Raw genomic sequence first — 114,027 nt, forward strand, 5'->3', positions numbered from 1 at the left:
GGTGACCGCCGAGTACCGAGCCGTCGGCAGGTACCACGAGATGACCGGCGAGATCATCACCGAGGACGGCACCGCGCACGAGTGGGTCGCGACCCATGACATCGCGACGCTGTTCGGCAGGCTCCGTGCCGGGATGTATCGCGACGGCCGCGGCACCTGGTTCAACGCGCGCTACCAGCTCGACCATCCGTCCAGCTACAACCTCGAGTACAACCGCGACGAGCCCCAATGGCGCCTCGCGCCGCCTCCGCAGGCGCTCTCCGACGAACTGCGCATGTTCCCCCGCTCCGAGGAGAACGTGCCCGAATGGCTGATCCGGCGCATGTCCGGCCTCGGCCCCGAGCAGCCCGGCCCGCATTTCCGCATCGCCCGCATCTTCGACACCATCGGCCCGGCCGGGCGTCCGGTGATCAACCGGCCCGACCTGGAGATCGAGGAGCAGGACAGGCTGCTCGAGTATCTCGACCACGCGCCGCTGGTGGTCCCCGAGCGCGGCTACGACATCGACAGGCTCGCGCAGACCCCCGAGGCCACCGTCCCGGTCGCCTTCCACAGCGACGGGCAGTGGATCTGGCCCGCCGCCGTGAACTTCTACCTGCGCGAGTACGGCGTCTCGCCGGAGCTCGACCTGATCGACCACGTCCGGCAGAACGACTTCGCGCTGCCCGAGGTCGACTCCCCGACGCTGCAGGCCGCGGCGGGGTACCTCACCCGGGGGAATCAGCCCCCTCAGCAGCGCCCCAACGGCCCGGGTGGACCTGCTGGGCCGGGGAGCCCCAACGGCGGGCCCGTCGGCCCGCCTCCGCAGGGCCCGCCGCCGAACGGCCCGGTACAGAACGGGCCGGTACAGAACGGGCCGGTACAGAACGGCCCGGTGCCGCCGCCGCAGGCCGTCGTCAACCAGGGTGCTCCCGGGCAGCCCGGACCCCACGGTCCCGCGGGTCCCGGCCCGAACCAGGTCGCCCAGCCGCCCGTCCCGCCGCCGCACCAGCAGGGCCCGGACCCGGCCGTGGTGGCCGCCGCGGCAGCCGCACCGGTCGCCGCGGCAGCGGCCGTACCCGCCGCCGAAGCAGGCGTCCCGGATCAGGCCGAGCAGGCCCAGCGGTACGAAGAGGACTACGACACCCAGGACTACCAGGCGCAGGACTTCCACGAAGCCGCCGCCGAGCAGCAGTACGAAGACGGCTACGAAGACCCGTACGCGCACGACGAGGCACAGTTCCACGGGTCCGAACAGGACGCCTACGCCGACGAAGACCGGCAGGACGAGGCGACACAGCGCGCCGAGCCCGAACCGGAGCCGCGGGTCGCCGACCCGGAGGCCACCACGTACGCGCGGGCTCCGCAGCTCGACTCCTACGAGCGGCCGCACGAGGACGAGCAGGACGCGTACCCCCGGCAGGAAGACAACCAGCCGTACACGCCCCCCGAGGAAGAGACGACAGCCGGCTACACGCCGGTCGAGCAGGCCGACGCCGGTCCTGAGCTGCCGCTGCTCACGCACGACTCGGAGGTGCTGAAGGCGCCGCCGCCCTCGGACTCCGAGATCACGCAGGTCGACACCCCGCCGCAGGAGCGGGGGACCTTTGCTACCGCCCCCGTGCCCCACCCGGAGCCCGAACCGCGGCGCGAAGAGGCCCCCGAGCACCCCGTGCCGGTGCTGAACGAGCTGCAGTCGAAGTTCGACGACCTCGACGTACCCGGCGACGTCTACCGCATCGGCGGCCCCACCGAGCACGGCTGGAGCGTCGAGCAGGTCGACGGCGGCGGCTGGCGGGTCGGCTGGTACGACGGGAAGCTGACCAACCCGGCGGTGTTCGGCGACGCCGAGGACGCGGCCGCGTTCATGCTCGGCAAGGTCCTGCTGAACCCGAACGGCGCTCCGCCGGTGGACGAGCAGCCCGAGGACGAGCCACCTTTCGACGAGCCGCCCGCTGTCGAAGAGCAGCTCGTCGAGGCACCGGTTCCGGCGCGGCCCGTGCTGGCGACGCTGTCCCCCGAGATCGCGACGGGTTCGCATCCGGTGCCGCCGCGGGAAGCGATCCCGGCGCAGGAGCAGACGGCGTTCACCACGGCCGAAGAGCTGCTCGGGGACGACTTGGACGACGAGCCCGCCCCCGTGCCTGTCCCGCCCGCGCCCCCGGTGCGGCCGAATCCGGTGCTGGCGAGCCCGCCGCCCGCCCCGCCCCGGCGCGAACCGCCGGTGACTCCGCCGCCGCGGCGCGAGGAACCGGCCCGCCCGCCGGTCGCGGCGAACGCGGGAGCCCCGGACGCCAAGCAGAACTGGCCGATCTCGCCGATCAACGGCGAGCCGCCGCTGACGCTGTTCCGCGGCAAGGAGCTGCGCGAGCTGCCCGCGGGCAGCGAGCTCGACCGCTTCGGTGGCCCGAACGGCAACCTGACCTACGCGGCCGGGACACCGTTCGAGGAGCGCTCGCTCGTGCCGGAGTGGGTGAACCGGCCGTACCACGTGTACCGCGTGCAGCGGCCTCTCGAAGCTCTCGCCGGTGTCGCGATCCCGTGGTTCAACCAGCCCGGTGGCGGGTCGGCGTATCTGCTGCCGGCGTCCATCGAGGAACTGCTCGCCGAGGGTGACCTCATCGAACTGGACCCGGGCGAACCGCCGATCGACTAGCTCCGCAGAAGCGCTATGAAAGGTCCTTTCCTTGCAAATTTGGCAAGGAAAGGACCTTTCATAGCGTCCGGAGGGGGTCAGTGGATGACGAGGCCGTGCGCGGCGGCGTAGGCCACAGCGGTCTCGGTGTCCACGTGGACGCCCGAGAGGTTCGCCTGCACCAGGCCGTTGGCGTCGATCCGCGCGCCGCGCAGGTCGGCGCCCTCGAGTTTCGCGCCCGCCAGCCGGGCCCCGGCGAGGTCGGCGCCGCGCAGGTCGGCGCCGGTGAGGTCCGCCTCGGTCAGGTTGGCCTCACGCAGCCGCAACCCGGAAAGATCCACTTTGGACAGTCGGTTGCGGCTCAACGAGACCAGTGAAAGATCACATTCGGTGAACGCGATCTTCTGGAACCGGCAGTCCACAAAGGACGATCCGAGCATCGAGCAGGAGCTCCACCGGGTGCCGGCGAGCACACTGCGGTCGAAGGTGCACGAGCGGAACGCCGACGCCTCGTGGCGTGAGCCCTCGAAGTCGGTCTTGGTGAAGTCGCACTGGTCGAAGGTGCAGCCCTGGGTGCGCAGCCCGCGCAGGTCGGCTTCGGTGAAGTCACAGCCGACGAAACTGCGTTTTTCCCACCATTGCTGGAAAAGGACGGCTTCTCGATAGTCTTCGGCGGTCTCGATCACCCGTCCAGGATCGCATACCCGCTCAAGCCCAGGTGATCCCGTCGAACAACGCGCGCAGCTTCGCGGCCCGCGCCTGCGAAGACGTGGCGATCCAGCCGATGCGGCCGAGCAGATGGGCGCGGAAGTCCGGATGCGCGGTCCGGTTCTGCGCCTCCGGGCCGGTTCGAACGCAGTTGTGGAGCTGGGCGCGCAATGCGTCGTAGTCGGCGCGCGTCGCGGCCGGGGCGCTGTTGACCACCAGGCCCGCGACCCGTTGCCGCTGGTGCGCGGCGGCGATCGACGTCTTGTCGTCGCGCAGCCGGAAGCCCTCGTCGGTCACGATCTGCCGGACGCCGGGCAGCAACCGGTGCAGCGGCAGGGAATCGCCGGAGAACGCCAGATCGTCGGCGTACCGCGTGTAGGCCGCTCCCAGTGCGCGCGCGAGACCGTCGAGCCGCCGGTCCAGATGGTGCGTGACCGCGTTCGCGACCGCGGGCGAGGAAGGCGCGCCCTGCGGCAGATGCGTGGCCGCCAGGTTGTTCAGCAGCCGCGTGCGGGCCGGGTCCCGCCGTCCCGCGGGCGCGGTGGCGAGGACATCGGGTGGGACGGCCGTGGTGAGTACACCCGCCAGCGCCTCCGCCACGGCTGGCGGATAGCCGGCGAGCGCGAGCAGCGCCGAGATCCGGCGCGCGGACACGGCCGGGAAGAACCCTTCGAGGTCCATCCTGACCACGGTCTCCCGGCCGGCGTGCGGCGCGGCGCAGGACAGCGGTGAACGTCCGCGCCGGAACCCGTGCGCGGCCTCGTGCACCGGCAGCGCCTCGACGACGTGCCGCAGGATCCGGCGCTGCAGTTCGGCGATCCGCGGCTTCGGCCGTTCGATGAGCCGCACCCCGCCCGAAGCGGTCGGGATCCAGCGGTAGCTGTAGTGCCGGATCGGCTCGGCCGCGCGCCGGTTCCAGCCTTTCGCGTCGGCGAACCACGAGAGTTCGCCGGGCGTCAGGTCGAGCGCGGCGGCGCACTCGTCGAAGGTCGTCCAGCGGGCGACCTGCCATCGCCAGACCGGCATGGGCTCGATGAGCGACGCGGAGGTGACTCTTTCTCCTGTCATCCGCGCGGACACGCACGCGAAGCATGCCGCTCTCGCGCGGGACGCCTTGTCTCGCTGACTTCGTTCTCCCCGGGGTTACCCCGGAGTGGGTGGTGATCCACCGGCTCACCTCCGCGTCGCGATCACCACCCTACCGATTTCAGCGGCTCGGGATGATCTCCGCGCCGGAGACGTACCGCATCGCCTCGATGAACTTCGGATCGTTCATCCGGCGCTCCATCTCCGGGAAGTCGAGATCGACCAGCCGGGTCTGGATCCACCACAGGTTGCCGAACGGGTCGCGGACCCGGCCGACGCGGTCGCCGAAGAAGAGTTCGGTCTGCCTGGTGACCTCTTCGGCGCCCGCCTCGACGGCCCGGCGCTGCGTCTCCACGCTGTCCTCGACGTAGAGCCGCAGATACGCCGGAGTTTCGACCCAGTCGTCCTGCGCGTCGAACAGCATGACGACCGAATCACCGATCCGGACCTCGGCGTGCCCGATCTTCCCGCCACCCACGTACACCGGTTCGCCCATCGGCACGGCGTCGAAGACGCGCTTGAGGAACTCGATCACGCCCGCGGTGTCACGCGAGATGATCCACGGGGTGACCGAGTGGTAGCCGTCGGGGATCGGGTTGCTCATCGGAGTTCTCCTCAAGTCGTCCTGGTGCGATGAGGAGAACGCTAGAACCCGTATAGGACAGATCGTGTCCTAATGGTCCTTCAGCAGGAAAGACGGCTTCGCCTTCTCCCACTCCGGCATGTCCAGCGAGTTGAGCACCTCGACGATCCGCTTCTCCTCGTAACGGAAATGCGTCTCCATGATCGCGGTGAGCCCGTCCAGTTCCCGTTGGACGTCAAGGATCTCGTCCTGACTCGACCCGGGGCCGACACCGGCGACCAGCTCTTCGAGCCGTTCGATGATCCCGGTCATCACCCCGTGGTCATGCGCGAGCTCTTCGAGCGACGGTCGCAATTCGGGGAATTTGTCCGCCAGCACAAGGAAAGCGCCGCCGTCCTCGCCGGTGTGATGCCTCGTCAGCGCCGAGCAGAAGGTGAGGCAATGCGCCCGGAGATCGCGCAGCCGCTCGGCACGCCCCTCCGCGACCGACCCGAGGTCGTCGTGCAGCATGGCCAGCTCTTTACGCAGCCAGTTGTGAACCTGAACGAGTTGATTTCCGAACGCCGTCAACCGGGCGTTCGATGAAGAAGTGGTTTCCATGATTTCCCATGGTCCGACGCCTCCGCGCCCACGACGGTCTCTTTGCCGGGTGCACTGCGACGTTGATCGAACTACAGCACAGGCCACCGGTGATCGTCAAGGATGTTCAGTGGAAGTCACGGGACTTGGCGGTGATCCGCAGCGGCAGGTGCCGGATCTGTTCGGCGAGGACGTTCACCACCTCTCCGGTGCGCTCGACCACGCCGCGGACCAGCAGCGCGGGACTACCGCGGGCGACCCGGTGATAGCGCTGCCACACCCCCATCGTGCAGATGATGTTGATCATCCCCGTCTCGTCTTCGAGGTTCATGAAGGTGACGCCGCCCGCGGTCGCCGGCCGCTGGCGATGAGTCACCGCGCCGCCGGTCAACACCCGCGTGCCGTGCGGGACCTCGCGCAGGCGCTCCGCCGTGACGACACCGAGTTCGTCGAGGTTCTCCCGGATGAACTGGGTCGGGAAGCTGTCCGGCGACACCCCGGTGGCCCAGACGTCCGCGGCCGCGATGTCAATTTCGTCCATCCCCGGCAGCATCGGCGCCTTGGCCCCGGTGGTGAGCCCCGGCAGTTTCTCCAGGCTTTCGTCGGCGACCGCCCCCGCCGCCCAGAGCGCGCTTCGCCTGCTCTCGCCGAAGCAACCGAACGCGCCGGCCGTGGCCAGCGCCTCGACCTGCGGTTTGGTCAGCCGCACGCGCCGGGCGACCTCGGACAGATCCGCGAACGGGCCACCACGTTCCCGCTCCTCGACGATCTCCTTCGCCAGGTTCTCGCCGATCATCCGCACGGTGGACAGGCCGCCCCGCACCGCGAGCAGCTCTCCCTCTTCCGGCAAGGGTTCCAGCGTCGCGTGCGGGAGACTCGCGTTGATGTCGGGGCCGAGCACCCGCACCCCGTGCCGGCGCGCGTCGGCGACCAGCGACTGCGGCGAATAGAACCCCATCGGCTGGGCGCGCAGCAAACCCGCCAGGAACGCGTCCGGGTGGTAGTACTTGAAGTACGCGCTCGCGAACACCAGCAGGGCGAAACTCAGCGCGTGACTCTCCGGGAAACCGAAATTCGCGAAAGCCTTGAGCTTGCCGAAGATCTTCTCCGCGAGCTCACCTTCGATGTCGTTCTTCGCGGCGCCTTCGAGGAAGCGTCGTTTGAGCCGTTCCATCTTCTGTTCGGAACGTTTGGCCCCCATGGCGTGCCGAAGCTGATCCGCCTCCGCCGGGGTGAAATCGGCGACGTCGAGGGCGATCTGCATCATCTGCTCCTGGAACAACGGGACGCCGAGGGTCTTCTTCAGCGCGTTCTCCAGTTTCGGATGGTCGAAATCCCATTTCTCCTGCCCGTTCTTGCGCCGGATGTAGGGATGCACCGAACCACCCTGGATCGGACCGGGCCGGATGAGCGCGACCTCGACCGCCAGATCGTAGAACTTCCTGGGGCGCAAGCGAGGCAGGGTGGCCAGCTGTGCGCGGCTCTCCACCTGGAAGACACCGATCGCGTCGGCGCGGCAGAGCATTCCATAGACGTTCTGGTCCTTGAGATCCAATTCGGAGATGTCGACCGCCTCCCCTTTGTGGTCGCGGACAAGATCGATCATATAGTGCAGGGCCGACAACATCCCGAGTCCGAGCAGATCGAATTTGACCAATCCCGCGGCGGCGCAGTCGTCCTTCTCCCACTGCACGACGCTGCGGTTCTCCATCCGGGCCCATTCGATCGGCACGACCTCGCTCACCGGCTGTTCGCAGATCACCATCCCGCCGGAATGGATGCCGAGGTGCCGGGGGAAGTCTTCGAGCGCGCAAGCGAGCTCCACGACCTCTTCCGGAATGTCGTGATCGTGGTCCTTTTCCGTGGCCCGCAACGCTCCCCAGCGGTCGATCTGTTTGCTCCACGCGTCCTGCTGGCCGGGCGAGTACCCCAGCCCCCGCGCCGCGTCCCGGACCGCGGACCGTGCCCGGTAGGTGATCACGTTCGCCACCTGCGCGGTGTTCAGCCGCCCGTATTTCCCGTAGACGTACTGGATCGCCTCCTCACGGCGATCGGATTCGATGTCGAGGTCGATGTCCGGGTAGCCGTCGCGATCCGGGGCGAGGAACCGTTCGAAGAGCAGGCCGTAGCGCACGGCGTCGACCTTGGTGATGCCGAGCGCGTAGCAGACCGCCGAATTCGCGGCCGAACCCCGGCCCTGACAAAGGATGTCGTGCTCCCGGCAGAACCGCACGATGTCCCAGACGATCAGGAAGTAGCCGGGGAAGCCCAGTTCCTCGATGATCTCCAGCTCGTGGTCGATCAGCTTCCGGGCCTTCTCGCGGTAGTCATCGTCCTTGTTCTTCTCGTGCTCCTTCGCGCCTTTCTTGGTGAGGTGACGCAAGTAGGACGCTTCGTCGTGCCCCTTCGGCACGCCGAACGGCGGCAGCTTCGGTTTGATGTGGTGGAGTTCGAACGCGCACTCCCTGCCGAGCAGCGCCGCCCGCTGCACCGCGCCCGGGTACCGCTTGAAGATCTCGGCCATCTCCTCCCCCGACCGCAGGAACGCCGTTCCCGCGGCGGGCAGCCAGCCCTCCATGTCCTCCAGGCCACGCCGGGCGCGGATGGCGCTGAGCGCGTCGGCGAGCGGGGCCCGTTCCGGCCGGGCGTAGTGCGCGGCCGTGGTCGCCACCGTCGGGAGCCCGAACTCCAGGGCCATCTCGCTCAGCAGGTCGTTGTGCGTGCTGTCCAGGGGAAGGCTGTGGTCGATGAGTTCGACGTAGACGTTTTCCCGGCCGAAGCAGTCGATGAGTTCCTTCAGTCTTTCGACGGCCGCGGCGGGACCGTCGGTGACCAGTGCCTTGCGCACCGCGCCCTTGCGGCAGCCGGTGAGCACGACACACTTCCCGTCGACCTCTTCGGCGACCGCGCGCAGGTCGTAGACCGGCCTGCCCTTCTCCGCCCTTTCCCGGGGCGACAACGAATCCCTGTCGAAGCCGTACAGCTGACCGGCGGTGATCGCGCGGTTCAGGCTCAGGTAGCCGTCCTTCTGCTTGGCCAGCAGAAGGAGGTGCTCACCCTCGGGATCGGCGAACCCGTTCTGCGGTCCGGACAGGCCGAAGCTGAGCTCCGTGCCGAAAACGGTGTGCACGCCCAGTTCCCTCGCCGCTTCGGCGAAGCGGACCACGCCGTACATGCCGTCGTGGTCGGTGAGCGCGATCGCGTCCAGGCCCAGCCGCGCGGCCTCCTCCACCAGTTCCTCGGGATGGCTCGCCCCGTCGAGGAAGCTGAAGTTCGAATGGCAGTGCAGTTCGGCGTACGGCATCCGGCGCGCGGTGGCTCCGTCGTCTTCGCCGATCTGCCCCGTCAGGTCCGGGGGACGCTGGTAGCCCTCCCGCTTGGCGCTCCACGCGGGGCTGTCACCGCCGTCGCCGGGCTGGACCTCGCCCGCGAGCTCGCGGGCGAGGTCCTTCCACGGCCGCGGAGGGTTGTTCCAGCCCATCGGTCACCGGTTCTCGGTCGAACGTCTCGGCGCGGGGACGAACACTTCGGCTCGCGGGACGCACGCCGCCCAAGCCGTGTCCAACTCCGCGCGCTGCACCGGGATGGCCGGTTCTTCAAGCCAGCGCCGCACCAGCCGCGTGTACTCCTCGTCCATGTTCAGTCGTACTTCCCTTCCAGTGTCCACATCGGATTCTTGTGGTGCTCGAAGCGGAGCAGCACCGCCTCCTCGACGTCGTGCCCGCCGGCCAGCAGCACCTGCACCCGGATCCGGGTCCCCGACCGCGCGTGACCGGCTCCGGCCCGGACGCCGACCAGCCACGGCCCGGCCCAGGCGAGGACCTCGCGCGGTTCACCGCCCTCGAAGCTCACGAGGAACGGCGCGGCGGTGACCCGGCGCCGCGCGGTGATCTCCACGACGCGCCCGTTCTCGTCCAGCACCTGGGCGGGCACCGGCCGGGCGAACACCGTCGCCGGGGAGGGCGACGGGAGCCTCCCTGCCCAGTTCGCGTCCGCCTGCGCCGACTTCTCCCGCCTGTCGCCCCACGGCACCAGCCGGACCCGCTCGCCGGGGCCGCGGCCGCCGTCGAGCACCGCGGTGAAGACGCTCTCCGGGCCGAGCAGCCCCTGTACCCGTACCAGGGCGCGGCCCGCGCGCTCACCGGCCAGGCCTTCGTCCTCTGTGGACGGACGCAGCACGCCTGCCGCGCCCGCCTGCCACAACCCGAGTTGCAGCGACCGCCCTTCGACGGTCTCCTCCGGCTCCAGCCGCAGCCGGACGACGCCGGATCGGGGCCGTGCCGAGGTGTCCCGGACCTTCAGCCAGCCTTCGAACTGCCAGCGCACCCTGTCCGCGACACCGAGCGGGGTCAGCGGTTCGGCGCAGCGCCACACCCGGCCGAGTTGTTCGCCGGTCTCGGTGGTGGCGTAGATGCCGAGGCGGGTGCAGGCCAGCCCATATGCGGCGAGCCCCGCATGGAAGCGTTCGCCGAGCCCTTTCGCCACGAACGCGGCGGCGTCGACCCTGTCGATCGGCGGGTCGAACGCCTTCGCGAGCGAGAGTTCCGGTGGCGGACGACGGCGCGACGGCGGACGTTCGGACCGCCCTCGTGCCAGCCGGTGCGCGAGCACGCCCTCCATTCCGAAGCGCGCGGAGACGTCGCTTTCGTCGAGCGCCGCGAAGGCGCCCAACGTGCGAAGGCCGAGCTGCTTGAGCAAGGTGACCAGCTCGGTCCGGCCTGCTTCGGGCTGATCGAGTTCGCGGATGGGCAGCGGGGTCAGGAATTCCGCCGTCCCCTCGGCTTCGACCAGCGTCGAGCGACGGGCGGCGAGCGTCGCCGCGAACAAGCCGTCGGCGACGCCGACCTGACATTCCACTCCCGCCGCCACGGAAACCTCGTCCACCAGCCTTTCGAGGAGGCCGTGCTCACCGCCGAAGTACCCGGCCGCGCCCTCGACCGGGACGGCGACGATCCCCGGGCGCACCACCTCGACCCCGACGGCCAGCTCCTCCACCGCCCGCGCGACGGACTCGAAGAGCCGCGCGTCACGGCCGTCGTCCTCGCCGAAGACCGCCAGCTCCGGGCAGCAGGACTGGGCTTCGCGCCGCCGCATCCCGCGGCGGACGCCGTATCCTCTGGCCACCGCGGTGCAGGCGACCACGCGGTTCGCCGAGAAGACCGCGGCCGGACGGCCGACGGGCTCGCCCGCGACGGCCGCGGCGGCGACCGCGGGCCAGTCCGGGCACCACAGCACCAGCATGCGTACAGGCAGGTTCACGCCGTCCCCCACCTCGTCGAGGTCACCTCGGGGAAGTCCGCCCGCTCGACCCCGCCCTCACCGGGGAACCGCAGCAACGCCGACAGCGACCGGGCGGCCGCACCCCGGCCACCCGCCTGGACCTCCACCTCACGAGCGCGCAGGTAGCCCGCGCCGTCGCCGGTGAAGCCCGTCCAGCGCGAGCGACGACAGCTCAGCTCGACCTCCGCGCCGGGCCAGGAACCCAGCGACAGCAGGACCGAACCACGGTTGCGAGCGCGCGCGGACAGCCGTCTCGCCACGTCGGGCCGGGCGAGCCCCGGACCGACGACCACGAGATCGAAGCCGTCGAGCAGCGCCGCGGTCACCGCCGGGAACTCGGCGCCAGGACGGGGGACCAGCGCGAGCCTGCCCACCTCGACCCCGAGTTCCGCGGCGGCGACCACCCCGAGCGCGGGCAGGCCGACCGCGACCGCCCACGCACCGCCGGCGGTCGCGGCGGCCAGCAGGGTGAGCATCAGTGACGTGGACCCCAGCACCGAAACGGTGCTCCCGCGCCGGAGCCCCGCGGCGGGCAGCAGACCGGACAACGCCGGGGACACCGGGAGCACCCTTCCCGTCGTCCTCGCGTGTTCGGCCGCGGAAGCCACACCACTGGCCGTGCTCACTCCTGGCAAAGCCGCCAGCCTCGCCAACGGCAAGGCCCGTGCCTCTACCACCTCCGCTGTCAACGGACCTCGCCTCCCCACGACACCTAGACCGTCCTTTGTGGACGGAACTGGCGTGCCACGGGGAAGGCGGCACTTCGAACGTTTGTTCGATGACTCCAGTAGACCGGTCCGCGCGGCGATTGTCAAGCGAAGCGGAACGATCACCGGACCTGTCACGTCCGAGGCCGGGAATCACGGCACCGGAAAGGAAAACCGCAGTGGACGACGCTTGGCCCGAGACGGTGAACGGCTGGGAACTCGCCAGGGAAGGCCATATCGAGAACTACCGCAAACGGCTGGTCAACCGGGTCACGGTCACCGCGATCTGGGAGAACGGGACCGGACGGGGCCAGGTGGACGCCCGCACCGAGCCACTGGGCAGCGGCCGGACCTTGACCAGCAGCCGCAAGGATTTCCGGGACAAGGAGGCGTTCTGGACCGCCGCGACCTGCGTCCTGGAGATGGCCGCGAACCTGCCGTCGCTGGACTGGGGCACGAGCCCCGCGGCTTCGGCGCTGGCCGGGACCGTGGCGGGCATGGTCGAAGCGGAGCCCGGCACCAGCGGCACGCCGGAGGCGGAACTGACGTTCACGTTGACCGACGGCCACACCGTGACCCTGTTCATGACCGACGAGCAGGCCTTCGACCTGAGCAACAGCATCTCGCGGCTCGACCACCGCGTGTGGGCCGAAGAACGCGAAGACGACGAAGAAGATGAGGACGAAGACGACGAATTCGAATCCGACGACGAGGAAGTACCCGACGTCGAAGAAGTCCACTCCGGCCCGGACACCGGGCACGATCTGGTCACCCTCCTGGAGGACCGGTTCGGGGTCACCGAGGACAACCTGCTGGCGCACGTCGACTGGTCCGCACTCATCGTGGTGGGGGAATCCGCGGTGGCGGCGCTCATCGACCGGGGTGACGAACTGACCGCCGCGGTCGCTCCGCGGTGGTATCCGGTCGTCGCGGACCGGCCCGGTGAGCGCTGGGTCGTCCTCAAACGCGCCGGCCTGCACTACCACGGGGAATGAGCGGGGGGTTTCTGTCATTCTGGACGCCATGCCCTCGTCATCCCTGCGCCGGGCCCTGGCCGGCACCGGCGAGCCGCCGCTGCGCCCGCTGCCGAGCGAGGTGAGCGAGCTACTGGAGGAACTGTCCGCTCCCCCGCGCCTGGCCGCGCACCTGCGCGCGGTCCACGACGTGGCCTGCTCGCTGGCCGACTGGCTGGAGAAGCAGCACCCGGACATGGCCTTCGATCGCGAAGCGACCCTGTTCGGCGCGGCCGTCCACGACATCGGCAAGACGATCCACCGCGAAGAGCTGTCCGGCCCCGGTTCCGCGCACGAGCAGGCCGGCTACGAACTCCTTGTCTCCCGGGGAATCGACGTGCACCGGGCTCGGTTCGCGAGGACACACGCCGCTTGGAGCGAGGACGTCGGCGTCGAAGATCTGCTCGTGAGCGTCGCGGACAAGGTCTGGAAGGCGAAGCGGGTCACCGATCTCGAACAGCTGCTGGTCGACCGGTTGACCGTCGTGAGTGGACAGCCGTCGTGGGAGGTCTTCCTGGCGCTGGACGACATGCTCGACCGGATCGCGGCGGACGCCGACGGGAGGCTGGCCTTCCAGGCGAGCCACCCCGTCGACGGCTGAGGGTCAAGCCACGCGCGGCAGCGGGGCCGGGTGATACCGCCGGAAAGCGGGCGCGGTGGTGCCCGGCTCACCGTGCAGCCAGTCGTAAAGGAAGTGGTACTCCGGGCCGAACCGGTTCGCCTCGGCGTTCAGCCGCTCCGGCGATGTCGACGGCCAGCGGCCGGTTTCGACGCGATCCCGCAGCACGCGCAACGCCGTCAGTTCCTCCGCAGCGGTGTGCTGGCAGTGCCCGCCCCGGTTCACGTACAGCTGCCGGATCCGGCCGGGATCGACGCGGTCGCCATAGGTCCGCTCGTGTTCGGGAGCGACGCCGTCACCGATCGGGTGGAGTGTGACGACAGGCTGGTGACCGCGTCCGGTCGGCGTCCCGGTGCGGGCGAGCCATCGGGCGGCGGAGGTGTCGGCCGCGACACGGGGCGCGGCCGCGAGCTTGGCGAGATCGGCGCCGAGGTCCAAGCCTGCGTCACGGTACGCCTGTTTCACGAGGTCACGTTCACTCGACCGGGCGAGCAAACCGCGGTAGTCCACTCCGATGTTCCCGGTCGGGTTCCCGCCGGCCCGCGTCTCCAGATCGGCCCGGTGGGTGCCCCAGGAAAGCTGGTCGTAGACCGCCTGGACGAACTTCGCCTGCTGACGGATCTGCTCGGCGATGTCGGTGGGGCGAGGGTGATGCGCCGTCGACCAGCCGGGGACGTCGGCGAACGCGTTGGCGAGGGCGAGTCGCGCCCGTCCGTCGGGTGATTCCAGCGCTTTCGCGATCACCTGATGGGCTTTCGCGAGGTTCGCCGTCGGGTCGGTGATACGGACGACCTCCAACTCGGGCGCGAGCAGTGTCCGGACCGCGAACCCCAGGTCCAGCGCCTGACCGAACAACGCGGAGCCGCCCGCGACGGGCCCGCACAGCGCCAGCGCGCCGTCGATCCGGTGCGGGAGCCGTTCGGACAGCAGGACCGCGTTGAGGCCGCCGCCGGAAGCTCCCCAGGTGAGTACCTGTGCCGGGCGGCCGACGTTGCGGTCGAACCAGGACAGCAGCGCCGTCTGGTCGTGCACGGCTTCGCCGGACGAGAAGCCGCTCGGCTTGCTGTAGAGAGACGCGGCCAGCGCGTACCCCTCGCCGAGGAGGACGGGCTTCGCCTCCCGCCGGTTGGCGAGTTCGATCTCTTCGGGAACGTAGCCCGGCGGGTAGATCCCGTGGTTGTACAGCAGGAGCTCGCCGTTCCAGTTCGACGGCACCTCGACCCGGTATCGAGCGCCATCGATCACTCCGGTGTGGACACGGACGTCGTCCGTGGCGAGGGCGGGCGCACCGGTGACGATCAGCGCGGCCGCCAGGATTCCTGTCAACGTCATGACGGAAATGCTGGCAGGACAAGGCTTCGCGGGAATCCGTCGAGACGCGGCTTCTCGGCTACGCTTCCCGGCGTACGAGCTCCTCGGCCAGCTCGATGGTGATCCCTTCCGGACCGCGGACGTAGCAGAGCCGGTAACTGTCCTCGTACTGCACCAGTTCGCCGACGAGTTCGGCACCGTGCGACCGCAGGCGCTCCAGGACCTCCTCGATGCCCTCCACCGAGAACACGAAGTGGCGGATGCCGGGCGTGTTCATCGGCACGCGGGAATGACCGTCCCGGCTCGGGGCCTGGTACTTGATCAGCTCCAGCCCGCCGTGGCCGTCCGGCGTCCGCATCATGGCGATGTCGGTCCGGACCTCGTCGAGCCCGGTGAGGCGATCGACCGTGTCGCCCTTGAGTGACGCCTCACCCTCCAGAACGAGACCGAGTTCGATGAAGAACGCCTTGGCCGCTTCGAGATCGTGGACGACGACGCCGACGTGTTCGAGCTTCTTGAGTGTCATGACAGTTCCTTTCAGGCGCTCTGACGCTCGGCCTGCCGGCGCAAGAGCTCTTCGACGGCGGTGGGCAGGGTGGTCTCGAAGTCGATGAGTTTGACCCAGGTCGGGGTCACCACGATGCGGACCATGCCGTCGTAGAGCGACCGTACGTTCTTCTCCCACTCGATCCGCTGCTCGGGCGCCATCTCGTAGGTGCCGTTCCACTGCAGGTACTCGTCGGGGATGCCGTCGACGTAGTCCAGCTCGGCGGTGCCGCGGAGGAGCAGGATCTTCGGCGGGTGCGATTCGGTGTCGATGGTCAGGGCGACGGCGGGGTTGCGGCGCAACGACGCCAGCTTCGGCGCGTTCGTCGCGGTGCACATGACGATCTCCCTGCCGTTCCAGTGGATGCCGATCGGGATCGACCGCGGCGTGCCGTCGAGCGCGGTGTAGGCCAGCCGGGCCAGGTCGCGGGCCAGGAGCTCCTGGCTGAACGGGCGGTTCAGGATCTCGTCGATCGTGCTCTGCTGCATGTCGATCTCCTCGGGTCACTTCCTTCGCGGACACCCCAGGGACGCCGCCGCTCCCCGCACTTCGACACTCCAAATTGTGACCTGCGTCACTTCGCCTTTAGCGGGCTAAACGCGATCTGTTTGTCGAAACGGGCCCTGGCCAGGCGTCGCCCTTGTGAAGGCACACGAGAGAGGGAGCATCATGGCTAAGGAATCCGAAGTCCGCTTCGAGGGCTTCCTGCCCACCACACCCGCCGACACCTGGGCCGCGATCACCACGGGCAGCGGCGGCTGGCTCTGGCCGATCCGGTACGAACCGCGCGACGGCGGCGCCGAGTCCGGCCTCACCCCCAACGGCGGCATGGTGACCGTCTGGAAGCCGTCACAGCGCTTCGTCACCTACGCGGAAGACGAGAACGGCTGGTTCAACACGCTCGAGTACGTCCTCGAACCGAAGGACGGCGGCACGTACCTGCGCTACGAGCACACCACGGTCCTCGACGATTTCGACGTCGAGTACGACGCGTGCAAGCGGCACACGGCGTTCTACTACCACTCACTGGGCGAGTACCTAACGCACTTCAACCGGCGCGAGGTGAAGTACTTCAAGACCGACGCGCCCGAAGCATCGAAGGCTCCGGAGGCGTTCGAGGTCGTGCGGACGGCGATCGGCGCGACGGTCGCGGGCGACCAGGTGCGCTTCGAAGTACCGGGCGTCGGCACCGTCGAAGGCGTCGTCGACTACCTGACGTCGGCCTTCATCGGCATCCGGACCGAAGACGCGCTGTACCGCTTCTACGGCCGGAACGTCTGGGGCTGGCCTGTCGGCATCGGACACCACCTGTTCGCCGAAGACGCCGACGCGGTCAAGGCCGAGAAGGCGTGGACGGCCTGGCTGAACGGCCTCTACGCCTAGCGGGGCAGGCTCTTCGCGATCTCGGCGCCGACGGACTTCGCCGCTTCGGCGGACTCCGCCGGCGGGATCGGCGAGTTCGCGAAGAATCCCTTGTCCCAGCCCTTGTAGGTGACGATGGCGACGTACACGCCCTGGGTGAAGCGCAGTTCGGCACCGCTGAAGGCGCTGTCGGTGTCGAGAGAGACGAGAACGGCCTTCTGCCCGATGCCCTGCACCTGCTGCTGGCGCTCGGACGGCGCGGCCGACCCGGTGGACGACTCCGCCGCGCGCTTCTCGGCGTCCGGTCCCTCGTGGCGGTAGACCATGACCTGGAGGGACCGGTCGTGGACGTTGTCGCCCTCCGGCGCCAGCCAGGAGCAGCCGTACTGCTTGGTGACGATGTCCAGCGCCTTGATCTCGTTCTCGCGGGCGCCCTGGAAGCTGGTCATGAGCGTCTTGTTCAGGACCTCCGGGGCGACCTTGCACTCGTTGGGCGGCTGCTCGGAGACCGGCGCCTTGCCGACCGACGAGTAGTACTCCGACGCGAAGATGCCGCCGGGGATGCCCAGCCCGAGCAGCACCACGCCGCCCACGATCAGGCCGACGATCAGCCCGGTCTTTTTCTTCTTGGGCGGCTGCCCGTAGCCAGGAGGCGGACCGTACCCAGGCTGCTGTCCGTATCCGGGCGGCGGTCCGTAACCCGGCCCACCGGCCTGAGGCGGTCCGTAACCCGGTCCGCCTTGCTGAGGCTGTCCGTAACCCGGCTGCTGCCCGTAACCGGGTTGGCCTCCCGGCCCAGGTGGCGGGCCGTGACCCGGTCCCTGGCCGTACCCCTGCGGCGGCTGGTGCACCGATCCTCCTACCGATCCTCACGGACGCTCGCGCGTCGCGATTAGGGGGCTAAACGCACGTCAGCGACCGCGTCGCGTTTAGCCCGCTAAACGCGATCCGCCGCCAGCATGGCACGGCGACCGGAGCCGGGCACCGGGAACGCCCACAGTCCGGCCCGCGGGCACCCCGGATCGCGTTTAGCCCGCTAAACGCAGGTCCGCCCCCAGATCGCGTTTAGCCCGCTAAACGCAGGTCCGCCCCCAGATCGCGATTAGCGGGCTAAACGCAGGTCGGGGCTAGTGGGCGAAGTGGCGCGTGCCGGTGAGGTACAGGGTGACCCCGGCGGCCTCGGCGGCGGCGATGACCTCGGCGTCGCGGATCGACCCACCCGGCTGGACGACGGCGCGGACACCGGCCTCCAGCAGGACCTCGAGCCCGTCCGGGAACGGGAAGAAGGCGTCCGAAGCGGCGACGGACCCCTTCGCCCGGTCGCCCGCCCGCGAGACCGCGAGCCGCGAGGAGTCGACCCGGTTGACCTGGCCCATGCCGACGCCGACGGTCGCGCCGTCGTTCGCCAGCAGGATCGCGTTCGACTTCACCGCGCGCAGCGAACGCCACGCGAACTGGAGGTCGGCCAGCGTCCGCTCGTCGGCGGCCGCGCCGGTCGCCAGTGTCCAGTTCGCCGGGTCGTCGCCCTCGGCGGCGATCGTGTCGACGGTCTGCACCAGCATGCCGCCGGAGATCGGCCGGAACTCGATCGGATCCGGCGACGTGATCGCGGGCAGCTTCAGCAGCCGCACGTTCTTCTTGCGCTGCAGGATCTCCAGCGCCTCGGCGTCGAAGTCCGGCGCCAGGACGACCTCGGTGAACACTTCGGAGATCTGCTCGGCGGCCTCGCGGCTCACCGGCCGGTTGGTCGCGATCACCCCGCCGTAGGCCGAAACCGGGTCGCACGCGTGCGCCTTCCGGTGCGCCTCGGCGATGTCCACGCCGACCGCGATCCCGCACGGGTTGGCGTGCTTGATGATCGCGACGGCCGGGGCGTCGAAGTCGTAGGCGGCGCGGCGCGCGGCGTCGGTGTCGACGTAGTTGTTGTACGACATGGCCTTGCCGTGCAGCTGTTCCGCGTGCGCGAGGCCCGGCCGCCAGTGCTTGTACAGCGCGGCCTTCTGGTGCGGGTTCTCGCCGTAGCGCAGCACGTCGCCGCGCTCCCACGAAGCGCCGGTGAAGTCCGGGAAGCCCGAGTCGTCCGCGGGCGCGTAGACGTTGGCGAACCACGCGGCGACGGCGGTGTCGTACGCCGCTGTGTGCGCGTAGGCCTGCGCGGCGAGCCGCTTGCGGTCGGTCAGCTCGAAGCCACCGGCGGCGACGCGCTCAAGCACCCATTCGTAGCGGGAGGGGTCGACCACGACGGCGACGCTGTTGTGGTTCTTCGCCGCGGCACGCACCATCGCCGGACCGCCGATGTCGATGTTCTCGACGCAGTCTTCCGGGCTCGCGCCCGAGGCGACGGTCTGCGTGAACGGGTACAGGTTGACCACGAGCAGGTCGAACGGCGCGATGTCCAGCTGCTTGAGCTGCTCGACGTGCTCCGGGCGGTCACGGTCGGCGAGCAGGCCCGCGTGCACCCGCGGGTGCAGCGTCTTGACCCGGCCGTCGAGGGACTCGGGGAACCCGGTGACCTCTTCGACCGGCGTCACCGGTACCCCGGCGTTCGCGATGACCTTCGCCGTGCCACCGGTCGACACGATCTCGACACCCGCCGCGTGCAGCCCGGTGGCGAGTTCGAGCAGACCGGCCTTGTCGGAGACGCCGATCAGCGCGCGCCGGACGGGACGCTGTCCCTGTGCGGTAGTCACGAAAACCTCACCTTTCGTCCCTCGACCGCGCACCCGCTCCGGCCGAGTTTTTCGATCGTTTCCACCAGGAGCCTGCGTTCCACGGCCTTGATCCGCTCGTGCAGGACGTGTTCGTCGTCGTCGGACTCCACGATCACCGGCTCCTGCGCGATGATCGGCCCGGTGTCGACTCCGGCGTCGACGAAATGGACCGTCGACCCGGTGACCTTGACCGCCATCGCCAGCGCGTCGGCCACGGCGTGCGCGCCGGGGAACGACGGCAGCAACGCCGGATGCGTGTTGATCACGCGGCCGGGGAACCGCGCGAGGAATTCGGCGCCGAGGATCTTCATGAACCCCGCCGAGACGACCAGGTCCGGCCGGTAGGCGGCGACGGCTTCGGTGATCGCCTTGTCCCACGCCGCGCGATCCGGGTGGTCGGCCATCCGCACGGTGAACGACGGCACGTCGGCGCGTTCGGCCCGCGTGAGCGCTTCGATCCCGGTGCGGTCCGCGCCGACGGCGACCACTTTCGCCGGGAAGTTCGGCTTTTCGACGGCGTCGAGCACGGCTTGCAACAGCGTGCCGGAACCGGACGCGAGGACGACGAGCTTCACCGGAGTGGGCAGGTCCAACCGACTAGCCAGAACGGGCTCCTTGCCACGGCGGTACGCACTCGGGCGTACGGCGCTTCACCTGGTCGCGACAACCCTAACGGTCGCCGCCGGGCGCGCTTTCGTCGCCGGACCCGTCGGTGGACTCGGTCACAGCGACATCCTGCTCGGGCTCGGTTTCCGGCTCTGTTTCCGCCGGGGTCTCGTCGAGTTCCTCACCGAGTTCGAGGATTAGTTCCGCCTCGGCCTCGTCGTCGAATTCCTCGTCAAGCCCGGCTTCGGGCTCATCCGCCTTCTCCGCCGCTTCGTCCTCTTCGGGCTCGCCGGTGTCTTCGGTGTCTTCGTCGGCCTCGGCTTCCGCGACGTCATCCGTGATGACTTCGGCGTCGGGATCACCCGGCGGTTCGGGAGGCTCGTGCGCTCCGGCGAAGAACGCGACGAACCCGCCGGGGATGACGATCCAGCAGAAGGCGATCACCGACGCGACCCCGACCGGCACGCTGACCGGGTCGAACGGCCCGTCGCCGAGCCTGCCGCCGGAGAGGGTCCCGAGGATGACGCAGCCGAACGCGACGAGCGCGCCCGCGACGGCGACCGCCCGGATCCGCGGCATCGGATCCTCGTCGATCGTGCGGATCCGCCAGCCGACCAGCACACCGACCAGCACCGGCAGGAGCAGCAGCACCGGCCACCACACCGCGTGGTGCGACGGGATCCCCGCCAGCACCGGCACCCCCGGCAGCCGCCCTTCCTGGTAGCCGAACATGCCGACGGTCAGCGAACCGACCGAGAAGCCCGGCCCCGTGATGAAGGACAGCGCGGCGACGACCGCGTTCGGCACGTAGGCCACGGAGAGCACGAACATGCCGAAGCTCGTGCCGAAGCCGGGCTCGAACAAACTGTCCACAGTGGACCACGAAAACGCGGTGGCCGCGGTGAACACCACCGCGCCACAGGCGAGCATCCCGGCGAGGCCGAGCGCCCCCGCCCGCAGGCCGTGGACGGCCACCGGGTCGAACCGGTCGCGCACCACGGCGGGCAGTCCGCAGACCTTGGCGGTGCCCGCGATGGCGGCGAGTCCGGCGAGAAGTCCTGGTATGCAGAAGGCCGTCAGCGAGCTCACCGCGATCGGCGATCCGCCGGTCAGCAGGGCGATGAGCACGCCGAACAGCGCGTGCGCCCCGGCTGTCACCGTCACCACCGGGATGGCGTCCGCAGGGGTCCCGCCACCGAGCCGGCGGGCGGCCCGCGCAGCAGACCTCGCCACGAGCCACGCGACGACGAGCGTCGGCAACAGCGGCAGCACGCCGAGCGGATGACCGCCGAGTTCGAGTTCCACCTGCCACGAGGCGAGCCAGCCCGGCCCGGCGGCTAGCAGGGTTCCGGTGGCGGAGAACCGGACGCGGTCGGCGGTGAACGCGACCACCGCGAGTACGAGCGCGACGGCGGTGTAGGAGAAGAGCAGGGGCGCGCAGGCCGCCGCGAGCAACACACGAACCCGCTTCGCCCTGGACACCTCCGGCTCGGGGACGAGGTCGCTCACCGGCTCTTCGCCCGGCGGGCGTTCGTCGCGGGTGAGCAGCTTCATGATCCGCACCATGACATCCGGACTGGTCCGTCCGGGTGAGGCACGCCGCCGCCGGACGGCCCACATGGCCCAACCCACCCGGTCGGGTAACCCGGAAAACAAAAACACCCGCTGTGACACGGAGAGTCACAGCGGGTGTTCTACGTCCGGAAGATCAGCTCTGCTGGCCGAAACCGCCCGGCGGCGTACCCGGGTTCTGGCCCGGCTCCGGCGAGGACGACGGCGGCTGCTGGAAGAACTGGCCCTGCTGCGGCGCGTACGTCGTGGCCTGCTGGCCCGGCGGCTGCGTGACCGGCGGCTGGAACCCGCCCGGCTGCGCGAACGGCGCGGACGGCTCACCCTGCTGCCCCTGCTGGCCCGCGCCGGGGAACGGCTGGACCTGGGTGGCGGCCGGGCCCTGCTGACCCTGCTGGCCGAACGGACCCTGCGGGCCCTGCTGCGGGAACTGCTGGCTGTAAGGGGCCTGCGGTGCCTGCTGCTGCGGCTTCGCGGCGGGCAGCTTGATGACGTCGTGCTCGAACAGCAGCGCCGCGACCGCGACCAGCATCTGCAGGATGCCGAGGATCAGCACCACGGTGAGGATGCCGGGGACCGAGACCTCCGAACGGCCGCTCCCGTAGCCGATGATCAGGTCCAGTGCGCCGAAAGCGCCGAGGACGCTGAACAGCGCCGCGAACGGCAGCGTCTTCGGGCCGCGCGGCAGCGCGTGCAATGCCGCGAGCAGGGCGCTGACCAGGAGGAAGACCGAGACCTGCCCGGCGGCGTCGGCCTCGTCGGAGAAACCGATGAAGAACTGCACCAGGCCGAGGACGGCGACGGCGAGCGCGAGCAGCAGCGCCAGGTTCAGCGGGGCCGCCGGCGACGGCGCCTGCTGCTGGGGAAAGGCTCCCGAGCCGGGGTGGGACTGAGGGGGTTGCTGGCCGCCACCCTGCTGGGGGTAGCCGGGCCCACCGCTGGGATAGGACATCCGAATGCTCTCCTGTCGTTCGACCGGCACCCCGGGGGCGCGCGGGACTCCCGGGACAAACGAGGCGGCTGTGATGCTCGAACGCTAGCGCACACGCGGGCACCCCATGCCTCGGGCTCTGAGACGTCTGTACACCCGATCAGGTTCCCCACGGAACCCCTGGCGAAGCCCCGCGTCGCGTTTAGCCCGCTAAACGCGACGCGACCGGCCGGATCGCGATCAGCCCGCGAAAGTCGCTCCGCCCGCGGGATCGCGATTAGCCCGCTAAACGCAGGTCGAGGCGGATCGCGTTTAGCGGGCTAAACGCGATCCGGTGGTGGAAGCAGGCGGGCCGGGCACCGGTGTGGTGCCCGGCCCGCCGGGGAAAGCTCAGTCTCCGAAGGATCAGAGGCTGTTGTACAGCTCACGCGCCAGGACGGCGGTCTCGCTCGGGGTCTTCCCGACCTTGACGCCGGCGGCCTCGAGGGCCTCCTTCTTGGCGGCGGCCGTGCCGGAGGAGCCGGAGACGATGGCGCCCGCGTGGCCCATGGTCTTGCCCTCGGGCGCGGTGAAGCCCGCGACGTAGCCGACGACCGGCTTCGTCACGTTGTCCTTGATGTAGGCCGCGGCCCGCTCTTCGGCGTCGCCACCGATCTCGCCGATCATCACGATGACCTTGGTCTCGGGGTCAGCCTCGAACGCCTCGAGGGCGTCGATGTGCGTGGTCCCGATGATCGGGTCGCCGCCGATGCCGACACCGGTCGAAAAACCGATGTCACGCAGCTCGTACATCATCTGATAGGTCAGCGTGCCGGACTTCGACACGAGACCGATCGGGCCGGCGTCGGTGATGTCGGCCGGGATGATGCCCGCGTTCGACTTGCCGGGGCTGATCACGCCGGGGCAGTTCGGCCCGATGATGCGGGTCTTGTTGCCGGTCGCGACAGCGTGCGCCCAGAAGTAGGCCGAGTCGTGCACCGGGATGCCTTCGGTGATCACCACGGCGAGCGGGATCCCGGCGTCGATCGCCTCGATGACCGCGTCCTTGGCGAACTTCGGCGGCACGAAGATGACCGAAACGTCGGCGCCGGTCTCCTTGATGGCCTCCTCGACCGTGCCGAACACGGTGAGGTCCTTGCCCTCGACGGAGACGGTCTGGCCCGCCTTGCGGGCGTTGACGCCACCCACGATGTTCGTGCCGGACTTCAGCATCTTGGTCGCGTGCTTCATGCCCTCGGAGCCGGTGAGCCCCTGCACGATGACCTTGCTGTTCTCGTTGATGAAGATCGACATCTCACGCACCTGCCGCGGCGAGCTCGGCGGCCTTGTCGGCCGCGTTGTCCATTGTGTCCACCACGGTGACCAGCGGGTGGTTCGCGTCGGCGAGGATCTGGCGACCCTCGACGACGTTGTTGCCGTCCAGCCGCACGACGAGCGGCTTGGTGGCCTCGTCACCCAGGATCTTCAGCGCCTCGACGATGCCGTTCGCGACCGCGTCGCAAGCGGTGATGCCACCGAAGACGTTGACGAAGACGCTCTTCACGTCGGTGTCGTTGAGGATGACGTCCAGACCGGCCGCCATGACCTCGGCCGAAGCGCCGCCGCCGATGTCGAGGAAGTTGGCGGGCTTGACGCCGCCGTGCTTCTCGCCCGCGTAGGCCACGACGTCCAGCGTGGACATCACGAGACCCGCGCCGTTGCCGATGATGCCGACCTCGCCGTCGAGCTTGACGTAGTTGAGGTCCTTGGCCTTGGCCTTCGCCTCGAGCGGGTTCTCCGCGTCCTTGTCGACCAGGGCTTCGTGGCCCGGCTGACGGAACGAGGCGTTCTCGTCGAGGGTGACCTTGCCGTCGAGGGCGATGATCTTGTCCTGCGGGTCACGGACCAGCGGGTTGACCTCGACCAGCGTCGCGTCCTCGGAGACGAAGGTCTCCCAGAGCTTCACGACGACGTCTGCGGCCTCGTCGACCACGTTCTCCGGGAACTTGCCCGCGGTCAGGATCTCGACGGCCTTCGCCTTGTCGACACCGATGATCGCGTCGACCGGGATCTTCGCGAGCGCTTCGGGGCGCTCGACGGCCAGCTGCTCGATCTCCACGCCGCCTTCGGCCGAAGCCATCGCGAGGAAGGTGCGGTTCGCACGGTCCAGCAGGAAGGAGAAGTAGTACTCCTCGGCGATGTCCGAGGCTTCGGCCACCAGCACGCGACGCGTGATGTGGCCCTTGATGTCGAGACCGAGGATCGCCTCGGCCTTCTCCGCGGCCTCGTCGGGCGTCTGGGCCAGCTTGACGCCGCCGGCCTTGCCGCGGCCGCCGGTCTTGACCTGCGCCTTGATGACGACCTGGTTGCCGATCTTCTCGGCGGTCGCCTTGGCTTCTTCGGGGGTGTTTGCCACGGCACCCGGCAGAACCGGTACTCCGTGGGCGGCGAAGAGATCCCTCGCCTGGTATTCGTAGAGGTCCACTACTCCAGTCTCCTGACGACACGCCACTGTGGTGGTCCGTTGCCGGACCGCGCTGTCGGACCAGTCGAGGTTAGCGACCTGCGCAGAAGCAGGGGACTCCGCACCTGGTGAAGTCGGTCACCGTACGCGGTCAGACGGTGTTTCCACGGTGTGAGACCGCACACCGGAGACCCAGTTCGCGGCCTTTTCCAGGCTTTCGAAGGCGTTCTCGAATCCGCTCGGGCCGTTACCGACCGCGAAGAGAAGGACGCCGGGGAGCGTTTCGGCGAGTCCTTCCGGTTCGCTCTCGCCACACACGATGCCGAGGATGTCCGGATCCTCCTGTTCGACGGTCCGGACCAGTTGTTCGGCGGTGTCGAGACGCCCGGCGTAGACGACCTCGACCCCGTCGTCGCGCAGTGCTCTCCCGAGCGCGACAGACGAACCTTCCTCTACACCGAACTCGGCCAGCACGACACGAAGGAGACGACGTGTCACGCGGTCCGCCGTGAGCCCGCGACGGCCATCCCGGCCGCGACGAGGGAGACGACGGCGGCGGCCAGCGCGAGCCAGAAACCGATCCCCGCCGACGAGCCGTCGTACTCCGAGCCGACGAGCGGCAGTTCCGCCGCGCGCAGGCCGAGCACCAGCGCGGCACCGGCCAAGGCGGACACGGCCGCGACCGGCCGCGACCGCGGGACGAGCGCGTACAGGCCGAGAACGACCGCGAGCGCGCCGAGCAGGCCCCACGACGCCGCGCCGAAGCCAGACCACAGGCCCGGAGCGGTGTAGCCGGGCGCGGTGAACACCGGCGTGCCGAAGGCGGCGATCGCCAGCACCGCCGCCGCGACGACCGGGGTCAGCACGGAGCCGTTCGCCCGCGACCCGTCCAGTTCGGCAGTGTCAGTGGCGTCGGCAGCGTCATCGGAGTCGGCGGCGACGTCGCGTTCCACGACGCCGGTGATCACGGCGGCGAGCCCGGCCATGGCCGCCAGCGCGAGCGCGACGAACGTCCACGTGACGCCCTGGGCCGCCGAGAAGCCGACCTTGTCCGGCAACGGCAGCGGAAGGTCGACGCCGAACGACGCCGGGTCCACCGACTTGTCTTCGGTCACCGACAGGGCCGCGCTCAGCACGGCCGCCGCCGCGAGCACGACACCCGCCCACGTCGCCGCGACGACTCCCCTGGCGAACCCCGAGAGCCGCGGCACGAAGACGAACAGCGCGGGCACGGCGAGCACGACGGCGGCGCCGAGCAGCAGCCAGCGCGCCGGCGTCTCGGGGACGGGCGTCGGACCGTTGGCCTTCAAGACCGGGGTCAGCGCGCCCGCGCCCGCGGCCACGGCGGCCAGCAGCGCCAGTCCACCGGTGGCCAGCCGCCACCAGAACAACCCGGGCAACCTGGCTTCACCGGCCAGGTCGCCGGTGACCGCCTCGCCCGCTTCCGCGACGTCGAACCGGGTGAAGGCCAGCCCGAGCAGCGCCAAGCCCGCGACGGTGACCAGCACCGAACCCGGCGCGAGCGAAAGCCGGTCCACGACCAGCCCCGCGACCACCTGCGGCACACCGACCGCGAGGGCCGCCAGTCCCGCTCCGACGAACCCGCCCTTGCCGACCTCGGCCGAGGGGGAACTCACCGCCACCAGCACGGCCAGCGGCAGCATCACCGCGAGCAGCAGGTAGCCGGCCATCGCGACCGTCGGACCCTCGAAGGCGTTCTTGGCCAGGAGGTACGCGTTGCCCGAGCCGAGCGGGGCGAGCAGCAGGCCGATCCCGCCCGCCACGCCGGACACGGGCCCGAGCAGCCGCCAGCGGCGCCGTCCGTCGAGTTCGCCCGCCAGCTCCGCCTCGTCGCGGGCTGTCCCGGCGGCGAACGCCCCGGCGGCGAGCGTGAGCAGGTGACCCGCCACCAGCGGCCACAGTCCCGGCCCCGCCGGAGGCAAGGTGAGCAGCCTGTCGGCGAGGAACAGCTCCGGACGCGCGGCGAGGGATCCGTCCGCGAGCAGCTGCAGGTCCAGCAGCAGCCGTCCGGGCGCGAGCGCGGTCAGCCCGAGCACCAGCCCGGCCGTGAGCCCGGTCCGTCCCGTCATCACCGCGTAGAGCACCGCCACCGCGGGCGCCAAAGCCAGCACGACCAGCAACGGCCCGGCGGTGAAACCGGGCGAGCCACCCCGCACGACGGTCATCAGCGCACCGGCGGTCAGCGCGACCGCACCGGCCACCACCAGTCCCGCCGAGAGCAGGAGCGCTCGCGGGCGGGCGCCCGGTTCGCTCCGGAGAAGTTCGGCGGACGCGGTCCCGGGGTCGGCCTGCCCGGTGGATTCGCCACCAGGGTGCCGTGAGCGCGAAGTCATCGACGGCGACGCTAGCAAGCCGGGCACGACCGGGCCCGGCAGCAGGGCACCACAGGTCTCGCTGGCGCTCAGTCAGGCCTCAAACGAGGCCGAAAGCGGCTAAGCCCCCTTCAACACCTCTGGGCAACCGGTTATTTCCCTCGTTTGCCTCCTTTCCGACCCTTCGGTACCCCCGAACGGCCGCTTGATCTTGTAACGCAAATCACACGGTCGAGAGTAAACCTGATCTAACTTTGGGTAATCCTCACTGGATAACGGCCAGATCGCCGTCGCCCGATCGGCCGAGAGCTCCGCCAGATCTTGCTGATCGGGGTGCCGCTTCGTTACTGTTCCCGGGTCCCCATTACAGTCAGATCACGAATGAGAGCACTGAACGAACCACCCCCGAGGTCGTTCACCGGGTTCCCCCGCCCGGGCTCTTGATCCGACTCCCCGAACATGGAAGGCCCCGTCTTGGCTTCACACCGCTCCCCCGGCGGCCAAGCTCCTTCCCCGGCGCTCGAGAACGCACTCGATGGTGCGGTCGTTCGCGTCCGGGGCTCGCACCGCCTGTCGCCCCCGTCCTCGGCCCTTCGTGGCCGTGTCGTGGTCGCAGCCGTCGCTGCAGGCGCCTTCGCGGCCGCCGCCGCCGGGCAGACCATGAAGTCCATCTCGGACTCTTCCGACGCCGCTGTCACCCCGCTGGCCAGCACCCAGGACGCGAGCGCCTCGTTCGCCCTCGGTGGCGGAGCCGCCGGTGGCGCGCCGGAGCTGCTGCCGACCAGCCAGTCGGCGAACGCCTCCGCCGAGGCCCAGAAGCTCTCGGACAACAACAGCATCACCCAGGCTCGCGTGAAGCGTGAGACCGAAGCGGCCCGCAAGGCCGAAGAAGAGGCCAAGCGCCCCAAGACCTGCATGCCCGCCAAGGGCACCTTCACCTCGGGCTTCGGTGCCCGGTGGGGCACGAGCCACCTCGGCATCGACCTCGCGGCCCCGATCGGCACGCCGATCGTCGCGGCCTCCGACGGCACTGTCATCGAAGCGGGCCCGGCCAGCGGTTTCGGCCTCTGGGTCAAGGTCCAGCTCTCCGACGGCACCGTGCACGTCTACGGCCACATGAACTCGTTCTCCGTCCGCGAAGGCCAGAAGGTCAAGTGCGGCGAGGAAATTGCCGAGGTCGGCAACCGTGGTCAGAGCACCGGCCCGCACCTGCACTTCGAGGTGTGGCAGAACGGAACGAAGAAGATCGACCCGCGCCCGTGGCTCGCCGCCCGCGGCGTCAACGTCGGCTGATCGAGCCTCGCCTTTCTCTTCACCGCACGGCCTTTCACTCCAAGGCCTTTCACCACAGCACGGCCTCTTCACCTCACCGGTGATCCCGCCCGATACAAGGGTGCGCCGGGCGACGACGCTCTGACGTGTCTTCAGGGCCTCCGCTTCCCCCTTTGAGGGCAACGAGAAGCGACGTAGGCCCTCCGACTCGGAGCGAAGGTGGCTTTTTGGGCCCCCAAGGCCCTCAGGCGACGCCGTCGGGCAGTTTCCGGATGAAGTACCCCACGGCGATCTGCCAGACCGTGCAGAGGCCCGCCGGGCGCCGTTCGATCGGCCGCCAACCGGCGAGAAATCCCCGTGAAAGAGTTCGGTACCCGGCTGGCCGCGGCCCGAACAGCCATCGCCGCGCGTGCCCGCATACGACGCACCGTCCGGCCCCGTCCGGTTCGTGCGTCCGCAGTAACGCGCGCCAGGCCGCGACCAGCCTGAGCACTTCCGGCGGTTCCGGACCCCGATCCGGCCCCGCCCCTTTTTCAACACCCCGCAAGTACTCGAGTACCCCACTCGAGAGAACCCCAAACAAGACCCCGTCCACACCGTGTGCCCCTCCCCTGGATCGGGGTACACCGGCTTGCCCAGCATACCCCAGCGCATCGAACTCGTGTTCGATGGGACAGGTATACGGGAAGGGTCCGACAGTTTTCGGATGCGGCGGGGAAACCGCAGGTCGGGGCTAGAGTTTGACCATCGGGACGCTGCCGATGAGCATCAGCCGGACCTTGCCGGCCGCGCCGAAGTCGATCGTCGCCGTGGCCCGCGGCCCGGCACCGTCACAGGCGACGACAGTCCCGAGCCCGTACTTGTCGTGGCTGACCCTGTCACCGATGTCGAGCTTGAGCGCGACGGTGTCCTTCCATGCCTTGCCGAACGGGCTCGTGCTCGCCGCCCTCGACGAAGAGGACGAGCCGCCACCGCGGCTTCCCCACGTCGTCGCGGCCCGCGGCGAACCTCCCGAGGAACCGAATCCGCCGGAGGAGGAAGAAGGCGCCAGCCTGCGCCAATCGACCAGTTCGGCGGGGAGTTCGTCGAGGAACCGCGAAGCCGGGTTCATCTGCGGCTGGCCCCAGGCGGAGCGCACCATCGAACGGGAGACGTACAGCCGTTTCCTGGCCCGCGTGATCGCGACGTAGGCGAGACGGCGTTCCTCGGCCAGTTCGGTCGGGTCACCGAGCGCGCGCATATGCGGGAAGATCCCGTCTTCCCAGCCCGTGCCGAAGACGACCGGGTATTCGAGGCCCTTCGCGGTGTGCACGGTCATCAGCGTGACCACGCCCGCGTCGTGACTGTCGCCGTCTTCGCCGCCGTCGGCCGCGGGGATCGAATCCGCGTCCGCCACCAGTGAGACTCGCTCCAGGAACGCGGGCAGCGAGCCCGGCTCCGGCACTCCAGGGTCGGCTTCGGGGAGTTCGCCGTCCGGACCGGCCACCTCGGCGGTGAATTCGGTGAACTCCCGCGCGACGGTGACGAGTTCCGTCAGGTTCTCCACCCGCGACGCGTCCTGCGGGTCGTCGGACTCCTCGAGTTCCGCGCGGTAGCCCGTGCGCTCCAGGACGGCTTCGAGGACATCGGCGACTTCGGCACCGCTCTCGACGACCTCGCCGAGTTCGTCCAGCAACTCGACGAAACCGGTGATCGCCTTGGCCGAACGCGGGTTCAGCAGCGGGATCTCGCCGTTGACGGCACCCCGCAGCGCCTGCGCGAACGAGATCCGCTCCCGCTCGGCGTACGTCGCGATGACCGCTTCGGCGCGGTCGCCGATGCCGCGTTTGGGGACGTTGAGGACGCGGCGCAGGCTGACCGTGTCCTCGGGGTTCGCCAGCACCCGCAGGTACGCGAGCATGTCGCGGACCTCGCGCCGTTCGTAGAACCGCACGCCGCCGACGACCTTGTAAGGAAGGCCGAGGCGGATGAAGATCTCTTCGAAGACCCGCGACTGGTTGTTGGTGCGGTAGAAGACCGCGACGTCGGAGTAGTCCGCTTCGCCCTTGTCCGCCAGCGCGTCGATCTCGCCCGCGACGAACGCCGCTTCGTCGTGCTCGTTGTCCGCGACGTAGCCGACGATCTTCTCGCCGTCACCGGAATCGGTCCACAGCCGCTTCGCGCGCCTGTTGGGGTTGCGCGCGATGACCGCGTTCGCCGCGTTCAGGATCGTCTGGGTCGAGCGGTAGTTCTGTTCCAGCAGAACGGTCCGCGCGTTCGGGAAGTCGCGTTCGAATTCCTCGATGTTGCGGATGGTCGCCCCGCGGAAGGCGTAGATCGACTGGTCCGCGTCGCCGACGACGCACAGTTCGGCTGGCCCGATCCCGGCCTCGTTGTCCTCGGTGCCGACCAGTTCGCGGACCAGCGTGTACTGCGCGTGGTTCGTGTCCTGGTACTCGTCGACCAGGACGTGCCGGAACCGCCGCCGGTAGTACTCGGTGACGTCCGGGAAGGTCTGCAGGAGTTCGACCGTCCGCATGATGAGGTCGTCGAAGTCGAACGCGTTGGCCTGGTTCAGCCGACGCTGGTACTCGACGTAGACCTCGGCGACCCGGCGTTCGAGGTCGTTGCCCGCGTCGGCGACCGCGGTCTCCGGGCCGATCAGCTCGTTCTTGAGGTTCGAGATGTTCACGGCCAGCGTGCGCGCCGCGTACTTCTTCGGGTCGATGTCGAGATCACGGGCGACGAGCGTGATGAGCCGCTTCGTGTCGTCCGAGTCATAGATGGAGAAACTCGACGACATCTCCAGCGTTTTGGCCTCACGGCGCAGGATCCGCACGCACATGGAGTGGAACGTCGACACCCACATGGCGTTGGCGCGGCGGCCGACGAGGTCGCTCACCCGCTCCCGCATCTCCGCGGCCGCCTTGTTGGTGAACGTGATCGCCATGATCTGGCCGGGATGCACGTCCCGCTCGGCCAGCAGGTACGCGATCCGCCTGGTCAGCACCCGGGTCTTGCCCGAGCCCGCGCCCGCGACGACCAGCAGCGGCGAGCCTGCGTGGGTCACGGCCTCGCGCTGTGCGGGGTTCAGGTCGTCGAGCAGGTCCGCGTGCCGGGGCTTGGCCGGGCCGTCCGCTGGGAGATCGAAGAGGGTGTTCATCGCCGGTCCACGCTACAGCGCCGGGCGTAGGCGGTGTTGTCGCCTGCCGTCCGACGCGCGGGTGGTGTTCGCGACGGAGGATCGGATGCCATGGACACCAACGGAATTCCCTCCCGGTTCAGGGCCGCCGACGCCGACCGGGAGCGGGTCGCCTCGCTCATCCAGGCCGCCGGCGGCGAAGGCCGTCTCACTCTCGAAGAGGTCGAAGACCGGCTTAGCGCTGTGTATTCCACCAAATACACGGACGAACTCGTCACGCTCATCTCGGATCTGCCGAAACCCGCGCCGAAGCGGCGTCCCGTCGTCTTCGGGCATCCGGCGGTGCGGATCCACCTCGCGGTCGCCGTCGTGCTCTCGGTGTTGTCGATCGTCCGCTGGACGGTTTCGGGGGTGCCGTTCTTCTGGCCCGCGATGCCGATGTTCTGGCTGGCCATGAGCGTCCTCGTGCACGCCCGTGTCCGCGGCGGGCGCCGCCGCTTCAAGCCGGAGGACGGCTTCGCTGTGGCATAATGATCGGTATGCGGCACGTGACGCGATTTTTTTACGGGAACCGGACTCCGGCTCCCGTGATCGCATAGTGCCTGAATGCCATCACCCGAAGCCCCGGAGTCCACGGACCCCGGGGCTTTACGCTGTTCCGGGGGCCAGCAGGGAATCCGGACCGAAGAGAGGTCCCGATGGACACCACACAGAAGCCGGACGCCGAAGAACCCATCGCCACCGCTGAAGAGATCGGTGAGCTCCGCAAGGAGATCGACTTCCTCGACGGCGAGATCCTGCGGCTGGTCAAACGCCGCGTCGAGGTCTCCAAGACGATCGGCGCGGCCAGGATGGCGGCGGGCGGGACCAAGATCGTCTACAACCGCGAGATGGACGTACTGGCACGCTACCGGGAACTCGGGCCGGAAGGGCGGCAGCTGGCGATGGCGCTGCTGAACCTGGGCCGGGGCCGGCTGGGGCGATAGCAAAGGTCCCTTGCTCCCGCCACGTCACTCGGGATCGCGTTTAGCCCGCTAAACGCGATCCGCCCACCCCCACGATCACCCGGCCACCAAGGCCAAAGTGACCAAGCCCGGGCCCGACCGAGGCCAGGCCGACCGAGTCCAAGGCGACCAAGGCCCGGGCCGACCGGGACCGAGTGACCGAAGTCGCGGTGACCGAGGCTGGGGTGACCAGAGTCTCTTGATCCCTTGAAGTCGCGCGCCTTTCGGCCGCCAGGCCTCGCGATCGTGATGGCAGGGCGCCCCTCCACGTTCACGTAACGATCAGACGATAGTCGCGCCCTGGCAGCACGATCGCGACCGCGCGATAAAAAGAACAGGCAAACTGGACACATGATTAACCTCATCGCCGTGATCATCGCGATCGCCGGGGTCCTGGCGGCATTGGGCCATCTCGGTTATCTCGCCATGCTGAACAACGCGGCGGGTAAGCGCGCGGGCGGTACGCCCATCGCCCAGTACGTCAAGTCGCGCTGGCCGATCGCAGCGGGTACCACCGCGGCCTCGTTGTTCGCATGGTTGCTCACTATCGGGGGAACCCCGCTCGACATCATCGCCATTTTGCTTGCGGCGGGTAGCGGGATCACGGCCACCAAAGCCCTGCAGTCCACCCAGCAGAAGTACCGCAGCGGCAACTGAACGGGTTCACCAGCACCGATAGCACTGCGTAACGTCACCGAGGCCCGTTCGGGCGCGCCCGACCGAGTGAAACATCTGCAACTTGCAGAGTGGGTGAAGACTTGCGGGGCGTCGAGCTTTTAGTGTGGTCCCCGTGAGGACCCTTGCGTCTGGGTCGGGCGATGCCCGAACGACGCGCGGGGGCTACGGCCCCGCGCGTCCACAGTCGCATGCGCGTGCATTTGCTCACGAGAGTGCCCGGGAGTCTGCAAGCGAGGGATCCCGTGAAACCACTGCTCCGTTCGGCTTAATCGGTGTCACATCGCCGTCAGGGCCCGCCCACGAGGGGGTCGCTCGGACATGAACGGCTGGGCGGAACACCAAGGACGGGACGGCGCCGCGCAGGCGGGCCGTCACCGGGCGGGCGGTACCGAGAGCTGGACCCCACCTGTGCCGCCGCGGCGGCAGAGCCCCACCGGGCACGGGCATCACGCACACCGTGAGTTCGCCCCGCCTTCCACCGGTTCCCTTCCTCTGCCGCCACCGCGGAACAGGAGGGCACCGAGCCCCGGCTATGCCCCATCGAGCGGCCGTCTGCCGCTCCCCCAGCCCGCTCGCGAGGTGCCCGTGGAACGCCCGGCACGCGTCGAGGTCTCGTTCACCGAATCCGTCAAGCCCTCCGCCGAGGAGCGGCGCGCGAAGGCCGCACAGCGCACGAAGGTGACGTTGACGGCGCCCGCGCCCCGTCGCCCCGAGCCGGTCGAAACCGACGCCGGTGACGATGACGTCCGTGTCTATCTGGCCCCGCCCTTCGACGGCCTGAGCACCTTCGATCTCGGTTCGGTACCCGCTTCGGTGACCCCGCCGAAGACCTGGCGCAAGGCCGCCTGGTTCGCGGCGGCCGCGTCCGCGCTGGTCGTCGTCGGCCTGCTGTTCGCCGGTTCGTTCATGGTCGGCAAGCCCCTCCCGGAGCAGCAGAGTCAGGGCGGCTGGCCCGGCTACCGCGGTGGCAGTCCGCTGACCAACGAGGGCCTCGCCGGCAACTCGACCACGCCGCCGCAGGGCGGCGCGGCGGGTGACCCGTCCGATTCCGCGACCGACTCCTCCAGCCAGGACGACCGCAGTTCCACCAACTCCGACACCGCGTCGGAGAGCGGCAGCACCGGCCGCGACGAGTCGCGGCCCGGCTCGGGCGGACCGGAAACGACCGGCAAGCCCGCGTCGTCGTCGAGCGAGCGGCCGCAGAAGCCGCCGGTCATACCCGCCAATCGCACCACCACGACATCTCCTTGGTACGCGTCCCAGCCGGACGCGAAGGCGATGGGTGACAACACCGAGACCTTCCTCAACGCCGTCACGACCAACCCCCAAGAAGCCTCCTCGGTGACCTCCGGCGGCCTGCGCGAAGAAGGCGCACAGGGCCTCCGTGAGCGCTACGCCGACGTCGCCTACTTCGAGGTGAAGAAGGTCAGCATCGACCAGCGCCGCGGCGTCACGGTCAACACCGTCGAGGTCACCCACAAAGACGGAACGAAGACCATGGAACAGCGCACGCTGACCTTCGGTGACGACGACAAGATCGTCGACGACGGTATGTAGCCGTTCGCGCACGTGCAGGTGTCCTGTTCCTCTGCACGTGCGGTGCGACGAGCGGTTGTCCCTGGTCCGGGTGGGTGACCTAAGCTGCCGTTCGTCGTATCGCGATGGCATTCCGGCGATAGAGCCTGGCCGTGGGCCGTCTCCACAGGGTTACCTGACGACAGCAAGGTTCGCACCGTTCAGAAGACGGCCGCGCGGACCAAAGGCGTCGGCCGAACGGCCCAGCGCCTGCCCCGGACCAGAGCGAGGAATTTCGTGCTTGATCGACAGCGCATACGGCGTGAGGACGCCGTACGTGTCGAGGACGTCATCCCGGAAGAGATCCTGAACGACACCCGCGTCGACCGCGAGTATCTCGAGCAGGTCTTCCGCGAGCCGCAGAAGTTCGTTCCCGCCCGTACCCGCGAAGAGCCGTCGCCGCGGCCCGAGCCCGACGAAGACGAGCCGGAAAGCCGCGCCGCCCGGCGGGCCAAGCTGGCCGGTCTGGTCGCCGCCGGACTGCTGGTCGCGGGTGCCGTCGTCACCGCGGGCGTGCTCGCGGGCACCCAGCGGCAGGGTTCGGTACCGGGTGCCGCCGCACCCGAGGTGATGAGCGGAGCCGCCGCGCTCGGCGGGCTCGCCGTCCCCGACTCCACCGAGCCGCAGCGGAAGCAGGCGACGCCGACTTCCACGGGCACGAGCACGACTGTCCAGCCGTCCTCGGACACCGGCACGGGTTCGCACTCGCGGCAGGGTTCGGCGACGAGCAGCACCAGTTCGCAGTCCGCCGCCAAACCGGCCGCGATCACCACGGCCGAGGGCAAGATCGACGCGGTCCGGAAGTTCTACCAGACCGTCGACGCCGATCCCTACGGTGCGATGTCGCTGCTCACGCCGGTGCTGGCCGACTCCGAAGCGGGCAGGCTGATCGAGGCGTGGAGCTCCATGGACGCCATCCAGATCCAGGACATCCGGGAGCAGGCCGACGGCACGATCCTCGCCGTGGTGACCATGCGCAATCCGGACGGCGGCCTCGTGCGGGTCACTCAGGTGCTGGAATTCGCCGACGAGACGACGGGCTTGATCACCGACGCCCGGCTGCTGTCCGCGCAGCACATGTGACGGATACCCGGCGTACGACAGCTCTCTACCCAGGGCGATCAGAGCGTACCGCGTGTGTGTGCGCAGAGTGAGCGCCTAGCCTTGTCACGAGTCGGTCTCGGAAAAGCCGGCACACAGACCACTACATGTGCATACGCTCCAACGCTGTGGCGTGCTGAAGGCCGCACCGCGTACGCGGACGACTCCGCGACGTGAAGACGGAGCCCAAAGGGAGGTCGCGTGAGCGACGAGGGTCGCCTGGTCGCCGGTCGATACCGCATAGTCCAGCGGATCGGCACAGGCGCGATGGGTGCCGTCTGGCAAGCGCATGACGAGGTACTCGGGCGCACGGTGGCGATCAAGCAGCTGCTGCTGCAGCCCGGCCTCGAGGCCCAAGGCGCCGAAGACGCCCGCCAGCGCACGATGCGTGAAGGCCGGATCGCCGCCAGGCTCCACCACCCGAACGCCATCTCGGTGTTCGACGTCGTCACCGACGACAACGGTCAGCCGTGCCTGATCATGGAGTACCTGAACTCCACCAGCCTCGCCCAGGTGCTGCAGGAGGAGCGGACGCTGCCGCCGACGGAGGTGGCCCGGATCGGCGCGCAGGTCGCGGCTGCGCTGACCGAGGCGCACGCGGTCGGCATCGTGCACCGGGACATCAAGCCCGGCAACATCCTGCTGGCGCCCAACGGCACCGTGAAGATCACCGACTTCGGCATCTCGCGGGCCAAGGACGACGTCACGGTCACGAAGACCGGGATGATCGCCGGAACCCCCGCCTACCTGGCGCCCGAGGTGGCCATCGGTGGCGACCCCGGGCCGGAGTCCGACGTCTTCTCGCTCGGCTCGACGCTCTACGCGGCCTGCGAAGGCCAGCCGCCGTTCGGCCTCAGCGAGAACACGCTGAGCCTGCTGCACGCGGTCGCGGCCGGGCAGATCATCCCGCCGCGCCAGTCCGGCCCGCTCGCCAGCGTGCTGGCCGTGCTGCTGCACCCGGAGGTGCGGCACCGCCCCACCGCCGACGAGTGCGAAGAGCTCCTCGCCGCTGTCGCGCGGGGTGAGACGCCGCTGGGCGGCCCCGCGGACGAGACCGTGCTCGCCGCCCCGATCGCGGGCGCGCTCGCCGGCGGTCTCGCGGGCGCGGGCGTGACCCAGGCGCTCGACAGCGAATCGGCCGGTCATTCGGGCTCGCTCCTCGACGAGCAGGCCGCGGCGGGTTCGTACTACGACGAGGACGACTACCACCAGCCGCCCGCGTCGGGGTACCCGGAAAACGACTACGACGGGTACGACAACTACGACGAGACGGCACTGCTGTCCGAACGCGGCCACCCCGGCGGTCCGACGCCCACGCGCGCCGTCCCGATCCCCGCGGGCCGCTACGAAGACGATCCCTACGAAGACGACTACGACGACCAGCCGCCTCCTCCGCCGCCGCCGCCGACCCGGGCGCAGACCAGCCCGGTGGACGAGGACGACGAGAAGCCGGGCGCATGGAAGAAGCCCGCGATCATCGGCGGTGTCGTGGTGGTGGCGCTGGCCGCGCTGGGCTTCTGGCTGCTGAGCCCGAACAACCCGGAAGCGCCCGCGCAGGTGGGAAACTCTTCGGCGAAGCCGTCCCCGTCGGCGACGTCCTCGGCTCCCGAGACGACGGAATCGCCGTCGGAGACGCAGTCTGCCGAGCCGCCCAAGGAGACGACCTCGTCGAAGAAGACTTCGAGCAAGGCGACGCAGACGCAGGAGCCGGATCCGCCGACGCCGACGAAGTCGACCCCGAAGACGACTCCGACAAAGACGCCGACCATTACGACGCCGCCGCCGACGAAGTCCGAACCGACCGACACGTCCCCTCCGGCGACCCCGTGATCCGAGGATTGCATTGAGTTCTGAAGGTTCCATCGTCGGCGGCCGGTACCGCCTGGATCAGCCCATCGGGCGTGGCCGGGCGGGCATCGTGTGGCTGGCGTTCGACACTCGCCTGCTGCGCACGGTCGCGATGAAGCGCATGTACCTGCCCGTCGGCCTGCCGTCGGACCGGGCGGAGCAGGCCAAGGCCGTCGTCGTCCAGGAGGGCAAGGACGCGGCCAAGTTCGAGCACGCCACCGCCATCAAGGTGTACGACGTGCTGCCCGACGGGCAGGACGTGTGGCTGGTGATGGAGTACATCCCGTCGCGCGGGATGTCCACCTTCCTGGCCGAGCACGGCAGGCTGACCGCGGAGCAGGCCGCCGCGCTGGGCATCATGCTCGGCCGTGCGCTGGCCGCGATGCACGAGGCCGGGGTGGTGCACCGGACCGTCGAGCCGGGCACGATCCTGCTGGCCGACGACGGCGGCGTGAAGCTCACCGACATCGGCATCACCGGTGGCGGCGCGAGTCCGGCGTACCGGGCGCCCGAGGTGGCGCGCGGCGAACCGGCGACTTCGGCGTCCGACGTGTTCTCGCTGGGCGCGACGCTGTACACGGCCGTCGAGGGGGTGCCGCCGTTCGGCGAGGACGGCGAATCTTCGGAACGGCCGCCGCAGACCGCCGGTCCGCTGGCCGGGGCGCTGCGCAAGATGCTGCGGGCCGAGCCGGACGTGCGGCCGACGATGGCCGACACGGTCCGCTCGCTGGGCGCGATCACCGAGGGGCGGCAGACGGCGTTCATCCCGCCGACCGCGCCCGCCATGCCGACGATGCCCGCGTCGATGCCGGTGCCCATGCAGCAGGCTCCGCACCAGGCGCCTCAGCAGCAGCCGGTTCCGCAGTTCCTCCAGCAGCAGCCCCAGCCGCAGCAGTATCAGCCGCCCCAGCCACCGCCTCAGCAGCAGTACGCGCCGCCTGCCCAGCAGCAGTACGCGCCCGCCGCACCGGCCGCGGCGAAAGCGCCGGACACCCGGAAGTGGCTGATCACGGCGGGCGCCGTCGTGGCGGCGATCCTCATCGGGGTGCTGTTCGCGGAGCTGTTCCTGATCTAGCTACAGCCGCTCGAGGATCAGTGTCGCGAGTTCGACGGGACGGCTGAGGTACGGGCTGTGGCTCGCCCGCCAGGTCACCGTCGTGTCGCAGCGTGCGGCGAAGTGGGCGATCATTTCCGGGGCGAGCGCTCGATCTTCGGAACAGACGATGTAGGTGTTCGGAGTGTCCTTCCAGGACGCCCCGGTCGGCGATTCGGAGAAGATCGACACGGGTTCCGGGCGCAGCAGGGCCGTGGCCCGCTCGGCGACGGCGTCTGAGCAGTCGGCGTACATGACCTCGTGGACGGCGCCGAGGTCGAGGTGGGTCATGCCCGCGTCGTCGAAGGTCAAGGGCAGCGGCTCGGGTTCGCGGGCGGTTTCTTCCTTGACCCGGTCGATCCAGTACTGAGCGGTCTCGCCCGGTTCGCTGACGATCGCGGCCAGGAGGATCAGGTGCGAAACCCCCTGAAGCCCGCTGGCGATCACTCCGCCGTAGGAGTGCCCGAGCACCACTGGCGGTTCGGCTGCCCGGTCGACGATTTCCTGGACGGTCCGGGTGATTTCGGCGATCGGCTGCGCGCCGACGTCGGGGACGGTGACCTCGACGCCTTGCGTGCGCAGGCGCTCGGCGACGTCGTCGAAATGGGCAGGCTGGTGCCAAGAGCCGTGCAGGATGATCAGGGGACGCACGCGGGTCCTTTCGACAGCGGGGTTCGTGACTTCCTTCCCAGGTTGTCGATCGCCGCCGCGGTTGTTCAAGCGCAGCCGGGTTTCCTGCCCGACCGGGCACTCCCGCCTACCCGTCCGGTCAGGCCGCTCGGGCGCCTTCGCGGATCGCGCTGAGGAACCGTCGCACCGCGGGATGGTCCCTGGCGTGCGCGGCCACGGCCGCGTGGATGGACCGCACCGGATCGGGACGGCGGACCTTGCGGATGGCGACGCCGGGATGCGGGGCGCCGAGGCCGAGTTCCGGGATCAGCGCGACGCCGAGCCCGGCGGCCACGAACCCTTGCGCCGTCTGGTAATCCTCGGATTCGACGACGTGGTTCGGGGCGAATCCGGCCGCGCCGCAGGCGTCGAGCAGGATGTCGCGGCAGGCGCCGGGGAGACCGTCGACGCCGACCCACGGATCCTCCGCGAGTTCGCCGAGATCGAGGACGCGTTTGCGGGCGAGCCGGTGGTTCTTCGGCAGGATCGCGCGATACGGGTCGTCGAGGACGTGGATGTACTCGACGCCTTTGAGCCGCGGAGCGTCGCTGGGGAGCACGATCATCGCGACGTCGGCCTCGCCCGACTCGATCTCGGGCATCGAATAGTCGGGCTCGACCAGTTTCAGGTCGAGGCGGACCCCCGGGAAGTCCCGGCGCAGCGCGGCGACGGCCAAGGGCACCAGGGAGGCGCCGGCGGTGGCGAAGTAGCGGATCGCGAGCCTGCCCGTGCGGCCTTCCTTGAGCTCGGTGAGCGCGGCTTCGGCCTTGGCGAGCTGGGTGCTCAGCGTTTCCGCGTGTTCGGACAGCAGCGAACCGGCAGGCGTCGGCCGCACGCCGCGGCCGACGCGCTCGAGCAGTTCGACGCCCGCTTCCCTTTCCAGGGTGGACAACTGCTGGCTGATCGCGGAGGGTGTGTAGCCCAGGTTCCGGGCGGCGGCGGTGATCGAACCGCTGCTGATCACGGCTCGGAGGACCTGCATGCGGCGGACGTCCAGCATGCTCCGATCTTACAGTTCTTCTTAAGGCTTCCTGCAGTAATTTTCGCTTGTCCTTACGCGTCGGCACGGTGAAGCTGAGCCAGGCACTTAAGGAGGACCGGGTGGGCGAGACGAAGACCCTGCTGCGGATCGGCGCGCTGGCGCTCATGTGGGGATCGAGTTTCTTCTGGATCAAACTGGGGCTGGGCGCGTTTTCCCCGGTGCAGCTGGTGCTGGCGCGGGTGGCGCTCGGCGCGGCGGTGCTGGTCGGGCTCTGCTACCTCGGCCGGGACCGGCTGCCGTCGGGACGACGGATCTGGGGACATCTGGCCGTCGCGGCGTTCTTCCACAACGCGTTGCCGTTCCTGCTGTTCGCGTGGGGCGAGCTGACCGTCGACTCCGGGATCACCGGGGTGCTGAACTCGACGACGCCGTTGTGGGTGCTGCTCGCCGCGCCGATGCTGGGAACGCGCACGAAGATGACCGCGATCCGCGTCGCCGGGCTCGTTGTCGGACTCACCGGGATCCTGCTGATCTTCGCGCCGTGGGAGGCGTCCGGGCTGCTCAGCTGGGGTGCGCTGGCGTGCCTCGCGGCGGCCGCGAGCTACGGGTTCGCGTTCGTGTACGAGGGCAAGCACCTCACCGGCACCGGTGACTCGCCGATGTCGCTCGCGGGCGGGCAGATGCTGCTCGCGACCGGGTTCCTGCTGCTGGCGATGCCGATGGGCGGCTTCGAACCGGTGCACCTGAGCACCGGCGCGATCGTCGCGGTCGTGATCCTGGGGATCGGGTCGACCGGGATCGCGTTCGCGCTGAACTACCAGCTCCTCGCGAGCGAAGGCGCCGTCGCGGCGTCGATCGTCGGGTACCTGCTGCCGGTGGTTTCGGTGCTGCTGGGGGCGGTGTTCCTGGCCGAGCCGCTCAACTTCCGGGTGATCGCCGGGATGGTCGTCGTGCTGGGCGGGGTCGCGCTGACCCGGCTCCGCCCGAGGGAGCGGGGGACCTTTGCTACCGCCCCCGTGGTGGAGCGCCCCCTCGCCGCCGCCGGGGAGGCCGCGCCGTGAAGACGACGACGTTGTGGCGGCCGACCGGGCGGGCCGAGCTCGACCTCGTCCGCGAGTCGGACTGGCGCGAGTGGCCGCCGCGGCTGCCGGAGCAGCCGATCTTCTATCCGGTGCTGAACGAGGACTACGCGATCAAGATCGCCCGCGACTGGAACGTGCGGTTCGACGGCGCGGGCTTCGTGACGCGGTTCGAGGTCGAGACGGACTTCGTGCGGCGGTATCCCGTCCAGCAGGCGGGCGGGAAGGCCATCCTGGAGCTCTGGGTCCCGGCCGAGGACCTGGCCGAGTTCAACGCGCACATCGTGGGGAAGATCGAGGTCACCCACGAATTCACGCCGCCCGCCTGACCTGCGTTTAGCGGGCTAAACGCGATCCCGCCGGTCTACCGCCGCCCGGCACCTCCCCGGACCGGCGGAGCGCCTTTAGCGGGCTAATCGCGACGCGGTGGGGCCTGGGGGCTCGCCGGATCGCGATTAGCCCGCTAAAGGCGAAGCCGTCGTCAGAGGGCGGAGAAGACGAGCAGGGCGGCCATGACCAGCTCGACCCAGAAGTAGAGCCAGCTCGGATAGAACCGCTCGGGCCGTTCCGCGAGCCGCGCGACCAGCCGACCGAAGGCCATCCCGGCAAGCGCGACGGCCACCGCGATCGCGGCGCCCCGCTGGATCCCGCCGACGTCGAAAGCCGCGAACCCGAGCAGCACTGCGACAGCCACCCCGAAGCCGCCGTAGACAGCACGCACTTCGGTCCGCGCTGTCGCGGACTCCAGCGTGATGCCGAACGGCCGGATCAACCGCCCCGGCGCGACGAGCCCGAGCAGCCCCATCCCCAAGAAGAACAAGGCCACCAGGCCGATGAGAACTGGCGCCACCTAGACGAGACGCCTGTCGGAGGCCCAGCGCGAAAGCTCGTACCGGTTCGAAAGCTGTGTCTTCCGCAGCACGCTCGACACATGCGTCTCGACTGTCTTCACCGAGATGAACAGCTCGGACGCGATCTCCTTGTACGCGTATCCGCGCGCGAGCAGCCGCAGCACGTCACGTTCCCGCGGCGTCAGCAGGTCCAGGTCCGGGTCGCTGATCGGCGCGGAACCCGGCCGGTCGGCGAACGCGTCGAGCACGAACCCGGCCAGCCGCGGCGAGAACACCGCGTCACCGTCCGAGACCCGCACGACGGCGCGCACGAGCTCCTTCGACGAGATCGTCTTCGTGACATAGCCACGTGCCCCGGCACGGATCACGGCGATCACGTCCTCCGCGGCGTCGGAGACCGAAAGCGCGAGGAACACGACGTCCGGCAGTTCCGGCCGGATCCGGCGCAGCACCTCGGCACCGCCGCCGTCCGGCATGTGCACGTCGAGCAGGACGACCTGCGGTTTGGTCCGGGCGATCCCCGCGACCGCCTCGGCCACCGAGCCCGCCTCACCGACCACGCGGACGTCGTCGGTGATCGAATCCAGTTCGGTGCGCACACCCGCCCGGAAGAGCGCGTGGTCGTCGACGAGGAAGACCTTGACCGGCTCCCGCGTCTGCTGGTTCTCCGTCACGATGCTCCCTCGCTCGCCCTGTCCCGTGAGCATAGCGACCTCACGCCGCACCCTTCCCCGCCTTGACCGGCATCTCCAGCTGGACCTCGGTTCCTTCACCCGGTGCGGTACGCAGTTTGAGCTTCCCGCCGTGCCGTTCCATCCGCCCCCGGATGGAATCGGCGAGCCCGTGCCTGTCGCTCGGCACGACGTCGGGGTCGAACCCCTTGCCCCTGTCACGCACGAAAACCGTCACCGCTGTCGGCTCGACCTCGGCGTACACGCTGACCTCGTCGACGCCCGCGTGCTTGGCAGCGTTGACGATCGCTTCGCGCGCCGCCTGGACCAGCGCGGTCAGCGGCTCGTCCAGCGTGGCCTCCCCCACGACGACCTGCTGCACCGAGATCGCGAACGCGTCCTCGACCTCGCCGCACGCGGCCGCGAGCACTTCGGACAGCTGCCCGCTGACGGTCTCTTCCTCGGTCTTCTTGCTCTTGCCGTACCCCGACGGCCCGTACAGCCAGCCGCGCAGCTCGCGTTCCTGCCCGCGCGCGAGCCTGGCGACCTCACGCGGCGATTCCGCCTGCTTCTGGATCAGCGCGAGGGTCTGCAGCACCGAGTCGTGCAGGTGCGCGGCGATCTCGGCGCGTTCGTCGGTACGGATGCGGGCGGTGCGCTCTTCGGACAGGTCGCGAACCAGGCGCAGCCAGAACGGGACGGTCAGCACGGCCACCCCGAACAGGGTCGCGATCACCGCGACCAGCGCGAACTTGACCTGGTCCATGCTGCCGCTCTTGAGGACGACGACGCCGATGCCGGTCATCACCAGCGCGACACCGGCGACCACCCGGATCGCGGCCGACCAGCCCCCGCCGCCGAGGAACGCCGTGGCGACCCCGCCCTTGGCGCCGAGACGCCAGCGGCGTCGCTGCGACTCGTCGGCCTCACGCCAGACGACCGCCGCACCGATCATGGCCAGCGCCAGCGGAATGGCGACCCAGCCGCTGATCCAGCCGGTCAGCGTGCCGCTGGCGACGGCGAGGCCGACACCCAGCGCTATCAGGCCGAACGCCTGCTGCTTCTCCTTCGGCGCGGTTTTCTCCGGCACGGCTTCACCGGATTGCTGCTGGACGAAGACCCAGAGCAGGCCGTACGCGAGAAGACCGACGCCGTTCAGCGCGGCCAGCAACGCGAACGCGATCCGGACCCAGAGCACCTTGACGCCGAGATGGTCGGCGAGGCCGCCGGCGACACCCGCGATGGCGCGACCGGAGCGGCGGCGGTACATCTTGGGCGGCTCGAACGGTGCCGGGGACAGGCTGCCGGGAACGGGCGCCGGGGGGCGCTCGATGATCGTCGGCTTCACCTGCTCGGCGAGGTCGTTGGGGGCGGGTTCCTGCACGTTCTCCATGGTCACATGGAGTGTGGCACTGATCCATCGGGGAAACCCCTGACTCTTCCCGCTGGGGGAAACCTCAGGGACGTTCCCGGATGTGTCAGGGGGCCACCGGGGCGCATTCTTTGTGGCATGAGTGGGAGTGAGACACACGTGCCGAAGCAGGGCCCAGCGGCCGGCTTCGAAGAGACCGTCCAGGATTTCTGGCGGAGCAGGCCGGTCCGTCCGGCACACGGCCGCAAGTTCGCCGGTGTAGCCGCGGGGATCGGCTACCGGTACGGCATCGACCCGACCGTGGTCCGCGTCGCGCTGGTCGCCGCGACCGTGTTCGGTGGTTTCGGCGTCTTCGTCTATCTGCTGGGCTGGCTGTTCCTGCCGCAGGAGGGCGACCGCGTTTCCGCGTTCGAGGGCCTGATCGGCCGGGGCCGCGCGTCGAGTTCGCCGGCGTTCGCGGTGCTGCTGCTGATCCTGCTGTTCCCCGGTCTCACCTGGACCTTGAGCGGCGGCTGGATGGCGGATGGCACCGGGCTGATCGGTTTCGCGCTGATGGCCGTCGCGCTGTATCTGCTGCACCGCAATCGCGGGCAGTTCAACCGGCCGACGATGGCCACCCCGGCTCAGCCGACCGCCGCGTTCTCGATGTCGTCGGCGTCGGCGGCCTCCACCGCGACGGCGACCGAGAACGGCTGGGACCCGCTCGCGGCCGACCCGTCCGCCTGGGACCTGCCGAACGCTTCGCCGGGCGGCGGTCTGCCGCCGCAGTCACCTCCGCCGCCTCCCGCGCCGCCGGCGCCTCGCGGTCGCAAGTCGAAGATCGGCGCCACGACCTTCGGGTTCGCCGTGCTGGTCGGCGCGGTCGGCACCGTCATGGGTCTGGACGGCGAGCCGTGGTTCACCGTGCAGCACGTCGTCGGGCTCACCCTGGGTGTGGTCGGCATCGGGCTGGTGGCCGGTTCGCTCGTACGGGGCGGTCGCGGGCTGATCGGGCTGGCGGTGCCGCTGGCGATCGTCGGGATGGCGCTGACCACGGTCCCGTTCGAGAACATCTCGGTGAAGGGCGGTCTCGGGGACCTGCAGGACACGCCGACCCAGGTGTCCGAGGTGCTGCCGGAGTACCACCGCTCGGCGGGCGACATCGACATCGACCTGACAAAGCTGCCTGCGGGAGCGTCAGTGTCCACGAAGGTCTCCACCGGGGCAGGCAACTCGACGGTGCTCGTGCCGGCGGGTGCCGAAGTGAAGGTTTCCTGCGAGACGGGTGCGGGCGACGTCAACTGCCTCGGCCAGTCGCGCTCGGGGGTCGGCGAGGACACGATCGACTTCACCTCGGCGGGCGACAGCGGGCAGAAGATCACTCTGAAGGTCGAGAACGGTGTCGGAAACGTGGAGGTGCGTCGTGGCTGAGTACGACTACGACAACTATGACAACACGCAGACCCAGGCGGCTCAGCCGGCGAAGCGCGGGGTGGATGCCATCACCCTGATCGTCGGGATCGCGACGCTGCTGGTGTCGGGTTACGTCCTCTCGGACGGCGCCTCGTGGCTTCCGCGGTTCGACTTCCGATGGGTCATGGCGGGTGGGGCGATCTTCGTCGGTGTCCTGCTGCTCGCCGCTTCGCTGCGCAAGAGCCGCCGCTAGCGGCCCCGCTCACGATCCACCCCACTCCGAAGGCCCCGGCCCCTCGCCGGGGCCTTCGCCTTGCTCCCACCCCGGCCCGGACCTGCGTTTAGCCCCCTAATCGCGATCTGGTCGCCCAGGTGCCCAAGGCCCACCGGATCGCGATTAGGGGGCTAAAGTCGCTCCGGGCTCGCGCAGGTGCCCGGGCCGCCAGATCGCGTTTAGCCCGCTAAACGCGATCCCGGTCGCCGGGTGCCCGGCGGCGGCGGATCGCGATTAGGGGGCTAAACGCAGGTCGGGGCGGGGGCGGGTCACTCCCACTCGATGGTGCCCGGCGGCTTGGACGTGACGTCCAGGACCACCCGGTTCACCTCGGCGACCTCGTTGGTGATGCGGGTCGAGATCTTCTCCAGCACCTCGTAGGGCAGCCGCGTCCAGTCCGCGGTCATCGCGTCCTCGGACGACACCGGCCGCAGCACGATCGGGTGCCCATAGGTCCGCCCGTCGCCCTGGACGCCCACGCTGCGGACGTCGGCCAGCAGCACCACCGGGCACTGCCAGATCTCGCCGTCCAGCCCGGCCGCGGTGAGTTCCTCGCGCGCGATGGCGTCCGCCGCGCGCAGCGTCTCGAGCCGCTCGGCGTCGACGGCGCCGATGATCCGGATGCCGAGCCCCGGGCCGGGGAACGGCTGCCGCTGCACGATCGTCTCCGGCAGCCCGAGCTCCAGCCCGACGCGCCGCACCTCGTCCTTGAACAGCAGGCGCAGCGGCTCGACGAGCTCGAACTGCAGGTCGTCGGGCAGCCCACCGACGTTGTGGTGGCTCTTGATGTTCGCCGCGCCCTCGCCGCCGCCGGACTCGACGACGTCCGGGTACAGCGTGCCCTGGACCAGGAACTTGTAGTCGCCCTCGGCCTTGAGGTCACGCTCGGCCTGCTCGAACACGCGGATGAACTCGCGGCCGATGATCTTGCGCTTCTCCTCGGGGTCGGTGACCCCGGCCAGCGCGTCGAGGAACCGCTCGCGCGCGTCGACGGTCACCAGGTTGACCCCGGTCGCGGCGACGAAATCGCGTTCGACCTGGGTCCGCTCGCCGGAGCGCAGCAGGCCGTGATCGACGAACACGCAGGTCAGCCGCTCACCGACGGCGCGCTGCACGAGCGCGGCGGCCACAGCCGAGTCGACACCGCCGGAAAGCCCGCAGATCGCGCGGCCGTCGCCGACCTGCTCGGCGATGCGCTTGACCTGGTCGTCGACGATGGACGACGTCGTCCACTGCGGCTTGATGCCCGCGATGTCGTGCAGGAAGCGGCGGAGCACCTCCTGGCCGTGCGGCGAGTGGTGCACCTCGGGGTGGTACTGAACGCCGGCGAAGCGACGCTTGACGTCTTCGAACCCGGCGACGGCTGCGCCCTCACTCGACGCGGTCACGGTGGCGCCTTCGGGGGCCTTGGTGACGCTGTCGTTGTGGCTCATCCAGGCGGGCTGGCTGCTCGGGAGACCGGCGTGCAGGACGCCGCCCTCACCGGCGACGCGGACCTCGGTGCGGCCGAACTCGCGGATCCCGGTCGGCTCGACCGTGCCGCCGAGGGCCTGCGCGAGCACCTGGTGGCCGTAGCAGATCCCGAGGATCGGCACGCCCGCGTCGACCAGCCCGGGGGCCAGGGCGGGGGCGTTCTCCGCGTACACGCTGGAAGGTCCACCGGAAAGGATGATCGCGGCGGGGTCCTTGGCGAGGATGTCCTCGGCGGTGGCGGTGTGCGGGACGACCTCGGAGTAGACCTGCGCCTCGCGCACCCGGCGCGCGATCAGCTGCGCGTACTGCGCCCCGAAGTCCACGACGATTACCGGACCGGTGGGACTGGGCACCTGAAACCTCCAGATCAGAGCAGTACGCTTCGCCACCATCGTCCCAGGTGGGCCCGGTCACCCCGCCGCCAACCCCCTCACGATTCAGGACAGCGGATGACCGCGACGCGGCCTACCGTCCGAAGGCATGGGCATCGACTGGAGCAAGGAACTCTCCGAACAGCTCGAGTGGCACTGGACGCGGCACTTCCGGCCCCGGCTGGACACTCTCGGCGACGACGAATACTTCTGGGAGCCCGCCGAGGACTGCTGGACGATCCGGCCGGTCGAGGACGGCAAGCTCATGATCGACTGGGAGTACCCGGAGCCCTCGCCGCCGCCGGTGACGACGATCGCCTGGCGCCTCGCGCACATCGTCGTCGGCGTCTTCGCGATGCGGAACGCGTCGCACTTCGGCGGCCCGCCCGTCGACTACCAGACCTTCCCGTACGCGGCCTCCGCCAAAGAAGCGCTGGAGCAGCTTGACGACGCCCATGCGCGCTGGCGCGACGGCGTCCGCCGCCTCACCGCCGAGGGACTTGAGCGCCCCTGCGGCGAGGCCGAAGGCCCGTACGCCGAGTACCCGCTCGCGACGCTCGTCCTGCACATCAACCGCGAGGCCATCCACCACGGCGCCGAGATCCTCCTGCTGCGTGACCTCTACGCGCGTCGCGTTTAGCCCGCTAAACGCAGGTCCCGGCCCGCGTCGCGTTTAGCGGGCTAAACGCGACGCGCCCATACTGGGGCCAGCCCAGGAAAGGACCCGCCTTGCGAGCGACAGTCATCTACGGCGCCGGCGACGTACGCGTCGAGACCGTCCCGGACCCGAAACTGAGCGAACCCACCGACGCCCTCCTCCGCGTCGTCCGCTCCTGCATCTGCGGCAGCGACCTCTGGCCGTACGGCAGCATGCCCGCGCGCGACCGCGGCGTCCGGATCGGTCACGAGTTCCTCGGCGTCGTCGAGGCCGTCGGCGCCGACGTCACCACGCTCAAGACCGGCGATCTGGTCGTCGCGCCCTTCGTCTACTCCGACAACACCTGCCAGTTCTGCCGCGAAGGCCTCCACACCTCATGCCTGCACGGCGGCTTCTGGGGCGCGAAGGGCGTCGACGCCGGCCAGGGCGAGGCCGTCCGCGTCCCGCAGGCCGACGGCACCCTGGTGAAACTGCCGCACACCGAGGACGACGACCTGCTCGCCTCGCTCCTCACGCTCTCCGACGTGTTCCCGACCGGCCACCACGCCGCGGTCAAGGCGGGCGTGAACGAGCGCACGACGGTCACCGTCATCGGCGACGGCGCCGTCGGCCTCTCCGCGGTCCTCGCGGCGAAGCGGCTCGGCGCCGAGCGCATCATCCTGATGGGACGGCACCAGGCCCGCACGGACCTCGGCCGCGAGTTCGGCGCGACCGACGTCGTCGCCGAGCGCGGAGACGAAGGCATCGAGAAGGTTCGAGAGCTGACGAACGGCGAAGGCACGCACACCGTCCTCGAATGCGTCGGCACGAAGCCCGCCTTCGAGATGGGCGTCGGCGCGGTCCGCCCCGGCGGCACGGTCAGCCGCGTCGGCGTGCCACAGTACGACGAGGGCCCGATCGGCCCGTCACTCTTCCGACGCAACATCACCGTCACCGGCGGGGTCGCGCCCGCCCGCCACTACATCCCCGAGCTGCTCGACGACGTCGTCGAGGGCAGGTACCAGCCGGGCAAGGTGTTCGACCGGACCATCGGGCTCGAAGAGGTGCCCGACGGTTACCGCGCGATGGCGGACCGCGAAGCGCTCAAGGTGCTCGTCAAGCCCTGACTGGAATACCTTGTCATCCATGGACATGATCACCCCGGAGCCGCGGCCCGCCTGGATCGCCGGCCGCCCTGAGCAGGGCGCTTCGACGCTCACCGTGCACCACCCCTACGACGGGAGCGAAGTCGCCACCGTCGCGGTGCCCGGCCCGGAGCAGGTCGAACGAGCGGTGAGCGCGGCGGCGAGCGTCGCGAAGGAGTTCCGGCGGTCCTCGGCGCACAGCCGCGCCGCGGCGCTCGACCACGTTTCGCGGGTGCTCGCCGGCCGGGCCGAGGAGATCGCCGAGGTCATCACCGCCGAGAACGGCAAGCCGCTCAAGTGGGCCGACGCCGAGGTGCGGCGCGCGGTGTCTGTGTTCCGGATCGCCGCCGAGGAGGCCCGCCGGTTCAGTGGCGACCTGCAGCGCCTGGACACCGACCCGGCGGGCGAGGGCAGGCTGGCCCTCACTCGCCGCATCCCGCGCGGCCCGGTGCTGGGGATCGCGCCGTTCAACTTCCCGCTGAACCTGGTGGCGCACAAGGTCGCGCCGTCGCTCGCGGTCGGCGCGCCGATCATCGTCAAACCCGCGCCGCGCACGCCGCTGGCCGCGTTGATCCTCGGCGAGATCCTGGCCGAAACGGACCTGCCGGAAGGCGCGTTTTCGGTGCTGCCACTCGGCAACGAGGAGACGTCGGCACTGGTCACGGACCCTCGGCTGCCTGTCGTGTCGTTCACCGGATCGGGTCCGGTCGGCTGGTCGCTGGCGGACGCCGCGCCGCGCAAGCACGTCGTGCTCGAACTCGGCGGCAACGCGGCCGCCGTCATGCTCCGGGACTGGCCGGATCCCGAAGGCGCGGCGCACCGCATCGCGACCTTCGGCAACTACCAGGCCGGACAGTCCTGCATCGCCGTGCAGCGGGTCATCGTCGAACGCGAGGTCGCCGAAGAATTCGTACCGGCTTTGGTGGAAGCCGTGCGGTCACAGCAAACCGGTGACCCGTACGACAAGAACACCGACGTGGGACCGGTCGTCGACGAAGCCGCCGCGGAGCGGATCGTGGCCTGGATCGACGAGGCCGTCGCCGCGGGCGCGAAGATCCTGACCGGCGGCAAACGGGACGGCGCGACCGTGGAGCCGACAGTGCTCACCGACGTGCCACCGTCCACAAAGGCCTGGTCGGAGGAGATCTTCGGCCCAGTGCTCGCAGTGTCCATTGTGGATGGTGTCGACGAGGCTTTCGCGTCAGTCAACGAATCCGCGTACGGCCTGCAGGCCGGAGTGTTCACCCGCGACGTGCATCTCGCCTTCTACGCGTCGACGGAACTCGAAGTCGGCGGCGTGATCATCGGCGACGTCCCGTCCTACCGCGCGGACCAGATGCCTTACGGCGGCGTCAAAGGATCGGGCGTCGGCCGCGAAGGGGTGCTCGCCGCGATGAACGACCTCACCGAGGAACGCGTCACCGTCTTCACCGGCATCGACCTTTAAGCCGGGGTGACGGCCTGCGCGAACCCGAACACCTTGTCCGGGTCGTAGGTCTTCGCCACCTGCTTGAGCCGGGTGGCGTTGTCGCCGTAGTAGGCTGTCATCCAGTCGGGCAGGGCGGGGTCGATGTAGTTGACGTAGCCCCCGCTCAGCCCGATCCCCGTCACCACCTCCGCGACGGAATCCGTTGCCACGGAACGACTACGGACGTCCGCCTGGCTGTAGATCTGCACGCTGCCGATCGCCTTCCGGTGCCAGAACGCGGTGGCGTCCGGCGCGACGTCGGCGACAGCGCCACCGAGGCCGTCGACCAGAAGGTCCATGCCGCGCCTGCCGTCGAGGATCGACGTCAGTTTCGCAGGATCCGTCGGTTCGCCGAGGATTCGCGAAGAGGCCACAAAGGACTGTCGGCTCTCGCTGCCGGAGAAGTACTTCATGGCACCGAGATAGTCGAGCTGCTTCACTGTCCGCGTGCCGTTGACCTTACTGGTCAGCCTGTCCAGCACCTTGGCGAGCGAAGCCGTATCGCCGACGTAGCAGCCGGAAATCCGCGCACCGACAGGAGATCCTCCCGACAGCACGACGTTCGCCCACAACTCCGGCGGGGCTTCGGGCAGCCAGCGCTGCCACTCGGCGAGGACCTCGTTCGCGCTGCCCGCCGGGAAACGCAGGGAGAACACCGAAACGACCGAAGGCGACGGGTCGGTGCGAAAGGTGAACGAGGTGACGACACCGAAATTGCCGCCGCCTCCGCCTCGCAACGCCCAAAACAACTCAGGCTCGGAATCCGCCGACGCCGTCCGGAGTTTCCCGTCCGCCGTGACAACCTGCGCGGACACCAGGTGATCGCAGGTGAGTCCGTATTTGCGGGCGAGGACACCGATTCCGCCGCCGAGCGTCAGCCCGGCGATCCCGACGCTGGGACAGGATCCCGCGGGCAGGCAACGGCCCGCACCACCGAGCTTGGCGTAGACGTCCTTCAGTTTCGCGCCCGCGCCGATCACGACCTGTTCGCCACGGACGTCCACAGAGGACATTCCGCCGAGGTCGATCATCAAGCCACCGTCAGGAACCGAGTAGCCGGCATAACTGTGGCCGCCACTGCGAGCGGCGATCGGGACCCGCCTCGCCGCCGCTTCGACAGCGGCCTGCACGTCTTCCGGCTTGGCGCATTTCGCGATCGCGGCGGGCTTGAGCCCGTCGAAGGCCGGATTGAACACGCGTTTGGCGCTGTCGTAACCGGATTCCCCCGGCAAGAGCAGTGAGATCTTGTTCCGCAACGCGGCCCAGTCCGGCGGACCGGACGGCGGCGTGACGCTGGTGCTCGGTGGCAACGACACGCCGGGAGCCGAAGTGGGCGCTTGCGCGGGCGGCGCGGCGGAGCAGGCTGTCGCGGCCGCTCCGACCGCGGTCGCGCCGGCGAGCTTGAGAAAGTTCCTTCGCCCCAACTTCATACTTGTGAAGACGCGCGGGCCTCGGCGAGGTTGCCGAGATCACCCGACCGAGTCAGGGTCAGAGCCAGTGCGGGAGCGGCGGCGCCTCGCCGTCCAAAGTGGATCCATCGCTGCGGCCGGTGACCCATTTCAGCACTTCACCACGGGTGCCGGTCAGCGTCACCGGCTCACCTTCCCCGAGCCGCCACTCGTGCCGGTATCCGTTGTCTTCCGCGGCGACCAGGAGCACGGCGGGCAACTCGCCGCCGTACATCCCGATGGCGTTGCCGACGACGGCTTCGAACTCTTCGCCGAGCAGATCCGCGACGCGGGCGAAGTCGTAGCCGAGGTCGAGATCGGTGAGGTGGATCGAGATTTCGGAGAAGCGGAGCCAGAGCACGAACTCCGCCGGGATCTCGCGTCCCTGCCGAGCACGCACCCGAGCCGGCCAAGCGTCGTCCGGCAGGCTCGCCGCGACTTCGACCAGGCGTGCCGCCGAGCTGACGACGTCCTCGGCGATCTCTTCGGCGGACCGGTACGCACCCTTCTCGATGTCGTCGTCCCTGGCTGCCTCACCGGCGTACATCGGCGTCTCGACCCCTGTTTTCGCCCAGGTCAGCAGGTTGACGAGGCCGTCGGCGTTGCGCGCGAGATGGGACAGAAGGTGAGCCCGGGTCCAGCCCGGCAGCGCACTCGGACCGCGAACGGCGGCCTCGTCGAGCCCGCGCGCGACGCGTGCCCATTCGTCGTGCAAGGCTCGGACACGGTGAAGCTGCGCGTGTGCGCGTTCGGCGGCTGTCACATGCTCAATCTAGCGCCGAAGTGCCGCCGGTGCGTCCGCCGGAACCGAAGGATTCTTCGGCGCGATGGGCTCGAGGCGCGCGTACGCCGAGTCCTGCGACGGCCGATTGTCTTTTTCGCCCTTGTTGGGCCACAGCGAGAACGCCCGCTCGGCCTGCGCGGTGATGGTCAGCGAGGGGTTCACGCCGAGGTTGGCCGTGATCGCCGAACCATCCACAATGGACAGACCGGGATAGTTGAAGACCCGGTGGTACGGGTCGATCACGCCGTCGTCGGCCGTCGTCCCGATCGGGGCGCCGCCGATGAAGTGTGCCGTCAGCGGGATGTCGAAGATCTCGCCCCAAGTGCCGCCCGCCATACCGCCGATGCGCTCGGCGGTGCGGAGGTTGGCCTCGTGCCCGGCGGGGATGAAGCTGGGGTTCGGCTCGCCGTGGCCCTGTTTGGAGGTGTACTTGCGGCGGCCGAAGAGGCCGGGCTTGGTGTAGGTGGTGATGGAGTTGTCGAGGCTCTGCATCACCAGCAGGATCACCGTGCGCTCGCTCCAGCGGTAGCCGTTGAGCAGTTTCACGGTCTGGACGGGGTGCTTGACCATGAAGTTCACGGCCTGGCGCCAGCGCGGGACCGCCGAATCGCCTTCGGTGGCGATGGTCTGGAGCAGGCTCATCGCGTTGCTGCCCTTGCCGTAGCGGACGGGCTCGATGTGCGTGTTGTCGTCGGGATGGATCGACGACGTGATCGCGACGCCGCGGCTGAAGTTCCGCCCTTCGTCGACCGAGGTGCGGGCGGCGCCGATGATGGCCTCGGAGTTGGTGCGGGTCAGTTCGCCGAGGCGCGGTGAGAGCTTCGGCAGCTTGGCGGTGTCGCGCATGCTGTGGAGCAGGTTCTGCGTCCCCCACGTGCCGGCGGCCAGCACCACCTGGGCCGCCGTGAGCTTGTGCCGGAACTTGCGCGAGGTGGTCCCGGTCTTCTTGATGCTCACCTCGTACCCACCTGCGTTTAGCGGGCTAATCGCGCTCACGGTGGTGAGCGGGATGACCTGCGCGCCGTCCTTCTCCGCGAGGTAGAGGTAGTTCTTGACCAGCGTGTTCTTGGCGCCGACGCGGCAGCCGGTCATACAGGCGCCGCATTCGGTGCAGCCCGTGCGCGCGGGGCCCGCGCCGCCGAAGTACGGGTCCTCGGCGCGCTCCCCCGGCTTGCCGAAGTACACGCCGACGGGTGTCGGGTGGTACGAGCCGGGGACGCCCATGTCCTCGGCGACGCCCTTCATCACGACGTCCGAGGGCGTGACGCTGGGGTTGGTGACGACGCCCAGCATGCGGCTGGCCTGGTCGTAGTGCGGGCCGAGTTCGGACTCCCAGTCGGTGATGTGGGACCACTGCGGGTCGACGTAGAACGGCTTCAGCGGGCGGTACAGCGTGTTCGCGTAGACCAGCGAGCCGCCGCCGACGCCTGCGCCGGCGAGCACCATGACGTCCTTGAGCATGTGGATGCGCTGGATGCCGAAGCAGCCGACCTGAGGCGCCCAGACGTAGCGGCGGAGATCCCAGGACGTCTTCGCGAACTCGTCGTCGGCGAAGCGGCGGCCCGCCTCGATGACAGCGACGCGGTAGCCCTTCTCGGTCAAGCGGAGGGCAGCGACACTGCCGCCGAACCCGGAGCCGACGACGATCACGTCGTAGTCGAAGTCGTCTTCAGTGGTGGTGTTACTGGCAGTCACACCATCGACTGTAACCCCGGCCACCCTTTCTGACCAGAGGTAAGTTACTCGTCGGTTACCTTCCACTCGGATGGTGCACTCTCGTATTCGTGATCGATGAATTCGCGAAGGAATACCTGCACAGTGACCTGCGAGAGATCCACGAAACGATGATCCGGAAGCTCGACGGGCTGTCCGGGTACGACATCCGCCGTCCACTGACCTTGACCGGAACCAACCTGCTCGGCCTGGTCAAGCACTCGGCGACGTGGGAAGCCCGGTACTTCGGCGAGGTCTTCGACCGGCCGTTTCCCGAGGCGCTCCCCGAGCGCGGCACCGATTTGTGGGCGACCGAGCACGAGACCCGCGAGGAGATCACCGGCTTCTACCGGCGCGTCTGGGAGCACTCCGACGCGACCATCGCCGCGCTCGCCGTCGACGCGCCCGGACATGTGCCGTGGTGGCCACGTCCCGACGTGATGCTGTTCAACGTCCTGGTCCACATGCTCACCGAAACCAGCAGGCACGCAGGGCACGCCGACATCCTGCGAGAGCAACTGGACGGTGTCGTCGAGGTGCCCGGCAAGGACGCGGCCTTTTGGGAAACCCGGCGGGCGGACATCGAACGAGCGGCCAAGGCCGCAGCCCTCGCTTGACACGCGGAAAAGGCGGAACCTGCTTACAGTTCCTCGCAGACCGCACCGAGGAAGAGGGGCAGCCGGGTGAGCGCACAGCAGCCGAAGGACTGGGTTCCGGTGGAACATCGGCTCTGGGGACTCGACCGGCGGACCTTCAAACCGGCGCTGATCGCGCTCGGTGTCGCGCTGGTGCTGATCTACGGGCTGCCCGCGCTCAACGCCGCGATCCCTTGGCACAACGAGATCCGGGCCGGTGACGTGCTGGACCTCGGCGACGGGGCGACGGCCGTCCCGCCGGTGGGCTGGCAGCTGGAGAGCGGCACGCTCACCGGATCCGGGGCCCCGGCGAGCTCGGCGAGCCTGCAGATCACGCTCGCCACCGGCGGAGCGTCGATCGACCTCCGAGGCGCGGCGTACACCGGCTCGGCGGAGGCGTTCCTCGACCAGGTCGAACGATCTGAAGGGAACTCTCCCGGCGTCGACGGGGAGCGGGGCACGATCACGACCGCCGCCGGGCTCACCGGGGTCGCGCAAGCCGGTACCGGACCGGGCGGTGACGCCCTCGATGTCGCGTTCAAGATGCCCGGATCCGGGCAACCCGCCGACACCGCGCCGGCGTTGCTCGTCCAGGTTCGCACCGCACCGGACCAGTTCGAGCGCTACCGCGACGAAGTGACGTCGTTCCTGCGCGGCATCGCTCCGGGAACGAACCGATGAGCGGCAAGGCGGCGCAGCTGGCCGCGATCGAAGAGTCGGGCTGGGGCTTGCCGTTCCGGTTCCTCCAGCCGCACAACCTGGCGTTCTGGGTCTATCTGCTCGGCATCGGCGGAGGCGCGCTGGCGATCGTGCGGTACTTCGGCACCTCGGGCTTCTACACCCCGGCGCTCACCGGGGGCGTCCTGCTGTTCGCGCTCTACCTCGTGCCGTGGCTGGTGCTGCTGCGACGGCAAAACCGCTACACCGCGCAACCGGCGGGGCTGCTCGCGGCGGGATTCGCATGGGGTGGCGTCGCCGCGGCGTTCTGGATCGCGCTCCCGGCGAACACCGCGCTGCTGGAGATCTGGACCAAGCTGGGCGGCACCGCCTTCGCCGGGAACTGGGCCGCCGGACTCACCGCCCCGATCAACGAGGAGTGGGGCAAGGCGCTCGGCCTCGTCCTGCTGATCGGGCTCGCGCCGCGGCTGGTCCGCGGCGCCTACGACGGGTTCATCATCGGCGCGTTCATCGGACTCGGCTTCCAGGTCTTCGAGGACGTGCTCTACGTGTACAACGGCGCGGCGCAGAGCTTCGGCGCCAACCAGTTCGCCACCTCGCTGCAAGTGTTCGTCGTGCGCGGCGCGGCCGGGATCGTGTCGCACGCGCTGTTCAGTGCCCTCTTCTGCGCCGGGCTCATGTGGATGGTCGGCCGCGAACGCCGGGTCGCGCTGGGCGTGGTGACCATGCTGGCGGCCATGGTGTTCCACTTCGCGTGGGACGACATGGGCGGTATCAGCGGCGGCGGGCCGCTGGCCGCGGTGCTGCCGTTCGTGATCGCGGCGGTCGAGCTCGTCACGCTGTTCGCGGTGCTGCGCCGCGCCGCTCGCGTGGAGCGCGGCTGGATGCGGGACCTGCTCGGGCCGGAGGCCGACGCCGGAGTGGTCGACACCGCGTTGCTCGCGGCGGTCAGTGGGCTGCGCAAGGACCGCAAGGCGTACCGCAAGCACGTACGCGGCCGCCGCCGGGCACGGCACCGCGTCGAAGCGGCAGGCGACCTCGCCCGCGAAATCGCCCGCGCCGACGGCCGCGAAACGGACCGCGTCGCGCACGCCCGCGCCGAACTCGCGCGCCTCCCGTAACCCCGCCCAGAGCGACTTTAGCGGGCTAAACGCGATCCGGGCCGAGAGCGAGCGTCAGCGGCGGACGGTCAGGCCGACCCGCTGGAACTCCTTCAGGTCCGAGTAGCCCGTCTTCGCCATCGCGCGGCGAAGAGCGCCGAAGAGGTTCACGACGCCCTCAGCGTCCGAGGACGGCCCGAAGAGCAGCGTCTTGAGGTCGACGGCGTAGTCCGGCCCCAAGGCCACGCGCGAACGCGGCAGCGACGGGTGCGCGGCCGCCGACGTCCAGTACAGCCCCTGGCCCGGCGCCTCGGAGGCGGCGGCCAGCGGCGCGCCCAGCATGACCGCGTCGGCACCGCAGGCGATGGCCTTGGCGATGTCGCCGGACACGCTCATCCCGCCGTCGGCGAGCACGTGCACGTAGCGGCCGCCGGTCTCGTCGAGGTAGTCGCGGCGCGCGGCCGCGGCGTCGACGATCGCGGTCGCCATCGGCGTCCCGATCCCGAGCACGCTGTCGGTGCTCGTCACCCCGCGGCTCGCGCCGTGCCCGACGATGACGCCGGCCGCGCCGGTGCGCATCAAGTGCATCGCGGTGCGGTAGTCGCTGACGCCGCCCGCGATCACCGGGACGTCGAGGCGTCCGATGAAGTCCTTCAGGTTCAGCGGCTCGACATCGCGCTGGACGTGCTCGGCCGAGATGATCGTGCCCTGCACGACCAGGATCTCGACGCCCGCCGCCAGCAGATCCGGCGTGAGTTCGGCGGCGTGCTGCGGGCTGACCCGCGCCGCCACGGTGACACCGGACTCTCGGACGGTCTTGATCGCCTCGGTCAGCAGGTCCAGCCGGATCGGGGCGGAGTGCAGTTCCTGCAGCTCACGCACGATCGCGGTCGGGTCCTCGGTGTCCTCGGCGGCCCGGACGAGGCGGAAGATCGCCTCCTCGACGTTCGGGTGCCGGGCCCAGAGCCCTTCGGCGTTGAGGACGCCCAGCCCGCCGAGCTCGCCGACGGCCACCGCTGTCCCCGGCGACACGATCGCGTCGGTGGGGTGCGTGACCAGCGGCAACTCGAACCGGTACGCGTCGATCTGCCACGCGGTGGACACGACCGAAGACGACCGGGTGCGCCGCGACGGCACGATCTCCACGTCATCGAGGTCATACGCCCGCCGCGCGGTGCGGCCCATGCCGATCTCGACCAGATCCCGCACGTCAAGTCCCTTCTCACCGACGACCGTTACACCCCATTGTCGCTAGGCCGCGTGGGTGACCTGCGCACGGGGCACCCGAACCGGGCCCGAAGTCACACCAGCCCCATTCGCCCCACCCGTTTCGCGTTTAGCCCGCTAAACGCGCTCGGGTGGGACAGGTGGGGTGCGTGGGTCAGAAAGAGACCTTCTCCACGGAGTCGGTCCGGAGGACGGATTCCTGCGAGAAAGCCTTCTTGTAGTCGGTCCGGATCTCCTCGATCTCCCGGTTCGCGTCGCGGTCGCCGAACGGGTACACGACGACGATCACCTTCGACTTCTCCCGCGAGATCTTCCCGTCCGAGCCGCGCCACTGGCCGCGCCCGGTCAGTTCGGTGAACCCGTCCGGGAACCTCGGCGTGACGACCTTGTCGGTGAACGCGGTGAACTCGGCGTCGGTCAGCTCCCCGCCACCCGGCTTCGTCGTACCGAAGTACAGCTCGGTGCGCTTCCACAGCTCACCCGGCGACGCCTGGAGACCGGCCGTCTCGACGGCCTGAGGCGCGGCAGGCGCGGCGGAAGCGCTGGGGACGGCCGAAGCAGCCACCCCTCCGCCGAGCCCGAGAGCGGCGGCCGCGAAGACGGCCAGCGCGGTCCGCCGTGAAGTGGTCAGCGAGAAAGACATCGGGTTCCTCCCGGGAGACTTGATCAGCGGACCAAGTCTCCCGAGAACGGAACCGGATGCGTAAGTGTCCTAAAGGGCGGACTACCGGGTGGTGTAGTTCGGCGCCTCGACGGTCATCGTGATGTCGTGCGGGTGGCTCTCCTTGAGCCCGGCCGCGGTGATCCGCACCAGCTGCGCGTCCTGCAGCTCGGGGATCGTCGACGCACCCGCGTAGCCCATCCCCGACCGCAGCCCGCCCACCAGCTGGTGGACGACGTTCGCGAGCGGCCCGCGGAACGGGATCCGACCCTCGATGCCTTCGGGGACCAGCTTGTCCTCGCTCAGCACGTCGTCCTGCGCGTAGCGGTCCTTCGAGTAGGACTTCGCCTGGCCGCGCGACTGCATGGCGCCCAGCGAGCCCATGCCGCGGTAGGTCTTGAACTGCTTGCCGTTGACCAGGATCAGGTCACCGGGCGATTCGGCGGTACCCGCGAGCAGACTGCCGAGCATCACCGTGGACGCGCCGGACGCGATCGCCTTCGCGATGTCACCCGAGTACTGGATGCCGCCGTCGCCGATCACCGGGATCCCGGCCGGGCGAGCGGCCTGGTCGGCCTCGTAGATCGCGGAGATCTGCGGCACGCCGACCCCGGCGACGATACGGGTGGTGCAGATCGAGCCGGGCCCGACGCCGACCTTGATCCCGTCCGCGCCCGCCTCGACCAGCGCCTGCGCACCGGCGCGGGTCGCGACGTTGCCGCCGACGATGTCGACGGTGTCGCCCAGTTCTTTCTTCAGCAGCGCGACCGTCTCGACGACGGCGCGGGAGTGCCCGTGCGCGGTGTCGACCATCAGCACGTCGACCCCGGCGTCGGCCAGCGCCATCGCGCGCTTGTGCCCGTCCGGGCCGACCCCGACCGCGGCACCGACGATCAGGCGGCCGTTGGTGTCCTTGGAGGCGTTGGGGTACTGCTCGGTCTTGACGAAGTCCTTGACCGTGATCAGCCCGCGCAGCTTGCCCGCGCCGTCGACGATCGGCAGCTTCTCAATCTTGTGACGGCGCAGCAGCCCGAGCGCGGCCTCCGCGGTGACCCCGACCTGCGCGGTCACCAGCGGCAACTTCGTCATCACCTCGTGCACCGCACGGGTGAAGTCGACCTCGAACCGCATGTCGCGGTTGGTGATGATGCCCACCAGTGTCCCGGCGGCGTCGGTCACCGGCACACCGGAGATCCGGAACCGCGCGCACAGCGCGTCGACCTCGGCGAGGGTGTCCTCGGGCGAGCACGTGACCGGGTCGGTCACCATGCCTGCTTCGGAGCGCTTCACGACCTCGACGGCGGACGCCTGGTCGTCGATCGGCAGGTTGCGCTGCAGTACGCCCATCCCGCCCTGGCGCGCCATCGCGATCGCCATCCGGCCTTCGGTGACCGTGTCCATGGCGGCGGAGACCAGCGGGATGTTCAGGGTGACGTTGCGCGAGAGCCGGGTGCGGGTGCTGACCGCACTGGGCACCACGTCGGACTCGGCCGGCAGCAGCAGCACGTCGTCGAAGGTCAGCCCGAGCATGGCGAACTTGCTCGGGACGGGGGCGGTGACGCTGTCGCTGGTCATAGCAGGCGAAGGGCCTTCCTAGCGGTGATAAATGAGAACCGCCGCGGCTGGTGGCATCACGGCGGGGGCCTGCCCCTCATGATATCCGGGCCGGGCGGCCGCCCGGCCCGGGTGGGCGCCCGGTAGCGTGCAGGCGTGCCGCAAGATGCGTTGCCCCCAGACCCGTTCGCGGATGACCCGGACGACCCGGCCCGCGCGTTCATCGACGACGCCGACCGGCTCGACGAGCCGATCAGCGACGACGAGCGCACCGAGTTGCTGGCCGACCTCTCAGATCTCGCCGTCTACCAGGCGCTTCTCGAACCGCGCGGAGTACGCGGGATCGTGGTCGACTGCGGTGAATGCGACGAACCCCACTACCACGACTGGCATCTGCTGCGCGCCAGTCTCGAGCAGCTGCTCGCCGACGGCCGCATGCGGCCGCACGAGCCCGCGTTCGATCCGAACCCCGGTGACTACGTGAGCTGGGACTACTGCCGCGGCTTCGCGGACGGTGTCACGGCCAACGAAAGCGCCTACTGATCGCGTTTAGCCCGCTAAAGGCGATTTGGGTCAGATGCCGAAAGGGCCTGGCGAGAGAGATCTCACCAGGCCCTTTCGGCGTTCTGGGGTGTTACGGCGTCTCGGCCGCGACGGCGGGCGCCTGCGCTCCGGCGCCCGGCGACGGCTCGTTACGCGAGCCACCGGGGTCGTTGCCCGAGGCCGGCGGAGTCGTCGACGTCGTGGGCGGCGGCGGTTCGCTGCTCGATGTCGGCGGAGTCGGTGAAGGAGTCGTGGTGCCCGGCAGGGTCGTGCCGGGGTTGCCGCCTCCGGGCAGCGACGTCGGCGGAGCGGTCGGCTGCGGAGTGGGCGGCGGGGTGGTCGTGACCGGCGTCTGCGTCGGCGACTTCTGATCCGGGGGCAGCGGCTGCTGGCCTGGATTCTGCAGCTGAGCGCTCAACTGGCGGTGCTGCTCGAGCAGCTGGTCACGGTTTTCGTCGTCGGTCACCTGGCTCAACGCGGCCTGGGCCTCGTCGAGCGCTTTGCGCGCGTCGTCGAGGCGCCCGCCGGCGAGCGCGAGGTTGGCCTTCTCCAGATCGAGTTTGGCCGCGGCGGCGGCCTCGACCGACCGGGCGTGGTCGGCGTAAAGCACCTTTGTCAAGCCCCAAAGCGTGTCACCAGGCTGCGCGTCCTTCGCGGCGAGACCGGTACCTGCGAAGGCGATGGCCAGGACGGCCGCGGCGGCGGCCACCGGGACCAGCAGCCGGCGTCTTCCCCCGTGTTTGCGGGCGAGCGCGGCTGTCTTCACGGTGACGACGGCGGTGTCGACGTCGACGAGTTCCGCGAGCGGTTCGCTGTCGATGTCGCGCCGCCAAGCCAGCAGCAGTGCGTTGAGCTCCTGATCGCCGAGGTCGTCGGCCATCTTCGGATCCGGGCCACCGAGCGCGTCGAGCAGCGCGTCATCGGCCTGAACGGCAGATAGATCAGCGGCGAACTCGGCTTCAGAGGACGTCAGCCCTCTCTCGAAGGCCGTCAGCTCACGATCGGTCCCAGGGGAGAACCGATGGTCGCGGTCGGTCACTCAGATCACCTCCTCAGCGGCCAGAACCTTACGTAGGCGCGCCAAGGCGCGATGCTGGGCCACCCGGACGGCACCGGGGGTGGACCCCACGGCCTCGGCCGTCTCTTCGGCGGACAGTCCCACGACCACGCGCAGGACCACGATCTCACGCTGTTTGTCGGGAAGAACCCGAAGCAACTGCGACATGCGCTCGTTCAGCTCGCCCTGAAGGGCACGCTGCTCGGGGCCGACGCCGCCCTCGATCTCGTCGGGGACTTCGGCGACCGGTTCGGCGCGGTTGCGGGCCGCGGCGCGATGCGCGTCGGCCACCTTGTGCTGGGCGATCCCGTAGACGAAGGCCAGGAACGGGCGGCCCTGATCACGGTACGAAGGCAATGCCGTGAGCACCGCGAGACACACCTCCTGAGCAACGTCGTCTGCGGAAGCGAACGAACGCTCCTGCCTGCCAACCCGAGCGCGGCAGTACCGCACTACCAAAGGACGGATGGCCGCCAGCAACCGCTCGACCGCTTGAGGGTCACCCTCAACAGCAGCGGCGACCGGCTCATCCAGTCCGTCCCCCACATTGGCCATCGCAGACAACAGTCCCAGTGTTACGTATAGGCGTGCAAAGAGTCCGGCGTGTGACTTCGGAGGCCACTACCGGTGACAGCTACCGTACCGCTCGGGCCCGCCGCCTTCGTTGACGGCCACCATCGGCGCGCCGCCTTTTCGGCGAGCACGCTGACAACCCGGATCTTCACCGGCTCCCTTTCGCTCGTAGTCGAACTTTCAACGAGCCGGAGCACAGTGGGGTACGACGGTCCGCCCGGAGGCGGACGTGCTCGGGCAAGCGTGCCCGAGCGGTGAGCATAAATGCGCGAAGCGTGACAGGGAACACAGGTACGGGCCAGGGGTACTCCCCCGGCCCGCTCGTCACCCGTTGTGCCATCAAACCGGCGAAATCAAGAAACCATTGTCAGGAAACAAGTCCACGACGGAATCCGTGGGCGACCGCCTGAGCACGGTCCCGCACGCCGAGCTTGCGGAACAAGCGGCGCGCATGGGTTTTCACAGTGTCTTCGGACAGGTACAGCTCGCGGCCGATCTGTCCGTTGCTCTTGCCCTGGCTCATCCCACGGAGCACCTGAAGCTCGCGCTCGGTGAGCTGGACGCCGGGGTCGGACGGCTGGCGCGGCGCCGGCACCGAAGTGCTGGCGAGGGTGTGCGCCAGTGCGGCGACCAGCTCGGGACGCGAGGCGTCCCAGCGCAGGTAGCCGCGGGCTCCGCCCGCGATGGCGGCGGCGATGCTGCCCGCATCGTCCGGGGCGCCGAACACGATCACGTTCGCTTGGGGGTTCGCCGAGACGAGCCGCCGGGTGGCTTCGACGCCAGTCGGGACAGCGCGCTGGGTACCGACCAGCACGACGTCGACCGGCTGACGGGAGTACCGGGCCAGCAGCTCGTCACCGTGCGCTACGCAGTCGATGCGACTGACCCCTGGGACCGCGGACATCACTCGAGTGAGCCCTTCGCGGACACTGCGTCGGTCGTCGCAGATCAAGACCGTCGTCACGGGGTTTCCTTCCTGCAGCCGGGTGACATTCCACTTCCCCTATCGGACGCTTTAGCCCGAACCTTGACACGATCCGGTGGCTTTTTTTGAAGTTTCTTAGCCCGGTTGCCGGAATGGGCCCTCCAACAGGCTAGACGCCCTCAGAGGGGGACCCATGGAGATTCCCGGGCGAGCCACCTCCCGCAAGGATCTGCGTGCCGTAACACTGCGTGCAACAGTTCGGCCCCTCTGAATCGATACTCATCGGCGTGTCCTGCCCCGAGGTCGGCCGCGACCAGGCACGCCACCCACAGAAGTGAATTGAATTCGTATTTTTCGGCGGTTTCGCGCGCGCTCTCGACCAGCGCTTTCGCCCGGTCCCGCTCAGCGGAACTCCCATTCGCGATCGTCACGCCGAGTACAAGCTGCGATTTGACGACATGTCGGCAGGCGCCCCGCGCCCGCGCTGTTTCCAACGCCATTTCCGCAGGTGCGATCGCCGCCCCGGAAATGTTACTCGCCAGTTCGATTTCCGCGCCCACCCAACCGGCCCTGGTCCGGCTACGCCAGTTGCCGGTGTGCGCCTCCGCACGCGCCAGCAGCCGCCGGGCGGCGGCCAGCCTGCCGCGCCCGAGGTTGTCGGCCGCGAGACCGAGGAGGGCGTCCGCTCGCGCTCCCTCGGCGTCCAGGCCGTCGGGATCGGGCTCACCCTGCGGCCGCGCGATCGCCAGCGCGAGCGCCTCACCGTCGAGGACGAGGGCCGCCGCGTGCCCGCCCAGCTGCCGCCGATGCGACGCCAGCGTGCTGGCGGCCAACGACGCGAGCACCGGATCGTTGCCCGTCCGCAAACCGTTCAGCAGGGTGGCCGCGGCCGCGTACCGGCCGCGGCCGCCGAGACCGATCGCGGCGAGCAGCCGTCCACGAGGTGACGCGGGCACCGCGAAGGGGTTCGGGGGCGGCACGCCGTCGCCGAACGCGGCGGACCGCAGGGACATTTCCATCGGTACTTTCTATCGCCTGGCACCGACAAGAACGTGCTCGATCCGGTCGGCGGCCGTCGTCAGTTCGCCGAGTAGTTCGATCTTGTCCGGGAGCGTGGCGGGATCCCAGCCCGGGCCGCAGGCGAACAGCCTGCTGCGCTGGCGGCCGCGGGACACCCTGGCGAACAGGCGCGGGTCCGCCGTCGCCTGCCGTCCCGACCACAGCACCACCGCCGCCGGGACGCTGCGGCGGACGGTCACCGCGAGCACCTCGGCCGGCAGGGAGGCGCCGAACAGCTGGGCGCCGATCCGGCGGCCCCCGAGCGCCGCGGCGAGCGCGTACATCGGCAGGTTGTCGCGCTCGTCCGGCACACAGGTCAGCAGGACCGGCCGCTGGTTGCGCGGTTCGCGGAGCACCGGCGTCGCGCGGACGAGGGCGGCGTACACGCATTCGGCGAGCAGGTACTCGACCTCCGCGCCCGCGCTGACCCCGCGCCAGCGCGCGCCGAGCGCGGTCAGGACCGGCGACACGACGCCTGTCCAGGCGGGCAGGACGCCGAGTTCGCGGATCGTGTCGGCGAGCATGCGCTGGACCGCGCCGAAGTCCATCGCGAGCGCGGCCGTGCTCAGGCGTCTGGCGAGGCGTGACGGGACGTCGTGATCCTCGGCGGGCTGCGCGGCCGCCTGTTCCTCCACTTGGACCACGGGGGATTCCGGGGTCTCCCTGGCCGTCCGGGGCATCTGTTCGAGCGCGTACTTCGCCGCCTCGGCTGTCGAGGCGCCGCGGAGCAACGCGCGCTGCATCAGTTCGAGACGGCCGATGTCGGAGCTGCCGTAGCGGCGGTGGCGGCCGTTGGTGTGGCGGCTCGGTCCGACGCCGTATCTGCGGTCCCAAGTGCGGAGGGTGGACGGTGCGACCCCGAGCCGGCGAGCGACGGAGGCCACCGGCAGGGTGGGTTCTTCACTGCTGATCCGAGATCCCACTCGACCCAATATCCAGGCAGGCCGGGGCGGCGGCAACCGGAACGGAAAGTACTGCTCACACATCCGGGGGATGCCTAACGGCTGAATCGTCCTGAATCCCTTGAACAAGTATTGGCGCGCTTCTAACGTTACCGCCGTTGCACCGAATGGAGTATCCGCAGCGCAGCAGAGCAGGTAAACGCTTCGACCGGATGACGGAGGCGGTCAGGATGGCGGACACACGCAGGCTCCCGGGACCCAACGCGGATGTGTGGGACTGGCAGCTGGAAGGGTCGTGCCGGGGCATGGACAGCGCGTCCTTCTTTCACCCTGACGGCGAACGCGGGCCGGCAAGAGCCCGACGCGAGGCGAGGGCGAAAGCCGTGTGCCTGGCTTGCCCGGTGCTGGCCATGTGCCGGAACCACGCGCTCGCCGTGCACGAGCCGTATGGGATCTGGGGCGGGCTGTCGGAGTCGGAACGCGAGCACATCATCAAGGCGGACAAGCGCACATTGAGCATGTCGACCGGCTGATCCGGCCGGGTCGGCACCACGGAAGGGCGGCATCCGGGTGGGGTGCCGCCCTTCCGCTCGTCCAGGCCCGTGCGCGTCGCGATTAGCCCGCGAAAGTCGCTCCGCCCCGCCGCCGCGCTCCCCCTGCCGCCGACCTGCGTTTAGCCCGCTAATCGCGATCTGCCGCGGGCGCCGCTCCCCGACCGCCGGATCGCGTTTAGCCCGCGAAAGTCGCTCCGCCTGGCCGCCGCGCGCCCCCGGCCCCCCGGATCGCGATTAGCGGGCTAAACGCAGGTCGGCGAGGCAGCGCCGCCAGATCGCGATCAGCCCGCGAAAGTCGCTCCGCCCTGCGGCAGCGCCCCCTTGTGCCCGGATCGCGTTTAGCGGGCTAAACGCGATCCGGGCACAAGGGGGCGGGGACAGCAAAGCGGGGCGGAACTCCAGGTGGAGTGCCGCCCCGCTTCGGGGTGGAACTAGTGCGCGTGGCCGTGACCGGCCGCGGCGGGCTCCTCGCCGACCGGCTTCTCGACGACGGAGCTCTCCGTCGTGAGCACGAGCCGGGCGATGGAAGCGGCGTTCGCCACCGCGGACCGGGTCACCTTGACCGGGTCGACGATGCCGGCGGCCAGCAGGTCGGTGAGCTCACCGGTGGCGGCGTTGAAGCCGTGCCCCCAGCTCTGCTCCTGGACCTTGTTCACGATGACCGCACCCTCGTGGCCCGCGTTGGTCGCGATCCAGAACAGCGGGGCGGACAGCGCGTCGCGGACGATGCGCACACCGGTCGCTTCGTCGCCCTCGAGGCCGAGGCCGCCTTCGAGCTCCTTGACCGCGTGGACGAGCGCCGAGCCACCGCCGGGCAGGATGCCCTCTTCGACGGCCGCCTTGGTCGAAGCCACGGCGTCCTCGATGCGGTGCTTACGCTCGTTCAGCTCGGTCTCGGTGGCCGCGCCGACCTTGATCACCGCGACACCGCCACCGAGCTTCGCCAGGCGCTCCTGCAGCTTTTCGCGGTCCCAATCGGAGTCGGTGTTCTCGATCTCCTTGCGGATCTGCGAAACGCGCGCGGCGATGTCGTCCTTGGAGCCGGCACCGTCGACGAGCGTGGTGTCGTCCTTGGTGACGACGATCCGGCGGGCGTTGCCCAGCTGGGCGAGCGTGGTCTCGGACAGCTTGTGCCCGATCTCGGCCGAGATGACCTCGCCACCGGTGACGACCGCGAGGTCGTCCAGGAACGCCTTGCGGCGGTCACCGAAGAACGGCGCCTTGACCGCGACGGCGGTGATCGTCTTGCGCAGCGAGTTCACCACGAGGGTCGACAGCGCTTCGCCGTCGACGTCCTCGGCGATGATCAGCAGCGGCTTCTTGGCCTCGACGACCTTCTCCAGCACCGGGAGCAGGTCGGCCAGCGACGAGATCTTCTCGCGGACGAGCAGGAGATAGGCGTCCTCGAGGATCGCCTTCTGCTCTTCCGGGTTGGTCGCGAAGTGCGCCGACAGGAAACCCTTGTCGAACTGGACACCCTCGGTGATCACGAGCTCGGTCGCCAGCGTGGACGACTCCTCGATCGTGATGACACCGTCTTCGCCGACCCGCTCGACGGCCTCGCCGAGCAGGGCGCCGATGGCCGCGTCACGCGAGGTGACGGTGCCGACCTGGGCGATGTTGTCGCGGCCCTTGACCGGGGTCGCCTTCTCCTTGAGGACCCCGATGACCTTCTCCGCGGCGGCCTCGATGCCGCGGCCGACGGCCGTCGGGTTGGCACCGGCGGCGACGTTGCGCAGGCCGACCTTCACCAGCGACTGCGCGAGCACGGTCGCGGTCGTGGTGCCGTCACCGGCGACGTCGTTGGTCTTGGTGGCGACGCTCTTGGCGAGCTGGGCGCCGAGGTTCTCGAACGGGTCGTCGAGCTCGATCTCGCGAGCGACGGTGACGCCGTCGAGGGTGATGGTCGGGCCACCGAACTTCTTGTCGAGCACGACGTGGCGACCACGCGGGCCGAGGGTGACCTTGACCGCGTCGGCGAGCTTGTTCACCCCGCGCTCGAGCGCGCGACGAGCGTCCTCGTCGAAACTGATCTGCTTGGGCATGCCTGTTCCGCTTACCTTCCAGTCTTACTGCTCGGAAAACACGAACGCCCCGTTCCCCGGCAATGCGGGGCCCGGGGCGTCATGCGCTGAGAGCGGACGTCAGTTGATGACGGCCAGCACGTCGCGGGCGGAAAGGATCAAGTAGTCCTCACCGTTGTACTTCACTTCGGTGCCGCCGTACTTGGAGTAGATGACGACGTCGCCGACGGAAACGTCGAGCGGGACGCGGTTGCCCTTGTCGTCGATACGGCCCGGGCCCACGGCCAGAACCTTGCCCTCCTGGGGCTTCTCCTTGGCGGTGTCGGGGATGACGAGGCCGGAAGCGGTCGTCTCCTCGGCCTCACTCGTCTGGACAACGATCTTGTCCTCGAGCGGCTTGATGTTCACGCTCACCGGGTTGACCTCCACGGTCGTCGAAAGCGTTGGCAGGATGAATTACGGCTCCTACCACCCCCGCCGTCGCGGGTGCCGGGGCGTGTTCGGGCCGTGCAATTAGCACTCTAGCCATGTGAGTGCCAGCTTCGCAAGGAGGGTCCGCTCACCCCGCGGAAACTCGGGCTCCGGGCGCCTGACCGGCCGTTTTGTTCCGCCAGGGTTCCGCGCCACTCCCGATCGCGCTCACCGGCGTGCCCATCCGGTGACGGCGTCTTAGCCCATAGTGCCAAGTTCGGGCGACGTGGGGGGCCTGGCCGCTAGCTTTTGACCGCGACAGGGGGCCGGACAGCTTCACCAGGGGAGGACGATGTCGCTGCTCCTCGCGCGGGACAAGCTGCCCGTGTACCTGCGCCTGATGCGGGCGGACCGGCCGATCGGCGCGCTGCTGCTCCTGTGGCCGACGTTGTGGGCGCTGTGGATCGCGACCGCGGGTGCGCCGTCGCCGTGGATCCTCGCCGCCTTCGTCGCCGGGGTGTGGCTGATGCGTGCGGCGGGCTGCGTGGTGAACGACTACGCGGACCGCGGGTTCGACGGTCACGTCAAGCGCACCGCGAATCGTCCGCTGCCCAGCGGCGCGGCGACGGCGAAGGAAGCGCGCTACCTGTTCGGCGTCCTGGTGCTGCTCGCTTTCGTGGTGGCCGCGACGCTCAACACCTTGACCGTCGTGCTCTCGGTGGTGGCATTGGCGCTGGCGTGCGCGTACCCCTTCGCGAAGCGCTATACGCATTTGCCGCAGGTGGTGCTGGGCGCGGCGTTCGGATGGTCGATCCCGATGGCTTTCACCGCCTCGGGGGAATCGCTGCCGCCGGTCTGCTGGCTCCTGTTCCTCGCCAACCTCCTGTGGGTCGTCGCGTACGACACGCAGTACGCCGCTGTCGACCGGGACGACGATCTGAAGATCGGCGTGAAGTCCACGGCGATCCTGTTCGGCCGCCACGACAGGCTGGCCATCGGCGTCCTGCAGGGCGCGATGCTGGTGCTCATGGTGGTGATCGGCCGGGTGTGCTCGCTCGGCTGGGAGTTCCACCTCGCCGTGCTGGTCGCGGGCGCGCTGTTCCTCCGCCAGGGCAGGCTGACGGCGCGTCGCGGGCGCGACGGCTACTTCCGGGCGTTCATGAACAACAACCAGGTCGGCATGGTGCTCTTCCTGGGCCTGCTGGCGGATCGCGTTTAGCCCGCTAAACGCAGGTCGGGCGGCCGGAGCGCGATTAGCCCGCTAAACGCAGGTCGGCGAGGGAGGCGACCAGGGCATCGGGGCCGAGGGCGGCGAGGGCACGGCGCTTGGCGGACGTCGTCGCGAGAGCGATCGAGGCGACGCCGTCGGCACGAGCGGCGAGGACGTCCGCGGCGGAGGCGCCGACCATGACGCACTTCCCGGGCGAAGTGCCGAGAGCCTTCACCGCGGCGTCGAGGAGTGCCGAATGAGGCTTCAGGTGCGCGGGGTCGCTAGTCGTCCGAGCGCTGATCCGGCGAACGTGCTCGGCGAGTTCGTGCATGCCCAGGAAGGACCTGATCACGTCGACGGAGTTGTTGCTGACGATCGTCACCGTGAACCCCTGCGCATGCCACTCGCGAAGCACTTCCGCGACGCCGGGAGCCGGGTGGATCTGCGCGACGGCCTCCCCCTCCAAGCGGCTGAACTGCCGCTCCACGACGTATGCGGCGTTCGGCCCACACGAGGCCGCGTACCGGAGCACGTCGAACGGGTCGGCGGAAGCAGTCACTTCAGCGGGCAGATCGGGTCCGACGAGGCGTTTGAGCCGCTCCGCCACCTCGCTCGCCGTCAGCCTGGCGAACACGTCGCACACCGGACCGTCGAAGTCGAGGAAGACGTGGTCCTTCTCCTGCAGAAGCCCCTTCACCCCAGTCATGCCCCCCACCTTGCCGCCGACCTGCGTTTAGCCCCCTAATCGCGATCTGGAGAGACCTTACGGAAGGGGCGGGTTTCTGGTTAGGTTCCGACATTGGGGTCGGTCCTGTTCAGCAGACCTAGACACTGGGGGTTAACGCCCATGCCGCGTCCCTTCCGTCCCGTTTCCCTCGAACCGCTCCGGCGCCGGTCCAAACGGACCGCCGGGCTCGCGGTCCTCGCCCTCGCCGCCGGTCTCCTCGCCGCCGTCCCCGCCGAAGCCGCCCCGGCGGATCAGCAGCGTCAGCGGGACTTCGCGGCCGCCGCGCGGGAGTTCGGCGTCCCCGAGCACGTCCTGCTCGGCGTCTCCTTCCTGGAGTCGCGCTGGGACTTCAACGCCGGCACTCCGAGCACGTCCGCCGGCTACGGCCCGATGCACCTGACCGACCTGCGCGAAGCGGGTACGGGCACGCATCACGACGAAGGCGGGGAGGATCCGCGCGGCGACGACGCCCGCCGGGCGAAACTCCCCGTGACACCGGCGCCGAAGCCTCCCCCGCCCGGCCTCCAGACCATCGACGAGGCGGCCGCGTTGACCGGTCAGGACGTCGCGACGCTGCGCACGGACACCACGCAGAACATCCGCGGCGGTGCCGCGCTGCTGGCGAAGTACCAACGCGAAGCCGGTGACTGGTACGACGCCGTCGCGCGCTACAGCGGCGAGAAGGACACGGCGGGAGCGCGGTCCTTCGCCGACGAAGTCTTCGACACCATCTCCAAGGGCGTCAGCCGCAAAACCGACGACGGCCAGAGCATCACCCTCGCCGCCACACCGGTGAGCCCGGTCCGCGCGCAGGCGGAGAACCCGAAGACGGAGTGCCCGAAGAAGGTCTCGTGTCTTTCGGTGCCGGCGCCGTACCAGGAGTTGCCGAACAACGACTACGGCAACCACGACAAGGCGGACCGGCCGAAGATCCAGAAGGTCGAATACATCGTCATCCACGACACCGAGGGCTACTGGGACACGGCGATGGACCTGGTCCAGGACCCGACGTACGTGAGCTGGCACTACACGATCCGCTCGTCCGACGGCCAGATCGCGCAGCACGTGCCGACCAAGGACGTCGCCTGGCACGCGGGCAACTGGTACGTCAACGCGAAGTCCGTCGGCATCGAGCACGAGGGCTTCGCCGCGAAGGGCACTTGGTACACGGAGGCGATGTACCGCACCTCCGCGAAGCTCGTCGGCTACCTCGCGCGGAAGTACGACATCCCGCTCGACCGCGCGCACATCATCGGCCACGACAACGTCCCCGGCACGATCCCTTCGACCATCAAGGGCATGCACTGGGATCCGGGCCCGTACTGGGACTGGTCGCACTACTTCGACCTGATGGGCGCGCCGCTGGCCGGCTTCGGCCGTCCCGGTTCGCCGCTGGTGACCATCACGCCGGACTTCGCCACGAACCAGCCCCCGTTCACCGGTTGCGAAGCCGGCGGGAAGCCTTGCCCGGCAAGGGGTTCCGGTTCGGTCGTGTTGCGCAGCGAGCCGACCGACACGGCGCCGCTGCTCAAGGACATCGGCCTGCGCCCGGACGGTTCGGCGAGCACGATGGACGTCTCCGACATCGGCAGCCGCGCGGAGACCGGCCAGCGGTACGTGGTCGCCGAGCGGCGGGCGGGCTGGACGGCGGTCTGGTACCTCGGCCAGAAGGGCTGGTTCCGTGACGCGCGCACGACCAGCCCGGCGTTCGGCCTGGTCGTCACGCCGAAGCCCGGTCTGGCGACCGTGCCGGTGTTCGGGCGCGCCTATCCCGAGGCGGAGGCGTACCCGGCGAACGTGCCGGTGCAGCAGGTCGTCCCGCTGCCGTACACGTTCTCGGCCGGTCAGCGGTACTCGCTCGGCAACATGGTCGGCTCCGAGTACTTCTCGGCGACGACGTTCGACCCGGCGGACCACGTGGTCGTCAAGGGCAAGACGCGGTACGTGCAGATCCAGTTCGGGCACCGCATCGCCTTCGTGAAGGCGGACAACGTCCGGATCCTGCCCGCCTTCTGATCCCCTCGCTCCCGCGCCGGATCGCGTTTAGCCCGCTAAACGCGATCCGGCGCGGGAGCGGGTCAGGAGTCCAGGGCGACCTTGACCCCGGGGGCGTGCTCGGTGTTCCGCCGCGTCTTCGACCAGCCGTTCCGGCCGCGCACCAGGCGGAACAGCGCCCGCCACGACGTGATGTAGAACGTGTAGATGTACAGCGCGTAGGTGAAGCCCATCCCGAGCCCGCGCAGGAGATTGCGGCTCTTCAGGCATTTGAACTGATAAATCGGGCCCCACACGATGAACGGCAGCAGCCCGAACGAGCCGTAGATCGCGAACAGGATCCACGCGCCGTCGTCGGCGAACCAGGTCCACATCTGCGCCGGATCCCCCGCGGTGCTGAAGAGCAGCAGGATGAACGGGATCGGGTACAGCAGCGAGCCGAGCAGCTGCATCCACGGCTGCGCGAGGTAGTACATCATCTCCGCCGCGCCCAGCGTGCTCACATGCGGCGAATCCCAGATCCGCCGCAGATACCGCGAACACTGCATCGTCCCCTGGCCCCAGCGCGTGCGCTGCACCAGGAACCGCCGCAGGCTGTACAGGCCTTCTTGTTTCACATGGGAATCCGGCGTGTACCCGGTCCGCCAGCCAGCGGTCAGCAGGTGCACGCCGAGTTCGAAGTCCTCCAGCAGCGAACCGCGCCACGGCTGTTCGTCCTCCCCGGCGATCGAGTCCAAGGCGGACAGTCGCGTGAACTGACCGTTGCCGCCCATGGAGATCGTGCCGGTGAACCCGCGTGAGGTCTGGATCGCCGCGATGGCCGTGCGGAACTCGAGATCCTGCATCTGGGCCAGCTTCAGCCCGAAAGCGCGCGAGAACCAGTTCCTCCCCGGCGGACGGCTGTCGGCGTTGCCCATCCAGACGTCGAGCTGCACCGCCCCGATCGTCTCGTCGCCGAACAGATGGTCCGCGGCGCACACTTCGAGGCAGTTCTCCGCCGGACGGCCGTCCGCGTCGACGACCACGACGACCACGTCGTCACGGCTCTCGTCCGGGCCCATCCAGAAGTTGAGCGCCTGATAGGCGGCGTTGAGCGCGTCGCCCTTGCCCGTCCTGGCCTCCGGGCGGCGCCGGGGAACGAGGTGCAGGTACGGGTCGTACCCGCCGTTGCGCCGCCAGATCGACTTGACCACCCGGGCCGTGCGGTCCTCGGAGTCGTCGTCGACGACCCAGACGTGCGCGTGCCGGAACGTCGAACGCAGGTATCGCACCGTTTCGCGGATGACGGTCTGCTCGTCCCGGCACGGAACGAAGAAGTGCCAGGTGAAGTCGGCGGCGTCGCCGACGGGTGCGGGTTTGCGCCGCAGGTACGGCACGACGATCACGACCACGTACACGATGAACGCGACGCTCATGGTGAGCGCGAACGCCTGGGTGATCGCGAGAAGGATCTTGATCGAGCCGGCGCCCATCAGGCGGCCTCTCGCTCGGCGCGGGACTTGCGGGTGCCCAGCCAGACGAACAGCACGAGGGCGACCGCCCCACCGAGGACACTGACCATCGAACCGAGCAGGGTGTGACCCCAGTAATAACCTTCGTCCACTCCGAGCCGGTTCACCAGGCCGACGATCGCCAAAACCCTCATCTGATTGACAAGAATGACCACGGCCGCCGAAATGGCCAGCGAGGAGAACAGTCTCTTCGCATTCCTCGGGCGGAAATACAACATGACGGCGGTCACCAACAACAAGGGCAGCAACATGAATGCCGACGAGCATTCCGGCGTCATTCTTAACCCGAGTGGAGTATCGCCCGACAACCCAAAGTAGACAGTCTCGCGTTCACCGGCGACGAAGACACCCGATGTGGTGATAACCCTCAGTATCAGCCCCGCGAGCTGGACTTCGAATACCCGATACAGGCGCTCGGCCAGCACCAGGCCGACCGCGACGGCGATCACCGCCAGCACTGCCAGGCGCAGCGGGAACCGGCTGGAACTCGGCAAAGGAGCGCTCGCAACGGCCACGGTGACCCTCTCAGAAAAGGCGCAGCGGACGACGGGATCCGGCGAAGCGGACAGGGACCTCGCCGACGAGAGTAAGTCAGCGGGAACCTACCCTTTCGGCCGGGGTTCGCATTCACAACATGATCATGAGCCCTTTCGGCACGATCGTGGAGAAACTGACTAGGCCGAAAGAGTGATGCGCTCGTTGACCTGCGGGAAATGCACTCAAGACCACCTGATCCGGTGATCCTCGCAATTTTCTGTTCAATTTGAGAAACACTCGGCGATAGACGATCCGCGAGCCGAGTCAGGCCAGCAAAGGATTCGTCCGCAACGGTTGTGCCCTCCTGCCGACCGTAGATGAGAGAAACCCCCACGAATCAATTCGGAGGACCAGTTGAAGAACACGCACCTCTTGCGACGAGGCGGACTGCTCGCCGCTGTGGTGGCGAGCGTGGCTCTCGCCGGTGCGGCGCCCGCCTCGGCGGCCCCCGGTGACGGCTCCGCGTATGGCGTCAAGGTCGATGTGAAGCTCCTCGGCCTCGACGCGGTGAAGGCCGGGCCGCTCGCCGAAGCGAAGACCTCAGGGCCGACCACCAACAGCCTCGCGAAAGCCAACCTCACCGGTGTGCTCACCGCGGGCGCGATCAACACCGAAGCCAAACGCGACGACAACTCCGGTGCCGTGACGGCCAAGGCCAGCACCGCCGATGTCGGTCTGCCGCTGCTCAAGGGCGCGCTCGGCGACGTCGGCGTCAAGGTCGTCGAAGCCACCTGCACCGCGACCCAGAAGGGTGTCCAGGGCGCGACGAACCTGGTCGGTGCGAACCTCGGCAGCGCGGGCGCCGTCGATGCGACGCCGGCCCCGAACACCCAGGTCAAGGTCGGTCTCGGCGCCGTCAACGTCGCGACGATCATCCTGAACGAGCAGATCAAGAACAGCGACGGCAGCCTGACGGTCAACGCGATCCACGTGAAGCTGCTCGGCGAGGCGCTCACCCCGCTCGGCTCCGGCGACGTGATCGTCTCGTCGGCCACCTGCGGCCCGGCCGGTCTGCCCGTGCCGCTCGCTTCGGGCGCGGGACTGTGGATCGGTCTCGGCCTGCTCGGTGCCGTCGCCGTGCCGGTCGGTATCCGCGTCGCTCGCCGCCGTCGTCCGGCGACCACCGCCTGACCAGGGTGAAGTGAGGTCGAAATGTACAAGTTGCCTGGCGCCGGAGTAGGCGTCGCCGGTGGCGGGGTGGGTGCCCTCGCCGCCACCGGGGCCGATGTCGGCTGGTGGCTGGCCGTCGGGGTGATCCTGCTGGTTCTCGGAACCATCGCGGTCATCGCCGGCTACCGCCGCACGAAACGGCTCGGCGGTCTGGGGAGCTGACGCTCCCGGAACTCCAGCGGCCGCCGGCGTGGGCCCCTCGCACGCCGGCGGCCACGGACCGCGTTTTGCGGGACACTCGAAATCGTGGATGAGGAGCGCGAACGCGTGGATGTGATGTTGCTGGCCGGGACCCGGCCGGAGGCGGTCAAGCTCGCGCCGCTGGCACTGGCGCTGGCGGGGCACCCGCACCTACGGCCGTTCGTCGTCCACAGTGGACAGCATCAGGGCATGGTCGAGCAGGCGCTGATCCCGTTCGGCCTGCCTGTCGACGCATGGCTGGACACCCCGCCACGGACCACCGGTACCCAGGCGGAACTGGTTTCCGGGCTGCTCCCCGCGCTCGACGAGCTGCTGCGGCGGGTCGCCCCGGCGGCGGTCGTCGTCCAGGGTGACACGACCACGGGGCTGGCTGGCGCGCTCGCCGCGTTCTGGCTGGGCATCCCGGTGGTGCACCTGGAAGCGGGGCTGCGCACGCACGACCTCGCCGCGCCGTTCCCCGAAGAGGGCACACGGCAGATGATCTCGCGCATCGCCGCCCTGCACCTCGCGCCGACACCGGGCGCGGCGGCCGCGCTGCGCACGGAAGGTGTTCCACGTCAACGGATCGCCGTCACCGGCAACACCGTCGTCGACGCCGTGATCGCGATCGCCGAGCGTGATCTCCCGGCGCGGGACACCGCGCTCGCGTTGCTGGAGATGGAAATCGCCGAGGCGGGGGAACGCCTCGTCCTCGTGACGTCGCACCGGCGTGAGTCCTGGGGCGAGCCGCTGGGCCGCACGCTCGCGGCCATCGAACTGATCGTCGCGGAGCACAGCGACGTCCAGGTGCTGTTCCCGGTGCACCCCAATCCGGCCGTGCGGGAACAGGTCGTGACCGCACTCGGCGGGACGCCGCGGGTGACGATCACCGAGCCGCTCGAGTATCCCGATCTGGTGCGCGCGCTGCGCCTGGCCGAGCTCGTCCTGACCGATTCCGGTGGTATCCAAGAGGAAGCGCCGACGTTCGGCACGCCCGTCCTCGTGCTCCGCGATGTCACCGAGCGGCGCGAGGCCATCGAGGCGGGCTGCGCCTGGCTGGTCGGGACGGACACCAGCCTCATCGCGGACACCGCCGCCAAGATCCTGGGCGGCGATCTCCATCCGACGCACGCCGGAAACCCTTACGGTGACGGCAATGCCGCGGTTCTGACGGTGGCCGCGCTGGAAGAGCTGCTCAACCTCGCCCCGGCGCCGCGCACCGCCGCCGAATCGCGCTAGATCGAGACGATCTGGACCGGCAGCGCAGGATTCGCGGAGAAATCGAGCGACGCCTGAGGACGTCCGGCGGCGACCACGTGCGCGCCGAGCGCGGCGATCATCGCGCCGTTGTCCGTGCACAGTCGCGGCCGCGGGACCCGCAGGGTGATCCCGGCTTCCGCGCAGCGCTCGGCGGCGAGTTCGGACAGCCGCGAATTCGCCGCCACGCCACCGGAGATCACCAGCGTGTCCACTCCGTGTTCCTTGGCCGCCCGGATCGCCTTCCTGGTGAGCACGTCGGCGACGGCCTCCTGGAACGACGCGGCGACGTCGTCGACGGGGATCTCCTCGCCGCGGCGCTCGGCGCCTTCGATCCAGCGCGCGACGGCGGTTTTCAAGCCGGAGAAGGAAAAGTCGAACTTCGCGTCACGCGGTCCGGTCATCCCGCGAGGGAACGCGATGGCCGCTCCGTTGCCGTTCTTGGCGGCCTTGTCGATGGGCGGACCGCCGGGGTACGGCAGGCCGAGGACGCGGGCGACCTTGTCGTAGGCCTCGCCCGCCGCGTCGTCCACAGTGGACCCGAGTTCGGTGATCTCGGACGCGATATCGTCCACCAGTAGCAATTGCGTGTGCCCACCGGAGACGAGAAGGGCGAGACAGCGTTCGGGCAGCGGTCCGTGCTGGAGCGTGTCGACGGCGATGTGCCCGGCGAGGTGATTGACGCCGTAGAGCGGGATGTCGAGCGCGGCGGCATAGGCCTTGGCCGCGGCGACGCCGACCAGGAGCGCGCCGGCGAGACCGGGTCCGGCGGTCACCGCGATGGCGTCCACATCGGACAGTTTCAGCCCGGCCTTCTCGAAGGCGCGCTCGACCGTCGGGACCATCGCCTCCAGATGCGCGCGGCTCGCGACCTCGGGCACGACGCCGCCGAAGCGGGCGTGCTGATCGACGCTTGAGGCCACCTCGTCGGCGAGGAGTTCGACCGTGTTGTCGTCGTGCAGGCGGACGAGGCCGACGCCGGTCTCGTCGCACGAACTCTCGATGCCCATGATGATGCGTGGCATCAGCCCGCCACCTCGTCTCGGACCTGGGCCCGCGGGCGGGCCATCGTGTAGGCGTCGGCGCCGGAGGGCTGGTAGTAGCGCTTCCGGAGGCCGACGCGTTCGAAACCGTGCCGCTCGTAGAGCGTGATCGCCGCGTCGTTGTCGGTGCGGACTTCGAGGAAGACCGGCGCGGCGAGTTCGTCCGCGCGATCGAGGAGCGCCTTCAGCAGCGTGGTGCCGATCCCGTTGCGCTGCCGATCCGGGTCGACCCCGATCGTGTGAATGCTCGCCTCGTAGTCGCCGCGGCGGCCGACGACGGCGAGCCCGGCGTAACCGATGATCTCGTCGCTTTCATCCGGACGGGCGACCAGGTAGTAACCGCCGCCGTCGAGTTCCGCGTGGAAGGCGTAGGCGCTCCATGGGGAATCCCCGGGAAAGAGGATCTTCTCTATCTCGACACAGCGGGGAATATCCTTGCGGCGTAAGGGTTCCAGCCTCACGGCGTGGTCACCTTCTTGCGCGCGGCCGGTTCGACGGCGTCCGGGCGACGGAGGTAGAGCGGCGTGAGCGGGGCGGGCTCTTCTCCGCTTCGGAGGGCTTCACGGGCGGCCTTGACCAGCCCGAGGGGCGACGGGAAGCGCGGCTCGATCGGCTGGACACCGAGGGCGTCCGCGTAGAGGAGGGCGCCGTCGCCCGCCGCGACCTTGATGGTCGTCTCGAGGTCGGCCGGCCGCTGGACGTGCGGACCGTCGGTGCGGGAGCCGTCGGCGGCGTACGCGGCCCAGTAGACCTCTCGGCGCCTCGCGTCCGTGAGGACGAGGAAGGGCGCTTCGCCGGGGGCGACGTCGGCGGCGATCGCGTCGAGGCTGCAGACCGGATGGGCGGGGATGCCGAGGGCGTGGGCGAGCGACGCGGCGGTGGCCATGCCGGCGCGGAGGCCGGTGAAGGGGCCGGGGCCGACGCCGCAGACGATGGCGTCGAGGTCGCGAAGCGTGACGCCCGCGGCCTTGACGGCTTCGAGGGCGTGGGGCGTGATCAGCTCGCCGTGCGCGCGCGGGTCGACCGTGACGCGGTCGCCGCGTGGCTCGAGAGCGTCGCCGTCCAGGGCGACGAGGCCCGCGGTGACCGCCGGGGTCGAGGTGTCGATGGCCAGTACCAGCACGGTTACCCAGCCTACGACCAGCGCCCCGGGTCGCGTTTAGCGGGCTAAACGCGACCCTGCTCCAGACCCCCTCCCCCGCCGCCGGATCGCGTTTAGCCCGCGAAAGTCGACCTGCCGGTGCCCGCCCTCCGGCCCCGTAGCCCGGCACCGGATCGCGATTAGCGCGCTAAAGTCGCTCCCCCTCGCCCAGCCCGCCGGATCGCGTTTAGCGGGCTAAACGCGATCCGGCGGGGCTAGTGCCTCCAGCCCCGCAGATCGCGATTAGCCCGCTAAAGTCGCTCCCGGCGCAGGGTGTGAAGCAGGTCGCAGGGGGGTGGGCGGGCAGCGCGGTACGGTCCGGAGAGGGGCTCTTCGGATCCACGCGCCCCGGCCGCGGAGTCGAGCAGGAGGTCCCAAGGTGCCCGATCGGTTGTTCCCCACACTGGCGAGCGGCTCCGGCAAGGAGGCCCTCCGCTTCGGCGGCACCTCCCTGACCCACTCCGAGGTCGCGGCCGTCGCCGGCACGCTCGCCCGAGACCTGCCGAGCGGCCGCGTCGCCGTCTGGGCGACGCCGACAGTGCACACCAGCGTCGCCGTGATCGCCGCGCTGCTCGCCGGCGTCCCCGCGATCCCGCTCAACCCGAAGATCGGCGAGCGCGAACTCGCCCACATCCTCACCGACAGCGAGCCCGTCCTCGTACTCGCCGAACCGGGCGCCGACCTCCCCACGGGTCTCGCCGGTCTGCCGCGCCGCGACATCACCCTCGAAGGCACGCCCGGCGATCTCCCCGCGGAACCGGACGCCGAAGCCCCGGCGCTGATCGTCTACACCTCCGGGACGACCGGCCCACCCAAGGGCGTCGTCCTCCCCCGCCGCGCGATCTCGGCCACCCTCGACGCTCTCGAGGACGTTTGGGAGTGGACGTCCGACGACGTCCTGGTGCACGGTCTCCCGCTGTTCCACGTGCACGGCCTGATCCTCGGCATCCTCGGGCCGCTCCGGCGCGGCGGTTCGGTCCGGCATCTCGGGCGTTTCTCCACCGAAGGGGTCGCACGCGAACTTGCCACCGGCGCGACGATGCTGTTCGGCGTCCCGACCATGTACCACCGCATCGCGGGCGAAGTCGGCGATGACCCGTCGCTCGCCGAGGCGCTGAGCGGCGCCCGGCTGCTCGTCTCCGGATCGGCCGCGCTGCCCGTCCACGACCACCAGCGCATCACCGCGGCGACCGGCCAGCGCGTGATCGAGCGCTATGGGATGACCGAGACCCTCATGAACACCAGCGTCCGCGCCGACGGCGAGCGTGTCCCCGGCACCGTCGGCGTCCCGTTGGACGGCGTCGATCTGCGCCTTGTCGACGAGGCGGGAAGGCCTGTCGAAGAACTCGAGACCGTCGGCGAGATCCAGGTCCGCGGGCCGAACTTGTTCACCGAGTACCTCAACCGTCCCGACGCCACCGAAGCCGCGTTCGACGACGGCTGGTTCCGCACCGGCGACATGGCGACCCGCGACGCGGCCGGCTACGTGAAGATCGTCGGCCGGAAGGCGACGGATCTGATCAAGAGCGGCGGGTACAAGATCGGCGCGGGCGAGATCGAGAACGCGCTCATGGAACACCCCGGTGTCGCGGAGGTCGCGGTGACCGGCGAGCCCGACGACGACCTCGGCGAGCGCATCGTGGCCTGGGTGGTGCCCGAAGGAGAACGCCCGACGGAGTCGGAACTCGCCGATCACGTCTCGCGCCTGCTGTCGCCGCACAAGCGTCCTCGGGTGGTCCGTTACCTGGAAGCGTTGCCGCGCAACGACATGGGCAAGGTCATGAAAAGGGCGCTCGGATGAGCAGGTCCTCCGCGCGGTCGGTCGTCGAGGAGATCGCGTCCGGTTTCGAGGACCTGGACGTTCCGCGTTCCGACGAGCCGGAGGACGGGCCGATCGACTGGCCTGGCTATCGCGCGGCACGCGAGGCCGCCGAGGAACGTACTGGCGAAGACGAATCAGTGCTCTGCGGGACCGCCGAGATCGGCGACGTCGAAGCGGTCGTGATCGCCTTCGAGTTCGGCTTCCTGGGTGGGTCGATCGGTCAGCGGACCGGTGATCGGGTCGAGGCGGCGTTCGCGCGGGCGGTCGAGTCCCGGTTGCCCGTGGTGTCGCTGATCGCGACCGGCGGCAGCCGGATGCAGCACGGGATGCGTGCGCTTTCGCAGTTGCAGCGCATCGCGCGGGCGGCGGCCGGGGCCCGGTCGGTGCCGCAGATCTCGGTGCTGCGCGATCCGACCACGGGTGGTGGCTGGGCGACGCTCGGCGCGAGCGCCGATGTCGTTCTCGCACTGCCCGAGGCGCAGGTCGGTTTCGCCGGTTCCCGGGTGCGGCCGGCTGACGCGCCCGCGGAGGCGTACACGGCCGAGGCGAAGCTCGCTTGGGGCCAGGTCGACAGGATCGTGCGGCCCGCGGACCTTCCCGCGGCACTGGAACGGTGGCTGTGTCTGCTGACATCGCGGACGACGGATGCCGCTGAGCCTCCCGACGCGCTCGGATCGGCGGGCTTGCCCGACAGCGGATGGGCCGCGGTTCAGGCGGCGCGCTCCCCTGAACGACCGAAGGCTGCGGAGTACCTCGACGCCTACTTCGACTGGCGTGAGGATGTCTCGGGCGACAGGTGCGGCGGGGTCGACTCCGGTGTCTTGTGCGGCTTCGGCTGGCGAGGCGGCCGCGCGATCGCGTACGCGGCGCAGTGCGGCACACCGACGCTGCCCGCGGGTTTCCGGACGGCTTCGCGCCTGGTGCGGCTCGCGTCGAGGCTCGGGATCCCGGTGCTCACCCTCGTCGACACCCCGGGCGCGGCGAACGACGCGGCGGCCGAGCGGGCCGGGGCCGGAGCGGCGATCGCGGAGTTGTTCGAGGCTGTCGCGAGCGCGGCCGTGCCGATCACGACGCTGGTGATCGGGGAAGGCGGGTCCGGTGGCGCGCTGGCGTTCGCGGCGCCGGGTTCGACTTGGGTGGCGCCCGGCGCGTACTTCTCGGTCACCTCGCCCGAGGCGGCCGCGGCGATCCTCAAGCTGCCCGCCGACGAAGCCCCCGCTCTAGCGGACCGGCTGCGGCTCCGCCCCCAAGACCTGGTCGCCCTCGGAATCGCGCGCTCCGTCGTCAGCCCCGCGGATCGCGTTTAGCCCGCTAAACGCGATCTGTGGGGAAGCGACAAACGGTCGGGATCGGCGCTGAGCGGGCAGCCTCAGCGAAGCATGCTCATCGGCAGGCGCGAATGCGGCTGCCGAACATCCGATACCGAACATTTCTTTCCATGCGAACAACACCAGGCCACTCGATAGTGCGGAGAAAAAACACTCTGCGTCTCACTATTCGGGTAACGAGACGATGGGCCGAGCCCGCAACTACTCTTTCGAGTCACAACGGCATAATCCGATGACCTGGGGTGAATTACGCCGACCGCTCGGCGCAGGATTCAGCAACCTTTCACTTACTGCCCCGTAGGTCCGGGAAATTCGTCCACAATGGCTTGTGTTGCGGCTCGGCAACGACCGAATGCCGCACCCAAAAGGAAGCGGCTCCCCGTGCAGGGGGGAGCCGCTTTGAAGTTCAACCACTCCATCAACCCGTTCTATGGAGGCGTCAAACATGCCCAGCGTAGCGCCGTGTTCCGGCGGTATGCCAGAGGAGCCACCCCAGCCGCAGGCGATGACCCCGGACACGAACCAGGATCACCACGGCGGGTGTCACCCGGCAGAAGTCAGTCTCGACGAATTGCTCGATTTGGCGAGCGAACCGGTCGGCATGGTCACCGACCCCGCGTGCCGCCGCGTCCATCTGCGGCCCGTGGCCCAGTGGCCCGATTTCTGGCGGAGCACGTTCTTCGGCAGCCGGGAAAACACCGGACGTGTTCTGTTCTATTGGTTCGCGTTGATCACCGCGCTCGTCGCGTTGACAGCTGTCGCGACGCCGGCCGCGCAAACCGGCGTAATCGGTTTCTGCGGTTTGTGGTGGCTTCACCATCGGCGCGGACGAGGCGGCCCACAGGCTGAACCGGTCCCCACCCTCTAGACAGGGTGCGCATGTCGCTGTGGGACCCAGCGACATGCGCACCCCCAAGCCCTCTTGGGGCATTGGGGGGACGCTTCGTCGGAAGGGCCCTGATGCGGCATCCGGGTGAGACCTGCGTTTAGCGGGCTAAACGCGATGCGGTGGCCCAGGTCGCGATTAGGGGGCGAAACGCAGGTCGGCGGCGCAGATCGCGTTTAGCCCGCTAAACGCAGGTCGGGAGTGCGCGAAGCCCACGTGCCATGTGGCTCCAAGGTGACCAAGCGAACGTCGTCCTCGCGACGCTCCAGACGCACGACGAGGTAGTCGTCCGAAAGGCGCTCCGCCGCCCCCTCGCCCCATTCGACGACCAGCGCGGACCGCTCCAGTTCGGTGTCGAGGTCCAGGTCGTCCAGCTGCGAGAGATCCCCGCCGAGCCGGTACGCGTCGACGTGCACCAGCGCGACCCCTGCCTCACCGGCCGGATGCACACGGGCGATCACGAACGTCGGCGAGCTGACCCGCCCGCCGACACCGAGACCGTCCGCGATCCCGCGGGTCAGCGTCGTCTTGCCCGCCCCGAGCGGCCCGGCGAGCAGCACCAGGTCGCCCGCGCGCAGCGAACGTCCGAGCTCTCGCCCGAAATCCATCGTCGACTCGGGAGTCGGGAAAGCGAAATTCATCAGCGTTGCCACCACCAGTTTCGCCGGTCGGAAGTCTCACCATCGGTGCCCGTGCACCGTTGTACCAAGTCGATCAGGTGGCTGTTCACCAGTTCGGGTTGTTCCAGCTGCACCATGTGCCCCGCGCCGCGCACGCGCACCAGCTCCGCGTCCGGCAGCTCCGCCGCGATCCGCTCGGCGTGCGCGATCGGCGTGAACCGGTCGGAATCCCCGCCGACGACCAGCACATGCGCGTGCTTCAGCCCGGCGAGCGCGGCGTACCGGTTGTGGCTGCCGAGCGTGTCGACGAAGTTCACGAGCCCGCGCACCGGCGTCACTTCGAGCATTTCCAGCATGAAGTCGACGAGCCGCGGAGACACGTCCCGGCTGCCGAAAGCCAGCCTGCGCACGGCCTGCCGGGTCAGCTGCCCTCCGGCCGCGCGCACGAACTCGACGAGTCCCGGCTGCCAGCCGGCCAGCCCGCCGACGCCTCGCGTGAGCGGGTTGTACTTCGAAAGCAGTGAACGCGGCAGTCCCCGGGCGCCGACTTCGCCCGCCGCGGTCGCGATGAACGCGACGCCACCGACGCGGTCGTCGAACAGCTCGGGATTCTCCGCGGCGAGCTCCATGATCACCATGCCGCCCATCGAATGCCCCATGAGCACGATAGGCCCGTCCGGCACCACCGAACGCAGGACCATGTCGAGGTCGCGTGAAAGCTGTTCGATGGTGCTGGTTTCGGCGGTCGCGGCGCCGGATTGCCCATGCCCGCGATGGTCGTAGTAGACCTGACGCACCCTGGGCAGCTTCAGTGACGCGAGGTCTCGCCGCTGGAAATGCCAGCAGCGCTTCGACAACGCGAAACCGTGCACGCCGACGACGGTCAGCTCCGGTTTTCCCCCATCGGCCGGATCGATCTCCTCGACCGCGAGCGGCGTGCCGTCCTCCGCCGCCACTGTCGACGTCCGATCCGGTTCAAGATCCCCCAACGGCTCGTCCACGAACGGATCCTCACTCTGCCGCCGCTGCTGTGCGGCGACGGCGATCGCGGCGGCGGTGCCGGTGGCGATCGCCCCGACGCCGCCGACGATGGCCAGCAGTCGTCGTGAAGGTGTCACGAGCCCGCCTCCAGATACGTGCGGTGGATCCGCGGCCGGTACATCGAGGTCACGATCTCGTAGTCGATCGTCCCCAGCTTGTCGGCCCATTCCCGGGCTGTCGGCTCACCGAAAGTGCCCTGGCCGAAGAGGATCACTTCGCTGCCGACGGCCGGTTCGTCGTCTCCGCAGTCAACGATCAGCTGATCCATGCAGACGCGGCCGACGACCGGCCTCCGCTTTCCGTCGAGCAGGACGTCCATCCGCCCGGAAAGTGTCCGCGGCACGCCGTCGGCGTATCCGACCGGGACCAGGGCGAGGGTGGTGTCGCGCTCGGCCGTCCAGGTGTGGCCATACGAGACCGATTCGCCGACCGGAATCCGTTTCGTCAGCACGACCGAAGACTTGAAGGTCATCGCCGGGCGCAGGTCGTCGGCGGTGGGCACCGGGTTCAGCCCGTAGATCGCGATCCCGGGGCGCACGAGGTCGAAGTGCAGGTCGGACCTGGTCAGCACGGCGGCGGAGTTCGCGATGTGCCGCATCGGGTTCAGGCCGGCCGCGCGGGCGATGTCGTAGGCCTCGTCGAACCGCTTCGCCTGCGCGTCGATGGAGGGGTGGCCGAGGTCGTCGGCGCAGGCGAGGTGCGACCAGATCGCGACGACCTCGATGAGCGGCTTCGCGGCCGCGGCGGCCTGGACCAGCGCCGGCCATTCCGCAGGTGGGCAGCCGTTCCGGGACAGTCCGGTGTCGATCTTGAGGTGCGCCCTCCCGATCGCGTTTAGCCCGCTAAAGTCGCGTGCCCGGCGCACGCCGTCGGCTACGCGGGCGAGCTCGCCGAGGGAGCTGACGGCGACGTCGATGTCTTCGGCGATAGCGGCCGCGAAGTCGGCTTCGGGGGTGTCGAGCCAGCTGAAGAGCCGGACCTCGATCCCCGCGCGGCGCAGCGCGAGCGCCTCGCCAAGGGAGCAGGTCCCCAGCCAGGTGGCTCCGCCTTCGACGGCGGCTCGACCGACTTCGAGCGCTCCATGGCCGTAGCCGTCGGCCTTGACGACGGCCATCGTCTGGGCACCGGCGGCACGGGAAGCGAGCAGGGCGACATTGTGCCGGATGGCGGACAGGTCGATGACGACCTCGGCACGCGGGAAACTGGCGGTCATAACGACCACCAGTTTCCCACGAACCGGCTCAGGACAGGCGCGCCCCGTCGGTGGCGGAGAACACGTGCAGCTCGTCGGGGCGAACCCGCAGGTGCAGCGTGTCGCCCATGACCGGCGGCTTACGCGGGTCCACCCGGGTGACGACGTTCGACTTCGTACCCTCGGCGTCGGTCTCGGCCAGCTTGCCGTAGACGTACGCGTCCGAGCCGAGCTCCTCGACCAGTTCGACCTTGATCGGCAGCGTGCCGTCCTCGCTGGTGGTCACCTCAAGGGACTCCGGCCGGAAACCGAGGGTGACCGTGTCGCCGTCGGCCTTGGCGAGGATCTCGCGGGTCAGCGGCACGCGCGCGCCACCGAGTTCGGCACCGTCTTCGGTGAGCTTCGCGGTGACGAGGTTCATCGCGGGCGAGCCGATGAAACCGGCGACGAAAGCGTTTGCGGGCTTGTCGTACAGCGCACGCGGGGTGTCGCACTGCTGCAGGAGACCGTCGGAGAGAACGGCGACCCGGTCGCCCATCGTCATGGCCTCGACCTGGTCGTGCGTGACGTACACGGTGGTGACGCCGAGGCGGCGCTGCAGCGCGGCGATCTGCGTACGGGTGGACACGCGCAGCTTCGCGTCGAGGTTCGACAGCGGCTCGTCCATCAGGAAGACCTGCGGCTCACGCACGATGGCGCGGCCCATCGCGACACGCTGGCGCTGACCACCGGAGAGCGCCTTCGGCTTGCGGTCGAGGTACTGCTCGATGTCGAGCAGCTTGGCCGCGTCGAGCACCTTCTGCTTGATCTCCGCGGCCGGACGGCCGGCGATCTTCAGCGCGAAGCCCATGTTCTGGCCGACGGTCATGTGCGGGTACAGCGCGTAGTTCTGGAACACCATCGCGATGTCGCGGGCGCGCGGCGGCAACTGCGTGACGTCACGGTCGCCGATCCAGACGGCGCCGTCGTCGATGTCTTCGAGGCCGGCGAGCATCCGCAGGCTGGTGGACTTGCCACAGCCGGACGGCCCGACCAGCACGAGGAACTCGCCGTCGGCGATCTCGAGGTCGAGTGCGTCCACAGCGGGCCGCTCGGAGCCCGCGTAGCGCCGGGTCGCCTTGTCGTAGGTGATCGTGGCCATCGGTTCAGTCCTCTTTCGGTTTCGCGGAAATGCCGTGCCCGAGTTCGCGGGCTTCGAGATGCCGTTGCTGGATCCGGTGCCCCTCGGCGCGGTCCGCCTCGGTCGGCTCGAGTGGGGTGTAGCCGTGCTGTTCCTGCCAGCGGGGAGGTTCCGTGCTGGAAGCGAGGGCCCAGGCCGCCTGCCGCGCGGCGCCGACCGCGACGTACTCGGCGACCTCGGGGATGACGACGGGCACGCCGAACACGATCGGCGCGACCACTCGGACGGCGGCCGACTGCGCGCCGCCACCGATCAGGAGGACCCGGCGGACTTCGAGCCCCTGCTCGCGCAGGGCGTCGAGACCGGCGGCGAGCCCGCACAACATGCCCTCGACGGCGGCGCGGGCGAGGTTCTCGGGCGTCATGTTCGCGCGGGTCAAGCCGAAGAGCGTGCCCTTGGCGTCCGGGAGGTTCGGCGTCCGCTCACCGTCGAGGTAGGGCAGGAAGGCGAGGCCACCGGCGCCCGGTTCGGCGGCGAGCGCCAGTTCGTCGAGCCGCGCGAGTTCGACGCCGAGCATCGCGGACGTCGCGGTGAGCACGCGAGCGGCGTTGAGAGTGCAGGCCAGCGGGAGGAAACGGCCGGTGGCGTCGGCGAATCCAGCGACGATGCCGGAAGGGTCGGCGCTCGCTGTCTCGGAGACGCCGAAGACGGTGCCGCTGGTGCCGAGCGAGACCACGACGTCGCCGGGGACCAGTTCGAGACCGAGCGCGGCGGCCATGTTGTCGCCGGTTCCGGCCGAGACCAGGATCCCGTCCGGGGTGTGGCCCGCGGCTTCGGCGGGGTCGATGACCTTGGGCAGTTCCGGGGTACGCCCGCCGAAGGCGTGCGCGAGGAGGTCCTTGCGGTAGGTGCCGGTGGCCGGTGAGAAGTAGCCGGTGCCGGAGGCGTCGCCGCGGTCGGTGACCGGCTCGGCCCCTGCCCCCAGCAGCCGCCAGGTCAGCCAGTCGTGGGGCAGCAGCACGCGGGCGACGCGATCGGCCAGCTCGGGCTCGTTCTCCGCCATCCACCGCAGCTTCGTGACGGTGAAGCTGGCGACAGGCAGCGAGCCGACGGACTTCGCCCAGTTCTCGGGACCGAGTTCGCCACCGAGGTCTTCGGCCGCTTTCGCGGACCGGGTGTCGTTCCACAGCAACGCGGGCCGGACGACCTCGCCTGCCTCGTCGAGGGTGACCATGCCGTGCTGCTGACCGCCGATGCCGATGGCACCGACGCCGTCGAGGAGGCCGTCGGTGGCCTCGCGGAACGCGTCCCACCAGGCGGCGGGGGCGACTTCGGTGCCTTCGGGGTGCGAAGCGCGGCCTGTGCGGACGATCTCGCCGGTGTCCGCGTCGCAGACGACGACCTTCGTCGACTGGGTCGACGAGTCGATTCCGGCGACCAGGTCAGATTTCATATTCCGGCCCTTCCGGGTCGCACTCGACCTGCTCGATGGCCGTTCCCGCGTTCAGCGCCGCCTCGATCTCCTCGGTCGGCGTCAGATCGTCGGTGATCAGGAGGTCGTAGTCGCCGATGTCGCCGTGCGCGAAGGTGGCCGTGCGGCCGAACTTGGAGTTGTCGACGACCAGCACGTTGTGGCTCGAGGTGCGCAGCGCGGCCTTCTTGAGCGCGGCGTAGTCCTGGACCGGGTGGAACAGGCGGCCGACCGCGACCGCGGCGACCGAGACGAACGCGATGTCGGCGTGCGTGCGCTCGAGGAAAGCGAGGACGTCCGGACCCGCGCACGAGTCGTACTCGTGGTGGTACCGGCCTCCGGCGAGAACGACCTCGACGCTCTTGACCGGGCCGAGGATGCGGGCGGCTTCGAGCGAGTTGGTGATGACAGTGAGGTCCTCGATCTGGCCGAGGCGGCGCACGAGCGGGAAGAGCGTCGTCGAGTCGTCGACGAAGACCGTCTGGCCGGAGTGGACGTGCGCCGCGGCGGCCTCGCCGAGGGTGTCCTTCGTGGCCTGGTTGAAGGTGTCGCGGAAGCGGGCGGCCGACTCCATGGTCGTCGCCGGGTAGGCCTCGACCTTGCCGCGGAGTTTGCGGAGGAGGCGGCGCTCGGCGAGGTCGTCGAGGTCGCGGTGCATCGTCATCAGGCTGACGCCGAACCGGGTGGTGAGGTCGTCGATGCGAACCTCGCCGGTGGCGATGACGTGGTCGAGGATCTCCTGGCGCCGGTGCTCGACGGCGGCGTCCGAAGGCCTGGTCTTAGACATGGGCGACACCGTTCACGACCCGGACCTTCGCGGTCTCGGCGGGGTGGGTGTCGGCGCTCACACCTGCTTCTTACCAGATTATTCGCCCAGAGTTAACACGTAACTCGATAACTCTCGCATTTCTCCTCCCTCCCCCTTATGGCCCGCCGACCTGCGTTTAGCCCCCTAATCGCGCTCTGATGGCACCCGCCCGCAGAGCGCGATTAGGGGGCTAAACGCAGGTCGGGGCCCTGGTCAGGAGGACGGGGAGAGAACGGACCGGAGGGCGTCGGGGACGGCGCCCAGGATGCCGGACGCCGAGGTCGGGACGCCGTCGGCGGCCACCGCCCCGGCGAGCGAGTGGACGTGCGCGGCCGCCCCCGCCGCCAGCCACGGGTCGAGCCCGGCGGCGAGCAGCGCGCCGACCAGACCGGACAGCACGTCCCCCGAACCGGCCGTCGCGAGCCAGGATCCCCGCGGCGTGTTCACCAGCGCGCGCCCGTCCGGCGCCGCGACCACCGTGCAGTGCCCCTTCAAGAGCACGACGGCGTCGTACTTCCGCGCTGCCGAACGCGCCGCCGCGACCCTGTCCGCCCCCGGCGGCGAACCCATCAGCCGCTCGAACTCCCCCGCGTGCGGGGTCAGCACGAGCGGCGTGTCCGGATCCCGCGCGTCGAGCACGTCGGGCGATCGCGCGATGATCGTCGTCGCGTCGGCGTCCGCGCACACCGGCACGCCGCGACCGAGGACGAACCGCAGCACGTCCCGTCCCTCGTTCCCGGTCCCGATCCCCGGCCCGACGACCCACGCCTGCACCCGGCCGGCGTCCGTCACCGAACCCGTCGCGATGACCTCGGGCCAGTGCCCGCGCACCACGTCCGCGGCATGCCCGGCGTACCGCACCAGCCCGGACGTCGCCCGCACCGCCGCACCGGCCGCGAGCACGGCCGCCCCCGGATACGTCGCCGATCCGGCCGCGACGCCGACCACGCCCTGGCTGTACTTGTCGTCGTCCGGACCGGGCGTCGGCCACGCCGCGGCGACATCGGCCGTGTCCAGCCGTCGCACATCGGGCTCGCCGAGTTCCGGCCGCAGCCCAATGTCCACCAAGGCGATCTCGCCGCAGGACGCGGGCGCGAGGGCGTGCACCGGTTTGAGCGCGCCGAAAGTGACCGTACGGTCGGCGACGACCGCCGGACCGTCGACAGCGCCGGTGTCCGGGTCCACCCCGCTCGGCAGATCGACGGCCAGTACCGGCGAACTCACGTGCTCCAGCAGCGCGGCGGCGTCCGGCCGCAAGGGCCCTCGTGCCGAAATACCCACGATTCCGTCGACCACCAGATCCGCCCGTCGAATCCACTGTGGACCGTCCTCGATGGACACCACCTTGCCGCCGGATCGCTTCAAGGCGGCCAAACCCGGGCCGTGAGCGCGTTCGGGCTTCAGCAGGATCGCGGAGACGGCCACATTGCGGCGGCGCAGGAAAGCGCCGGCCCACAGGGCGTCACCACCGTTGTTGCCCGACCCGATGAGCAGCGTCACCCGCCGCCCCGACACCGAACCCGTGTGTCCGGCCAGCATCTCGGCGGCGTGCACCGACAGGCCGAAAGCCGCGCGCCGCATGAGCTCGCCCTCGGGAGTGACGGCGAGCAACCTGTCCTCCGCCGCGCGAATCCGTTCCGTGCTCCAGATTCCCTGCACGACGCCTCCGGCCTTTACTCGACGGTGACCGACTTCGCCAGGTTACGCGGCTTGTCGACGTCGTACCCGCGCGTGCGGGCGATCTCGGCGGCGAGCACCTGCAGCGGGACAGTGGAAACCAGCGGCTGTAGCAGCGTCGGGACGGCCGGGATCTCGATCAGCTCGTCGGCGAACGGGCGGACGGTCTCGTCGCCCTCCTCCGCGATCACGATCGTGCGGGCGCCGCGCGCCTGGATCTCGCTGATGTTCGACACCAGCTTCGAGTGCAGCACCGCGCGTCCCTTGGGCGACGGCATCACCACGACGACGGGCAGGCCGTCTTCGATCAGCGCGATCGGGCCGTGCTTGAGCTCGCCGGCGGCGAAACCCTCGGCGTGCATGTACGCCAGTTCCTTGAGCTTCAGCGCGCCTTCGAGGGCGACCGGGAAACCGACGTGACGGCCGAGGAACAGCACCGCCTTCGAGTCCGCGATCCGGCGGCCGAGGTCGCGGACCTGGTCCACAGTGGACAGAACCTTCTGCACCGCGGCGGGCATGGCTTCGAGCTCGGCGAACTCGCGGGCGACCTCGTCCGGGTACTTGGTGCCGCGGGCCTGCGCGAGCGCCAGGCCGACCAGGTAGTTCGCCGCGATCTGCGCGAGGAACGCCTTGGTCGAGGCGACGCCGATCTCCGGACCGGCGTGCGTGTAGAGGACCGCGTCGGACTCGCGCGGGATCTGCGCGCCGTTGGTGTTGCAGACGGCCAGGACGCGGGCCTTCTGTTCGCGCGCGTGGCGGACGGCTTCGAGGGTGTCCGCGGTCTCGCCCGACTGGGAGACGGCGACGACCAGCGTCGCGCGGTCCAGCACCGGGTCGCGGTAGCGGAACTCGCTGGCCAGCTCGACCTCGACCGGGAGACGGCACCAGTGCTCGATGGCGTACTTGGCGACGAGGCCCGAGTGGTACGCGGAACCACACGCGACTACGAAGACCTTGTCGACGTCGCGCAGGTCCTGGTCGGAGATGCGCTGTTCGTCGAGGATGATCCGGCCGCCGTCGAAGTGGCCGCGCAGCGTGTTCGCCAGCGCTTCCGGCTGCTCCTCGATCTCCTTGAGCATGAAGTACTCGTGGCCGCCCTTTTCCGCGGCCGAGAGGTCCCAGTCGACGGTGAACGGCTTGGCCTGGGCGGCGTCGCCGTGGAAGTCGGCGACCTCGTAACCCTCGCGGGTGATCACGACGAGCTGGTCCTGGCCGAGCTCGACCGCCTCGCGGGTGTGCTCGATGAACGCGGCGACGTCGGAAGCGACGAAGTGCTCTCCCTCGCCGACGCCGACGACCAGCGGCGAGGAACGGCGAGCCGCGACGATGGTGTCCGGCTGGTCGGCGATGGTCACGACCAGGGTGAACGCGCCTTCGAGACGACGGCAGACCGCGGCGACGCTGGCCGGGAAGTCGCCCTTCGTGTCGCCCTCGGCGTACGCGCGGGAAATCAGGTGCGCGGCGGTCTCGGAGTCGGTGTCGCTCGCCATCTCGACGCCCTCGGCCTCGAGCTCGGCGCGCAGGGCGGCGAAGTTCTCGATGATGCCGTTGTGCACCACGGCGACGCGCTGGGAGGCGTCGCGGTGCGGGTGCGAGTTGCGGTCGACCGGGGCGCCGTGGGTGGCCCAGCGGGTGTGGCCCATGCCGGCGGTGCCGGTGAAGGCGTCCCTGCCGATGGTGTCGAGCTGGGTCTCCAGGTTGGCCAAGCGGCCCGCCTTGCGCTCGACTTTCAGCGCGCCCGCGCCGTCGAGGACGGCGACGCCTGCCGAGTCATAGCCGCGGTACTCCATCCGGCGAAGCCCGCCGATGACGACGTCCAGGGCCGGGCGGTGTCCGACGTATCCCACGATTCCACACACGGCCACCAGCCTAACGACGGAAATTCGCCCCCTTCGCCCGGGCGGCGGCGCGTCGCGTTTAGCGGGCTAAACGCGATGCGCGGGGCGGCGCGCGGGCCGGACGGGGGTGCGGGCAGTAAGGTCACGAGCATGGCCAGCAAGCCCAAGCAGCTGCTCGCGGAGCTGTCCCACCCAGGTCCGCACGAGGTACTGCGCGGCAACCTCGCCCTGGTCGGACTGCCCGGCGTCGTGTTCACCCCCCGCTCGGGGCTCGGTCTGCCCGCGATCGCGTTCGGGCACGGCTGGCTGCAGCCCACCGGGAGCTACCGGCACCTGCTCCGGCACCTCGCGAGCTGGGGCATCGTCGCGGCGGCTCCGGCCACCCAGCGCGGGCCGCTGCCGTCGCACCGGCTGCTGGCCGGCGACCTGCTCACCACGCTCGAGCTGATCACGACGGTCCGGCTCGGACCGGACGGCATCAGCGTCGACCCGGCGAAGCTCGGTCTGGCCGGGCACTCGACGGGCGGCGGTTCGGCGGTGTTGGCCGCCGCGCAGGCGGCCGAGAACGATGACCGGCCGGAGATCCGCGCCGTCGCGACCATCACCCCCGCGCAGACGCTGCCGCCGGCGACGGTGTCGGCCCGGTCGGTGACCGTGCCCGGCCTGCATCTCGCGGCGGGCGGAGACCTGGTCGCGCCGTCGGTCGGGCATGCCGAGGCCATCGCGGACGCGTGGGGCGGGCCGGTGCAGCTGCGGACGCTCGGCAAGTCGTCGCACCTCGGCGTCACCGAAGGCAAGCACTGGAGCCAGCTGCTGCTGCACGGGAAGCCGCACCGCGGGACCCAGCAGCTGACGCGGGCGCTGTTCACCGCGTTCTTCCTCACTCACCTGACGGGGACGACGAAGTACCAGCCACTGCTGGACGCCGACGTCAAACGCGCCCCGATCGAGACCCAGGACGAACCCGCCGCCTGACCCACTCCCCCGGCGCCGACCTGCGTTTAGCGGGCTAATCGCGATCCGGCCCTCGACCCGCTCCCGGTTCCTTAGCCTGCCTACGCGTCGCGTTTAGCCCGCTAAAGGCGACACGCCCCGAGCGAGGGCACCCCGGCACCGGATCGCGTTTAGCGGGCGAAAGGCGACGCGGTCCCGGGCGAGGCGCGGGCGGCACCGGATCGCGTTTAGCCCGCTAAAGGCGACGTGGGGCCGGGCGGGCGAAGTGGGTAAAGAGAAGGGCCCGGCCCTGGGAGCCGGGCCCTGAAGTGCGGTGAAGCGGGTCAGTCGACCATCCACGAGTTGTTCGAAAAGTCGTCGTCGTCGAAGCCCTTGTCGTCACGGGCGTGACGACCCCGACGGCGCGCAGGCGTGCCAGGTGCACCGGGAGTACCGGGGACGCCAGGAGCGCCGGGCGCTTCGGGTATCCCGCCAGTCGGAGCGGGCGTCGGCGCCGCGGGCGGCGGGACGTCCACCGTCGCCGGCATCCCGGGCACCCCCGGCGCGACCGGAGGCGGTGGCGACGGAAGAGGCGCCGGCCGCGAAGCGTCAGGCCCCTGACGCGCGCCGAACTCGGCGAACCGGGCGTTCGGCTTGTCGTCGTCCTCGATGTCGAAGCCGATCATGTGGCTGCGGTCGGCGGTCGTCTTGCCGGTCAGCCAGCCACCCGCCTCCTTGCTCCGCTTCCCCAGTTCCTGCATGTGGGCCGCGTACTTGTCATGGACGGCGGCGTCCTTCTGCATGGTCTCCGCCGCCTGGGCCTTGGCGTCGGCGAGATGCCGCTCCCGCAGCCCGCGCTGCTCCGCCTGTTCCGTGATGGCGGCGTCCTGCCTGGACATGGCGGCCGCCAGCCGGTCGACAGCGCTCATCGGTCCTCCCTCGTTCCCCGGCTACCGATCATCGCTCGTAGCTGATCGAACGGTCGCCACCCTCGTCGTCGAGCGAACCGCTGATCCGGCCGCCCGCGCCACTGGTCTCGAAAATGCCACCCTCGACGCGGTACTGGCTCGACCCGCGCTGCGTGTCACCCCCGCCACCACCGGCCGCGCCGCCCATGGCGCCCATTCCACCCATCATGCCGCCCATCCCACCGGCCGAGCTACCGGCACCGGCACCGGCGGGCGCCGCGTCCATCCCGCCGGGAGCCGCCCCGAGACCGGCATCGGCCGCGGCCGGCTGCGCGCCGCCTCCGGACTGCGCGCCCGACTCAAGCGAACCGGCCTCGTTCAGCGAACCCGCCGAACCGCCCTCGCCGACGCCGCCGAGCGCGCCTTCGAAGCTGCCGCCGCCTCCGCCTCCGCTGGACGTCGGCACGGTGCCATCGCCACCCGCACCCGACGCGGCGCCACCGGAAGCTTCCGCCGACTCCGCGGCGGTCCCTTCGGCTCCGACGCCGACCTCGACGCCACCCGGAGCGCTGAACCCACCACCGCCACCGCCGCCAGGGGCCAAGCCGTCGGCCGGGGCAGGCATCGTGCGGATGTCGTCGGGCTTGCCGGGCTGCGGATTGCCGGGATTCCGGTCGTCGAGACCGTTCTTGATGTCGTCGGTCTGGACGACATCGCCGGGCTTGAGTTCCTTCTTCTCGCCCTTTTCGTCGAGGGTGTAGGTGGTCGGCTCGCCCTTGCCGTCGTCGACGGTCACCACGGTCGGGCCGTTCGGGCCGTCCGGCTGCTCGGCGGTGATCTTGAGGTTGCCGTCCTGGATGTGGATCTTGCCGTCCGGACCGGGCCGGTAGACGCCGTCCTTGCCGGGCTCGCCCTCCTTGACCGCGCCCTGCGGACCGAAGTCGCCGTCCTTGCCCTTGCCGTCCTTGCCCTCTTCGCCGGGCTTGCCGTCTTCGCCCTTGGGGTCGTCGAAGTCGAGCTTGTAGTCCTTCTCGTTACCCTTGCCGTCGTCGACCTTGATATCCATTTTGCCGTCTTTATCCGGCTCGGACATTTCGATCTTGTTGTCGCCCTTTTCGACGGTCATGGTGTCCTGACCGTCGATACCGTCCTTGATCGCCTCACCCGTCGCCGGGTCGATCGGGTACGGCTTGCCGGTCTCCGGGTCCATCTCGAGCGGCTTCCCGGTGACCGGGTTCGTGCCGTCGGCGGGCTTGTCCTCCGGTTTCGGCGCCTCGGGGACCGAGGCCGCGGGCGGCGTGCCGCCCCCACCACCGGGAGGCGTGCCACCTCCGCCACCGGGCGGGGTCCCACCGCCACCGCCGGGCGGGGTCCCGCTGCCACTGCCGTTGCCGTCGCTGCCCGGCGGCTTCTTCTCGGAGCCCGGCGGCTTCTCGGACCCGGCCGCGGGGAACGGGTTCGTGTAGTCCTCCATGAACCGCGAAAGCTCGTGATACTGCGTGTTGATCGTGTCGGTCGCGTTCTTGCAGAGCTTCTTGAAGTTCTCGAACCGCTCACCGAATTCTTTCGCGAACGACCCCTTCAGCCACTGCTTCGCGGCCCCGATCGCGTAGTCCTTGTTCTCGTCGTTCAGGTCGCAGTCGTCGTCACGCAGCCGTTCGGCGAGGTTGTTGCCGGGACACGCGGAGTCCAGCCAGTACGCGACGTCCATGAGCTTGTCTTTGGAGTCGACCTTGCCGTTCGCGATCTCGACGACCTGCTTCGCCGTGAACAGCGGTGCCGTGGCGACCTTGTCGACACGCAGCTTCAGCGTTTCGTCGACCTTCAGCTTGAGCGCGGTGTAGATCTTGTCGATCGTCGCGGGCACCAGTTTGATGGCACCGTCCATCTGCGCGACGAGTTCCTTCGCGTCAGGCTGGATCCGCTGCTCGTACTTGACCTTCGCCGCCGTCGCGCCCTCGCCCTTCCAATCGTGGAAGAGCGTGGTCAGCGCCGAAGTGGCGTCGGTCCCGGTCTGCTCGACGGCCTTCTTGGCGTCGCCGAGGTCCTCGACCTCGTCGAACATCGCCTGGAAGTTGATCTCGCGGTTCTCGTGGAACCGGTCCCAGATGTCGGTCTTGTAATTCATTTCGGACGGCTTGTCCGGCATCTTGTTCCAGACCTGCTCGATCCAGTCGGAGAAGAAGTCCAGTGCTGGGTTGCCGAGGTCGAGCACCTGGTCGGACTTGGTCGTCGCGCCGCCCGCGGCCGGCCTGGCCATGGAGTCGAGATCCTTGTCCGCCTTGTCGACGGCGCTCTTCTGCTTCTTGTCCGCGGCCGCGTTCGAGTCACGCTCGGCGATGGCCTTGTCGTAGGCCGCGTCCCCGCCGAAGAGCAGCGCGTTCTTGGTGCCCTGCGTGATGTACGGATCGTCGAGCAGGGCTTTCTTCTGCTCCCACGTGTACTTACTCATTGCGTCCCCGCCTTGTTGGCCGCCGCGGCGCTCGCCTGGTCGGATGAGGTATAGCGGGTCGACGCGGTGCTGACCCCGCCGGCGAGCTGCGTGAGCTGGCCCGCGTAGCCCTTCATCGCATCGGAAATGGCGAGGATTCCGGCGGCGTAGCCCTTTTGGTAGTCCTTGTGCACCCGGCCGAAGTCCGCGGGCTGGACCTGGGTCGGCCCCACCTTCCCCGCCTCGGACGTCGTGTGCTGAGCCGCGCGATCCAACGACGTCGACGCTGTGAGCATCGCCTCTGAATCGGCTTTGTAGCCCCCGTCCGGCATGACCGGTGCCCCCTTCGTCCCGCTGTATCCGCCTCGTTGTCCTACCTACGACGCACGCCGACAGCATCAGGTGCCGTCGCATATGCACACAGAATGTACCCACCGGTCAACGAAGCCGCAGGGACATTCACACCTTTGCTAACTCAAACGATTTCGGCGCAAGAGGCCTGGTAGACCGCGTTTTCGCGGTTTGCCGCCCGCCTCGATGGCCTCGGCGAGAACAGTCGCCGCGCCCCGGATGTCGACCAGGCGATCCAGCTCGTCGAGGTCGATGTCGATGCCGAACTCCACCTCGACCGTCGCCAGGAGCCGGACCCGGCGGCGGGAATCGACGCCCATCTCGGCGAAAGGCGTGTTCTCGTCGATGGTGTCCGGATCCACGTCGAAGGTCTTGCAGACGAGTGCCTTGATCTCGTCGACGTATTCGCTCCCGTCAGCTGCCATGGGGGAATTCTGTCCCATCCGCCGTCCAATACCGCGTTCTGGCCGCGGAACGCGCGACCTTGCCGCTGGACGTCCGGGGAAGCCCGCCGGGTTTCACCAGGAAGAAGGCCCGGAGGCGCACGTCGTGTCGCTCGGCGACGGCGCGGGTGGCCGCCCGCGCGATCTCGGGTTCGTCGAAGTCCGGGGCCTTTCGAGCCCGCTCGGCGACCACGACGACGCCCTCTCCTTCGTCGCTGTCGACTGCGAAGGCGGCGACCCTGTCGGGTCCGAGAAGGGGGTGAGCGGCGGCGACCGTCTCTTCGATGTCGTGGGGGCTGTGGTTGCGGCCGTCGATGATGATCAGGTCCTTCAGGCGTCCGGTCACGGAGAGCCTGCCGTTCCGGAGGGTCCCCAGGTCCCCGGTGCGGAGCCAGCCGCCTTCGCCGTCGAGCTCGGCGCCGAACACCTCGGCGGTCAGCTCGGGGCGCCGCCAGTACCCGGCCGCCACATTGGGCCCCTTGACCCAGATCTCGCCCACTTCGCCTTTAGCGGGCAAAACGCGATCCGGCGCCGGGACGACGCGGACCCGCTGGCCCCGGGGCCGTCCGATCTCTACGACTTCCCGGCCGTCCACTTCGGTCACCACGGGGCCGCCGGAATCGCCGCTGGCGACGTAGACCGTCGCCTCGGCCAGACCGTAGGACGGCCGGAAAGCGCCCCTCGGGAAGCCGTGAGGTTCGTACGCGGCCAGGAACTCCCGGACGGTCGCCGCCCGGATCGGTTCACTGCCGCTGAGCGCGATCGACACCGTCGAGAGGTCGTACTCGGCGCGCTTCGGCTCGGGCACGGCCTCGGTCACCAGGTCGTACGCGAAGTTCGGGGCCGCTGTGAGCGTGTTCGGATACGCCGACATCAGCAGCAGCCAGCGTTCCGGGCGCCGGATGAACTCCAGCGGCGCGATGAACACCGTCCGCCCACCGGAGTGCATCGTCCCCGCGATCAGCTGCGCCAGCCCCATGTCGTGGAAGAACGGGATCCAGCCGACGCACGTGGTGTGCTCGCCGACGTCGTAGGCGTCGCAAATCTGCCAGCACGCGGCCGACAACGCCCGATGCGTGATGATCACGCCGGCGGGCGAGCGCGTCGTGCCGGAGGTGTACTGCAGGTAGGCGGGGTCTTCGGGAGAGACCGGCGACGGCAGCGACCGGTCCGCCGGGTCCAGCGGCAGGGTGTCGATGGCGACGATCACGCGGGGAGGGGGCACCGGCTCGGCCTCGGCGAACTCCGTCAGCCGCTCGACCAGGGATTCCGATGTCAGCCAGATGTCGGCGTCGCAGTCGTTGAGGACTCCGACGAGCCGCTCGCGGTGAGCGCGGACGTCCGGCGCGGACAGTGGCACCGCGACGGCCCCGGCGTACAGCGCGCCGAAGAACGCGACGACGTAGGAAAGGTCCTGCCGCGCCGTGATCGCGACGCGGTCTCCCGGCTGGATCACTTCGCGCAGCTTCGCCGCGACAGCGCGGACGTGAACGAGGAGCTCGGCCCAGGTCAGCGTGTCCTCGACGGGTTCGTGCCGGTTCGAGCAATCGAGGTGCGTGTACGCCGGGCGCTCGATCTCGGCGCGCTCGAGCAGGCGCCGCACGAGCGGGGTCCGCAGCACTTCGGCGGGCACTTCTGGTGACACTTGCACATCCTCCGGCCGCGGCGTGGGCATCATACGAGCGTGGACGACTTCTTCGTGCTGGACGATCCGGCGGACCGCGTCAAGGCCCTGCGCGACCGCGAGCTCAGCTCGAACCCGGGCGGTGGTGCCGCCGAGACCCCGAACCTCCTGCTGATGGACGGCGCGGACCACCGGCGGCTGCGCGCGGTCGTCAAGGAGGTCATCGCCCTGGTGGAGCCCCTGCCGGACGCCGTGCTCACGGACCTGCGCGTCGCGATTAGCCCGCTAAAGTCGCTCCGGCGGTTCGACCTGGTGGCCGACTTCGCCAGGCCCGCGGCGGCCAGGGTGACGGAGGCGGTGCTCGGCACGGTCGAGCCGCTCGGCGAGAAGCTGCTGACGAACCTTTCGGAGACCGCCGCGAACCTGGACGTCTGGTCGGGCGGGCCGGGCGGAGCCGACACCGCCGCGATCAGGATCGCGATGTTCTTCCTCAAGGCGAAGGCCGTCGAAGGCGGCGGGCTGGCGCTGCTCCGCGAAGCGCACGAAGCGGGCCGGATCACCGAAGACGAGCTGATGATCACCCCGGTGATGCTCGCCCACGCGGCGTACGAGAACTCCATGAACTTCCTCGCCCTCGCAGGCCTCGAACTCCTACGCCGCCCAGACGTCCTCGACGACGTCCGCGGCCTGATTCACGAAATCGCCCCGACCCGCTTCGCCGCCCGCCGGGTGACAGCGCCGTTCTCCCTGGCGGACAAGGACTTCAAGGCCGGGGACAAACTGGCCATCCCGCTGGGCCCCGAGGCCGAACTCGCGTTCGGCCTCGGACGGCACACCTGCCCCGGCTCGCGGGTCGCGGTCGCCGAGGGCGAAGCCGCGCTTCGCGCCCTCGCCGAGATCCTGACTCCCGACCACATCGCCGAAGACGTCCGATACAAGACGCACGCCGTCTTCCACGGCGTCGAGCGGGCCATCGTGGTGCTGCGCGCCTGACCCCTCAGGTCGCCAGCCAGTCGGTTTCGGCGAAATCGTCGTCGTCACCCCGCGCGGCCGACCGCCGATGCCGCCCGGCCGGACGCTCTTCCGGCGCGGGCACCGGCGGCGGCGGCGGGGGTGGCGGCGGCGGCGGCGGCGGAGCCTGCGGCGCCGGACCGGTCGGAGCAGGCGGCCGGTACGAGATCGGCGGCTCGTCGGCCGCCCGGTACCCGGCGCGGCGCTCGTTCTCGGTCTCGTCCTCCTCGAACCCGAAGTCGCCGTCGTCCTCGACCTTGTCGCTCAGCGTCGACTCGGTCGCCCAGCCGCCCGCGGCCTCCGCTCGCCGCTTCTGCTCGAGCCGCGCGGTCAACGCCGCGCTCGTCTCCTGCTTGAGCTTGTCGCCCGCGGACCTGGTCTCCTCGATCGCCTTGGTCGCCCGGTTGTCGACCAGGTACATCCGGTCGCCGTTCTCGCGCTCCAGCCCGGCCAGCTTGTGCCGGAGTCTGGCGAGATCCTCCTCAGGATTCACTGATCCCTCCCCTGACCGCTAACGGAAGCCGATGACGCCGTCGTCGTCGAGCGAGCCGCTGATCCGGCTGCCCGTCGTCGTCGCGGTGTCGAACAGGCCGCCGTCGACGCGGTATCCGCTGGACGTGCGCTGCTGGTCTTCGCCGCCCCCTTGGCCGCCTCCGGCCCCTCCGCCGCCCATCATGCCCATGCCGCCCATCATCCCCGCTCCGGCCGCGGCCGGATCCTGGGCGCCCCCTCCAGGAGCGGAACCGAGTCCGGACGGCGCCGACGGGGCTGTCGCGCCGCCACCGGACCCGGCGGGATCCGACGAGTCGCCGAGGCCGTTGTCCTCGACGCCGAACGGGTTGCTCAACGACTGGGCCGTCGTCGACTCGGACGCGTCGTCCGTCGCCGCCGCCACCGACTCGACAGGGTGAGCAGGCGTCGAGGCGGGCCCTCCGCCGCCAGTACCGCCGGACGTGGCGTCGTGCGGACCGGCGGCATGCTCGGCCTGCTGACGCGCGACCTCTTCGACAGGCCGGGCCGCGGCGCCTTCCGCGGCGTGCCTTCCGGCGGCCTGCGGCGTGGACTCCGGGCTCGCGTGACGACCGCCCGCGGGTTCGTCTTCGCCCAAGGTGTACTTCGACGGCTGACCCGACCCGTCGTCGACGGTCACCAGCGTCGCCCCGCCGGGGCCTCCGGGCCGTTCCGCGGTGATCTTGAGGCCGCCATCCTCGATGTGGATCTTGCCGTCGGGGCCCGGCTGATGGACCTGCCCCGGACTCGCGAGGGGACGCGAAGCCGCCTGCTGGTCCAGCCGCTCGGCGGTGTCCTTGTGGACGGGTCCGCCCGCCGCGTCGCCGGTTCCCGGAGTGGCCTTGCCGTCGCCGAAATCGAGGTTGTAGTCCTTGGCCTGACCGGTGCCGTCCTGGACGGAGATACCCATCTTCCCGTCGGCGCCGGGCTCGGCCATGGAGATCTTGCGGTCGCCCTGTTCGACCGTCATCGTCTCGGGCTGGGTGCCGCCGGTGTCGTTCTTGATCGCCTCACCCGTGCGCGGGTCGATCGGATACGGCTCGCCGGTGGCCGGGTCGACGTCGAGCGGTTTGTCCGTGACCGGGTTCTTCTCCTGCCCCGGCACTTCCGGCACCTCGGGCTTCTCCGGCTGTTTGTATTCGACGGCGCTCGGCGGCGGCTTCTGCCCGCCACCGCCGGAAGACGGACCGCCCCCGCCGGAGGACGGGCCGCCTCCGCCGGTGTCCTTGCCGCCGCCACCCTTCTCGACGGGCTTTTCGCCGCCCGTCTCCGGGGTCTTGCCCAGATCCGCGAACGGATTCTCGACCACCTGGCCGAGCGAATCGAAGTACGCCTTCCACGCGCCGTTGATCGCGTCGCGGGTGTTCTTGCACACCAGCTGGAAGTTCTCGATGTGCTTGCCGAACCAGCCGAGGAAGACGTTCTTCAGCCAGGCCACCGCCTGAGGTTTGAGGACCTCGTCGATGGTGCTCTGGTCGATGTCACCGCCGTCGTCGTTGAACGCGTTCTTGGCTTCGATGCTCAGGAACTTGATGCAGTGGATGATGTCGTTCTGGCTGCACGAACCGTCGGCGATGCGGATGATCCGCTCGATGTCCTGCGCCGTGGCGCCGTCGATGTTGTCGGTGTACCACTTCTGCAGCCAATCGACCTTCTCCCGGCAGAACTTGCCCACCGAGGCGTTGGTCCGGAGAAGCCCGTCACCGGCGGCCTTGAAGGCCTCGGCGACCAGACCGGTCTTGTCCGAATAGGCCTTCTGATAGGCACGCGCCTGATCGGCCGCGGGGCCTTCCCAGGTGCCGAGTGAATTCCCCAGTTTCCCGGAGACGTCCTGCGCCGATCCGGCGACGGCCGTGCCGACCGCGGTCAGCTCGTCCGCGCTCGCCTTGAACAGGTTGAACGGGATGTTGTCCTGCTCGTGGTACAGCCGCTGGAGTTCGCCGAGTGAGACGGCCGCCCCGCCACCCGCCAGGCCCAGCGCGCGGACGTAGAACGGGTGGAAGATCTCGTAAACCTTGAACCCCGACAGACCGGGGACCATGATGTCGTTCGAATTCGCGCAGCCCGGGTCGGTCTCGGTGGCGCGACCGGCGATCTCCTGGCTCTTCGCCGCGTCCTTGTTGAGCGCGTCGCGGTCGCCCTGCCGCCCCGCGGCCTGGTTCGCGTCGTACTTCTCGTGCGCGTCCTTGTACGCCTTCTGGACGTCTTCGAGGTAGGCGTCATTGTCACCGATGTCGCTTTCGGTGATCCAGTCACCGTTCATCGACTTGATGTAGTCCCGGAAGCCGTTCCGCTCGGCTTCGCTGGCGAAACCACAGCTTTCCGGCGACTCGTCTTCGATGTAGTCGATGTAGTTGAGGGCGAGTTCGCGTTTGGTGTCGCGGTCGATGTTCGGGTCGTTGAGGATCTTCTCCACTTCGGCCCGGCTGGGAATGTCGTGGCCGACGTCACCGCCGACATCTGCGAGGCCCATCAGTGCTTCCTCATCTCGGCGGCACTGGCGTCCTCATTGGACTGGTAGAGGTCCTTGGACGCCGCGAGCTTGCGGCCGAATTCGTCCGAAGCCGCGAGATAGCTCCGTGCGCACTTCGCCATGCGCTGGATGCTCGCGGAATAACCCGTGAAGCAGTCACCGTGCGCGGGCCCGAAACTCGCCGCGCTCAGGTTGATCTGCTCGACCGCCCCGATCGGCCCCTCACAGGCCTGCTTGGGCAGGTCCTGCAGGACCTTGGCGGCCTCGTTCAGCTGCGCCGTGTCGACCTTGTGCCCTTTGCCCGTCACTCTTCACCCTCCCCTGAGTGCTCACGTCCCATCCATGATCGGACGCGCGCGGCACCGTTTCGGTGCCGGTGACCCGCACACGGAATGTACCGGGCCGGTAACCCGTGCGCAGCGACTTGGGAAGGAAGACCGCGGGAGGGTTACGAGGCGGAGGAGACGACTCCGGCGAGCCTGTCGGCGGCCGCCTGTGCGGTGTCGTGCGCGGTGGCTTCGACCATCACGCGGACCAGCTGCTCGGTGCCCGACGGGCGCAGCAGGACACGGCCCTCTTCGCCGAGTTCGGCCTCGACGGCGCCGACGGCGTCGCGGACCGCGGCCGAGGCGGCGACCGCCGCCTTGTCCGCCACCGGGACGTTCACCAGCACCTGCGGCAGGCGGTTCATGACGGCGGCGAGGTCGGCGAGCGACTTGCCGGTGGACGCCATGCGGCTCATCACGCGCAGCGCGGTGAGGAGACCGTCGCCGGTGGTCGCGAAGGCGGGCAGGACGACGTGGCCCGACTGCTCGCCACCGAGCGCGAACCCGCTCGCGCGGAGCTCTTCGAGGACGTAGCGGTCGCCGACGGCGGTGGTGACGAGGTTGATGTCGTGCGCACGCATCGCCAGGTGCAGGCCGAGGTTGCTCATCACGGTCGCGACGAGGGTGTTCTTGGTCAGCTCGCCGGTCTCGGCGAGGGCGAGCGCGAGGACGGCCATGATCTGGTCGCCGTCGATCAGTTCGCCCGCGGCGTCGACCGCGACACAGCGGTCGGCGTCACCGTCGTGGGCGATGCCGAGGTCGGCGCCGTGCTCGACGACGGCCGCGCGCAACGCGTCCGGGTGATTCGACCCACAGTGCTCGTTGATGTTGACGCCGTCCGGGTCGGCGTGGATCGCGATGACCTCGGCGCCGGCCTTGCGGTAGACCTCGGGGGCGGCGAAGGACGACGCGCCGTTGGCGCAGTCGACCACGACACGCAGGCCCGCGAGCGGGTGCGGGGTGGCCGACAGCAGGTGCTGGGTGTAGCGGTCACCCGCGTCGGCGACGTCCTTGACGCGGCCGACGCCGGTCCCTGTCGGGCGGGTGACGGGAGCGGCGAGACCGGCCTCGATCTCGTCCTCGATCCCGTCGGGGAGCTTGTGGCCGCCCGCGGCGAAGAGCTTGATGCCGTTGTCGGGCATGGGGTTGTGGGAGGCGGAGATCATCACGCCGAGATCCGCTTCGAGCGAGCCGACCAGGTAGGCGACGGCGGGCGTCGGGAGGACGCCGAGACGGAGCACGTCGGCACCGGCGGACGTGAGACCCGCCACGACGGCGGCCTCGAGCATCTCGCCGCTGGCACGCGGGTCACGGCCGACGACCGCGACCGGGCGGTGCGAACGGTCGTGGGCGGCGAGGACGCGGGCGGCGCTGGCGGCGAGCGAGAGCGCCAGCTCCGGGGTCAGCTCCTCGTTGGCGAGGCCACGTACGCCGTCGGTACCGAATAGGCGAGCCATCTGTCGACCTCCTTGAAAAACCACCACGACAACCTAGCCAGTCCCCCACCCCCTCTTCGCGTTTAGCGGGCTAAACGCGACGCGCGGAGCGCGTTTAGCCCGCTAAAGGCGAACGCGTGGGGCACACGGGACTGCTGTGACAACGGGGCCCCGGGAACGACGGGACCCTGGAAACACGGAAGCGCCCATCCGAGAGACGGATGGGCGCTTCCGCGGGTTGCGCCAGAGGCGCGATCAGCGCTTGCTGTACTGCGGAGCCTTACGGGCCTTCTTGAGGCCGTACTTCTTCCGCTCCGTGGCGCGAGCGTCACGGGTCAGGAAGCCGGCCTTCTTCAGGGCCGGGCGGTCGTCGGCGTCGACCTCGACGAGCGCACGGGCGATCGCGAGACGGAGCGCGCCGGCCTGGCCCGAGATCCCGCCACCGTGCAGGTTGGCGAAGATGTCGAACGAGTCGGGCTTGTCGACCGTCACCAGCGGCTCACGGATGAGCTGCTGGTGCACCTTGTTCGGGAAGTACTGTTCGAGCGTGCGGCCGTTGAGCTTGAACTCACCGGTACCGGGAACGACGCGCACCCGGACCACGGCTTCCTTGCGGCGGCCGACGGTCTGGGCGTTGCCACCGGCGGCACGCGACGGGCGCGGGGCGGCCGGCGTCTCGCTGGTCGCGACGGCTTCGCCGACTGCGGGGGTCTCCGTGGTCGCGACGGCCTCGGTGGTGGCCTCGGTCGCGGTCTCCTCGGTGCTGGTCACAGACTGTTCCTCACTCACTGCGCGACCTGCGCGATCTTGGTGATCTCGCGCGCCTGCGGCTGCTGCGCGGCGTGCGGGTGCACGGCGCCGGCGTACACCTTGAGCTTCTTCGCCTGGGCGCGGCCGAGCTTGTTCTTCGGGAGCATGCCCTTGACGACCTTCTCGAGCAGGTGCTCGGGCTTGGTGTCGAGCAGTTCGCCGAAGGAGCGCTTCCGCAGGCCGCCGGGGTAACCGCTGTGCCGGTACGCGAACTTCTGCTCGCGCTTGTTTCCGGTGAGCGCAACCTTCTCGGCGTTGACGATGATGACGAAGTCACCGGTGTCCACGTGCGGGGCGTAGGTCGGCTTGTGCTTGCCGCGCAGCAGCGTGGCGACCTCGGTCGCGAGCCGGCCGAGCACGACATCCTCGGCGTCGATCACGTGCCAGGCACGAGTGACGTCGCCGGGCTTGGGGCTGTACGTGGGCAAGGGTCTACCTCGTCGTCAACATTGCGTGTGGGTTCTGTGCGGGCCTAGCGCTTACGCGCCGCAGCGCACAACGACATATGAAGATACCCCCACGCCCGACCCTACTGCGAAGCGGGGGTCGGTCCGGGGTCCCATACTAGGACCGGCGCCCGGCGGGCGCCCCGCAACTGTACCTCGCCGGTGTGGCGGAACCGCCCACGGCATCGTCCTTCGCGGGAGAGGATGAGACGATCCGGACGCGCACCGCGCGCGGGGACTCGATCAGGGGAACGGCGATGAACAAACGGCCAACGACCATCTTGTGCGTGCTGGGCGCCGTGCTGGCGCTCACCACAGCCTGCGGCCAGGCGCGTGCGGGCACCGCCGTGCCGAAGGGCGACGACGCGGCGACCTACGTCGGCACGAAGTTCGAAACGGCGATGAACAAGCTGCAGGACACCATCGGCGACCAGCGCGACGTCACCAGCGAATCGGGCGCCTACTTCCGGTTCGACGAGAAGTACGTCCGCAGCACGATCTCCTCGGCCCGCACCGGTTCCCCGGAGGCACGGGTCAGCCGCCAGCGCTCGCAGAAGAACCCGGACGACAGCATCGACTGGTACACCCCGGCCGACGGTGCCGTCGAATACGTGTACCTCGGCCCGGCCTACAAAACCCTCGCCCCGACCCAGTGGGTCTCGATGCTGAAGTCCGAGGCCGGGCTGACCATCCCCTGCGCGTGGGTCGGGATCATCACCGCCTGCAAGATGGCCGACGCGATCGCCGTGTCCTACAACGCGGACAAAAAGGTCGTGAAGGGCGCCAAAAGCCTTCCGGACAAGCGGATCGAGCTGACCGCCGACGTCCCGTTCGGGAAGTTCATCGAACGCCGGGTGGAGGTTCTGCCGACGTCGATCAGCAGCGGCATCACGGACGAGATGAAGAAAGCCCCGGTACGGACCACCGTCTCCCTCAACCCGGACGGGACGCTGAGCCAGATCGTGATGGAGGCGAAGATCGAGGGCAACGGGCACAAGATCGAGCTGCGCTACGACTTCCGCTTCACCGGCAAGGCGACCACGCAGGACCTGCCGAGGCTGCCGGACGCTTCGCAGATCACCGTGCTGCCGGACAAGGCGGCCAAGGACGACTTCAACCGCCGGTTCAACGAGTTGAAGGGCGTCTGAGGCATGACCGACCAGCAACCGCAGCAGCCACAGCAGTGGTGGCAGCCGCCGGCGAATCCCGGTAACCAGCAGCAGGGCTGGCAGCAGGAAGGGCAGGCCACCGGACCGCACGCCGGGCAGTGGCAGCAGAACGACCCGAACGCCGCGAGCACCGGTTCCTACACGGGACAGTGGCAGCAGCCCGCCCAGCCCGGCGTCACCGGCTCGTTTTCCGGGCCCTGGCAGCAAAGCGGGGCCCCGGCGCCGGGCACGGCGTGGCAGCAACAACAGCAGCAGCCGCCCGCGCCGCAGCAGGATTGGCAGGCACCGCACCAGAATCCGGGCACTCCCCCGCAGGGGCAGTACGGCGGAGGGTTCCAGCCCGCGCAGTCGTCTCAGTACGGCGGGCTCGGCGCTTTCGGTGCCGAGCCCGAAAAGAAGCCGAAGGTACCCAAGAAGGCATTGCTGATCGGCGGAATCGCCGCGGCCGTGGTGGTCGCGGGCGGCGTCGGGGCCTGGCTGCTCGGCGCTTTCGCGGGTGACAGCCTCGATCAGAAGTCGGTCCAGGACGGGGTCACCCGGGTGCTCAACGAGCACTACGGGGAGCCGGACGTGAAGAACGTGACGTGCCCTTCCGGTCAGCCGGTGGAGAACGGCACCACCTTCGACTGCTCGATCGACCTTTCGGGACAGCAGAAGAAGGTCACCGTCCGGGTGCTGAACACCACCCCGGAATTCGAGGTCGGCGCGCCGCACTGACGGACACGGAAAAAGCCGCGGCGGCACACCCGTCGCGGCTTTCCTTTGGCACAAACGAAACGGCGGGCTCGGCATCCGAAGATGCCTGCCCGCCGTTGCTCGTTCGGAGCGTGAGACTCAGAACAGGCCGGTGACGCCCTGCTCCGTGCTCTGGTAACCGTCGGCCAGCTGCGGCAGCACGCCGGCGACCTGCGCGAGAAGCTGCTTGAGCTCCTCGAACTTGTTGTCCCACTCGGTCTGCGCGGACAGGTACGCGGTCTGCGCGTCACCCTGCCAGGTGTTGACCAGCGGGGCGAGGTCGCTCTTCAGCTGACCGAAGAGGGACTCCAGCTCGCCGCCGGTGTTCTTGCAGTCGTCGGCCGCCGCGTGGATCGTGGCGTAATCGACCTTCATCTCGCTCATGATTTCCTCCAGTGATCAAGAAAGTCTTGGGGTTGCCGCGGGGTGGAGCCAGATCAGCCGAGGACGCCGAAGCCCTTGTTGACCGAGTTGATGAGTTCCTGCTGCTGCTGCTCGGAAGCGTTGTACTTCGAGCCGGCCTGCTCGAGCAGGTCACCGATGTTCTGGAGGGCCTGGTTGAGTCCACGGCCCGTCTCGTCGAAGCGCTTCATCACGTTGTTGAACGCGATCGAGGCGTCGCCGGTCCAGCCCGCGCGGGTGGCCTCGATGTTGTCGCGGAGCTTGCTCAGGTTCGAGTCCATCGAGACGCGAACCTCGGTCACCCGCTTCTCAGCCTGGGTGAACTGTTCGACGTTTCCTTGAAAGCCGCCGGCCATGGGAGCTGCCCCCTTCGTTCGTGGTTTATCCGTACTGGGTGAAGTTCGTTTGGTACGGACCTACGACGGAGACACTGCCACGTCTGGTTCCCTCTTGTCGCTCGTTGGTTTCAAGTAGTTGCTTGCGTTAACGCTCCCGGCGGGAACCGCACGCGAGAGCTCGGCGCGCACGCGGTGATTCACGCGAAGAAAAGCGCTTTCACCAGGGGATTTCGCAAGTGCACAGTGATCGGTCAATCGACGCGGCGCATAATTCGCGACTGCGAAAAGTCGTCGTCCTCGTCACCCACACGTGGCCGTCGGGCCACTGGTTCTGGCCGAAAGGGAACCAAGTCTGCCGCTGAGGGCAAAGGGGGAACCGGAAGACCGGCGCCCGCACGGAACCGTTTCGCGGCGTTCCGGACGACGCTCGGAGTCGGCGCGGTCTCTCCACCCGCGAGCCGTCCCTTGCCGAATTGCTTCGCCAGTTCGGCGTTCTCGCCCCGGCGGCGTTCGTACCGCGCCTTGGCCGTACGGGCGACCTGTCTGGCATAAGTGACCGCGTCGCGCCCTGTTCGCGCGAAGTGTTCGGCGGGGGTCTCGGATTCGGGTGGCATGCGCCTCCCCCTTCAGTTGACGACCGCCATCGTTTTGACGACCTGCTCGCAGGCCGCGCTCACCCGCTGTTCGAGCGGTGAGCCGGTGCCGTACTGGCAACCGATGTGGACGCGGATCTTTCCCTGAGCGACGACGTACCAGTCGACGCGTGCCTTCGGCTTGGTCTCGCGGTAGTAGACGACGGTCTTGCCCGCGTAGTTCGCGGAACCGTTGAAACCACTGTATTTCTCCGGCGAGTTCGTCGCCCCGGTACTGAGGTTGTCGACGAGCTTCTGTCTGTTGGCAGTGGCGTCGTAGTCCATCACGTACTCCTGGGCGACCACGAGGTCGTCGCCGGTGAGGGACTCGCTCGGATGGATCACCACCTGACGGTCGGCGACGCGGTCGTCGGTCTGCGTCCAGTCCATCGGCGCGATGAAGCGGTAGTCGTACTGCGCGAGCGTCCGGCCTTCCGGTTCGGCCTCCCCGCTGTTGATCGCGAAGAGGACACCGCCGACGACCGCGGCCACGGCCACGACGGCCGCCGCGATGATCCAAGGCGTCTTCTTGTTCTTCCCGCCCCGCTCGGCGGGTCTGGTTTCGCGGGAGGGCTCACCAGGCCGCCACGGCGGCGGTGCCGCTGCCCCCTGCTGTCCCATCGGAGGCGACGGCGGCCCCAGCTGCCGCGTCGCGTTTAGCGGGCTAAACGCGTTCTGCGGGGTCGGGGGCGGGGTGGGCTGGTGGGGGAACGGGGGGCGCCGGTCGGCGGGGGCGGGGGCGCCGCCGACCCGGGAGACCGCGGAGCCCGCCAGCGAGCCCGTCCGGTCCGGATCGATCAGCACCGCGCGCAGGGCGCCGCGGGCGACCACGGTCTCCGGCTGGTCCAGCGTGGTGGGCACGACACCGGTCCGCTCGTGCACCAGCCGGGACACCATCGGGATCCGGCTCGACCCGCCCACCAGGAAGATCGCCGTCAGCTGCTTGGGCCGCAGCCCGGATTCGCCGATCGCGGCCACGGTCAGCTCGACCGCGCGCCCGAGCGGGCCAGCGATGAGCCGCTCGAGATCCTCGCGGGTCACGTGGGCGTCGGCGAACGGCGGCGGCATCGGGACGTCGGTGTACGCGTGCCGCGACAGCGTCTCCTTCGCGCCACGCACGTCCTGCCGCAGTACGCGCCGCCGTCGTCGGTCCGTGAGTTCGCGGCCTTCGACCAGCTTCCGCCATTCCGGCGGATCGACGGACGACACGAGCGACCCCACGTGCTCCAGGAGCGCCTGATCGACGTCCGCTCCCCCGAAGCTCGGATCCCCCCGGGTGGCCAGCACCTGGAACCCGGCGCGTTTAGCGGGCGAACTGCGATCCGCCGGGCTGCCGGGCATGCGCTGGACCACGGAGACGTCGACGGTGCCGCCCCCGAGGTCGAGGACCGCGAGTGCGTCGCCGGGACGGCCGCTGAACTCGACGGTGCGTTCGGAGTTGAGCTCGGCCGGAGCGAACGTCGCCGCGTGATAGACCGCCGCGGCGACCGGCTCCGGCACGAGGGCGACCTGACGCGCGAGCCCGCCCGCCGCCTGCCGGAGCAGCCGGGTCCGGGTCGCGCCCCAATCGGCCGGGTGGGTCAGCACGAGCAACTCGACCTCGGCGTCACCGGCGAGCCGGCGCGCCTCGGTCACCGCGCGTTTCAGCACGGCGTGGACGACGTCGGTCACACGGAGGACGTTGTCGCCCAGCAGCAGGTCGCCTTCGTCGATCCGGCGCTTCGGATTCGGTTCGTAGCGCGACGGATCCACCGCCGCCTGCCGTTCCGCCTCCTGGCCGACGAACAGCGTCCCGTCCGGCGCGGCGTAGACCGCCGACGACATCAGCGGCTGCCCGTCCACCACGACGACCTGCGGTTCGCGGCCGTTGATCGAAGCGACTACGCAGGTGCTCGATGTCCCGAAGTCCACCGCTACCCGCACTGTCACAAGCCACTCCCGCAGATCGTCGTCTTCACCCCGAGCCCGGCCCGTCCCTCACCTGGTTCCGCGGGAGGTCAGTCCGGCTGGATCCACGAGACCTGCATGAGCTGCTTGCCGTGCTTCCGGGTGACGAGGTTTCCTCGGCCCGGCGGCATCTGGCTCGGCTTCACGTTGGCGACGAGGTTGCCCTCGTCGCGCGAGCCGTTCATGACCATACCGGGCGCCGCGATCTCCCTGAGCTTGCCGAGGATCGGGTCGAACATCGCCCGGCTCGCGCCACCGCTCCGGCGCACCACGATCACGTGCAGACCGACGTCCTTCGCCTGCGCGAGGAACTCGGCGAGCGGCTTCAGCGGGTTGCTCGACTGCGTGGCGACCAGGTCGTAGTCGTCGACGATGACGAACAGTTCCGGACCGGTCCACCAGGAGCGGGTCTTCAGCTGCTCCTGCGTGACGTCCGGACCGGGGAGCCGCCGGGTCATCGACCCGTGGACGTCCTTGACCATGCTGTCCAGCTGCGCGGCGGACACCGCGTAGCCGAGCAGCTGGTCTCCGCCGACGAAGCCGAGCATCGTGCGCCGGTAGTCGACGAGGATGATGACCGCTTCCTGCGTCGTGTACCGCTCTGTGATGCCTCGGGTGATCTGCCGCAGCAGGTTCGTCTTGCCCGACTCGCCGTCCGCGAACGCGTAGAAGTGCGAATCGGCGGCGAAGTCGAGGTAGATCGGCTGGAGGTCTTCCTCGTTGACGCCGATCGGCACCAGCTTCGAGTTGCGCTTGGAGTCGATGCTGAGGACCTCGTCGTAGGTGACCATCTCCGGCAGCAGGCGGACCTGCGGCGCCGGGCGGCCCCGCCACGCGGCCTTGATCTTCGCCACGGCGTCGGCGACACCGGCGGCGATGTCGTCCGGGCTGCTCGATCCGTCGATACGCGGCAGACCGGTCAGCAGGTGCAGCTTGTCCCTGGTCAGGCCACGGCCGGGACGGGCGGCCGGGACGTTCACCGCGACCCGGCGGTCGATGTCCGACTCGCTCGGGTCACCGAGGCGCAGCTCGAACCGGGAACCGATCATGTCCTTGATCGCCGGGCGGATGTCCGCCCACCGGTTCGCCGCGATGATGACGTGCACGCCGTAGGAAAGACCCTGGGTGGCGAGCTTGGTGATCGAGATCTCCAGCTCGTCGAAGTCGTCCCGCAGCGCCTTCCAGTTGTCGACGATCAGGAAGGCGTCACCGAAGGCGTCGTCCTCGGGCTTGATCTCGCCCCGCCGCTTGCGGTTGCGGAACTCGTTCATCGAGTCGATGCCCAAGGCACCGAACCGGCCTTCCCGCTCGGTGAGCAGGGTGGTCAGCTCGGCCACGATCCGGCGGGCCTTGTCCGGCTCGCGGCGGGCGACGGCGACACCACCGACGTGCGGCAGGCCCTGGAGACCGGCCAACGTACCGCCACCGAGGTCGAGCGCGTAGAACTGCGCTTCCTCGGGGGTGTGGGTCAGCGCCATCGACATGATCAGCGTCCGGAGCATGGTCGACTTGCCCGATTGCGGGCCGCCGACGATCACACCGTGCCCGGCGCCACCGGAGAAGTCGGCCCACAGCAGGTCACGACGCTGTTCGTACGGGCGG

At 69.5% G+C, this 114,027-nt stretch carries 106 protein-coding genes (2 of these 106 cut by a window edge); 36 read left to right on the forward strand and 70 right to left on the reverse strand.

All coding sequences use genetic code 11. The features are described 5' to 3' along the window. Positions 1-2,635 carry the 3' portion of a TNT domain-containing protein gene (locus ACZ6YV_RS10405; protein ID WP_465509357.1) on the forward strand. It extends 107 nt beyond the left edge of the window, so the window shows 2,635 of its 2,742 coding nt (coding positions 108-2,742); its start codon lies off the left edge, out of view; it ends in the stop codon at positions 2,633-2,635. Positions 2,636-2,712: 77 nt separating this feature from the next. Here ACZ6YV_RS10405 and ACZ6YV_RS10410 read toward each other — a convergent pair whose 3' ends face one another. From ACZ6YV_RS10410 to ACZ6YV_RS10445, 8 genes are all read right to left on the reverse strand, one after another. Next, positions 2,713-3,300 (reverse strand): pentapeptide repeat-containing protein, encoded by a 588-nt coding sequence (locus ACZ6YV_RS10410; protein ID WP_465509358.1) that lies wholly within the window; start codon positions 3,298-3,300, stop codon positions 2,713-2,715. A 22-nt stretch (positions 3,301-3,322) separates the two neighbouring features. Next, positions 3,323-4,390: a reverse transcriptase family protein gene (locus ACZ6YV_RS10415; RefSeq protein ID WP_465509359.1), complete on the reverse strand. Its 1,068-nt coding sequence runs from the start codon at positions 4,388-4,390 to the stop codon at positions 3,323-3,325. 139 nt (positions 4,391-4,529) lie between these two features. Next, positions 4,530-5,012: a VOC family protein gene (locus ACZ6YV_RS10420; protein WP_465509360.1), complete on the reverse strand. Its 483-nt coding sequence runs from the start codon at positions 5,010-5,012 to the stop codon at positions 4,530-4,532. 69 nt (positions 5,013-5,081) lie between these two features. Continuing rightward, the gene (locus tag ACZ6YV_RS10425; RefSeq protein WP_465509361.1) at positions 5,082-5,591 is read right to left on the reverse strand and encodes a hemerythrin domain-containing protein; all 510 of its coding nucleotides are present in this window, start codon (positions 5,589-5,591) and stop codon (positions 5,082-5,084) included. A 106-nt stretch (positions 5,592-5,697) separates the two neighbouring features. Next, on the reverse strand, positions 5,698-9,051 hold the full coding sequence (locus tag ACZ6YV_RS10430; RefSeq protein ID WP_465509362.1) for an error-prone DNA polymerase: 3,354 nt from the start codon (positions 9,049-9,051) through the stop codon (positions 5,698-5,700). Between the two features lie 3 nt (positions 9,052-9,054). Next, positions 9,055-9,207 carry a hypothetical protein gene (locus ACZ6YV_RS10435; protein ID WP_005161922.1) on the reverse strand — a complete coding sequence of 51 codons (153 nt, stop codon included), beginning with the start codon at positions 9,205-9,207 and terminating at the stop codon, positions 9,055-9,057. Positions 9,208-9,209: 2 nt separating this feature from the next. Then, a complete protein-coding gene (locus tag ACZ6YV_RS10440; protein ID WP_465509739.1) occupies positions 9,210-10,811 on the reverse strand; it encodes a DNA polymerase Y family protein in 1,602 nt (533 codons plus the stop codon). A gap of 14 nt (positions 10,812-10,825) precedes the next feature. Beyond that, positions 10,826-11,509: a hypothetical protein gene (locus tag ACZ6YV_RS10445; RefSeq protein ID WP_465509740.1), complete on the reverse strand. Its 684-nt coding sequence runs from the start codon at positions 11,507-11,509 to the stop codon at positions 10,826-10,828. A gap of 227 nt (positions 11,510-11,736) precedes the next feature. Here ACZ6YV_RS10445 and ACZ6YV_RS10450 point away from each other — a divergent pair, with 227 nt between their 5' ends. Beyond that, positions 11,737-12,552 carry a hypothetical protein gene (locus ACZ6YV_RS10450; protein ID WP_465509363.1) on the forward strand — a complete coding sequence of 272 codons (816 nt, stop codon included), beginning with the start codon at positions 11,737-11,739 and terminating at the stop codon, positions 12,550-12,552. 28 nt (positions 12,553-12,580) lie between these two features. Next, positions 12,581-13,171, forward strand: coding sequence for an HD domain-containing protein (locus ACZ6YV_RS10455; protein ID WP_465509364.1), 591 nt, complete (start codon positions 12,581-12,583; stop codon positions 13,169-13,171). A gap of 3 nt (positions 13,172-13,174) precedes the next feature. Here ACZ6YV_RS10455 and ACZ6YV_RS10460 read toward each other — a convergent pair whose 3' ends face one another. The 3 genes from ACZ6YV_RS10460 to ACZ6YV_RS10470 are packed head-to-tail and all read right to left on the reverse strand — an operon-like array spanning position 13,175 to position 15,535. After that, a complete protein-coding gene (locus tag ACZ6YV_RS10460) occupies positions 13,175-14,521 on the reverse strand; it encodes a hypothetical protein (protein ID WP_465509365.1) in 1,347 nt (448 codons plus the stop codon). A 58-nt stretch (positions 14,522-14,579) separates the two neighbouring features. Further along, positions 14,580-15,026, reverse strand: coding sequence for a VOC family protein (locus tag ACZ6YV_RS10465; RefSeq protein ID WP_465509366.1), 447 nt, complete (start codon positions 15,024-15,026; stop codon positions 14,580-14,582). An 11-nt stretch (positions 15,027-15,037) separates the two neighbouring features. Continuing rightward, positions 15,038-15,535, reverse strand: coding sequence for a pyridoxamine 5'-phosphate oxidase family protein (locus ACZ6YV_RS10470; RefSeq protein WP_378238712.1), 498 nt, complete (start codon positions 15,533-15,535; stop codon positions 15,038-15,040). A 181-nt stretch (positions 15,536-15,716) separates the two neighbouring features. Between ACZ6YV_RS10470 and ACZ6YV_RS10475 the strand changes: the two genes are divergently transcribed. Continuing rightward, positions 15,717-16,430: an SRPBCC family protein gene (locus ACZ6YV_RS10475; protein WP_465509367.1), complete on the forward strand. Its 714-nt coding sequence runs from the start codon at positions 15,717-15,719 to the stop codon at positions 16,428-16,430. On the opposite strand, the gene ACZ6YV_RS10480 is transcribed toward ACZ6YV_RS10475, so the two are convergent. From ACZ6YV_RS10480 to ACZ6YV_RS10520, 9 genes are all read right to left on the reverse strand, one after another. Then, positions 16,427-17,260, reverse strand: a complete 834-nt coding sequence (locus ACZ6YV_RS10480) for a hypothetical protein (protein WP_465509368.1) — start codon at positions 17,258-17,260, stop codon at positions 16,427-16,429. The two genes, ACZ6YV_RS10475 and ACZ6YV_RS10480, sit on opposite strands and share 4 nt — an antisense overlap. A 276-nt stretch (positions 17,261-17,536) precedes the next feature. Continuing rightward, the gene (purH, locus tag ACZ6YV_RS10485) at positions 17,537-19,099 is read right to left on the reverse strand and encodes a bifunctional phosphoribosylaminoimidazolecarboxamide formyltransferase/IMP cyclohydrolase (RefSeq protein WP_465509369.1); all 1,563 of its coding nucleotides are present in this window, start codon (positions 19,097-19,099) and stop codon (positions 17,537-17,539) included. After that, positions 19,096-19,713: a phosphoribosylglycinamide formyltransferase gene (gene purN / locus ACZ6YV_RS10490; RefSeq protein ID WP_465509370.1), complete on the reverse strand. Its 618-nt coding sequence runs from the start codon at positions 19,711-19,713 to the stop codon at positions 19,096-19,098. The genes purH and purN overlap by 4 nt, the downstream gene beginning before the upstream one ends. A gap of 76 nt (positions 19,714-19,789) precedes the next feature. After that, positions 19,790-21,292 (reverse strand): cell division protein PerM, encoded by a 1,503-nt coding sequence (locus tag ACZ6YV_RS10495; protein ID WP_465509371.1) that lies wholly within the window; start codon positions 21,290-21,292, stop codon positions 19,790-19,792. Between the two features lie 142 nt (positions 21,293-21,434). Further along, positions 21,435-22,247 carry a DUF5336 domain-containing protein gene (locus tag ACZ6YV_RS10500; protein ID WP_465509372.1) on the reverse strand — a complete coding sequence of 271 codons (813 nt, stop codon included), beginning with the start codon at positions 22,245-22,247 and terminating at the stop codon, positions 21,435-21,437. 384 nt (positions 22,248-22,631) lie between these two features. Continuing rightward, positions 22,632-23,519 (reverse strand): succinate--CoA ligase subunit alpha, encoded by an 888-nt coding sequence (sucD, locus tag ACZ6YV_RS10505; protein WP_378238705.1) that lies wholly within the window; start codon positions 23,517-23,519, stop codon positions 22,632-22,634. A 1-nt stretch (position 23,520) separates the two neighbouring features. After that, positions 23,521-24,690, reverse strand: coding sequence for an ADP-forming succinate--CoA ligase subunit beta (gene sucC, locus ACZ6YV_RS10510; RefSeq protein WP_005165132.1), 1,170 nt, complete (start codon positions 24,688-24,690; stop codon positions 23,521-23,523). A gap of 117 nt (positions 24,691-24,807) precedes the next feature. Further along, entirely contained in the window at positions 24,808-25,167 is a 360-nt protein-coding gene (locus ACZ6YV_RS10515) for a hypothetical protein (RefSeq protein ID WP_465509373.1), read from the reverse strand. Further along, a complete protein-coding gene (locus ACZ6YV_RS10520; protein ID WP_465509374.1) occupies positions 25,164-27,023 on the reverse strand; it encodes a hypothetical protein in 1,860 nt (619 codons plus the stop codon). Before ACZ6YV_RS10520 ends, ACZ6YV_RS10515 begins: the two co-directional genes overlap by 4 nt. Before the next feature lie 585 nt (positions 27,024-27,608). On the opposite strand from ACZ6YV_RS10520, the gene ACZ6YV_RS10525 reads away from it, so the two are divergent. Further along, positions 27,609-28,295, forward strand: a complete 687-nt coding sequence (locus tag ACZ6YV_RS10525) for a M23 family metallopeptidase (protein ID WP_465509375.1) — start codon at positions 27,609-27,611, stop codon at positions 28,293-28,295. 223 nt (positions 28,296-28,518) lie between these two features. On the opposite strand, the gene ACZ6YV_RS10530 is transcribed toward ACZ6YV_RS10525, so the two are convergent. After that, entirely contained in the window at positions 28,519-28,767 is a 249-nt protein-coding gene (locus tag ACZ6YV_RS10530) for a hypothetical protein (RefSeq protein ID WP_465509376.1), read from the reverse strand. A 240-nt stretch (positions 28,768-29,007) separates the two neighbouring features. Further along, a complete protein-coding gene (gene pcrA, locus ACZ6YV_RS10535) occupies positions 29,008-31,416 on the reverse strand; it encodes a DNA helicase PcrA (RefSeq protein WP_465509377.1) in 2,409 nt (802 codons plus the stop codon). Between the two features lie 90 nt (positions 31,417-31,506). On the opposite strand from pcrA, the gene ACZ6YV_RS10540 reads away from it, so the two are divergent. From ACZ6YV_RS10540 to ACZ6YV_RS10570, 7 genes are all read left to right on the forward strand, one after another. Next, complete coding sequence (locus tag ACZ6YV_RS10540) at positions 31,507-31,926, forward strand: DUF1707 SHOCT-like domain-containing protein (protein WP_465509378.1); 420 nt, start codon at positions 31,507-31,509, stop codon at positions 31,924-31,926. Between the two features lie 167 nt (positions 31,927-32,093). Beyond that, on the forward strand, positions 32,094-32,381 hold the full coding sequence (locus ACZ6YV_RS10545) for a chorismate mutase (RefSeq protein ID WP_465509379.1): 288 nt from the start codon (positions 32,094-32,096) through the stop codon (positions 32,379-32,381). A gap of 369 nt (positions 32,382-32,750) precedes the next feature. Beyond that, a complete protein-coding gene (locus tag ACZ6YV_RS10550) occupies positions 32,751-33,056 on the forward strand; it encodes a hypothetical protein (protein ID WP_465509380.1) in 306 nt (101 codons plus the stop codon). Between the two features lie 606 nt (positions 33,057-33,662). Continuing rightward, positions 33,663-34,634 (forward strand): hypothetical protein, encoded by a 972-nt coding sequence (locus ACZ6YV_RS10555; RefSeq protein WP_465509381.1) that lies wholly within the window; start codon positions 33,663-33,665, stop codon positions 34,632-34,634. Positions 34,635-34,889: 255 nt separating this feature from the next. Further along, positions 34,890-35,735 carry a hypothetical protein gene (locus ACZ6YV_RS10560; RefSeq protein ID WP_465509382.1) on the forward strand — a complete coding sequence of 282 codons (846 nt, stop codon included), beginning with the start codon at positions 34,890-34,892 and terminating at the stop codon, positions 35,733-35,735. 219 nt (positions 35,736-35,954) lie between these two features. Beyond that, a complete protein-coding gene (locus ACZ6YV_RS10565) occupies positions 35,955-37,583 on the forward strand; it encodes a serine/threonine-protein kinase (RefSeq protein ID WP_465509383.1) in 1,629 nt (542 codons plus the stop codon). Positions 37,584-37,596: 13 nt separating this feature from the next. Beyond that, a complete protein-coding gene (locus ACZ6YV_RS10570) occupies positions 37,597-38,676 on the forward strand; it encodes a serine/threonine-protein kinase (protein WP_465509384.1) in 1,080 nt (359 codons plus the stop codon). Here the strand turns inward: ACZ6YV_RS10570 and ACZ6YV_RS10575 are convergent, their stop codons facing one another. Both ACZ6YV_RS10575 and ACZ6YV_RS10580 read right to left on the reverse strand, forming a co-directional pair. After that, a complete protein-coding gene (locus ACZ6YV_RS10575; RefSeq protein ID WP_465509385.1) occupies positions 38,677-39,345 on the reverse strand; it encodes an alpha/beta hydrolase in 669 nt (222 codons plus the stop codon). A gap of 118 nt (positions 39,346-39,463) precedes the next feature. Beyond that, a complete protein-coding gene (locus tag ACZ6YV_RS10580; protein ID WP_465509386.1) occupies positions 39,464-40,363 on the reverse strand; it encodes a LysR family transcriptional regulator in 900 nt (299 codons plus the stop codon). 101 nt (positions 40,364-40,464) lie between these two features. On the opposite strand from ACZ6YV_RS10580, the gene ACZ6YV_RS10585 reads away from it, so the two are divergent. Together ACZ6YV_RS10585 and ACZ6YV_RS10590 are read left to right on the forward strand one after the other, a co-directional pair. Then, on the forward strand, positions 40,465-41,406 hold the full coding sequence (locus ACZ6YV_RS10585; RefSeq protein WP_378238689.1) for a DMT family transporter: 942 nt from the start codon (positions 40,465-40,467) through the stop codon (positions 41,404-41,406). Further along, positions 41,403-41,753: a hypothetical protein gene (locus ACZ6YV_RS10590; RefSeq protein ID WP_465509387.1), complete on the forward strand. Its 351-nt coding sequence runs from the start codon at positions 41,403-41,405 to the stop codon at positions 41,751-41,753. The genes ACZ6YV_RS10585 and ACZ6YV_RS10590 overlap by 4 nt, the downstream gene beginning before the upstream one ends. 152 nt (positions 41,754-41,905) lie before the next feature. Here ACZ6YV_RS10590 and ACZ6YV_RS10595 read toward each other — a convergent pair whose 3' ends face one another. The 3 genes from ACZ6YV_RS10595 to ACZ6YV_RS10605 are packed head-to-tail and all read right to left on the reverse strand — an operon-like array spanning position 41,906 to position 44,345. Beyond that, entirely contained in the window at positions 41,906-42,274 is a 369-nt protein-coding gene (locus ACZ6YV_RS10595) for a DUF4345 domain-containing protein (RefSeq protein WP_465509388.1), read from the reverse strand. Continuing rightward, a complete protein-coding gene (locus tag ACZ6YV_RS10600) occupies positions 42,275-42,982 on the reverse strand; it encodes a response regulator (protein ID WP_125680018.1) in 708 nt (235 codons plus the stop codon). A gap of 7 nt (positions 42,983-42,989) precedes the next feature. After that, positions 42,990-44,345, reverse strand: a complete 1,356-nt coding sequence (locus ACZ6YV_RS10605; protein WP_465509389.1) for a PspC domain-containing protein — start codon at positions 44,343-44,345, stop codon at positions 42,990-42,992. Positions 44,346-44,456: 111 nt separating this feature from the next. Between ACZ6YV_RS10605 and ACZ6YV_RS10610 the strand changes: the two genes are divergently transcribed. Then, positions 44,457-45,728, forward strand: a complete 1,272-nt coding sequence (locus ACZ6YV_RS10610) for a PspC domain-containing protein (RefSeq protein ID WP_465509390.1) — start codon at positions 44,457-44,459, stop codon at positions 45,726-45,728. Then, positions 45,721-45,963 (forward strand): hypothetical protein, encoded by a 243-nt coding sequence (locus ACZ6YV_RS10615; protein ID WP_465509391.1) that lies wholly within the window; start codon positions 45,721-45,723, stop codon positions 45,961-45,963. Before ACZ6YV_RS10610 ends, ACZ6YV_RS10615 begins: the two co-directional genes overlap by 8 nt. Before the next feature lie 290 nt (positions 45,964-46,253). On the opposite strand, the gene guaA is transcribed toward ACZ6YV_RS10615, so the two are convergent. Then, positions 46,254-47,810 (reverse strand): glutamine-hydrolyzing GMP synthase, encoded by a 1,557-nt coding sequence (guaA, locus tag ACZ6YV_RS10620; protein ID WP_465509392.1) that lies wholly within the window; start codon positions 47,808-47,810, stop codon positions 46,254-46,256. A gap of 127 nt (positions 47,811-47,937) precedes the next feature. On the opposite strand from guaA, the gene ACZ6YV_RS10625 reads away from it, so the two are divergent. From ACZ6YV_RS10625 to ACZ6YV_RS10635, 3 genes are all read left to right on the forward strand, one after another. Beyond that, positions 47,938-48,468, forward strand: a complete 531-nt coding sequence (locus ACZ6YV_RS10625) for a DinB family protein (RefSeq protein WP_465509393.1) — start codon at positions 47,938-47,940, stop codon at positions 48,466-48,468. A gap of 89 nt (positions 48,469-48,557) precedes the next feature. Continuing rightward, the gene (locus ACZ6YV_RS10630) at positions 48,558-49,592 is read left to right on the forward strand and encodes a zinc-dependent alcohol dehydrogenase family protein (protein WP_465509394.1); all 1,035 of its coding nucleotides are present in this window, start codon (positions 48,558-48,560) and stop codon (positions 49,590-49,592) included. Positions 49,593-49,611: 19 nt separating this feature from the next. Further along, positions 49,612-51,057 carry an aldehyde dehydrogenase family protein gene (locus tag ACZ6YV_RS10635; RefSeq protein ID WP_465509395.1) on the forward strand — a complete coding sequence of 482 codons (1,446 nt, stop codon included), beginning with the start codon at positions 49,612-49,614 and terminating at the stop codon, positions 51,055-51,057. Here ACZ6YV_RS10635 and ACZ6YV_RS10640 read toward each other — a convergent pair. Genes ACZ6YV_RS10640 through ACZ6YV_RS10650 form a run of 3 tightly spaced genes read right to left on the reverse strand, consistent with a single transcriptional unit; the run spans position 51,054 to position 55,005 of the window. Beyond that, a complete protein-coding gene (locus ACZ6YV_RS10640) occupies positions 51,054-52,508 on the reverse strand; it encodes an FAD-binding oxidoreductase (protein ID WP_465509396.1) in 1,455 nt (484 codons plus the stop codon). The genes ACZ6YV_RS10635 and ACZ6YV_RS10640 overlap by 4 nt on opposite strands. 58 nt (positions 52,509-52,566) lie before the next feature. Next, complete coding sequence (locus ACZ6YV_RS10645; protein ID WP_465509397.1) at positions 52,567-53,289, reverse strand: maleylpyruvate isomerase N-terminal domain-containing protein; 723 nt, start codon at positions 53,287-53,289, stop codon at positions 52,567-52,569. 9 nt (positions 53,290-53,298) lie between these two features. Further along, positions 53,299-55,005 carry a GMC family oxidoreductase N-terminal domain-containing protein gene (locus ACZ6YV_RS10650; RefSeq protein WP_465509398.1) on the reverse strand — a complete coding sequence of 569 codons (1,707 nt, stop codon included), beginning with the start codon at positions 55,003-55,005 and terminating at the stop codon, positions 53,299-53,301. 89 nt (positions 55,006-55,094) lie between these two features. Here ACZ6YV_RS10650 and ACZ6YV_RS10655 point away from each other — a divergent pair, with 89 nt between their 5' ends. The 3 genes from ACZ6YV_RS10655 to ACZ6YV_RS10665 all read left to right on the forward strand — a co-directional run bounded on the left by ACZ6YV_RS10655 (position 55,095) and on the right by ACZ6YV_RS10665 (position 57,457). Further along, complete coding sequence (locus ACZ6YV_RS10655) at positions 55,095-55,640, forward strand: DinB family protein (protein WP_465509399.1); 546 nt, start codon at positions 55,095-55,097, stop codon at positions 55,638-55,640. 66 nt (positions 55,641-55,706) lie between these two features. Then, entirely contained in the window at positions 55,707-56,339 is a 633-nt protein-coding gene (locus ACZ6YV_RS10660; protein WP_465509400.1) for a hypothetical protein, read from the forward strand. Continuing rightward, a complete protein-coding gene (locus tag ACZ6YV_RS10665; RefSeq protein WP_465509401.1) occupies positions 56,336-57,457 on the forward strand; it encodes a PrsW family intramembrane metalloprotease in 1,122 nt (373 codons plus the stop codon). The genes ACZ6YV_RS10660 and ACZ6YV_RS10665 overlap by 4 nt, the downstream gene beginning before the upstream one ends. A gap of 54 nt (positions 57,458-57,511) precedes the next feature. Here the strand turns inward: ACZ6YV_RS10665 and ACZ6YV_RS10670 are convergent, their stop codons facing one another. The 3 genes from ACZ6YV_RS10670 to guaB form a co-directional block, all read right to left on the reverse strand. Further along, entirely contained in the window at positions 57,512-58,645 is a 1,134-nt protein-coding gene (locus tag ACZ6YV_RS10670; protein WP_378238672.1) for a GuaB3 family IMP dehydrogenase-related protein, read from the reverse strand. A gap of 172 nt (positions 58,646-58,817) precedes the next feature. Continuing rightward, positions 58,818-59,306 carry a DUF3574 domain-containing protein gene (locus tag ACZ6YV_RS10675; RefSeq protein WP_465509402.1) on the reverse strand — a complete coding sequence of 163 codons (489 nt, stop codon included), beginning with the start codon at positions 59,304-59,306 and terminating at the stop codon, positions 58,818-58,820. A gap of 81 nt (positions 59,307-59,387) precedes the next feature. Then, positions 59,388-60,899 (reverse strand): IMP dehydrogenase, encoded by a 1,512-nt coding sequence (gene guaB / locus ACZ6YV_RS10680; RefSeq protein ID WP_378238670.1) that lies wholly within the window; start codon positions 60,897-60,899, stop codon positions 59,388-59,390. 135 nt (positions 60,900-61,034) lie between these two features. On the opposite strand from guaB, the gene ACZ6YV_RS10685 reads away from it, so the two are divergent. Next, a complete protein-coding gene (locus ACZ6YV_RS10685) occupies positions 61,035-61,421 on the forward strand; it encodes a DUF5319 domain-containing protein (RefSeq protein ID WP_125788872.1) in 387 nt (128 codons plus the stop codon). 91 nt (positions 61,422-61,512) lie between these two features. Here ACZ6YV_RS10685 and ACZ6YV_RS10690 read toward each other — a convergent pair whose 3' ends face one another. The 5 genes from ACZ6YV_RS10690 to ACZ6YV_RS10710 form a co-directional block, all read right to left on the reverse strand. Beyond that, positions 61,513-62,460, reverse strand: coding sequence for an anti-sigma-D factor RsdA (locus tag ACZ6YV_RS10690; RefSeq protein ID WP_465509403.1), 948 nt, complete (start codon positions 62,458-62,460; stop codon positions 61,513-61,515). Beyond that, a complete protein-coding gene (locus ACZ6YV_RS10695) occupies positions 62,461-63,033 on the reverse strand; it encodes a sigma-70 family RNA polymerase sigma factor (RefSeq protein WP_037314832.1) in 573 nt (190 codons plus the stop codon). 385 nt (positions 63,034-63,418) lie between these two features. Then, the gene (locus tag ACZ6YV_RS10700) at positions 63,419-64,015 is read right to left on the reverse strand and encodes a response regulator transcription factor (protein WP_003073605.1); all 597 of its coding nucleotides are present in this window, start codon (positions 64,013-64,015) and stop codon (positions 63,419-63,421) included. A gap of 140 nt (positions 64,016-64,155) precedes the next feature. Continuing rightward, complete coding sequence (locus tag ACZ6YV_RS10705) at positions 64,156-64,995, reverse strand: hypothetical protein (protein ID WP_465509404.1); 840 nt, start codon at positions 64,993-64,995, stop codon at positions 64,156-64,158. A 9-nt stretch (positions 64,996-65,004) separates the two neighbouring features. Beyond that, on the reverse strand, positions 65,005-65,919 hold the full coding sequence (locus ACZ6YV_RS10710; RefSeq protein WP_378238833.1) for a MerR family transcriptional regulator: 915 nt from the start codon (positions 65,917-65,919) through the stop codon (positions 65,005-65,007). Between the two features lie 230 nt (positions 65,920-66,149). Between ACZ6YV_RS10710 and ACZ6YV_RS10715 the strand changes: the two genes are divergently transcribed. Continuing rightward, on the forward strand, positions 66,150-66,470 hold the full coding sequence (locus tag ACZ6YV_RS10715) for a WhiB family transcriptional regulator (protein WP_465509405.1): 321 nt from the start codon (positions 66,150-66,152) through the stop codon (positions 66,468-66,470). 452 nt (positions 66,471-66,922) lie between these two features. Here the strand turns inward: ACZ6YV_RS10715 and groL are convergent, their stop codons facing one another. Together groL and groES are read right to left on the reverse strand one after the other, a co-directional pair. Beyond that, positions 66,923-68,536 (reverse strand): chaperonin GroEL, encoded by a 1,614-nt coding sequence (gene groL / locus ACZ6YV_RS10720; protein WP_465509406.1) that lies wholly within the window; start codon positions 68,534-68,536, stop codon positions 66,923-66,925. Between the two features lie 99 nt (positions 68,537-68,635). Then, a complete protein-coding gene (gene groES / locus ACZ6YV_RS10725; protein WP_007031106.1) occupies positions 68,636-68,929 on the reverse strand; it encodes a co-chaperone GroES in 294 nt (97 codons plus the stop codon). A gap of 349 nt (positions 68,930-69,278) precedes the next feature. On the opposite strand from groES, the gene ubiA reads away from it, so the two are divergent. Beyond that, a complete protein-coding gene (gene ubiA, locus ACZ6YV_RS10730; protein ID WP_465509407.1) occupies positions 69,279-70,145 on the forward strand; it encodes a 4-hydroxybenzoate octaprenyltransferase in 867 nt (288 codons plus the stop codon). A gap of 34 nt (positions 70,146-70,179) precedes the next feature. Here ubiA and ACZ6YV_RS10735 read toward each other — a convergent pair whose 3' ends face one another. Next, complete coding sequence (locus ACZ6YV_RS10735) at positions 70,180-70,842, reverse strand: HAD family hydrolase (protein WP_465509408.1); 663 nt, start codon at positions 70,840-70,842, stop codon at positions 70,180-70,182. A gap of 141 nt (positions 70,843-70,983) precedes the next feature. Between ACZ6YV_RS10735 and ACZ6YV_RS10740 the strand changes: the two genes are divergently transcribed. Beyond that, positions 70,984-72,879: an N-acetylmuramoyl-L-alanine amidase gene (locus ACZ6YV_RS10740; protein WP_465509409.1), complete on the forward strand. Its 1,896-nt coding sequence runs from the start codon at positions 70,984-70,986 to the stop codon at positions 72,877-72,879. Between the two features lie 62 nt (positions 72,880-72,941). On the opposite strand, the gene ACZ6YV_RS10745 is transcribed toward ACZ6YV_RS10740, so the two are convergent. Further along, the gene (locus tag ACZ6YV_RS10745; protein ID WP_465509410.1) at positions 72,942-74,330 is read right to left on the reverse strand and encodes a glycosyltransferase; all 1,389 of its coding nucleotides are present in this window, start codon (positions 74,328-74,330) and stop codon (positions 72,942-72,944) included. Continuing rightward, on the reverse strand, positions 74,330-74,833 hold the full coding sequence (gene xrtP / locus ACZ6YV_RS10750) for an exosortase P (RefSeq protein WP_465509741.1): 504 nt from the start codon (positions 74,831-74,833) through the stop codon (positions 74,330-74,332). Before xrtP ends, ACZ6YV_RS10745 begins: the two co-directional genes overlap by 1 nt. Positions 74,834-75,260: 427 nt before the next feature. On the opposite strand from xrtP, the gene ACZ6YV_RS10755 reads away from it, so the two are divergent. From ACZ6YV_RS10755 to wecB, 3 genes are all read left to right on the forward strand, one after another. Beyond that, positions 75,261-76,037 (forward strand): choice-of-anchor P family protein, encoded by a 777-nt coding sequence (locus tag ACZ6YV_RS10755; protein WP_465509411.1) that lies wholly within the window; start codon positions 75,261-75,263, stop codon positions 76,035-76,037. A 21-nt stretch (positions 76,038-76,058) separates the two neighbouring features. Further along, the gene (locus ACZ6YV_RS10760; protein ID WP_465509412.1) at positions 76,059-76,238 is read left to right on the forward strand and encodes an LPXTG cell wall anchor domain-containing protein; all 180 of its coding nucleotides are present in this window, start codon (positions 76,059-76,061) and stop codon (positions 76,236-76,238) included. A gap of 105 nt (positions 76,239-76,343) precedes the next feature. Then, the gene (gene wecB, locus ACZ6YV_RS10765; RefSeq protein ID WP_465509742.1) at positions 76,344-77,495 is read left to right on the forward strand and encodes a non-hydrolyzing UDP-N-acetylglucosamine 2-epimerase; all 1,152 of its coding nucleotides are present in this window, start codon (positions 76,344-76,346) and stop codon (positions 77,493-77,495) included. Here the strand turns inward: wecB and tsaD are convergent. The 3 genes from tsaD to tsaB are packed head-to-tail and all read right to left on the reverse strand — an operon-like array spanning position 77,492 to position 79,679. Then, the gene (gene tsaD, locus ACZ6YV_RS10770; protein WP_465509413.1) at positions 77,492-78,538 is read right to left on the reverse strand and encodes a tRNA (adenosine(37)-N6)-threonylcarbamoyltransferase complex transferase subunit TsaD; all 1,047 of its coding nucleotides are present in this window, start codon (positions 78,536-78,538) and stop codon (positions 77,492-77,494) included. The two genes, wecB and tsaD, sit on opposite strands and share 4 nt — an antisense overlap. Further along, positions 78,538-79,017 carry a ribosomal protein S18-alanine N-acetyltransferase gene (rimI, locus tag ACZ6YV_RS10775; RefSeq protein ID WP_465509414.1) on the reverse strand — a complete coding sequence of 160 codons (480 nt, stop codon included), beginning with the start codon at positions 79,015-79,017 and terminating at the stop codon, positions 78,538-78,540. Before rimI ends, tsaD begins: the two co-directional genes overlap by 1 nt. Further along, a complete protein-coding gene (gene tsaB, locus ACZ6YV_RS10780; protein WP_465509415.1) occupies positions 79,014-79,679 on the reverse strand; it encodes a tRNA (adenosine(37)-N6)-threonylcarbamoyltransferase complex dimerization subunit type 1 TsaB in 666 nt (221 codons plus the stop codon). Before tsaB ends, rimI begins: the two co-directional genes overlap by 4 nt. 397 nt (positions 79,680-80,076) lie before the next feature. Here tsaB and ACZ6YV_RS10785 point away from each other — a divergent pair, with 397 nt between their 5' ends. From ACZ6YV_RS10785 to ACZ6YV_RS10795, 3 genes are all read left to right on the forward strand, one after another. Beyond that, positions 80,077-81,498 carry an acyl-CoA synthetase gene (locus tag ACZ6YV_RS10785; protein WP_465509416.1) on the forward strand — a complete coding sequence of 474 codons (1,422 nt, stop codon included), beginning with the start codon at positions 80,077-80,079 and terminating at the stop codon, positions 81,496-81,498. Continuing rightward, entirely contained in the window at positions 81,495-82,826 is a 1,332-nt protein-coding gene (locus ACZ6YV_RS10790; RefSeq protein ID WP_465509417.1) for a carboxyl transferase domain-containing protein, read from the forward strand. The genes ACZ6YV_RS10785 and ACZ6YV_RS10790 overlap by 4 nt, the downstream gene beginning before the upstream one ends. A gap of 526 nt (positions 82,827-83,352) precedes the next feature. Beyond that, positions 83,353-83,715 carry a hypothetical protein gene (locus ACZ6YV_RS10795; protein ID WP_465509418.1) on the forward strand — a complete coding sequence of 121 codons (363 nt, stop codon included), beginning with the start codon at positions 83,353-83,355 and terminating at the stop codon, positions 83,713-83,715. A 194-nt stretch (positions 83,716-83,909) separates the two neighbouring features. Here ACZ6YV_RS10795 and tsaE read toward each other — a convergent pair whose 3' ends face one another. The 8 genes from tsaE to glmS form a co-directional block, all read right to left on the reverse strand. Next, positions 83,910-84,374 carry a tRNA (adenosine(37)-N6)-threonylcarbamoyltransferase complex ATPase subunit type 1 TsaE gene (gene tsaE / locus ACZ6YV_RS10800; protein ID WP_465509419.1) on the reverse strand — a complete coding sequence of 155 codons (465 nt, stop codon included), beginning with the start codon at positions 84,372-84,374 and terminating at the stop codon, positions 83,910-83,912. Beyond that, positions 84,374-85,471 (reverse strand): alpha/beta fold hydrolase, encoded by a 1,098-nt coding sequence (locus ACZ6YV_RS10805; protein WP_465509420.1) that lies wholly within the window; start codon positions 85,469-85,471, stop codon positions 84,374-84,376. Before ACZ6YV_RS10805 ends, tsaE begins: the two co-directional genes overlap by 1 nt. Further along, positions 85,468-86,607, reverse strand: coding sequence for an alanine racemase (gene alr / locus ACZ6YV_RS10810; RefSeq protein WP_465509421.1), 1,140 nt, complete (start codon positions 86,605-86,607; stop codon positions 85,468-85,470). Before alr ends, ACZ6YV_RS10805 begins: the two co-directional genes overlap by 4 nt. Positions 86,608-86,635: 28 nt before the next feature. Further along, a complete protein-coding gene (locus tag ACZ6YV_RS10815) occupies positions 86,636-87,727 on the reverse strand; it encodes an ABC transporter ATP-binding protein (RefSeq protein ID WP_378238650.1) in 1,092 nt (363 codons plus the stop codon). 4 nt (positions 87,728-87,731) lie between these two features. After that, positions 87,732-89,159 carry a xylulokinase gene (gene xylB, locus ACZ6YV_RS10820; RefSeq protein ID WP_465509422.1) on the reverse strand — a complete coding sequence of 476 codons (1,428 nt, stop codon included), beginning with the start codon at positions 89,157-89,159 and terminating at the stop codon, positions 87,732-87,734. Further along, complete coding sequence (locus ACZ6YV_RS10825) at positions 89,149-89,964, reverse strand: DeoR/GlpR family DNA-binding transcription regulator (protein WP_465509423.1); 816 nt, start codon at positions 89,962-89,964, stop codon at positions 89,149-89,151. Before ACZ6YV_RS10825 ends, xylB begins: the two co-directional genes overlap by 11 nt. Positions 89,965-90,198: 234 nt before the next feature. Continuing rightward, positions 90,199-91,644 (reverse strand): NAD(P)H-hydrate dehydratase, encoded by a 1,446-nt coding sequence (locus ACZ6YV_RS10830; protein WP_465509424.1) that lies wholly within the window; start codon positions 91,642-91,644, stop codon positions 90,199-90,201. A gap of 14 nt (positions 91,645-91,658) precedes the next feature. Then, on the reverse strand, positions 91,659-93,521 hold the full coding sequence (gene glmS, locus ACZ6YV_RS10835) for a glutamine--fructose-6-phosphate transaminase (isomerizing) (protein WP_465509425.1): 1,863 nt from the start codon (positions 93,519-93,521) through the stop codon (positions 91,659-91,661). A gap of 129 nt (positions 93,522-93,650) precedes the next feature. On the opposite strand from glmS, the gene ACZ6YV_RS10840 reads away from it, so the two are divergent. Beyond that, a complete protein-coding gene (locus ACZ6YV_RS10840) occupies positions 93,651-94,475 on the forward strand; it encodes a dienelactone hydrolase family protein (protein WP_465509426.1) in 825 nt (274 codons plus the stop codon). A gap of 302 nt (positions 94,476-94,777) precedes the next feature. Here the strand turns inward: ACZ6YV_RS10840 and ACZ6YV_RS10845 are convergent, their stop codons facing one another. From ACZ6YV_RS10845 to ACZ6YV_RS10865, 5 genes are all read right to left on the reverse strand, one after another. Next, a complete protein-coding gene (locus ACZ6YV_RS10845; protein ID WP_465509427.1) occupies positions 94,778-95,362 on the reverse strand; it encodes a hypothetical protein in 585 nt (194 codons plus the stop codon). Positions 95,363-95,390: 28 nt separating this feature from the next. Further along, positions 95,391-97,793, reverse strand: a complete 2,403-nt coding sequence (locus ACZ6YV_RS10850) for a WXG100 family type VII secretion target (RefSeq protein ID WP_465509428.1) — start codon at positions 97,791-97,793, stop codon at positions 95,391-95,393. Beyond that, positions 97,790-98,068: a hypothetical protein gene (locus tag ACZ6YV_RS10855; RefSeq protein WP_465509429.1), complete on the reverse strand. Its 279-nt coding sequence runs from the start codon at positions 98,066-98,068 to the stop codon at positions 97,790-97,792. Before ACZ6YV_RS10855 ends, ACZ6YV_RS10850 begins: the two co-directional genes overlap by 4 nt. 174 nt (positions 98,069-98,242) lie before the next feature. Continuing rightward, entirely contained in the window at positions 98,243-98,548 is a 306-nt protein-coding gene (locus ACZ6YV_RS10860; protein ID WP_465509430.1) for an acyl carrier protein, read from the reverse strand. Then, a complete protein-coding gene (locus ACZ6YV_RS10865; RefSeq protein ID WP_465509431.1) occupies positions 98,538-100,241 on the reverse strand; it encodes a fatty acyl-AMP ligase in 1,704 nt (567 codons plus the stop codon). Before ACZ6YV_RS10865 ends, ACZ6YV_RS10860 begins: the two co-directional genes overlap by 11 nt. A gap of 9 nt (positions 100,242-100,250) precedes the next feature. On the opposite strand from ACZ6YV_RS10865, the gene ACZ6YV_RS10870 reads away from it, so the two are divergent. Beyond that, positions 100,251-101,183: a cytochrome P450 family protein gene (locus ACZ6YV_RS10870; RefSeq protein ID WP_465509432.1), complete on the forward strand. Its 933-nt coding sequence runs from the start codon at positions 100,251-100,253 to the stop codon at positions 101,181-101,183. A 4-nt stretch (positions 101,184-101,187) separates the two neighbouring features. On the opposite strand, the gene ACZ6YV_RS10875 is transcribed toward ACZ6YV_RS10870, so the two are convergent. From ACZ6YV_RS10875 to rplM, 6 genes are all read right to left on the reverse strand, one after another. Then, positions 101,188-101,694, reverse strand: coding sequence for a hypothetical protein (locus ACZ6YV_RS10875; protein ID WP_465509433.1), 507 nt, complete (start codon positions 101,692-101,694; stop codon positions 101,188-101,190). Between the two features lie 18 nt (positions 101,695-101,712). Next, on the reverse strand, positions 101,713-104,184 hold the full coding sequence (locus tag ACZ6YV_RS10880; RefSeq protein WP_465509434.1) for a hypothetical protein: 2,472 nt from the start codon (positions 104,182-104,184) through the stop codon (positions 101,713-101,715). Next, a complete protein-coding gene (locus ACZ6YV_RS10885) occupies positions 104,184-104,492 on the reverse strand; it encodes a type VII secretion target (protein ID WP_465509435.1) in 309 nt (102 codons plus the stop codon). Before ACZ6YV_RS10885 ends, ACZ6YV_RS10880 begins: the two co-directional genes overlap by 1 nt. A 140-nt stretch (positions 104,493-104,632) precedes the next feature. Then, positions 104,633-105,967, reverse strand: coding sequence for a phosphoglucosamine mutase (gene glmM, locus ACZ6YV_RS10890; protein WP_465509436.1), 1,335 nt, complete (start codon positions 105,965-105,967; stop codon positions 104,633-104,635). 234 nt (positions 105,968-106,201) lie between these two features. Next, a complete protein-coding gene (gene rpsI, locus ACZ6YV_RS10895; protein ID WP_378238631.1) occupies positions 106,202-106,717 on the reverse strand; it encodes a 30S ribosomal protein S9 in 516 nt (171 codons plus the stop codon). 14 nt (positions 106,718-106,731) lie between these two features. Further along, a complete protein-coding gene (gene rplM / locus ACZ6YV_RS10900; protein ID WP_378238630.1) occupies positions 106,732-107,184 on the reverse strand; it encodes a 50S ribosomal protein L13 in 453 nt (150 codons plus the stop codon). Positions 107,185-107,459: 275 nt separating this feature from the next. Between rplM and ACZ6YV_RS10905 the strand changes: the two genes are divergently transcribed. Further along, complete coding sequence (locus ACZ6YV_RS10905; protein WP_465509437.1) at positions 107,460-108,350, forward strand: hypothetical protein; 891 nt, start codon at positions 107,460-107,462, stop codon at positions 108,348-108,350. Positions 108,351-108,353: 3 nt separating this feature from the next. Further along, positions 108,354-109,088, forward strand: coding sequence for a DUF4333 domain-containing protein (locus tag ACZ6YV_RS10910; RefSeq protein ID WP_465509438.1), 735 nt, complete (start codon positions 108,354-108,356; stop codon positions 109,086-109,088). Between the two features lie 117 nt (positions 109,089-109,205). On the opposite strand, the gene ACZ6YV_RS10915 is transcribed toward ACZ6YV_RS10910, so the two are convergent. From ACZ6YV_RS10915 to eccCa, 4 genes are all read right to left on the reverse strand, one after another. Then, positions 109,206-109,490, reverse strand: coding sequence for a WXG100 family type VII secretion target (locus ACZ6YV_RS10915; protein WP_378238625.1), 285 nt, complete (start codon positions 109,488-109,490; stop codon positions 109,206-109,208). Positions 109,491-109,543: 53 nt separating this feature from the next. Further along, positions 109,544-109,864 (reverse strand): WXG100 family type VII secretion target, encoded by a 321-nt coding sequence (locus ACZ6YV_RS10920; protein WP_465509439.1) that lies wholly within the window; start codon positions 109,862-109,864, stop codon positions 109,544-109,546. Between the two features lie 608 nt (positions 109,865-110,472). After that, positions 110,473-112,407, reverse strand: a complete 1,935-nt coding sequence (locus ACZ6YV_RS10925) for a type VII secretion-associated protein (RefSeq protein WP_465509440.1) — start codon at positions 112,405-112,407, stop codon at positions 110,473-110,475. 68 nt (positions 112,408-112,475) lie between these two features. Continuing rightward, positions 112,476-114,027: the 3' portion of a type VII secretion protein EccCa gene (eccCa, locus tag ACZ6YV_RS10930; RefSeq protein ID WP_465509441.1), read on the reverse strand. 2,456 nt of this gene lie beyond the right edge of the window; the window shows 1,552 of its 4,008 coding nt (coding positions 2,457-4,008); its start codon lies beyond the right edge, outside the window; the stop codon is at positions 112,476-112,478.

The organism is Amycolatopsis sp. NPDC102522 (assembly GCF_055584485.1).

Excerpts from the sequence above, each read along its gene's own strand:
- ACZ6YV_RS10415 (WP_465509359.1), bottom strand. The coding sequence starts at position 4,390 with ATGACAGGAGAAAGAGTCACCTCCGCGTCGCTCATCGAGCCCATGCCG.
- ACZ6YV_RS10420 (WP_465509360.1), bottom strand. The coding sequence starts at position 5,012 with ATGAGCAACCCGATCCCCGACGGCTACCACTCGGTCACCCCGTGGATC.
- ACZ6YV_RS10425 (WP_465509361.1), bottom strand. The coding sequence starts at position 5,591 with ATGGAAACCACTTCTTCATCGAACGCCCGGTTGACGGCGTTCGGAAAT.
- ACZ6YV_RS10430 (WP_465509362.1), bottom strand. The coding sequence starts at position 9,051 with ATGGGCTGGAACAACCCTCCGCGGCCGTGGAAGGACCTCGCCCGCGAG.
- ACZ6YV_RS10435 (WP_005161922.1), bottom strand. The coding sequence starts at position 9,207 with ATGGACGAGGAGTACACGCGGCTGGTGCGGCGCTGGCTTGAAGAACCG.
- ACZ6YV_RS10440 (WP_465509739.1), bottom strand. The coding sequence starts at position 10,811 with ATGCTGGTGCTGTGGTGCCCGGACTGGCCCGCGGTCGCCGCCGCGGCC.
- ACZ6YV_RS10455 (WP_465509364.1), top strand. The coding sequence starts at position 12,581 with ATGCCCTCGTCATCCCTGCGCCGGGCCCTGGCCGGCACCGGCGAGCCG.
- ACZ6YV_RS10460 (WP_465509365.1), bottom strand. The coding sequence starts at position 14,521 with ATGACGTTGACAGGAATCCTGGCGGCCGCGCTGATCGTCACCGGTGCG.
- ACZ6YV_RS10465 (WP_465509366.1), bottom strand. The coding sequence starts at position 15,026 with ATGACACTCAAGAAGCTCGAACACGTCGGCGTCGTCGTCCACGATCTC.
- ACZ6YV_RS10470 (WP_378238712.1), bottom strand. The coding sequence starts at position 15,535 with ATGCAGCAGAGCACGATCGACGAGATCCTGAACCGCCCGTTCAGCCAG.
- ACZ6YV_RS10475 (WP_465509367.1), top strand. The coding sequence starts at position 15,717 with ATGGCTAAGGAATCCGAAGTCCGCTTCGAGGGCTTCCTGCCCACCACA.
- ACZ6YV_RS10495 (WP_465509371.1), bottom strand. The coding sequence starts at position 21,292 with ATGGTGCGGATCATGAAGCTGCTCACCCGCGACGAACGCCCGCCGGGC.
- ACZ6YV_RS10500 (WP_465509372.1), bottom strand. The coding sequence starts at position 22,247 with ATGTCCTATCCCAGCGGTGGGCCCGGCTACCCCCAGCAGGGTGGCGGC.
- sucD (WP_378238705.1), bottom strand. The coding sequence starts at position 23,519 with ATGTCGATCTTCATCAACGAGAACAGCAAGGTCATCGTGCAGGGGCTC.
- ACZ6YV_RS10520 (WP_465509374.1), bottom strand. The coding sequence starts at position 27,023 with ATGACTTCGCGCTCACGGCACCCTGGTGGCGAATCCACCGGGCAGGCC.
- pcrA (WP_465509377.1), bottom strand. The coding sequence starts at position 31,416 with ATGAACACCCTCTTCGATCTCCCAGCGGACGGCCCGGCCAAGCCCCGG.
- ACZ6YV_RS10540 (WP_465509378.1), top strand. The coding sequence starts at position 31,507 with ATGGACACCAACGGAATTCCCTCCCGGTTCAGGGCCGCCGACGCCGAC.
- ACZ6YV_RS10545 (WP_465509379.1), top strand. The coding sequence starts at position 32,094 with ATGGACACCACACAGAAGCCGGACGCCGAAGAACCCATCGCCACCGCT.
- ACZ6YV_RS10550 (WP_465509380.1), top strand. The coding sequence starts at position 32,751 with ATGATTAACCTCATCGCCGTGATCATCGCGATCGCCGGGGTCCTGGCG.
- ACZ6YV_RS10580 (WP_465509386.1), bottom strand. The coding sequence starts at position 40,363 with ATGCTGGACGTCCGCCGCATGCAGGTCCTCCGAGCCGTGATCAGCAGC.
- ACZ6YV_RS10600 (WP_125680018.1), bottom strand. The coding sequence starts at position 42,982 with ATGCTCACGGGACAGGGCGAGCGAGGGAGCATCGTGACGGAGAACCAG.
- ACZ6YV_RS10610 (WP_465509390.1), top strand. The coding sequence starts at position 44,457 with ATGAGTGGGAGTGAGACACACGTGCCGAAGCAGGGCCCAGCGGCCGGC.
- ACZ6YV_RS10625 (WP_465509393.1), top strand. The coding sequence starts at position 47,938 with ATGGGCATCGACTGGAGCAAGGAACTCTCCGAACAGCTCGAGTGGCAC.
- ACZ6YV_RS10635 (WP_465509395.1), top strand. The coding sequence starts at position 49,612 with ATGGACATGATCACCCCGGAGCCGCGGCCCGCCTGGATCGCCGGCCGC.
- ACZ6YV_RS10640 (WP_465509396.1), bottom strand. The coding sequence starts at position 52,508 with ATGAAGTTGGGGCGAAGGAACTTTCTCAAGCTCGCCGGCGCGACCGCG.
- ACZ6YV_RS10665 (WP_465509401.1), top strand. The coding sequence starts at position 56,336 with ATGAGCGGCAAGGCGGCGCAGCTGGCCGCGATCGAAGAGTCGGGCTGG.
- ACZ6YV_RS10675 (WP_465509402.1), bottom strand. The coding sequence starts at position 59,306 with ATGTCTTTCTCGCTGACCACTTCACGGCGGACCGCGCTGGCCGTCTTC.
- guaB (WP_378238670.1), bottom strand. The coding sequence starts at position 60,899 with ATGACCAGCGACAGCGTCACCGCCCCCGTCCCGAGCAAGTTCGCCATG.
- ACZ6YV_RS10695 (WP_037314832.1), bottom strand. The coding sequence starts at position 63,033 with ATGGCCAATGTGGGGGACGGACTGGATGAGCCGGTCGCCGCTGCTGTT.
- ACZ6YV_RS10705 (WP_465509404.1), bottom strand. The coding sequence starts at position 64,995 with ATGGAAATGTCCCTGCGGTCCGCCGCGTTCGGCGACGGCGTGCCGCCC.
- ACZ6YV_RS10715 (WP_465509405.1), top strand. The coding sequence starts at position 66,150 with ATGACGGAGGCGGTCAGGATGGCGGACACACGCAGGCTCCCGGGACCC.
- groL (WP_465509406.1), bottom strand. The coding sequence starts at position 68,536 with ATGCCCAAGCAGATCAGTTTCGACGAGGACGCTCGTCGCGCGCTCGAG.
- ubiA (WP_465509407.1), top strand. The coding sequence starts at position 69,279 with ATGTCGCTGCTCCTCGCGCGGGACAAGCTGCCCGTGTACCTGCGCCTG.
- ACZ6YV_RS10735 (WP_465509408.1), bottom strand. The coding sequence starts at position 70,842 with ATGACTGGGGTGAAGGGGCTTCTGCAGGAGAAGGACCACGTCTTCCTC.
- ACZ6YV_RS10740 (WP_465509409.1), top strand. The coding sequence starts at position 70,984 with ATGCCGCGTCCCTTCCGTCCCGTTTCCCTCGAACCGCTCCGGCGCCGG.
- ACZ6YV_RS10745 (WP_465509410.1), bottom strand. The coding sequence starts at position 74,330 with ATGGGCGCCGGCTCGATCAAGATCCTTCTCGCGATCACCCAGGCGTTC.
- ACZ6YV_RS10760 (WP_465509412.1), top strand. The coding sequence starts at position 76,059 with ATGTACAAGTTGCCTGGCGCCGGAGTAGGCGTCGCCGGTGGCGGGGTG.
- tsaD (WP_465509413.1), bottom strand. The coding sequence starts at position 78,538 with ATGCCACGCATCATCATGGGCATCGAGAGTTCGTGCGACGAGACCGGC.
- ACZ6YV_RS10790 (WP_465509417.1), top strand. The coding sequence starts at position 81,495 with ATGAGCAGGTCCTCCGCGCGGTCGGTCGTCGAGGAGATCGCGTCCGGT.
- ACZ6YV_RS10795 (WP_465509418.1), top strand. The coding sequence starts at position 83,353 with ATGACCCCGGACACGAACCAGGATCACCACGGCGGGTGTCACCCGGCA.
- tsaE (WP_465509419.1), bottom strand. The coding sequence starts at position 84,374 with ATGAATTTCGCTTTCCCGACTCCCGAGTCGACGATGGATTTCGGGCGA.
- alr (WP_465509421.1), bottom strand. The coding sequence starts at position 86,607 with ATGACCGCCAGTTTCCCGCGTGCCGAGGTCGTCATCGACCTGTCCGCC.
- ACZ6YV_RS10815 (WP_378238650.1), bottom strand. The coding sequence starts at position 87,727 with ATGGCCACGATCACCTACGACAAGGCGACCCGGCGCTACGCGGGCTCC.
- xylB (WP_465509422.1), bottom strand. The coding sequence starts at position 89,159 with ATGAAATCTGACCTGGTCGCCGGAATCGACTCGTCGACCCAGTCGACG.
- ACZ6YV_RS10825 (WP_465509423.1), bottom strand. The coding sequence starts at position 89,964 with ATGTCTAAGACCAGGCCTTCGGACGCCGCCGTCGAGCACCGGCGCCAG.
- ACZ6YV_RS10840 (WP_465509426.1), top strand. The coding sequence starts at position 93,651 with ATGGCCAGCAAGCCCAAGCAGCTGCTCGCGGAGCTGTCCCACCCAGGT.
- ACZ6YV_RS10845 (WP_465509427.1), bottom strand. The coding sequence starts at position 95,362 with ATGAGCGCTGTCGACCGGCTGGCGGCCGCCATGTCCAGGCAGGACGCC.
- ACZ6YV_RS10850 (WP_465509428.1), bottom strand. The coding sequence starts at position 97,793 with ATGAGTAAGTACACGTGGGAGCAGAAGAAAGCCCTGCTCGACGATCCG.
- ACZ6YV_RS10855 (WP_465509429.1), bottom strand. The coding sequence starts at position 98,068 with ATGCTCACAGCGTCGACGTCGTTGGATCGCGCGGCTCAGCACACGACG.
- ACZ6YV_RS10860 (WP_465509430.1), bottom strand. The coding sequence starts at position 98,548 with ATGGCAGCTGACGGGAGCGAATACGTCGACGAGATCAAGGCACTCGTC.
- ACZ6YV_RS10865 (WP_465509431.1), bottom strand. The coding sequence starts at position 100,241 with ATGCCCACGCCGCGGCCGGAGGATGTGCAAGTGTCACCAGAAGTGCCC.
- ACZ6YV_RS10880 (WP_465509434.1), bottom strand. The coding sequence starts at position 104,184 with ATGGGCCTCGCAGATGTCGGCGGTGACGTCGGCCACGACATTCCCAGC.
- glmM (WP_465509436.1), bottom strand. The coding sequence starts at position 105,967 with ATGGCTCGCCTATTCGGTACCGACGGCGTACGTGGCCTCGCCAACGAG.
- ACZ6YV_RS10905 (WP_465509437.1), top strand. The coding sequence starts at position 107,460 with ATGAACAAACGGCCAACGACCATCTTGTGCGTGCTGGGCGCCGTGCTG.
- ACZ6YV_RS10910 (WP_465509438.1), top strand. The coding sequence starts at position 108,354 with ATGACCGACCAGCAACCGCAGCAGCCACAGCAGTGGTGGCAGCCGCCG.
- ACZ6YV_RS10915 (WP_378238625.1), bottom strand. The coding sequence starts at position 109,490 with ATGAGCGAGATGAAGGTCGATTACGCCACGATCCACGCGGCGGCCGAC.
- ACZ6YV_RS10920 (WP_465509439.1), bottom strand. The coding sequence starts at position 109,864 with ATGGCCGGCGGCTTTCAAGGAAACGTCGAACAGTTCACCCAGGCTGAG.